Source organism: Ramlibacter tataouinensis TTB310, assembly GCF_000215705.1.
GTDB lineage: Bacteria > Pseudomonadota > Gammaproteobacteria > Burkholderiales > Burkholderiaceae_C > Ramlibacter > Ramlibacter tataouinensis.
On record NC_015677.1, the window covers coordinates 1 to 108146 of the forward strand.

The window sequence follows — 108146 nt, forward strand, 5'->3', positions numbered from 1 at the left end:
GTTACAATCGCCGCTTGCGGCAATCGACAATATCCACAAAGGCAGCAGCGTTTGATGAGTGAGGGGCAACACAAGGGCCTGGCCACGGGCGCGGTCCTGGGCGCGGGCGACAGCCTCTGGCAGGCCTGCATCGACCAGCTGGCGCAGGAGCTGCCCGAGCAGCAGTTCAACACCTGGATCAAGCCGCTGTCGGCCCAGGTCTCCGAGGACTTCTCCAAGGTCACGCTTCACGTGGCCAACCGCTTCAAGCTCGACTGGGTGCGGGCCCAGTACGCCGGCCGCATCGCGGCCCTGCTGGAGAAGCTCTATGGCCAACCCGTGCAGCTTGAGTTAGCGCTCGCTCAGCGCGAAGCGCCCACCCGTTCTTTCGTGGCCCCGGTGGCCGCCGAGATCGGCCCGGCGGAGCCGGCCGACATCGCCGACGACGCCGGCCCGGCCGTCTTCAAGAACCGGCTCAATACCGCGCTGACCTTCGATACCCTGGTCGAGGGCACGGCCAACCGCATGGCCCGGGCCGCGGCCATGCACGTGTCCGGCACGCCCGGCCAGCTGTACAACCCGCTGTTCATCTACGGCGGCGTGGGCCTGGGGAAAACCCACCTCGTGCATGCCGTGGGCAACAAGCTGCTGGCCGACCGGCCCTCGGCCAAAGTTCTCTACATCCACGCGGAGCAGTTCGTCTCCGATGTGGTCAAGGCCTACCAGCGCAAGACCTTCGACGAGTTCAAGGACCGCTACCACAGCCTGGACCTGCTGCTCATCGACGACGTGCAGTTCTTCGCCAACAAGGACCGCACCCAGGAGGAGTTCTTCAACGCCTTCGAGGCCCTGCTGGCCAAGAAGAGCCACATCGTGATGACCTCGGACACCTACCCCAAGGGGCTGGCCGACATCCACGAGCGGCTGGTCTCGCGCTTCGACTCGGGCCTGACGGTGGCCATCGAGCCGCCCGAGCTCGAGATGCGCGTGGCCATCCTGATCAACAAGGCCCGGGCCGAGAGCGCCGAGATGCCCGAGGAAGTGGCCTTCTTCGTGGCCAAGAACGTGCGCTCCAACGTGCGCGAGCTGGAAGGCGCGCTGCGCAAGATCCTGGCGTACAGCCGCTTCAACCAGAAGGAAGTCTCAATCCAGCTGGCGCGCGAGGCGCTGCGCGACCTGCTGTCGATCCAGAACCGGCAGATCAGCGTGGAGAACATCCAGAAGACCGTGGCCGACTACTACAAGATCAAGGTGGCCGACATGTACAGCAAGAAGCGGCCGGCCTCGATCGCCCGGCCGCGGCAGATCGCCATGTACCTGGCCAAGGAGCTGACGCAGAAAAGCCTGCCGGAGATCGGCGAGCTGTTCGGCGGGCGCGACCACACCACCGTGCTGCACGCGGTGCGCAAGATCGCGCTGGAGCGCCAGAACATGACCGAGCTGAACCAGCAATTGCACGTGCTGGAGCAGACGCTCAAGGGATAATTGCAGAGTTACAAGTAAGACAAAGAGGGCACAACCATGATCGTCCTGAAGGCAACGCAAGACAAAGTGCTGTCGGTCCTGCAATCGGTGGCCGGCATCGTGGAGCGACGGCACACCTTGCCGATCCTGGCCAACGTGCTGATCCGCAAGACGGGCGGCCAGGTGCAGCTGACCACCAGCGACCTGGAGATCCAGATCCGCACCACGGCGGAGATGGAGGGGGACAGCGGCAACTTCACCACCACGGTGGGCGCCCGCAAGCTGATCGACATCCTGCGCACCATGCCGGCCGACCAGACGGTGAGCCTGGAGTCCTCGCAATCCAAGCTGGTGCTCAAGGGCGGCAAGAGCCGCTTCACCCTGCAGACCCTGCCGGCCGAGGACTTCCCGCTGGTGCAGGAGGCGCCCTCCTTCGGCCCCAAGTTCAGCGTGCCGCAAAAGACGCTCAAGGAGCTGCTGGCCCAGGTCAGCTTCGCGATGGCGGTGCACGACATCCGCTACTACCTCAACGGCATCCTGTTCGTGGCCGAGGGCAAGCAGCTCTCGCTGGTGGCCACCGACGGCCACCGCCTGGCCTTCGCCAGCGCCACGCTGGACGTGGAGGTGCCGCGCCAGGAGGTGATCCTGCCGCGCAAGACGGTGCTGGAACTGCAGCGTCTGCTGTCCGACGTGGAAGGCCAGATCGAGATGCAGTTCGCCAGCAACCAGGCCAAGTTCGCCTTCGGCGGCATGGAGTTCGTCACCAAGCTGGTGGAAGGCAAGTTCCCCGACTACAACCGCGTCATCCCCAAGAACCACAAGAACTCGGTCACCCTGGGCCGCGCGCCGCTGCTGGCCAGCCTGCAGCGCACTGCCATCCTGACCAGCGAGAAGTTCAAGGGCGTGCGCCTGAACATCGAGCCCGGCACCCTGCGCGTGGCCAGCAACAACGCCGAGCAGGAAGAGGCCGTCGACGAGCTGGACATCGACTACGGCGGCGCCATCATCGAGATCGGCTTCAACGTCACCTACCTGATCGACGCCCTGGCCAATATGGACCAGGACATGGTCACGCTGGAGCTGCAGGACGCCAACAGCTCGGCCCTGTTCACCATCCCCGAGAACACCAGCTTCAAGTACGTGGTGATGCCCATGCGCATCTGAGCGAAGAGATAGACAAGAAAACAGCATTCATGTCCGAAGACAACACCCAGAACGGCGGCCTCAACGGGGCGGAGGGCAGCTCCAACTTCCAGCCGAAGATCGACCCGAACCAGGCCGGCGCCTCCGAAGGCTACGGCGAGGGCGCCATCCAGATCCTGGAAGGCCTGGAGGCGGTGCGCAAGCGCCCGGGCATGTACATCGGCGACACCTCGGACGGCACCGGCCTGCACCACCTGGTGTTCGAGGTGGTGGACAACTCCATCGACGAGGCCCTGGCCGGCCACTGCGACGACATCGTCGTCACCATCCACACCGACAACTCCATCAGCGTGGTGGACAACGGCCGCGGCATCCCCACCGGCATTAAGATGGACGACAAGCACGAGCCCAAGCGCTCGGCCGCCGAGATCGCCCTGACCGAGCTGCACGCCGGCGGCAAGTTCAACCAGAACAGCTATAAGGTTTCGGGCGGCCTGCACGGCGTGGGCGTGAGCTGCGTCAACGCTTTGTCCAAGATGCTGCGCCTGACGGTGCGGCGCGAGGGCAAGGTGCACGTGATGGAGTTCAGCAAGGGCGTGCCGCAGAACGCCGCCACCGAGCTGCGCGGCGGCGTCGAGGTGCGGCCCATGCAGATCCTGGGCGACACCGACAAGCGGGGCACCGAGGTGCACTTCCTGCCGGACACCGAGATCTTCAAGGAAAACAACGACTTCCACTACGAGATCCTGTCCAAGCGGCTGCGCGAGCTCTCGTTCCTGAACAACGGCGTCAACATCAAGCTGCTGGACGAGCGCAGCGGCAAGAGCGACGACTTCTCGGGCGCCGGCGGGGTCAAGGGCTTCGTCGACTTCATCAACAAGGGCAAGACCGTCCTGCACCCCAACGTGTTCCACGCGATGGGCGACAAGCAGAGCGACCAGAACACCAACATCGGTGTCGAGGTGGCCATGCAGTGGAACAGCGGCTACAACGAGCAGGTGCTGTGCTTCACCAACAACATCCCCCAGCGGGACGGCGGCACGCACCTGACGGGCCTGCGCGCGGCCATGACGCGGGTGATCAACAAGTACATCGAAGAGACCGAGCTGGCCAAGAAGGCCAAGGTCGAGGTGACCGGCGACGACATGCGCGAGGGCCTGACCTGCGTGCTGAGCGTCAAGGTGCCCGAGCCCAAGTTCTCCAGCCAGACCAAGGACAAGCTGGTCTCTAGCGAGGTGCGCGGCCCGGTCGAGGACGTGGTGGCCCGCACGCTGAACGACTACCTGCAGGAGCGCCCCAACGACGCCAAGATCATCGTCGGCAAGATCATCGAGGCGGCGCGCGCCCGCGAGGCCGCGCGCAAGGCGCGCGAGATGACGCGCCGCAAGGGCGTGCTGGACGGCATGGGCCTGCCCGGCAAGCTGGCCGACTGCCAGGAGAAAGACCCGGCGCTGTGCGAGATCTACATCGTCGAGGGCGACTCCGCCGGCGGCAGCGCCAAGCAGGGCCGCGACCGGAAGTTCCAGGCCATCCTGCCGCTGCGCGGCAAGATCCTGAACGTGGAAAAGGCGCGCTACGAGAAGCTGCTGACCAGCAACGAGATCCTGACGCTGATCACCGCCCTGGGCACCGGCATCGGCAAGGCCGGCACGGCCAACTCCAACGGCAAGGGCGACACCGACGACTTCAACGTCGCCAAGCTGCGCTACCACCGCATCATCATCATGACGGATGCCGACGTGGACGGCGCCCACATCCGCACGCTACTGCTGACCTTCTTCTACCGCCAGATGCCCGAGCTGGTGGAGCGCGGCCACATCTACATCGCGCAGCCGCCGCTGTACAAGGTGAAAGCCGGCAAGGAGGAGCTGTACCTGCAGGGCCAGAGCGAGCTGGACACCTTTTTGCTGCGCATCGCCCTGAACGGCGCCAGCGTCGTCACAGGAACGGCGCCTGACGGCTCCGTGCCGGCGGCAAATGTGATCAACGGCGAAACGCTGGCCGAGCTAGCGCGCAAGCACCAGGTGGCCGAGGCCGTGATCCACCGTTTGTCGGGCTTCATGGACCGCGAGGCGCTGCGCGCGATTGCCGACGGCGTGCGCCTGAACCTGGACACCGTGCCCGACGCCGAGGCCTCGGCCATCGCGCTGCAGGCCAAGCTGCAGGAGCTGGACCGCGCCAGCAGCAACGCCGCCCCGGCCGAGGTGGCCGGCGAGTTCGACGCCCGCGCCGACAAGCCCATTTTGCGCATCAGCCGCCGGCACCATGGCAACGTGAAGTCCAGCGTGATCACGCAGGACTTCGTGCACGGCGCCGACTACAAGGCCCTGGCCGAGGCGGCCGACACCTTCCGCGGCCTGCTGCACGAGGGCGCCACCGTGCGCCGCGGCGAGGGCGAGCGCCAGAAGGAGGAGCGCGTCGGCGACTTCCGCACCGCCATGCGCTGGCTGATAGCCGAGGCCGAGCGCGCCACCGCCAGGCAGCGCTACAAGGGCCTGGGCGAGATGAACCCCGAGCAGCTGTGGGAAACCACCATGGACCCCACCGTGCGCCGCCTGCTGCGCGTGCAGATCGACGATGCGATCGAGGCCGACCGCGTGTTCACGATGCTGATGGGGGATGAGGTGGAGCCGCGCAGGGATTTCATCGAGACGAATGCGTTGAGGGCGGCGAATATTGATGTGTGAATAGGTGGCTAGAGCAGGGCGCCACGTAGTTTCGATGCGCGACGAAGCGAAGGACAACGTTGGTTGCTGAACCTGGCGGGGATCTGCCGGTTCAGTAATCACATAGTGGAGAAGTGAGTGCAACTGCAACCGTGCGCCTCCAATTGCAGATGCTACGCCAAGCTCTTAGGCTGCAACTTCCCGCAAAGGGAGGCAGATCCAATTCTCTCGATTGCACTCGCTCCATGAACCTAGTGAAATCAAAACAGCGTGTTGCCGACCACGGCGAGGTATTCACTCCTTCGTGGATGGTTGAGGCGATACTCGACCTAGTTAAGGATGAGAGTGAGCGCATCGACTCGCGCTTCCTGGAGCCTGCATGCGGTAGCGGAAACTTCCTTATCCAGGTCTTGCGGCGCAAGCTCGCCGCAGTCGAAATTAAGTTCGGGAAGTCTGAATTCGAGAAGCGGCATTACACGCTGCTCGCGCTGATGTGTATCTATGGGATCGAGCTCCTGGAGGACAACATTGCCGAGTGCAGGGCGAACATATTGGAGATCGTTGCTGACTACCTGCATCTCGATGAGTCAGATGACCTCTATCGAGCCGCCTCCTATGTGCTGTCGCAGAACCTCGTCCATGGGGATGCCTTGACGATGCGCACTAGCGATCGCCAGCCGATCTCCTTTGCGGAATGGGGTTATGTGGGCAAAGGCAAGTTCCAGCGTCGTGACTTCCGCTTCGATATCCTGACCCATTCATCGGCCTTCGGTGAGGAAGGCACGCTCTTCGCGCACTTGGGCAAGCACGAGATCTTCACGCCCACAAAGACCTACCCGCCGCTGACGATGGCTGAGCTCGCCGCTGCGCTGAGCGCTGCGTCGAAGGAAGCCTCATGAGTGGCAAGGCGAGCTTTTCACTTCGTGGCCGCAACCCAGATGTGTTGACGTGCATTGCGAACCTCTCCAATGATGAGGTATTCACTCCACCCGAATTCGCGAGCAGGATGCTCGACACACTTGCCGAGGCGTGGGCGGCCGACCACGACGGCGCGAGCATTTGGGCGAACAGCTCAGTCCGTTTTCTCGATCCGTGCACGAAGTCTGGTGTGTTTCTCCGTGAGATCACCACCCGCCTCACCAAGGGCTTAACAGCCGAGATTCCGAACTTGGAGGACCGCGTCAATCACATCCTGACCAAGCAGGTGTTCGGCATCGGCATCACTTATCTAACCACCCTGCTCGCGCGCCGCAGTGTCTACTGTTCGAAGCATGCTCAAGGCAAGCACTCGATAGCCAAGGGCTTCGACAGCGACGACGGAAACATCTGGTTTGAGCGCACAGAGCACACGTGGGCGAGCGGTAGGTGCAGCTACTGCGGAGCCAATCAGGGAAGCTATGACCGTGGCGTGGACCTAGAAACGCACGCCTATGCGTTCATCCACACCAATGGCATTCAGGCTCGGATCGCCAAGATTTTCGGAGGCAATATGCAGTTTGATGTCATCGTTGGTAATCCTCCATATCAGCTTGGATCCGACGGAGGAACCCGTGACGTGCCGATTTACCAGCGATTTGTTGAGCAAGCGAAGATGCTTCAACCGCGATATCTCACGATGGTCATCCCTTCAAGGTGGATGGCCTCCGGCCTAGGCCTGGGAGAGTTCCGACATACCATGCTTAACGACCGTCGTATGCGTGAACTCGTCGACTATCCGGCAGCAAACGACGTGTTTCCGGGTGTGGAGATTAAAGCAGGGGTGTCCTACTTTCTCTGGGACGCGGCCTACGGAGGCAACTGCAGAGTGACAACGATCCGCGGCGGGGAGGTCGTAGGGCCAGTGTTACGAAAGCTGGGTGAGTACGACGTGTTTGTTCGGGATGCGCGTGCCGTTTCAATCCTACACAAGGTTCTGGATCGTGGTGAATCATCCATCAACACGATACTCGCACGCGACAAGGAGTTCGGATGGACCTCAAACTTCGACGGCTTTCATGAAACGGAGCGTCCCGGAGATGTGCCGCTTTATTTCATCCGAAAAATGAAGCGTGGCGTGGGATACATCGGACGCAAGGCAGTGACAAAGAGCGCACACCTGATTGACAAGTGGAAAGTCTTGGTCCCTGAGGCGTTCAATGGGGGAGACGCCGTGCCACATCAGATCTTGGGTAAGCCATTAATTGCCCCTTCGCCGTCAGTCTGCACCCAATCGTTCCTTTTCTTTTACGTTGGCTCGCGCAATGCAGCCAAGAGTCTCCAGTCGTACTACGCCACGCGGTTCTTTCGCTTCCTCGTTTCCTTGAGGAAAATCACTCAACATGCGACGCACTCCACTTACGCTTGGGTGCCGCTGCAGACCTGGAATCGCACCTGGACGGACGAGGAGCTTTACGCAAAATATGGCATCACGCGTAAAGAGCAGGCCTACATCGAGTCGCAAGTCAGAGCAATGAACCTCGAAGGCGATGGCGATGAGTAAACCCACGGTCGAGGAGATCCTCGCACTAAAACCCGAAGCCAGGCCTCGCATCTACGCCTACTCGATTGACGACGAGGCACACAAGGGCCTCCTCAAGATCGGGCAAACAACGCGGAACGTAAAGCGGCGCGTCGCCGAGCAGGTTAAGACCGCCGCAATCAAGAACTATAAGATTGAGCTGGACGAATTTGCGGAACGCAGCGACGGCACAATCTTTACCGATCATCACGTACGTGCGACGCTCGTCAAGAAGGGTTTTAAGAACGCGGAGTTGGAGTGGATGCGATGCACAGTCGCTGATGTGCGAACCGTGGTCACCGAACTCCGCACCAACCAGCAGCTGACCGGCACCCATCACGCGACTTTCCCGATGCGCCAAGAGCAAGCCGAGGCGGTAAGAAAAACGCACGCCTACTTCCACTCGATTTGGAAGGAAGACATGCACGCAGTCCCGAGATTCCTCTGGAACGCGAAGATGCGCTTCGGTAAAACTTTTACCACGTACCAGTTGGCCAAGAAGCTCGGCGCCAAGCGGGTGCTCGTGGTGACCTTTAAGCCTGCGGTCGAGGATGCGTGGCAGACCGACCTCGAATCTCACGCGGACTTTGATGGGTGGCAATACCTCTCCCGCAACTCCGACAAGGACCCGACCAAGATCGACCGCAGAAAGCCGGTAATCTATTTCGGTTCCTTTCAGGACCTTCTTGGCCGTGACTTGGCAGGAAATATCAAGCCCAAGAACGAATGGCTTCATGAGGTGAGGTGGGACCTTGTCGTGTTCGACGAGTACCACTTCGGCGCCTGGCGGGAGACTGCAAAGGAACTCTTCGAAGGTGAGGAAGATGCGATCTCCAAGAAGGAGGCTAAGCTCGAGTACGCAACGGCTATGGAGGAAGTGAACGAGACTCTGCATGTACTTTCCGAGCCAGAAGCTGAGTTCCTCCCCATAACCACCAAGGCGTATCTCTATCTCTCCGGCACCCCGTTCAAGGCGCTGGCCACGGGTGAGTTCATCGAGGAGCAGAGCTTCAACTGGACGTACACCGACGAGCAGCGCGCGAAGGCAGAGTTTGCCGCTAGGTGGCCCGGCGAATGGAACCCGTACGGTGCGCTGCCGCAGATGCGCCTGCTCACGTACCAGATGCCCGACGAATTGGTGGCAATTGCAAGCGCCGGGGAGTTCGACGAGTTCGACCTCAATGAATTCTTTGCGGCCTCTGGCACGGGCAAGGGTGCCAAGTTCAAGCACAAGAGTGACGTGCAGAAGTGGCTGGACATTATCCGGGGCTCATACACGCCGCAAGTGGTCGCGCATCTTAAGACTGGAACGCGACCGCCATTTCCATATTCTGACGTCCGCCTGCTGCCGTACTTGCAGCACTCGTTCTGGTTCCTCCCCAACGTTGCGGCCTGCCACGCGATGGCGAACTTACTGGCCGAGAGGCACAACACCTTCTGGCACGGCTACGATGTCGTGGTCGCCGCCGGGGCGTCGGCGGGAATCGGTCTGGATGCATTGCTGCCCGTGCGGAAGGCCATCGAAAGCGGGTTCGACACCAGGACGGTCACGCTGTCGTGCGGCAAGCTCACGACGGGCGTCACCGTGCCTCAGTGGTCGTCCATCCTGATGCTGCGCAACTTGAAGTCGCCGGAGACCTACTTTCAGGCCGCATTTCGCGTGCAGTCTCCGTGGTCCATCAAGAACCCTAACGGCGACAATCCGAATGAGGAGGAGATCCTCAAGCCGGTCTGTTTTGTGTTCGACTTCGCGCCAACCCGCGCACTGCGACAACTCTCCGAGTACGGAATCGGGCTCTCGCCAAACGACCCAAACCCGGAGAATGCTGTGAAAGATCTGGTGTCGTTCCTGCCCGTGCTGGCCTACGACGGCGCTAACATGACGCAGGTTGACGCGGGTGGGATTCTCGATATTGCGATGGCAGGCACCTCGGCCACGTTGCTAGCTCGCAAGTGGGAGTCAGCGCTACTGGTGAACGTGGACAACGATACCTTACGCCGCATTCTGGATAACCCGGAGGCCATGGCTGCCGTGGAGCGTATCGAGGGCTGGCGCTCGCTCGGCGACAACGTCATTGAAACGATCATTAACAAGAGCGATAAGGTCAAGGATCTCAAAAACAAGGCCAAGGAGCGCGATCTCACACCGAAGCAGGAGAAGCAGCTCACCGAGGAGGAGAAGGAGTACAAATCCAAGCGTAAGCTGGTCCAGGAAAAACTAATCAAGTTCGCGACGCGCGTTCCTGCGTTCATGTACCTGACCGACTTCCGCGAGAACACGCTTAAAGATGTGATCACCAAGTTGGAGCCCGATCTATTCCTGGCCGTCACCGGCCTGACCGTGAAGGACTTCCACCTGCTAGTGCGCTTGAAGGTGTTCAATACCGAACAGATGAACCAAGCCGTCTTTGCTTTCCGCCGGTATGAAGACGCCTCGCTCCGCTACACCGGCATTGAGAGCCATGAAGGCTTAACCCACTTCGGGCTCTACGATACGGTGGTGGCAAGGGATTGAAAGGCGAGCTTTGCAGCCTCGCCCCAACCCCGCTTATCGACTTCTTCTTGAAAGGGCGGATCGCTAACTCGTTGGCAGGCTCTCCTCTGTCATCCTCCGCGAGTTCAAGCTACGTGAAATTGTTGTCCATGTCTGGTAACCACGGCGCGCAGCTGCACGCCAGGAGCTACCGCAGCCGTAGCCCAGGCGTGCTGAGTGGCGCGGTCGCCTAGGTAGCAGGTGCGTTTGGTCGCGCACCAGCTGACCAGCGCGTCGCCGCCCAGCTCGCGCCAGTTACCAGCCTTGTCGCACCACATCAGAAGGTCTCGACCACTGGCGCGTATCCAGTCCCAGGCCTGGGGCGGCCTGCAGCCTATTTGGGCGTGTCGTCGCGGCAGTCGGGATAACCGGAGTAGTCGGTCTCGCACATACCACCTCTGGCACCTGACGCGCCGGTAGGAAAAGGCGGCGGTGAAGGTGAAGAGATTAGATTGCGGCAGAGGACGAGGGTGTTCGACAAACTTTTCTGCTCGCATTCGGTGGCCCTGTCGATGGCAGGTGCCGTGTTGCTCACCTGGCCAAGGGCTTGTGATCCAGCACATGGTCAGGGGGCGATTTGGCGACCAGCGGATGAACTGTGCCTTGAGCCCGTCCATTACACGCAGGCGCACCTCCAGCTCTACACAGTAGCACTGGCGTAGTCGAAGCCAACGTCTCCACGTGCTCGTATCGGTCCAGCGCCCAGGCCAGGCAGCTGGTTGAGTCTTGCCTTCGGAGAAAAGGACGAGGGCGCGTGTGGGCCAACGGCAATTCTTCTCACTCAAGGGCTCAGCGGCGGACCAGCATTCTTGGGCCAAGTCGTATTGAGTTCCGCAGTACGAACAACGTACATATCCTCCTCCGTCCAATAAGCAGTCCAGTCCTTGTTCTGGGCGACTATGAGAACACATTGCGCTGAGTCATACTCCATGCGCATTAGGCGCACACAACTTTTAGGCTGGTGTACCTGGTGAGCTTGCATTCCTCTTACTGCTGCCTTTCCGCCAAGTTCATGCGCCTGCAAGGGCAGGAAGAGCAGCACAGCAGCCATCGACAGCACGACCCATGGGACAGCAGAGAAAAAAATGATTCCACGTGCGACGACGACGGATAGGTTTGTCCATCTGTTGTTAATCACGGCCTGAACGCGCGTGTTCTCAGCCCATGCTTTCGCCTTAGTGAAGATAAGCCCTAGAAGGACGCCGACGCACAAGCATGCAGCGATATATAGAACCAGCCACGCAAAACTACCTTTCAACAACCGAAGCGATGTAAGCCAGGCTTCGAGCGCCGCTATGAACGCCCAGTAGCTAAGCTCCATGGCGGAATCCGGGTACAGAAGGCCCGGAACGATGCCGAAGGCTTGCAGATAACCCATTCGGTACATAAGGCCGCAAGAAGTGAATAGCGCAGCAAGCGCTCCGCTTGAAAGAATCCACCTAGCTATCAATACGGTGGCGGCGTGATTCTTCTCGGCTTCTTCTTTCATATAGGTGTAGCTCGGCTTGACTCCAGGGCCGCTATTCTCCTATGCCCCGCACCGCCGTCATCGACTTCGAGACCATCGGCCTGTCGCCCACCAGGGGGACCGCGCCACCGAGGGGGCCATCGTGCTGATGGAGGGCGACCGGGTGGTGGACCGGTTCCAGTCGCTGATGAACGCGGGCGTGCGCATCCCGCCCTTCATCGAGGCGTACACCGGCATCAGCAATGCCATGATCGCCGGCGCGGGCCGAGGCGGCGCGCTTCGTAGGCGACACGCCCCTGGTGGCGCATAACGCCTCGTTCGACCGGCGCTTCTGGCAGGCCGAGCTGGCGCGCGCCGGCTGCCAGGCGCGCCAGCCCTTCGCCTGCACCCTGCTGCTGCCGCGCCGGCTGTACCCGCAGGCGCCCAGCCACAAGCTCGGCTCACTGGCGGCCTTCCATGCGCTGCCCTCCTCGGGCCGGGTGGTTCGCGAAGACGCGCCTGCTACCCAGCGTTGTCAGTTCGTTCGGCGCGGTATCCTCTTATGCAGAGGAGATCAGCATGGCCAGGTACTGCGGGGAAGTCAATGTCGGCCCTATCCTTGATGCCGCCGCACTTTGGAGGGATGTCGCTCTTCTCGGACAAGGGTCTGTTTTCGTCAAGGAACGTTCAGTTTGGACACTAGAGGCGCTTGCAGCCCTTGACGAGTTCTATGTCCAAAGACCTGACGAGGGTGAAGGTGGGTTTCATGAGAAGTTGAAGGCCCAGGTAGAACCCGCAGGCCCAACAGCCATACAGTTGGCTGCAGAGTTGATGTGGGTCATGTACTTGTGCCCGCGAAAGATCAGTGCTGCGAAGAAGCGTCAGACCATCCAAACGATCTGGGGGTGGTCTGGGGACATCTTTCCGGCCGACTCGCCGTGGTTGAAGGAAGAAGTGCTTTCCGGCATCGGAAGCGCAGGCCCCGGATTCAATCAGAACCAGTGGCGCGAGCTAGTTTTCGTGATCGGTCTCGTCACGCAGTTCAAAAGGCTCTCGGCAGATGAACAACGGGGCTTGTTAGCTGACCCTTGGCGGTTCGACGCGTGGGTCAGCGTACTACCTGATGCTGACTCGCGGCAGTTCCGGCACATGGTGTTGTTCTTGCTGTTCCCAGATGTCTTCGAGCGGTTCTTTGGCCAGACAGATCGTCGCGCCGTTGCTACGCATTTTTCGGCTCGGGACAAGCGCGTGGTGGCCCGACTGAGTAACTTGGAGCTGGATCGAGAGCTTTGGGAAATTCGCCAAGCCGTGGAGCGGCAGGAGGGTCGAACGGACCTCGACTTCTATCTGCCGCCTTTGCGGGATCGGTGGAAGTCTGAGTCTGTGGCGGAAATCACTTCGGCCGTGACGCGGCAACACGTCCTTGAAGCCCTGCGGCGCATAGACGCTGAAGAAGTCCCTGCGGACGCCAGATCTACTTTCTATGATCTGCTGCACGAAGGCCGGCGGTACCCCCCGAAGTACGTCTTGTCGGTTGCCGTCGCAGTCGCTACGGGGGAACCTCTAGACCGAGGAGCGTTTAGCGGAGGCGAGGACTCAACGTGCTTTCGCGTGCTTAGAGATAGAGGGTTCGAGATAGTACCGAAACCCACCGGGGCAGATGTTGAGGGCCAACTAAGATCCTTTGTAAAACAGGCGCTAGAGGCCACGGACCTTAAGACCCAAGCTTATGCCAGCGAGTACCGCGAATTTCGGGTCAAAGTCAGCTTCGGCCAAGGCAACGTTGCACGAATTCCTTGGATGGCCTGGCTGGGCAATGAGGAGCGCGTGTCCAATGGCATATATCCAGTGTTATTACTCTTCCGCAAACAAAGGGTCGTACTACTTTGCTACGGGGTAAGTGAGACCGCCGAACCTGAGCGCAGCTGGCAAGAGCTCTCTAGCAAAAAAAGCGTCCGCGAATGGTTCCAAGAAAATGTTGGTCGTGACCCTGCTCGCTATGGAAGCTCTTATGTGGCCTGGGGGTCGAAGGTAGATGCCCTCGATTTCTCGAGACTGCATCGGGAGTTGGACCAGTTACTAGACATCTACTCAGCAACTCTTGCGACGAGCCCGCAAGAAGACGATCCGATCGAGGTTGCGGATGACAAACTGTCGCGGCGCCTAGCTCTTCGCGAAGCCACCGATGCATTCGCAGACGCTCTCTTGAGCTGTGGGGTGAACTTCGGCGAGAGCCATGCACTCACTGCCAGCACCTTCCTGGCCAGTCTAATGACAAAACCCCTCGTCATCCTTACTGGATTGTCTGGCTCGGGCAAGTCTCAGATTGCGGTGCGACTTGGGGAGTGGTTGGGGGCGACAGAGCGACTACTGGTTGTTCCGGTGCGGCCAGATTGGACCGGCGCGGAGGCCTTGTTCGGCTTTGAAGACGGTCTCAAGCCGAGCAAAGAGGGTCTGCCTGCTTGGCAAGTCCCCGGCACGCTGAGTTTCATGCTGCGCGCGCATCGAGACCCGCAACACCCCTATCTGCTTGTCTTGGACGAGATGAACCTTGCGCACGTTGAAAGGTACTTCGCGGACGTGCTCTCCGGGATGGAATCAGGGCAGCCTTGCATACCTGACCTCCGCTTCGACAAGCAAGATGGGAGCTGGAGACCAGTAACACGGGGTGCGCGAGTGCCTTTCCCGAAAAATCTCTGGATTGTGGGGACGGTAAACGTCGATGAAACCACGTACATGTTTTCCCCCAAAGTTTTGGACCGGGCGAATACTCTTGAGTTTCGTGTTCGCACCAGCGATCTGACCTTGAGCCCAAAGAAGCCAACAGCGTGCGAAGCCGGGGACAAGGAGCTGATTCGCGGGCTGTGTGCTATCGCATCCGATGACGACTGGCATGTAAATCGCCCCTCGAGCGAGCAGGCCGAGTTGGTGAAAGCTCTTCACGCACTTCATGCGCTGCTGAGCGGCTTCAATCTCGAGTTCGGCCATCGTGTCTTCTACGAAGCCGTGCGCTTCGCTGCAATGGTCGAGCAATCAGGTGTCAGCGGATTGGCCGGCGTTCTAGACCTTATCGTTCTACAGAAGATTCTGCCTCGTATGCATGGCTCGCGTCGGCGCATTGAGGCACCCCTGGTCGCACTGCGCGACTTCTGTCAGGATTTACCTGGACTGGTGCAGCCCGCCTCAAGCAGCGTGGCACCGCAGGTGCTGATCTCCTTGCCTCGTTCGTTTGCGAAGCTGGATCGCATGCTGGTCGCGCTCAGAGCGAACCAGTTCGTGAGCTTCTCGGAGTAACTGCCGGTGGGTGAAGAGTTGCTAGTGCAAACCGCCTTGCGCGGTGTGCAATCCACCTATGTGCTGCGCATATCCGCATTGCCAGGGAAGTCAGCTCCCCGTGTGAAGTTATTGGACGGGTCTTCGTATGAACTCGTCCAGCTTTTTGAAGGAGAGGAGTACCTCTATTCATGGGAGGGCCCGGCGGGCGACGTCGTCACCGAACCGCGCGAGCTGTTCCGACCCGATCGCCATTCCGGGAGGTCCGGACGGCTCCGAACAGGCCTATCGGTGGGGTTCGTTCCCGTGACTGTCTTCTCAGGATTAGTTGAGGCTGGCACTTGCGAGTTGGAGGTTCGCCCCCGGAAGCTCACGTACGAGGACGAGTACAAGTGGATGTTGCGCGACATTGCCGAGCAGATGGCTGAACTCTTGATGGAGCGCTTCGCAGCTAGCGACCTTCAGTTCTCCGTTGATGTTGAGCGCAATGCGTCGACGCTGTATCAGCGATTCGAGTTCTTGCGAGCATTGATCGGAAGCGAAGACTTTCAAGGTGCGATGCAGGAGGTCTTGCGGCGCCCGCACACTGGTTGGGTGACAACGCCTACGCCTGTAGAAATTTCACGTGGGGTGCGGCCATCGTCCAACATTTCTAAGCAGCTTGCGCGGCGCGGTATTGATGCGAGAAATCTGGGACTGCTGGGTCATTTTGATGGCGCAAGATCAATCTTTGAAGACAAGACGGAGGCCACGCACGACACGACGCCAAATCGGTTTGTGAGGCATGCGTTCCGGCACTGGCTGTTTCTGCTTGGTGACCTGCAAGTAGCGCTGGAGAAGCAAACACGGACAGCGCCAATTGCCCGAGGCCTTGCGGAGGTCAGGGAGCTAGCGTCCACGATCGAGCAGTTCATCTCGGATGACCTTTTCCTAGCTCTTGGTGATCTCGATCGCTTCCCAAGTGAAGACCAGGTCTTGCAGAAGCGACAAGGCTACCGGGAGGTCTTTCGCGCGTTTCTGGAGTTTGAGCTCGGCGCACTCCTAACTTGGAGCGACAGTAGCTTTGCGGCTGGAACACGAAACGTGGCGGCGACGTACGAGTATTGGGCGTTCCTTCAGCTTGCGAAGTGCGTAGCTCGAGTAGCAGGCGTCGACTTTGCCATGGCGGACTTGCTGACGCTTGATCAGTTCGGACTCTCAGTTCAGATCAGGAAGGGCGTCGAACAGGTCTTCTGCGGCATTGCAGTACGCAATGGCAGGCGTATGTCCATCGAACTCTGGTTCAACAAAACTTACGGCGTGCCGCAGGGATCTTGGTCGAGGTCAATGAGGCCCGACTACTCGCTGCTGATTCAGCCAGAGAGCCGGGACAAGCCGTTCGAGATCGTACTGGTCCATTTCGATGCAAAGTACAGAGTCCAATTCATTCGCAATCTTCTCCTCTCCTCCGAGGGACTGGAAGAGGGCGAGGTATCTGATGAAGAAGCGCTGACGCGCGGCGAGGCGACAAGCGGCGACCTGTTGAAGATGCACGCTTACCGCGACGCTATCCGACGAACATCTGGTGCGTATGTCCTATACCCGGGAGGCGACGCCGAGTTAGGGCGAAAACCTCTTAGTGAGTACCAAGAGCTTTTGCCTGGGCTGGGCGCTTTTGTACTTCGCCCGGCGGAGGGCGGCGATGTCCTAGGCAGTGTAGAGCTTCAAGGATTCATAGAGCGCGTGGTAGACCATTCGGCTACCAGGCTTACGCAACACCAGCGGAGTCGTTATTGGGAAGATGCCGTATACGCGCCGACCGACTCCACCCGCGACGTCTACGCTGGTCTCCCACCTGGATCGGCGACGGTACTACTAGGGTTTGTGAAGAGTAAGGAGCACTGGGAATGGATTAAAAAGACCGCCTCTTACAACGTGCGGGTTAGTGGCCGCGAAGGCGGAGTAGGAGCAGATTCGGTTCTTTTTAACGCACAGCTGATTCTCTTGTACTGTCCTAGCATTAACAAAGTCCGCTTAGCGCGACTCGTGGCGGGGCCGGAGCAGCTTTCTGCTTTGGAGCTCAAGGCGACTGGATACCCCCAGCCACAGGGGCCCTTGTACTGGTGCGTTCAACTGCTTTGGGTAAACCGACCAGAGTGGACAGAGAAGCTGAGTTGCAAGCTGGTAGAAGTTGCCGTCAGCTCACAGGGCGGTCCACTCGGCGGGCCGGTGCTCATGACGTGGGCGGCGCTCCTGAGTACGGCGTCGTAGTAGTCGCGCTTCAGCCGTGGGTGGTCTTACTCGGTAAGCTCCCCCCATGCCCCGCACCGCCGTCATCGACTTCGAGACTACCGGCCTGTCGCCCACGCAGGGCGACCGGGTGGTGGACCGGTTCCAGTCGCTGATGAACGCGGGCGTGCGCATCCCGCCCTTCAGTCAGAACGTCAGCCAGGTCCCTCGCAGCCCCTGCTGCTCCACGCCCGGAACCGACCAGTTGCATACCCCCGTCGGGAACACCGTAGCCAGGCGCTGCATCTGCTGCGCGGTGAATGGCACCCCGTAATCGGTGATGGCCACGGGCTTGAGCGTGCACTTGATGACATCGGCGGCGAGCGGCGCGCCGGCGGTGGCGCGGGGTGCGGGCGGTGCCGGATAGAGGGCCGCGCACTGGCCGCTGCCGGGCTGCTGCTTCTCCGCGATGAACTGGGGAGTCGCATCGCGCGTGTTGCAGCCTTCCTGCAGCGTCTGCGGCTTGTTGCGCACCACCTTCTCGTGCTGGCTGCCGCCGGCCTGGTCGGCCTGGATCGCCGCGAGCCACTTGTCCATCTCGGCCAGGGCTCGCATCAGCAGCGGGCTCGTGCTGGAGTAGTAGCCGTAGCGGAAGTCCTCGACCAGCATCACCTGGTTGTCGGCATCGCCGTTGGCCTTGATCAGCCGCTCGCGCATGGAGAAGGAGTGGTAGCGCAGGTGGATGTCCCCGACCGGGTTGTCGTCGCTGTACGCGCGGTAGTCGATGATGGGCACGTCCTTCAGCCCGCCGCCGCCGCTGGTCAGCCGGCCCGTCTGGTAGGCCTGGCGGGTCGCGAGCGGGTCGGCCACGGTGCGCTGGACCTGGAAGCCCGCATCGCGGTCGTAGCCGCCGATGCGCTCGTTGAGCTGAAGGAACTGGTCGACCGTGATCGTGCCGGCATTGAGTGCCGCGAGCCCGTACTGGACGCCCTCGTTGTCCAGCGGCCGCCGCGCGAAGCCCGTCGCGGGATCGGTTCCGAGCGCGTTCTCCATGTGTTCGTAGATGTCGCAGCGGGCCCCGGTGCGATGGGTCGCCGGGTCGTAGCGCTGCGCTTCCGGCAGGACCGTGGGACAGTAGGTGCGGGTGCCGCCGAGCGTGCGGGTGGCCCGGTCCAGCGGCACGAAGGGCCCGGGCGCGACGCGCATGGCGCCGTTGAAGACGGTGTCGGTGTACAGGGTCTCCAGGTTCTGGATGCCGGCCACCTGCCGCTGCTGCTCGTTGCTGAAGGTGCCGGGGGCGGTCTGCAGGAAGTAGTTGCCGAGCAGCCGCATGTCCGTGATGGCGTACACCGTGGCAAAGCCCACCTCCGGGAAGCTGCAGCCCGGCAGGATGCCGTCGAGCAGGCCCGGGTAGTTGTCGGCGATCTGGTGCTGCTGGTAGGAGCCGCCCGAACAACCCCAGCCGATGGTGTAGCGCGGCCGGCCGTAGGCCTCGATGAAGCGTTCCTTCACCATCGCCATCGACTCCGCCGCCGTGAGGTCCTGGCAGTTGTTGCCGAACACGTTGAGCGAGGACGATGCGATGGCGTAGCCTTGCTGGAGGATGTTCGCGTCCAGCACGCCGCCCGTGGTGCTGCCCTGGCGGTACCAGCCTCCGGTGCAGCCGCCACCGAAGGTGTAGACCAGCTTGCCGTTCCAGCCCGCCGAGCGGGCGGCGGGCGAGGGCGTCGTGCCGTCGGCCGGGTTGTGCAGCACCGCCGTCTGGTAGATGGCACGGTTCACGGTACCCGTTTCCAGCCGCACCACGAAGGGGACGGTCCGCCCATCGGTGGTCGTGGTGGTGGCGGCATCGGCCGGCACGGCGTTTGGCGCCGGCAGCGGCGCGATGGTGCCTGCGGCCGTGCGGTAGACATAGTCCACCCGCGTGTCGGCCGAGCAGCTGGCGTCCTTGGCCGGGCCGAGGAACGGCCCGTCCGGGTACAGCCGGAAGGTCTGGGTCTCGCACACGAACGGCGTCTCTTGCGGGCCGCTGAACAGCGGGCCTGTGCGGGGATGGTTGACCACTCGCAGGGTCGTGCGGCCGGAGGCCTCGGTTCGGCCGTCCTCCACCAGCTCCAGCACGATCTCGTTCGCACCATTGGCCAAGCCGCTCACCAAGCCGACCGGCTTGCCGTCCGTCGGGTCCGGCGCAAAGCTCGCTGCCACCCGACTGCCATTGACGTTCACGCGCACACTGCTGCCGGCCGGTACATCGCCTTGCACCTTCAGCAAGACGTCGCCGCCCGTGACGCGATCGGCGCTGGTCGAGGAGAGCACCGCCGCTGTGATGGCGCGGCGCTCGGCATTCTCGTTGCCGCGGTCGTCACCGTCACCGCCGCCGCAGGACGCGAGCAACACCGCGGCGAATATGGCGGACAACTGGCCCGGCGCAACGCGGGCAGGCCGTCCACCGGAGATGGAGCGTTCCATGGGTTTGTCTCCTGTCGATGTTGTGGGGAAAGGTCTGGACACTAGTCCTTCGCTTCCGTGGGACAGGAGGGTGTTAACACCGGGGTACAAGGTGCTACTGGGGCCTGCACGACAGTGGGTAAGGCCCGCCGCGTGCGGGTCTGGGTCGATGCGCTGCACGGGGACGGCTGAGACGCGTTGCTTCGACTTGCATGGTTCACAGGCTCTAACACGTCGAGGTCCATGCGCTCAGGCAAGCGCAGCGCTCGGCAGCGCGAACACGGTGCGCAACTGGGCAGGCGCTCCTCGGTCGACATCGTGGCGCGCTATCTCGCACCCACGGTGCCCACGGCATCGGCGAGCGGCGCGTGAGCGCGGTTTCCCTCGCCTGACAGTCACGCTGGCGCCGCAAGGACACCTGCTCAGGGGGTCGTCTTCTTCTCGCCGCGCTTGTGCGATCCGGTCGGAGAGCCCGGATTGTTCTTCTTCTCGCCTCCTGCGGCGGACGACTTGCCGCCGTGGTTCGAGCCGGACTTTTTGCTGGGATGCGTCTTACCGCCTTTGGAGTCCTTGGTGGATTGCATGCTGGTGTCCAGTTCGTGATGCGCCCGCGAAAGCGGACAGATCTTCAATCTAGGAGACCCCGGGCAACGCGCGGTCGGGCGGTGGGCAGCTTTGCCGTAGGACGCCGCGCCGGCCAGGGACTTCGTTACCGCTGTGGCTCTGCGCATTGAGCTGAACGTATGCTCCCCCCATGCCCCGCACCGCCGTCATCGACTTCGAAACCACCGGCCTGTCGCCCACGCAGGGCGACCGCGCCACCGAGGTGGCCATCGTGCTGATGGAGGGCGACCGGGTGGTGGACCGGTTCCAGTCGCTGATGAACGCGGGCGTGCGCATCCCGCCCTTCATCGAGGCGTACACCGGCATCAGCAACGCCATGGTCGCCGGCGCGCCGCGGGCCGAGGCGGTGATGGCCGAGGCGGCGCGCTTCGTGGGCGACACGCCCCTGGTGGCGCACAACGCCTCGTTCGACCGGCGCTTCTGGCAATCCGAGCTGGCGCGCGCCGGGTGCCAGGCGCGGCAACCCTTTGCCTGCACCCTGCTGCTGTCGCGCCGGCTGTACCCACAGGCGCCCAGCCACAAGCTGGGCTCGTTGGCCGCTTTTCATGCGCTGCCCTCGTCGGGCCGCGCGCACCGGGCCCTGGCCGACGCCGAGGTGGCGGCCGCGCTGCTGGCGCAGATCCGCCACGACCTGCGGCGCCAGTACGGCATGGCCGAGTGCCGGCACGAGCTGCTGGTCCAGGTGCAGGGCGCGCCGCGCAAGTCCCTGCCCGCGGTGGTGGAGCGGTACCGGCAGGCGGGGTGAGGGACAAGGCGGCGTGCGGCGCCCCCACCCCGGCCCTCCCCCGGAGGGGGAGAGAGAGGAGCCGGCTGCGTCACGGCCCGGCCGTGGTGAACTGCGCCCAGCCACGCGCCCGCAGCTCGCAGGCCGGGCAGCTGCCGCAGCCATAGCCCCAGTCGTGACGGGTGGCGTGGTCGCCCAGGTAGCAGGTGTGCGTGCAGTCGCGCACCAAGTGCACCAGCGCGCCGCCGCCCAGCTCGTGGGCCAGCCGCCACGTGGCGGCCTTGTCAATCCACATCAGCGGCGTCTCGATAACCAGGCGCGTGTCCAGCCCCAGGCCCAGGGCGACCTGCAGCGCCTTGAGCGTGTCGTCGCGGCAGTCGGGATAACCGGAGTAGTCGGTCTCGCACATGCCGCCCACCAGCACCGACAGCCCGCGCCGGTACGCCAGGGCGGCGGCGTAGGTGAAGAAAAGGAGGTTGCGGCCGGGCACGAAGGTGTTGGGCAGGCCGCTCGCTTCGAACTCGATGGCCTTGTCGGCGGTGAGCGCGGTGTCGCTCAGCTGGCCCAGGGTGGGAAGCTGGAGCACATGGTCGGTACCGAGCCGGACGGCCCAATGCGGGAACCGCGCCTTCAGCTGGTCCAGAAAGCGCAGGCGCACCTCCAGCTCCACGCGGTGGCGCTGGCCGTAGTCGAAGCCGACGGTCTCCACGTGCTCGTACCGGTCCAGCGCCCAGGCCAGGCAGGTGGCGGAGTCCTGGCCGCCGGAGAAGAGGACGAGGACGCGGGTGTGGGGCATGGTGCGGGGGTCTACCGGACACCATGAAAAAGGAAAGTCCCGCTTTCGAATTTCATGCGTTGCTGCCTCTTCAATCGACCCGGTAGCGGGCGACCGCGTCCTCGTCCCAGACCATTCCCAGCCCGGGGCCCTGCGCGCTCACGCATCCGTCCTTCAGCGTGCAGGGCGACGCCAGGACCGCCGAGCCGAAGTCCATGAACTCCAGCCAGTCGCAGGTCGGCGTGACGGGCAGCACGTGGGCGCTGGCCTCGATGAACAGATGGCTGGACACCGGCATGGATGCGGCCTGGGCGGCGCCCATCACGCCCAGCCAGCCCGTGATGCCGCCGATCTTCATCAGGTCCGGCATCATGCGGTCGCAGGCGCGGGCGCTGACGGCCCGCTCGGCATCGCGGGCGAACCACCAGTTCTCGCCGGTCTGGATGGGGATGCGCGACTGCGCCCGCACCTGCGCATGGCCTTGCAGGTCCTCGGCGGCCACGGGCTCCTCCACCCACTCCAGGTCGAACGGCTCCAGCGCGCGGATGCGCCGGATCGCCTCGCCGGGCGCCAGGCTCTGGTTGTAGTCGACCATCAGCGCGATGCCGTCGCCGACGATGCGCCGCACCTCGCGGACGGTCGCCAGGTCGTGGGCCAGGTCGCCGCCGCCCAGCTTGATCTTGATGCCGCGAAAGCCCTGCGCCACCGAGCGCTCCAGCGCCGCGGCGTCGCGTGCCGGATCGACCAGGCCCCAGCTGTCGTAGGCGCGCACGGGCTGCGGCTGGCCGCCGAGCAGCCGCACCACGGGTTGCCCGGCGGCCTTGCCCAGGGCGTCCCAGCACGCCATGTCCAGGGTGGACAGCAGCATGCCCAGCAGGCCCTGCCGCCCCAGCAGGCGGAACTGCCGCTCCAGCTGCTGCTGCAGCGTGAACGGCACCACCGGCTGGCCGCGCAGAAGCGGTGCCAGCTGGCCGGCCAGCACGGACAGCGGCTGGAGCACCACGGGCGTGTAGGCGAACAGGTAGGCGCTGCCGGTGATGCCCTCGTCGGTGAGCACGTCCAGCAGCAGCAGCGGCGCGGCCTCGACCGCGCCCGACGCCGTGCGGACGGGCCGGACGAGGGGCGCGACCACGGCGCGGGCCTGCAGGTCCCGGAGGGTGAGGGGTTCCATGCGGCGCATCCTAGCCGGGCCCGGCGCCGCCGCCAACGCACAAAGCTGTGGATAGTTCCGGCACAACCGAGGGCTTATCCACAGCGGGGGCGGCGCGGCCGGAGTTGTTCATTTTGGCGGGACACCTCGGACGCTGGGCCGCGCACAGCTTTCAGGAGCACGCAAGTCCTTGCCGGCATTGGCTAAATTCCGGTTGTCCACACCCGGGTGCGGCCCTTACTACTACTACTAATTTGAAATAGAACTCTTAAGAGAGAAGACAAGGGCCAGCTTCTCCACAAAAGATTTCCGCGCGTCAGCGCGGCTGCGTAAGCTGCCGCAGCAGGGGGTGCTGGACCTTTTTCTCGCTGGTGATGGCGATGAAATGCTCCTCCACGCCGGCGCAGTCGCCCACATGGCGCACCCGCCAGCGCTGGCGCAGCTCGTCGTCCACCAGGGCCGCGGCCGGGAACACGCCCATGCCGCTGGCGCCGAAGGTCTTGAGCAAGGCGCTGTCCTCGAACTCGCCGACCACCCGCGGGCGGATGCCCTGCCGGTCGAACCAGTGGTCGAGGCGGTCGCGCACGGCCGTGTGGACGGTGGGCAGCAGCACCGGCACTTCGGCCAGCGACTGCGGAAAGCCTTTTTTCGCCTTGGCGTGCAGCGAGGCCTCGGCGTACCAGGCGATGGGCGAGGCGCCCAGGGCATGGCTGTACAGCTTGATGCTGGGGTTGGCCGGCGCCGGCCGGTCGGCGATCACCATGTCCAGGCGGTGCAGCGCCAGCTCGCCCAGCAGGTCGTCGAACTCGCCGTCGTGGCACAGCAGGCGCAGGTGCGGCGCGTGAATGATGGGGTCCAGCAGGTGGCGCACCGCCATCTTGGGCAGGCCGTCCGAGATGCCCACGGCCAGCCGCAGGCTGGGGGTGCTGGCCGCCTCGCGCACCAGGGTGGGCAGGGTCTCGCCCAGCTGGAAGATCTGGTCGGCCTGGTGCAGCGCGGCGCGGCCGGCCTCGGTCAGCGCCAGGCCGCGGCCGGCCGGCTTGAACAGGGCATGGCCTAGCGCTCGCTCCAGCTCGCGCACCTGGGCGCTGACGGTCTGCACCGCCATGCCCAGCCGGTCGGCGGCGCGGGTGACGCCGCCTTCCTTGGCCACGACCCAGAAGTAGTACAGGTGGCGATAGCTGAACGGGGTGCTCATGCGCGGCTTTCGCAAAGCTTCGGTTTTTCGGGAGGGTCCGTTCGAGATTGTCCGCTTTTTCCATCGGACGGATCCGCCTATCGTCTGCCCCCATGGAAACGATCGCACCCCTCTGGCTGTGGGCCACCTTCACCGGCATCGTGCTGGTGTCCCTGTTCGTGGACTTCGTCGTGCTGCGCAAGCAGGGCGCGCACGAGATCGGCGTCAAGGAGGCGCTGAACTGGTCGCTGGTGTGGGTGGCGCTGAGCTTCGTGTTCAACGGCCTGCTGTGGTGGGCGGTGAAGGACAGCACCGGCTCCAACGACCTGGCCACCGAGAAGTCGCTGGAGTTCCTCACCGGCTACCTGATCGAGAAGTCGCTGGCGGTGGACAACATCTTCGTGTTCCTGCTGATCTTCACCTACTTCGCGGTGCCGCCGGCCTACCAGAAGCGGGTGCTGATGATCGGCATCATCGGCGCCATCGTGCTGCGCACGGTGATGATCCTGGTGGGCGGCTGGCTGCTGGCGCAGTTCCACTGGATCCTGTACGTCTTCGGCGCCTTCCTCATCCTCACCGGCGTCAAGATGTGGTGGGCCGCGGGCAAGGAGCCGGCGCTCGACGAGAACCCGGCGCTCAAGCTGCTGCGCCGCGTGCTGCCGGTCAGCCGCGGCTTCGACGGCGAGAAATTCTTCACCCTCGAGAACGGCAAGAGGATCGCCACGCCGCTCTTCATGGTGATCTGCATGGTGGCCTTCACCGACGTGATCTTCGCGGTGGACTCCATCCCCGCCATCTTCGCCATCACGTCCGACCCGTTCATCGTGCTGACCAGCAACATCTTCGCCATCCTGGGCCTGCGCGCCATGTACTTCCTGCTGGCGGCGGTGGCGGCCAAGTTCCATTTGCTCAACTACGGGTTGGCGGTGATCCTGGTGTTCATCGGCACCAAGATGTGCCTGATCGACGTCTACAAGATCCCGGTGGGCGTGTCGCTGGGCGTGGTGGTGGGCATCCTGGCCCTGACCATGTGGCTGAGCGTGCGCAGCGCGGGGGGGCAGCCGGCCGAGCGCTGAGCCTGAGGCGGGCGCCTATCATCGGCCCGTTCATCACGGGAGGTGGCATGGGCGTTCTGATCCTGGGCTTGGTGCTGTTCCTGGGTGCGCACTCGGCGCGCATCGTGGCCGACGGCTGGCGCACGCGGACCCTCGTGCGTACCGGCAAGAAGGCGTGGAAGGGCGTGTACTCGCTGATCTCGCTGGCCGGCCTGGTGCTCATCGTCTGGGGCTACGGGCTGGCCCGGCAGCAGCCGGTGGTGCTGTGGACCCCGCCGCGCGGCATGAACCACCTCGCGGCGCTGCTGATGCTGGTGTCCTTCGTGCTGCTGGTGGCGGCCTACGTGCCGGGCAATGCGATCCGCCGGCGGCTGCAGCATCCCATGGTGCTGGGCGTCAAGGTCTGGGCCCTGGCGCACCTGCTGGCCAACGGCACGCTGGCCGACGTGGTGCTGTTCGGCGCTTTCCTGGTGTGGGCGGTGCTGGATTTCCGCTCGGCGCGGCGCCGGCCATTGGCGGGGCATCGGGAGGCCAGCCCTCACCCCGGCCCAGGGGGAGAGGGAGCGAAGACCGGCATCGCGATGGCGGGTGGGGTGGTGCTGTGGGCCGTGTTCGCGTTCTGGGCCCACGGCTGGCTGTTCGGGGTGCGGCCGCTGGGGTGAGGTGCTCGCTACACTTTGCCCACCCATGCACCCGCTTATCGATCAGAAACGCGCCGAGATCCTCGGTATCTGCCGCCGGCACCCTGTCCGCCGGTTGGAGGTGTTCGGCTCGGCGGCCCGCGGGTGGGACTTCGACCCGGCCACTAGCGACGCCGACTTCCTGGTGGAGTTCGCACCTGAGTCCAAGCGCGGGCTGGAAGCCTACTTCGCCTTGAAAAGCGACCTTGAACAGCTGCTGCAGCGGCCTGTCGACTTGGTAGAGCCTGCCACCCTGCGCAACCCCTACCTGCTGGCGAACGTCAACAGCACGCGCGAAGTCGTCTATGCAGCGTGATCCGCGCGCGTGGCTGTGGGATGTGCGTGAGGCGATCACTGCGATCGAGTCCTTTGTCGCTGGACTCGACGCGACAGGGTACGCACAGTCTGCCTTGGTGCACTCGGCGGTGGAACGCAAGTTCGAGGTGATTGGAGAAGCGTTGAATCAGCTCTCCAAGACGGACGCGGCCATGGCATCCAAGATCCCGCACCTTCCGCAGATCGTTGCCTTCCGCAACCAGCTGATCCACGGCTATGCCATGGTGGACCACGCGACCGTTTGGGGCGTGATCGAGTACTCGCTGCCTGCGCTGCGTGCGGCCGTCGAATCGCTTCTTCAGCCGGATTAGGCGTGGGCTCTACGTCTTGGCAGACCTGCTGGGCTGAGGCTTGCCGTACGCTCGCTGGGCACTCTCATCGCAGCTATCTGTGACCGACGTACCCGCGCCCGCTTCTTCCTCCCTCTGGTCCACCTTCCTGCCGCTGCTGCCGCTCACCGCGGCGGTGTTCGTGGGCTTCCTGGCCATGGGCATGGCGCTGCCGGTGCTGCCGCGGCATGTGAACGGCGCACTGGGACAGGGGACGCTGATCGTGGGCGTGGTCATGGGCGCGCAGTACCTGTCGGCCTGCCTGCTCGGGCGGGCCTGGGCGGGCGAGGTGGCCGACGCGCGAGGGCCGCGCCGGGCCATGCTGGCGGGGCTGCTGGGCGCCTGCGTCGTGGGCGCGGTGTACCTGGCCTCGCTGGCGGTCGAAGCGCCGGGGCGGCCGGGCGCCTCGCTGGCCGTGCTGGTGGGCGCGCGCCTGGTCACCGGCGTGGCCGAGAGCTTCATCATCACCGGGGCGCTGAGCTGGGGCATTGCGCGCGTGGGTCCGGCCCATGCCGGCAAGGTGATCGGCTGGGTGGGCATGGCGCTGTTCGGCGCCTACGCGGCCGGCGCGCCGCTCGGCGCCGCGTTGTGGCAGCGCTTCGGTTTCGCGGGCATCGCAGTCGCTACGCTGGTCGTGCCGCTGCTGGCAGCGGGCATCGTGGCCAGGATCCCGGGCATCGCGCCGGGCACGCAACGGCGGCCGCCGTTCTGGCGCGTGCTGGGCGCGATCCGGCTGCCGGGCCTGGGGCTGACGCTGTGCTCGGTGGGCTATGCGGTGATCAATGCCTTCGTGGCCCTGCTGTTCGTGCAACGCGGCTGGGGCGGGGCGGCGCTGGCCTTCACTGCGCTGGGCGGCGGCTTCATCCTGGCGCGGGTGGTGGCCGGGCACCTGCCCGACCAGCTGGGCGGCGCACGCGTGGCCGCGGTGTGCGTGGCCATCGAGGCGGTGGGCCAGGGGCTGATCTGGCTGGCGCCCGGGCCGGTGTGGGCCTGCGCGGGCGCGGCGCTCACGGGCGCGGGCTATGCGCTGGCCTTCCAGGGCTTCGGCGTGGAGGCGGTGCGCCGCGCGCCGCCGCAAAGCCGTGGCGCGGCCATGGGCGGCTACGTGGTGTTCCAGGACATCGCCATGGGCCTGTCGGCGCCGCTGGGCGGCGCGCTGGCGATCCAGGCCGGGCTGGGAGCGGTGTACCTGGCGGGTGCGGTCGCGGCGCTGGGGTCGGCGGTGCTGGCGGTGGGGATGCTGCGGCGGCCTCACCCCAGTGCGGGTGAAGCGCCAGCGGGCAAAGGGTAGCGGTCGACGTTGAGCGCCATGGCGACCAGGGTGTAGTAGCTCATGGTGCCCATCAGGTCGACCACGCCGCGTTCGCCGAAGGCGGCCTTGGTGGCGGCGAAGGTGGCGTCGCCCACGCGGCGGGTGGCCAGCAGCTCGGTGCAGAAGCCGTGGACGGCGGCCTCGTCGTCCTGCATGGCGTCGGGTGTGCGGCGCTCGGCGATGGCGTCGATCACCGCCTCGGGCAGGCCCGCGCCCAGGGCGATGGCACGGTGCGCGTGCCACATGAACTGGCAGGTCCATTCGCGCGCCACGAGCAGGATGGCCAGCTCGTTCAGCCGCAGCGGCAGCGAGGAGTTGAAGCGCGTGTGCTCGCCGAAAGCCTGGGCCAACTGTCCCATGGCGGGGCTGCGCAGCAGCACGTTGTAGGGGCCCTGCATGGAGCCGCGCTTGCCGGCCAGCACGGCGTCGACCATGGCGCGCTGCTCGGGGGTCATGGCCTCGTAGGCCAGCGGCGGGAAGCGGTCGCCGCGCAGGCCCAGGTCGCGGGCGCCGGGTGCGCTGCCGCTCATGCCGGCCTGTCTCCGCGCAGGGTGATGCGCTGCATCACGCGCCGGTGGCCGTGGTAGTCGTTGACCGGGTTGTGCTGCACGCAGCGGTTATCCCAGAAGGCGACGGCGTCGGGCTCCCAGGCGATGCGGCAGGTGAACTCGGGCCTGACCTGGTGCGCGAACAGGAACTGCAGCAAGGGCGCGCTTTCCTCGTCGTTCAGGCCCTGGATGCCGGCGGTGTGCGCCACGTTCACGTACAGCGCCTTGCGCCCGGTCTCGGGATGGGTGCGCACCACGGGATGCTCGGCGCGGTACTCCTTCTTCGCCTCCCCGGTGCCGTCGGACTTGATGCGGTCCTCGCGGGTCTTGGAGACGTCGGCCTTGGCCGAGCTGGAGATGCCCACCAGGCCGTCCAGCAGGCGCTTCATGGTGGGCGACAGCGCCTCGTAGGCCGCGTACTGGCAGGCGAACATCGTGTCGCCGCCATAAGGGGGCACCTGCTTCGAGAGCAGCATGGAGCCCATGGGCGGCTCCTCCAGGTAGGTGGTGTCGGAGTGCCAGATGCCGCCGAAATTCACCTTCTCGTGCTCCAGCTTCTTGACCTCGATGATCTGCGGGTAGCCCTCGATGCCCTTGACGAAGGGGTACTCGATGGGCTCGCCCATGGCGCGCGCAAACGCCAGGAACTGTTCCGGGCTGAGCGGCTGCCGGCGCAGGTAGATGACGCCGTGCTGCAGCAGCGCCTGGCGCACCTCGGCGGCGCCAGACTTGTCCAGCGGCTGGCGCAGGTCGATGCCGGAGAGTTCGGCGCCCAGGGCGCCGGCGAGTTTTCGGACTTGCATGGGAGCGGTCTTGCTTGTCGTGGGTGGGGAGATCTGCGCGGCGGCGCTCAGTCGGCGGTGGCGCCCGACTGCTTGACCACCACGGCCCAGCGCTGGATGTCGTTGCGCAGCATGGCCTGCAGCTCCTGCGGCGAGGTGATGGACACCTCGGCGCCCTGGGCGGCGAACTTCTCGGCCGTGTCCTTCTCCTCCAGGATTTTGTTGATGTCGGCGTTGATCTGCCGCACGATGGCCGGCGGCGTGCCGCCGGTGGCGAAGATGGCGAACCAGAAGCTGCTGTCGAAGGCCGGATAGCCCTGCTCGGCGAAGGTGGGGATGTCGCCGAAGGCGGCCGAGCGCTTGGTGCCGGTGACGGCCAGGCCCTTGAGCGTGCCGGCCTTGATGTGCTGCGACACCGAGGGCAGGCTGGTGAACACCACCTGGATCTGCCCGGCCAGCAGGTCGGTCAGCGCCGGCGCCGCGCCCTTGTACGGCACGTGGGTCATCTTGACCGAGGCCGACGAGTTGAACATCTCGCCCAGCAGGTGGTTGACCGAGCCGTTGCCGGCCGAGCCGAAGGTCACCGGCTGCCGGCCCGCGTAGGCCGCCAGGTCCTTCACGCTGGCGATGGGCAGCCGGGGGTTGGCCACGGCGACGAAGGGCACGTTGGCCAGCGTGGCCACGGCGGTGAAGTCGGCCACCGGGTCGAAGGGCAGCTTCTTGTAGATGCTGGGGTTGATGGCGTGCGAGCCCACGTACGACATCAGCAGCGTGTAGCCATCGCCCGGCGCCTTGGCCACCGCGTCCATGCCGATGTTGCCGCCGGCGCCGGCGCGGTTGTCCACCACCACCGGCTGGCCCCACTTTTCGCCGAGCTTCTGGGCCACGATGCGCGCCAGCGCGTCCGAGGCGCCGCCGGGCGACTGCGGCACCACCAGGCGCACCGGCCGGCTGGGGTAGGCCTGCTGGGCGTGCAGCGAGGGCGCGGCAAAGGGAGCGGCCAGCACGGCCAGGGCCGCGGCGCGCAGGAGCGAGGAGAGCTTCATGAAGGGCCTTTTGTCTCTTGGGGGAGCGCGTATTTTCGCTTTCGGCCCGACAGCCCAGCATGGGGCTTGCCACTAGGCGCCGCGCCTGGCTCGACAACGCTAGCGCCGATGTCCGACACGGCGGCCCCAAGGCGGCTTTGAGAATGGCCGGCTCCGTCCACCAAGGCCAGCCCATGTCCGCCAGCCAGCCCCTGCATGCCCGCAACACCGAGGCGCCGCCCGCGCGCCACCGCATCCGCCTGCGCATCAACGGCGCGCCCTATGTGCTCAACGTCGAGCCCTGGGTCACGCTGCTGGACCTGCTGCGCGACAAGCTGGACATCACCGGCCCCAAGAAGGGCTGCGACCACGGCCAGTGCGGCGCCTGCACGGTGCTGGATGGCGGCGAGCGCATCGTCTCCTGCCTGACCCTGGCGGTGATGCGCGACGGCGCCGAGATCACCACGGTGGAAGGCCTGGCGCCCGCCACCGCGCCGGTGGCCGAGCTGCACCCGCTGCAGCAGGCCTTCATGCGGCACGATGCCTTCCAGTGCGGCTACTGCACGCCGGGGCAGATCTGCTCGGCGGTGGGGCTGATCAACGAAGGGCGGGCACGCACCCTGGACGACGTGCGCGAGCTCATGAGCGGCAACGTCTGCCGCTGCGGCGCCTACGTGCAGATCGCGCGTGCCGTGGCCGAGGTGGCGCTGGCCGGCGGGCAGCAGCAACAGGAGGCCGGCGCATGAATAACTTCAGCTACAGCCTGGCGCCCGAGGTGGATGGGGCGCTGGAGCAGATCGGCGAGGGGCCGGGTTCCACCACCGCGGAGGGGTTCGCCAAGTTCATCGCCGGCGGAACCAACCTGCTGGACCTGATGAAGGAGAACGTGATGCGGCCGCGCCAGCTGGTGGACATCAACCGGCTGCCGCTGGCCGGGATCACCGAGCTGCCCGATGGCGGGCTGCGCCTGGGCGCGACGGCGCGCAACGCGCACACCGCCTGGCACCCGCTGGTACGCGAGCGCTACCCCCTGCTGTCGGCCGCCATCCTGGCCGCGGCCTCGCCCCAGGTGCGCAACATGGCCAGCAATGGCGGCAACCTGCTGCAGCGCACCCGCTGCTACTACTTCTACGATTCGCAGGTGCCGTGCAACAAGCGCGAGCCCGGCACCGGCTGCCCGCCGCGCGAGGGCGGCTTGGCGCGGCAGCACGCCATCCTGGGCGCCAGCGAGCACTGCGTGGCCACCCACCCGTCGGACATGGCGGTGGCCCTGGCCGCGCTGGACGCGGTGGTGCAGGTGCGCTCGCCGCGCGGCGGGCGGTCCATCCCGATCCTGGAGTTCCACCGCCTGCCGGGCGACCGGCCCGACATCGACACCACGCTGGCGCACGACGAGCTGATCACCTCCATCGACCTGCCGCCGGCCGCCGGCTTCGCGGCGCACAGCAGCTACCTCAAGATCCGCGAACGCGCCTCCTATGCCTTCGCGCTGGTGTCGGTGGCGGCGGCGCTGGAGCTGGAGGAGGACGGCCGCACGGTGCGCACTGCGCGCATCGCCGTCGGCGGCGTGGCGCACAAGCCCTGGCGCGACCTGGCGGCCGAGTCGCTGCTGGCCGGCCAGCCGGCCACGGCCGAGGCCTTCGGCGCGGCGGCGCAGGACGTGCTCAAGGGCGCGCAGGCCTGCGGCGAGGGCCCGGGCAGCAATGCCTTCAAGATCCCGCTGGCGCGCCGCGCCGTCGTGCGCGCGCTGCAGATGGCCACGCGCGGCATCCTGAGCAACACCGGGGAGGACCGCGCATGAAAGTCCTGGAAGCCAGCATCGAGGCCCGCCAGCGGGACGTGCAGCCGGTGGCCGAGCCGGGCACCGGCCACGTGAAGACCGGCCAGGGCACGCCGCGCGTGGACGGCCGGGCCAAGGTGACGGGAGGGGCGCGCTACGCGGCCGAGCACGTCGCGCCCGACATGCTGTTCGGCGTGGTGGTGTGCAGCGGCGTCGCGCGCGGGCGCATCCGCCAGCTGCACCTGGGCGAGGCCCTGGCCGCGCCCGGCGTGGTGGAGATCCTGTGGCACGGCAACCGGCCGCGCATGCGCAAGCTGGGCCTGTTCTACAAGGACATGACCTCGCCCTCGGGCACGCCGTTCAAGCCGCTGTACGACGACCGCGTGCTGTACAGCGGCCAGCCGATCGCGCTGGTGGTGGCGCGCACCTTCGAGGAGGCGCGCTACGCCTCGTCGCTGGTGCGGGCCGATTACGAGGAGGAGCCGCACGAGACCAACCTGCTGGAGAACCTGCACCGCGCCCGCGAGCCGCGGCGCATGAAGGCGGGCTTTTCCGCGCCGCCCGGGCCCACCGGGCAGGCCGACTCGGCCTTCGCGGCCGCGCCGGTGCAGGTGGACATGCACTTCCACCACGGCGTGGAGCACCACAACCCGCTGGAGATGCATGCCAGCACGGTGCTGTTCGAGCCCGACGGCCACATGGTGGTGTACGACAAGACGCAGAGCTCGATCAACAGCCGCTCGGCGATCTCGCGCGCCTTCGGCATCCCGGCCAGGAAGCTCACCGTGAAGAACCCCTTCGTGGGCGGCGCCTTCGGCTCGGGGCTGCGGCCGCAGTACCAGCTGTACCTGGCGGTGATGGCGGCGCTGCGGCTGGAGCAGCCGGTCCGCGTGGTGCTGACGCGCCAGCAGATGTTCAGCTTCGGGCACCGGCCCGAGACCTGGCAGCACGTGCAGCTGGCCGCCGAGCGCGACGGCACGCTCAAGGCCATCATCCACGAATGCATCCACGAGACCTCCCGCTTCGAGGACTACGTGGAGGTGGTGGTCAACTGGTCGGGGCAGCTGTACAAGTGCGACAACGTCCGCCTGCGCTACGAGGTGGTGAGCCTGGACCAGTACACGCCTCTGGACATGCGCGCGCCCGGCGCGGCGCACGGCGTGCATGCGCTGGAGGTCGCTATGGACGAGCTCTCCTATGCGCTGAAGATGGACCCGCTGGCCCTGCGCCTGAAGAACTACACCGACGTCGACCCGGCCGGCGGCACGCCCTATTCGACCAAGGAGCTGCGCGCCTGCTACGAGCAGGGCGCCCGGCGCTTCGGCTGGGAGCGGCGCAACCCGCAGCCGCGCTCCTTGCAGGAAGGCGGCGAGCTGGTCGGCTGGGGCATGGCCACCGGGCAATGGGACGCGCTGCAGATGCTCGCGCGCGTGCGCGCCGTGCTGCATCCCGATGGGCGCCTGGTGCTGTCCAGCGCGGCCAGCGACATCGGCACCGGCAGCTACACGGCGTTCAGCCAGCTGGGCGCCGAGGCCATGGGCCTGCCGATGGAGAACGTGGCTTTCCAGCTGGGCGACTCGACGCTGCCGTTCGCGCCCGTCGAGGGCGGCTCCTCGCACGTGGCCACCATCGGCTCGGCCATCGTCGGCGTGTGCGAGCGGCTGCAGCGCAAGCTGTGGAGCATCGCCCGCGTGATGCCGGACTCGCCGTTCCGCGACTCGGCCCGCTCGGACGAGGTGCTGCTGCTGCACGGCGAGATGCGCTGGAAGCGCGCCGACGGCCAGGCCGAGCCGGCGCCGGCGGGCGCCCTGCCCCTGGCCGACCTGCTGGCCTGGTGGGGCCGGCCCATCGAGGAGAGCTACTTCCAGCTGCCCAACAAGCTGCAGCAGCGCAAGCACGTGTGCGCCACGCACTCGGCCGTGTTCTGCGAGGTGCGGGTGGACGAGGAGTTCGGCACCGTGCGGGTGACGCGCGTGGTCAGCGCCGTGGCGGCCGGCCGCATCGTCAACGAGACCACGGCCCGCAGCCAGGTGATGGGCGGGGTGGTCTGGGGCATCAGCCAGGCGCTGCACGAGGAGACCCACACCGACCACCGGCTGGGCCGCTTCATGAACCACAACCTCAGCGAGTACCACGTGGCCATCAACGCCGACGTGCAGGACATCGACGTGGTCTTCGTGCCGGAGGACGACCGCGTGGTCAGCCGCATCGGCGCCAAGGGCGTGGGCGAGATCGGCATCGTGGGCGTGGCCGCGGCGATCAGCAACGCGATCTACCATGCCACCGGCCGGCGGGTGCGCAGCACGCCCATGACGCCGGACAAGGTGATGGCGCCCGGCGACGGCTGGGAGGCAGGTGATGCCGCGGTCGGCATCGATCCGGGGACCGGGCGGTTCCGCCGGTGACGCTATTTGTTGGTGTGCAGCTTCTGGTGCTGCGTGCCGCCCTTTTGCCCGCTGGGGCCGGCGGTCTTGATGCTGGCCGGGCTCTCGGTCTTGCGGCCCAGCGGCGTGCTGCGGCCGGTGCGGGGACGATCGGCCACCACGCGCGGCGGCTCCTTGACGTCCTTCTTCTTGACGGTCTTCCTGCGCTCCTCCTCCTCGATCAGCGTGGCGGGAGCGGCCACGGGCGCGCCGCGGGGCGGCTGGGTGGGACGGGAGCGGGTGGCGGCGGCCATGGGGTGCCTCTTTCGGTCGGCGTGAAGTAACAGCTTGCAGCTGCCAGTATGGCGCCTGGCCGGACAATGGCTGTAGGCCATGGTCGCGCCTGCCGTGCGCCGCGGTCTGGCACGGCTGTTTCGCCGATCCGCCCCCGCCGGCGGCGGCTACGCCGGCTGGCCGCCGGCTGCCTCGATGGCGCGGTCCAGCGCCGCCAGGTCGGGCGGCTTGGGCAGGTGGGTGTCGTAGCCGGCCTCGCGGCAGCGGCGGCGCGCCTGTTCGTCGGCATAGCCGGACAGCGCGATCAGCCGGGTGCCGGCCAGTGCCGGCTCCTGGCGCAGGGCGCGCGCCAGCGCATAGCCGTCCACCTCGCCGGGCAGGCCCAGGTCGGAGATCACCACGTCCGGCCGCAGCGCCCGGGCCGCGGCGACGCCGCTGCGGCCGTCGTGCGCGACCTCCACCTGGTGGCCGCCCAGCTGCAGCAGCTCGCCCAGGGTGGCGGCGGCATCGGGGTTGTCCTCCACCACCAGGATGCGGCGCGCCTGCGGCTCGGCCGGCCGCGCTTCGCCGCGCGGCACGGCGGGCGGCTGCTCGGGGCTGAGCGGGATGCGCAGGGTGAAGCTGGCGCCCTGGCCGGGGCCGGCGCTTTCGGCGCTGACGCTGCCGCCGTGCAGCTCGGCCAGGCCCTTGGTCAGCGCCAGGCCCAGGCCCAGGCCGCCCTGGGTGCGCGCACTGTCCTGGGCCGCCTGCTCGAAGGGATCGAACAGGCGCCCCAGCAGCTCCGGCGGCAGGCCGACGCCGGTGTCCTGGACGGTGAGCAGGGCGCTGCGCCCGGCCTCGTCGACGGCGGTGCGCACGCGCACCGTGCCCGGCCCGTTGGTGAAGCGGGCCGCATTGGTCAGCAGGTTGCCCAGCATCTGCGCCAGGCGCACGGGGTCGCCTTCCACCCAGGCCGGGCCGGGCGGCTGGTGCAGCTCCAGCTGCTGGCCGGCCGCCTGCAGGCTGGCGCGGTAGTCCTCGGCGGTCTGGCGCGCGATGGCGGCCAGGTCGCAGCGTTCCTTGCGCAGCGTGAGCTTGCCGCGGGCGATGCGCGAGACGTCCAGCAGGTCGTCGATCAGCCGCACCATGTGCGCCACCTGGCGCGCGATGACGTCGCGGGCGCGCTCCACGCGCGGCTCGGGCTGCGCGACGCGCTTGAGGATCTCCACCGCGTTGCGCACCGGCGCCAGCGGGTTGCGCAGCTCGTGCGCCAGCACGGAGATGAACTCGTCCTTGCGCCGGTCGGCCTGGCGCAGGGCTTCCTCGGCCTGGTGCTGGGCGTGGATGTCGGTGTTGGTGCCGAACCAGCTGACGATGCGGCCGGCGCGGTCGCGCAGCGGGAAGGCGCGCGAGAGGAACCAGCGGTACTCGCCGTCATGGCGGCGCAGCGGGAAGGTGTCCTCCCAGGGTTCGCCGGTGCCCATGTGGCGGCGGAACTTGGCGAGCACCCGGTCCATGTGCTCCGGGTGGTGCACCTGCCGCCAGTCCGACGCCTTCATCTGCTCGCTGGTGGTGCCGGTGTACTCGAACCAGCGGCGGTTGTACCAGCGGATGAAGCCGGTCTCGTCGGTCATCCAGGCCAGCTGCGCGATGTTGTCGGACAGGGTGCGGAACATGGCGTCGCTCTCGCCCGCGGCCGCCCGCGCCGCCAGCAGCAGGGCCTTGTCGGCCTCGGCCTGCCGCGCCGCCTCGCGCGCCTGCTGCTCGCGCCGGGCCAGCTCGTCCCGGGCGGCGATCAGGTCCTCGCGCTCGCGCAGCAGCAGGTGCAGGGCGCGGTGGCGCGTGTCGATCAGCCAGCTGAACACCAGCGCGTACAGCAGGAACACGCCCAGCCGCACCCACTCGACGGGGTTCTGCGGCACCGCGTCGAACCGCGGCGCCACGAACAGCCACTCGCCGAACAGCGCGCACAGCAGCGTGGCCAGCAGGGCCGGGGCGAAGCCGAAGTACCAGCAGGTCAGCAGGGGCGCGGCCAGCAGGACCAGCAGGGGCACCTGGCCCTGGAGCACCGGCTCCAGCGCCAGCCGCAGCAGGATGAAGGCGGCGCTGATGGCGGCCGCGGCGCCATAGGGGCGCAGGCCCGCGGTGCGCCAGGGCGCCCTGGCCGGGGGATGGAAGATCTGAAGAGCCATGCAACCGAAGAGAACGGACGCGCCACATCCTCGGCCCAAACATGACCGGCCGGTCTGCTCAGCCGTGCAACAAAAGGGCTGCGCGGGTAAGAGGCTGCATCGGGCTCAGGCGCCCGGATAACCGCTGGCCACGGTGTTCTGCTCGGCGGCGCTGGCGCGCTCGGCCTGTTCGGCGTTGGGGCGTTCGCCGCCGCCGCTGCTGCCGTCGCTACTGACATTGCGGCCGTTCTGGCTGCCGTCCTTGCCGCGGCCGGTGCGTTCCTGCAACTCGTCGATGCGGCGTGAGGCCTGCGCCTTGCTGAGGTTCTCGTCGAACGGCTCCCTGGCTTCCTCGCTCAGGGTCTTGAGGTAGGAGCGCTGGGCGCCGGTCATGGGCTCGTCGCCGGTGACCCAGTCGGCCGGGTCCTTCTCCATGTTGCTGTGGTCGGCCTGGGCCTGGGTGCGCTTGTCGGTCATGGCATTCCTTTCGTGCTCGGGCACTGTGCTTATCGACAGTATCCGCAGCCGCCGGCCGCCTGGCTGTAGGCCGGCTTCGCCTGCGCCTCGATCCTTGTTGCCGGTGCTTGCACTGCGTCACAAGGCATCACGGGCCGCCGGTGCCGTCCGACATGGGGCGCGGAGTTCGCGCTTCGACAATGGGTGGCACTGAAAGCGACCTGCCATGGACAGCACCGAACCCTCCGCACGGCCGCTGGCCGTGGTCACCGGCGCCTCCTCGGGCATCGGCCTGCACCTGGCGCGCTGTGCCGTGCAGCATGGCTACGACCTGGTGGTGGCGGCCGACCGGCCGCTGGAGGACGCCGTGGCGCAGCTGCGCGCGCTGGGCTGCCGCAGCGTGCAGGCGCTGCAGGTGGACCTGGCCACGCGCCAGGGCGTCGATGCGGTGTGCGAGGCCACGCAGGGCCGGCCGGTCGACGCGCTGCTGGCCAATGCCGGCCAGGGCCGCGGCGGCGCCTTCCTCGACCAGGACTTCGCCATCCTGCAGAACGTGATCGACACCAACGTCACCGGCACGCTGTACCTGGTGCACAGGCTGGCCGGCGCGATGGTGCAGCAAGGGCGCGGGCGCATCCTCGTCACCGGCTCCATCGCCTTCTTCCCCGGCGCGTACAACGCGGTCTACAACGGCACCAAGGCCTTCATCGATTCCTGGGCGCGCGCGCTGCGCAACGAGATCGGCGACACCGGCGTGACGCTGACGCTGCTGATGCCCGGCCTGACGGAGAGCGCGTTCTTCCAGCGCGCCGGCATGCTGGACACCAAGCTCGGCGCCGACCTGCCCAAGGACGACCCGGCCGAGGTGGCCCGCGCCGGCTTCGACGCCCTGCTGCAAGGCCGCTCCGAGATCATCCCCGGCTGGCACAACAAGCTGCAGGCCGCCGGCGCCCAGCTCATGCCGGCGCAGCTGGTGGCCGAGGCGCACCGCTGGGTGGCCCAGCCGGGTTCCGCCCGGCGCCGCCCGGCCACCGACGGCCGCTGACGCCGAGCCTGAGCCCCTGGCCTGCGGGGCGCGTGTTGCGCCGCTTGCACCGCGACACAAGACCGGTGCCGATGGCCGGTGTTGTCCGACAGCCCCGCGGATGCCCGCTTTCCACAATGGTCCATTCCCTCAATGCATGCAGCAGGAGCACACCCATGGAAAGCAAGGCACCCCGTCCGCTGGCCGTCGTGACAGGCGCGTCGTCGGGCATCGGCTACCACCTGGCGCGCTGCGCCGTCGAACACGGCTACGACCTGGTGGTCGCGGCCGACACCTCGCTGGACGAGGCCGTGGCCGACTTCAAGTCATTGGGCGCGCAGCGCGTGGACGCGATCCAGACCGAGCTGGCCAGCCGCCAGGGCGTGGACGAGCTGGTCAACGCGCTGCAGGGCCGCGAGGTCGACGCGCTGATGGCCAATGCCGGCCACGGCCTGGGCGGCCCGTTCCTGGAGCAGGACTTCACCGCCGTGCAGCACGTGATCGACACCAACGTCACCGGCACCATCTACCTGGTGCAGCAGGTGGCGCGCGGCATGGTGGCGCGCGGCCGCGGCCGCATCCTGATCACCGGCTCGATCGCCGGCTTCCAGCCCGGCAGCTTCCACGCCGTCTACAACGGCAGCAAGGCCTTCGTCGACTCGTTCGCGCAGGCGCTGCGCAACGAAATCCAGGACACCGGCGTCACCGTCAGCCTGCTGATGCCCGGGCCCACCGACACCGAGTTCTTCGTGCGCGCCGACCTGCTGGACACCAAGGTGGGCGCCGACATGAAGAAGGACGACCCGGCCATGGTGGCCCGCATGGGCTTCGACGCCATGCGCAAGGGCGAGGCCGACGTGGTCACCGGCTGGAAGAGCAAGGCCCAGGTGATCGCATCCAAGGTGCTGCCGGCCCAGGCCGTCGCGCAGGCCCATCGCAAGCTGGCCGAGCCCGGCTCGGCCAAGCACAACCATCCCGAGTACGAGGAAGTTCACCCCATCGGACCCCACGAGGACAAGCCATCATGAGCAAGAAGCAGGATTTCATCCGCAGCGAGCAAAACCGCGACAAGCACTCCGACCGCCTGATGAAGGGCAGCGCCGCCGAGCAGGCCCAGCGCGCCCAGGCCAAGGGCAACCCGGCCGACCACCAGCTGCCGGGCACGCCCAAGCTGGCCAACGACCACAACAAGGTGGGCCACCAGGAGCCGACGCAGACCAACCAGGGCCAGCGCACGCCGGAAAGCCGGCACGAGCGGCAGATCACCGCCGGCACGATGAACGTGGTGCAGGCGCGCACCGGCGGCAAGGGCGGCGGGCGCAGCACGCGCGGCGGCAACGTCGGCGGCGCCGGCTGACCCGGGCATGAAAAAGGGGGCTTGCGCCCCCTTCCTTCTGCCGGTGTGCAGCGATGGCTGCTTTACTGCGCCGTGCGCGGCTGCAGCTGGCCTGCCACGCGGGCGGCGTCTTCCTGGCCGGCCACGGCCTGTAGGCGCGGGAGGTCGACCACTTCCGCGTTCTGCGCGGCCACTTCCTCGCGGTTGGCGATGTACTCGGCGCGCACCTCGTCGCGGTTGCGCTCGCCCTGGAAGCCGGCGGTCGGGTTGTAGCTGCGCGACCAGGGGTTGGCGGCGCGCCGGGACTGCTCCAGCTCGGCGCGCACTTCGGCGCGGCTCTTGGTGGCGTTGAACGGCGTGGTGTCGTAGGTCACGTCGCCCACGTAGGCGGTGCCGGCCGAGGCGGCGCCGGCGGCGGCCAGGCCGGCGGCAGCGACGAGGGCGGAGATGGTCTTGCGGTTCATGGTGTTCCTTCCGTTGATGAGGGGATGCGTACGGGCCGGCTGGGACTGCCGCCGGCTCCGGCGGGTCGACGTCGGCAGATGCCGGCGTCTTCCACTGAGACCCAGATGGCGCGGAAGTTTTGCCCCGCAAGCCCGGCGCGCGTGGATGCACTGTTTCGGGAATGGAAACAGCCGAGCTCGAGCTTGTGGTACACCGCAGCCATGAGCCGACACGCCCTGACCTACCTAGCCGCGCTGCTTGCCGTCGGGGTGCTGGACTACCTCTGGCTGCGCGTGATCGCCGTCGACTGGTACCAGGGCGGCATGGCGCACCTACTGGCGCCCCGGCCCAACCTGTGGGCCGCCGCGGCGTTCTACCTGCTGTACCCGGTGGGGCTGGTGGTGTTCGCGGTGCTGCCCTCGGGCGGCGACTGGGGGCGCGCCCTGGCGCTGGGCGCGCTGTTCGGCCTGTTCGCCTACGGCACCTACGACCTGACCAACCTGGCCGTGATGCGCGACTGGCCGCTGGGCCTGACCTTCATCGACATGGCCTGGGGCACCTTCGTCAGCGCGGCGGGCGCGGCGGCCGGGGCCCTGGCGCTGCGGTCCCTACGCGTCCTGTAGCGCGCGCTCCAGCGCCAGCAGCATCTGCGTCCAGCCCTGCTCGGCGCGCTCTACCGTCGCGTCGCCGTCCACCTCGGGGCCCAAGTCGTGCCGCAGCACCAGATCGCAGCCGTCGCCCTGGGGCGTGATGTCGATGATGACCGTGGTCTCGGCGGGCGACCAGGTGGGCACGGCAAAGGCGAACGCGATGCGGCGCGGCCGGTCCAGCTGCAGGAAGCGGCCGGTGTGCACCACGTCCAGCCAGCCCTCGCCGTCGTTGAGGCTGCGCCGGTCGACCACGGTGAAGCGGCCGCCGATGCCGGGCTCGATCTCGCAGCGCACCACCTCCCCGTGCAGCGGGGTGGTGAACAGGAAGCGGCGGGCGGTGGCGGGTTCGAGCCAGGCGTCGTAGACGCGCTCGGCGCTGCAGGCATAGGCGCGGGTCACGCGCACCAGGGTGGAGACGGCCATGAAAGGCTTTATCGCCCCGCGCCCGCGCGAGGTCAAGCACAGCGGCCCGGGCGCGGCGCCCGTTACCTGCCGTCGGGCAGCTCGATCTTCACTTCCAGCACCTCCAGGTTGTCCTGGCGGCCCTGCTGGACCTTGATGTCGCCCGGGGCGATCTTGACGTACTTGCTGATGACCGCGACCAGGTCGCGCTGCAGCGCCGGCAGCCAGTCGGGCTCGGCGGCGTTGCGGCCGCTGCGCTCGTGCGCCAGGATGATCTGCAGCCGCTCCTTGGCGACGGTGGCGGTCTTCTTCTTCTCGCCCAGCAGGAATGACAGGAACGAGGCCATGCCTTACCTCCCGCCGAACAGCCGCTTGAGGAAGCCCTGTTTCTGCGCGTCGACGAAGCGCATCGGGCGCTCCTCGCCGAGGAAGCGCGCCACCACGTCCTGGTAGGCCTCGGCCACGTCGGTGCCCTTGAGGTGCACGGCCGGCGTGCCCTGGTTGCTGGCCTGCAGCACGGACTCGCTCTCGGGGATGACGCCGATCAGCGGGATGCGCAGGATGTCCTGGATGTCCTCCAGCGAGAGCATCTGGCCCTGGTCCACCCGGTTGGGGTTGTAGCGGGTGATGAGCAGGTGCTCCTTGATCGCCTCCTTGCCCTCGATCGCCCGCTTGGTCTTGGACGACAGCATGCCCAGGATGCGGTCGGAGTCGCGCACCGAGCTCACCTCGGGGTTGGTCACCACCAGCGCCTCGTCGGCGAAGTGCATGGCCATCAGCGCCCCGGTCTCGATGCCGGCCGGCGAGTCGCACACGATGTACTCGAAGCCCAGGGTGTCCAGGTCCTTGAGCACCTTCTCCACGCCCTCCTTGCTCAGCGCGTCCTTGTCGCGCGTCTGCGAGGCGGCCAGCACGAACAGGGTCTCGGCGTTCTTGTCCTTGATCAGGGCCTGGTTCAGCGTGGCCTCGCCCTGGATCACGTTGATCAGGTCGTACACCACGCGGCGCTCGCAACCCATGATCAGGTCCAGGTTGCGCAGGCCCACGTCGAAGTCGATCACGGCGGTCTTGTGGCCGCGCAGGGCCAAGCCCGAGGCGAAGCTGGCGCTGGTCGTGGTCTTGCCCACGCCGCCCTTGCCCGAGGTGACGACGATGATTTTGGCCATGGGTTCTTCTTCCTTTGGGTGTTCTAGGTGTGCAGCCGGTCCATCACCAGCTTGCCTTCGGTGCCGCCGACCAGGCGCACCTGCGTCGGCCGCGATCGCACCTCGGCCGGCAGCGGCACCTCGCTGGTGCGGTACACGCCGGCGATGGAGATCAGCTCGGGCTCCAGGCACAGCGACAGGATGCGCGCGTCGGCGTTGCCGCGCGCGCCGGCGATCGCCTTGCCGCGCAGCGGGGCGTACACGTGGATGTGGCCGTCGGCGATGACCTCGGCCCCGGGGTTGACCATGGACATCACCACCAGGTCGCGCCCGCGGGCATAGACCTGCTGGCCCGAGCGCAGCGGCTTGTCGATCACCAGGGCCGAGGTGGCGGGGGGTTCGGGCACCGGCGCGGGGGGGGCCGGCGCGCGGGCGGCGGGCCGCGCGGGGGCGGCTTCCTTCTTGCGCGCGGCCGCCGCGGCCATGAGCTCGCCCGCGGGGGCCAGGCCGGCCTTGAGCGCGGCTTCCATCTGCGCCTCGCTGCCGCCCTTGACGGCCACCGGCATCACGCGGTACAGGCGCAGCAGGTCCAGCAGCGCGTTGAAGTCCAGCGCGGCCTGGCCGGTGTGCGGATGCAGCGGCGACAGGTCGATGACCAGCGGGTCGTTGTCGAAGAAGTCGGGGATGTCGCCGAAGCGCGCCTGCATCTCCTGGCCCAGCGCTGCCAAGTCGGCCGACTTCAGCAGCAGCGACACCAGCGGAAGGGTGGCGCTCTTGATCTCGAACGTGGCCGGCGTGCGGCCTGCGAGGGCGATGGTCATGCGGGGGAGGAGGGCTGCGGGGCCTGGCGAAAAGGCGGCGCATCTTAACAGCGGCCGCCAGCGCAGTCCTACACATGTTGTTGCCAATTGCACCTGTGCGGGCGACCCTGCGCGACCACACTGGATGCAACGCCACGCCAAGGAGCATGCATGATGAAGACGCAGCACATGCGCCGCCACTGGATCGCCGTCAGCGCGATCGCCGCGCTCGGCCTGCTGACGCTGTCCGAGGCTTCGGGCCAGAGCACCGGCGCGCAGGCGGTGTTCGAGGGCCGGCCGGCGATGGCCGGCGCCCAGGCCGGCACCGGCGCGATGGCCGGCCCGCCCCAGGGCGGGGTGGGCGTGCAGGGCTCGGATGCCTCGGGGCTGCAGCTGCAGCGCCCGGCCAACGTGGCGGGCGGCGCGCCCGCCGACATGCCGCAGGGCCCGCTGGCCGACGCGCCGGCGGTCCTGGCGCCCGGCGCCGACGAGCGCGCCACGCCGCGTGACGACCGCAACCCGCCGCGGGACCCCGGCCTGCGGCCGGGCCGCGAAGACGAAGGCCGCAGCGCCCCGCGCGACGCGCTGCCCGCCCAGCGCGACCGCGACCCGGGCGTCTCGCAGCCGCGGCGCGGCGCGGGCGAGCAGGTGCGGCGCACCGTCAAGCGCACCCGCGAGGGCTCGCGCCACGGCGTGAACCCCATCGAGTGATCGCGCGGCCGGCACCGGCCGGCGGCTCTGCCGCCCGGTAGCTCAGCCTTGGAACACCTCGCGCGCCTGCGCGAGGTCGGCCACGAAGGCCTCGAACGCGGCCTCGCGCTCCTCGGGCGGCATGCGCAGCAGCGCCGAGGGATGCAGGGTGATCAGCACCCTGCGGCCGTCGGGCCGCTCCAGCCACTTCCCGCGTTCGGCCGTGACCGCCACCATGCGGCCCATCAGCGAGCGCGCGGCCGTGGCGCCCAGGGCCACCAGGGCGCGCGGCCGCACCAGCGCGATCTCGTCCTCCAGCCAGTGCAGGCAGGCCGCGGCCTCGCGCTGGCTGGGGCTCTTGTGGATGCGGCGCTTGCCGCGCAGCTCGAACTTGAAATGCTTGACCGCGTTGGAGACGAAGATCTCGTCGCGCGGCAGGCCCAGCTGCGCCAGCGCCCGGTCGAGCAGCTGGCCGGCCGGCCCGACGAAGGGATGGCCGCGCAGGTCCTCCTGGTCGCCCGGCTGCTCGCCGACGAACATGAGCTTGGCCTGCAGCCGGCCCTCGCCGGTCACGGACTGGGTCGCGAACTCGCCGATCGGGCACTCGCGGCAGCGCATGGTGGCCTGCTTGAGCTCCTCGAGCGAATGGATGCCGTCGCGCTCCAGGGTGACGGCCGGGTCGTCCTGGCGCACCGGCCGCGGGATGCGGCGCAGGGGCTGGGTTGCCGGTTGCTCGATCATGGTGCCGCTCCTTTCCAGGGCCTGCGCCGCCAGCGGCGCGATCAGCTGCGCCTCGGGCAGGTTGTGCCAGTACTTGCGCGGCATGTGCTGCTGCATGGCCTGGAGCTTGAGCCGCGCGGGATTGAAGATGCTCTGGTAGTAGGTCAGCCACAGCTGCTCGCCGGCGTCGGGCGGCGGCGCCTGCTCGCGCCCGACGCCCGGGCCGTAGTGCAGCTGCTGCAGATCCCACTGCACGCAGCGCTCGGGCGTGAGGATGGCCCAGCGCATGTTGGCGAAACGCGCGGCGAACCAGGGCGCCGCCGCCTCGACGATGTGGTGCATGGGTTCGAACCAGGCCACGTGCAGCACCTCGCCCGGATGCTCCTCGTCGGGCACCGGCCGGAAGCGCACGAAGGCCTTCATCTTGTGCAGGTCGCGCCGCACCGACTGCGCCATCTGCTGGGCCGACAGCATGTCGGGATCGATGGGGTCGTTGCGCAGGCCGGGCTCGTGCACCAGCCGCCACAGCAGCCGGTACATCAGCGCGAAGCGCTGCGGGTCGCTGTGCAGCACCACCAGCTCGCACAGCCGCACGAAGGAGGCGGGCACGATGGCCGACGCCGCCTTGGGCACGCCGCGCGGCCGGCTCTCGGCCGCCGTCGCCGGCGGGGCGGAGAACAGGTCGGCGTTCTGCGCCTGCGCCGTCTCCCACTGCACCTGCTCGGGCGGCACCTGGTGCGCCAGCAGCTCGCGCGCCTCGGCCCGGAAGCCCGCCAGGTCGGTCTCGCTCGCGAGGACGGCGTGCATGGCGAGGGTCTTCCTAGAACAGCACGGCCTGCTCGGGCGCCAGCGTCTGCCGCAGGGCGGCGGGCCCGGCCGCGGTGCGGGCCGGCCGGTGGTCGGCGGTGGTGACGAAGGGCAGCACCTTCCTCGTGGGCACGCGCAGGCGCTTCAAGTCCTCGGCGCGCAGCCGGCGCACGCGCCGCGCCAGCAGCAGCCGGTCGACGGCCTTGACGCCCAGGCCGGGCACGCGCAGCAGCAGCTCGCGCGGCGCGCGGTTGAGATCCACCGGGAAGCGCTCGGGATGCGCCAGCGCCCAGCCCAGCTTGGGATCGACCTGCAGCGACAGCATGCCGCCGCCGCCCTCGGTGATCTCGCGCGCCTCGAAGCCGTAGTGGCGCATCAGCCAGTCGGCCTGGTAGAGGCGGTGTTCGCGCACCAGCGGCGGCGCGGCCAGCGGCAGCGAGGAGGAGGCGTCGGGGATGGGGCTGAAGGCCGAGTAGTAGACGCGCTTGAGGCGGTAGCTGCCGTACAGCTGCGCGCTGGTGGCCAGGATGGTGGCGTCATCGGCACCGTCGGCGCCGACGATCATCTGCGTGCTCTGGCCCGCGGCGGCGAACGCGGGCGGGGCGGCGCGCCGGGGCGCCGCCCCGGGCACGAAGCGCAGCGGCCGGGCGGCGGCCTCGGCGGCCTCGCCGCGCGCGTCGTCGATGTGCACGCGCAGCCGCGCCATGGAGCGCCGGATGCCGGCCGTGTCCTTCTCGGGCGCCAGTTGCGCCAGCCCCGCCTCGGTGGGCAGCTCGATGTTGATGGACAGGCGGTCGGCATACCGGCCGGCCGCCTGCAGCAGCTCGGGCGCCGCGTCGGGGATGGTCTTGAGGTGGATGTAGCCGCGGAAGTCGTGCTCCTGGCGCAGCCGGCGCGCCACCTCGACCACCTGCTCCATGGTGTGGTCGGGGCCGCGGATGATGCCGCTGGACAGGAACAGCCCCTCGACCAGGTTGCGGCGGTAGAAGTCCAGCGTGAGCTGCACCACCTCGTCGACCGTGAAGCGCGCGCGCCGCACGTTGCTGCTGACGCGGTTGACGCAGTACAGGCAGTCGTACAGGCAGAAATTGGTCAGCAGGATCTTGAGCAGCGAGATGCAGCGGCCGTCCGGCGCGTAGCTGTGGCAGATGCCGGTGCCGTCGTTGCTGCCCAGGCCGCGGCCCTGGGTGGAGTCGCGCGGCGTGCCGCCCGAGGACGCGCAGGACGCGTCGTATTTCGCGGCGTCCGCGAGGATGGCGAGCTTGGTGTTCAGGTCCACTGGATGACTGTACAGTAGTCAGCGGCGGGACGAGCGCCGGCGCGGCTTGGCCCGCGACAGCCGCCGGGCATTGGCGGTGGCGGCGGCATGGATGGGCGCCAGGCCCGCGCTGCCCAGCCGTGCCCATTCGCCCCAGGCCGCCAGCCAGGGATAGGCGCCCTGCTGCACGGCCATGGCCGCTGGCGCGCCGGCCCACAGCGCCCAGGCCGACTCGCCCGCGGCCTGCAGCTTCTCGGTGCCCATGCGCATGAATTCCTTGCGGTCGCGCGCGCTGGGCGAGTGGCCGGCCAGCGCCATGCGCTGGGTGCGGGTGGCGATCACCTGGGACGAGGCCCACAGCATCTCGGACCAGCGCAGGCCCAGCTGCCACCACAGCAGGGCAGGAGCCAGGGGAAGGAGGGGAGGGGTGGGAGCCATGGGTACTGCTTAGGGTGGATGGGCCGTCGCACGCGGGATGCGGGCGGACGGCAAGGGCTTCTATCGCGCTGGCGCAGGGGCGGCCGGGTTGCGGCGCGCCCGCGCCTCCACGAACAGGTACAGCACGGCGGCCAGCAGCAGCGGGCCGATGTAGTACAGGGCGCGGTAGCTCAGCAGCGCGGCCAGCAGCTGGGCTTCGGGCACCTGGTGCGACAGCAGCGCGATGAACACAGCCTCCAGCACGCCCAGCCCGGCCGGCACGTGGGTGATCACGCCCGCCACCGCCGCCACCAGCAGCACGCTGAGCACCGGGAAATAGCCGACCTTGCCCTGCAGCAGCGTGAACAGGATCGCGCCCATGACCATCCAGTTGGTGACGGCCATCACGACCTGCAGCACCGCCATGCGCGCCGGCGGCAGGATCAGCTCGTGCCCGCGCAGGTGCAGGCTGCGCCGCGTGGCGAAGAAGCACGCGCCCAGGTAGGCCAGGCCCACGGCCAGCATGCCGACGCCCAGCCAGCGCAGGCCCTCGCTGCCCACCTTCCAGTCGGGCGGCAGCTGCAGCGGCGCCACGGCGAACACCGCGCCGCCCAGCAGCAGGTAACCCAGCCAGTTGGTCAGGATGGACAGCGTCATCACCTGGGTGATGGTGGGCACGTCGAGCCCCAGCCGCCCGTACAGCCGGTAGCGGAAGGCGACGCTGCCCACCAGCGAGCCCATGTTGAGGTTAAAGGCGTAGCTGATGAAGTTGACCTGCCAGACCTGGGACTTGGGCAGGCCGTGGCGCGTGTAGTGGCGGCCCAGCAGGTCGAAGCTGCAGTAGATGGCGTAGCTGGCCGCCACGCCGGCCAGGGCGGCCAGCAGCACGCCGCGCGGCGTGGCCAGGATGTTGCGCCAGACCTCGCCCCAGTCCACGTTGCGGGCGTAGCGCACGGTGTAGTAGGCGACGGCGGCGAAGAAGGCGATCGTGAGCCCGCGCTTGAGCCAGGGCCACCACGGCCGGGCGCTCCAGCCGCGCGCGGGCGGGGAGGCCGCGGCCGCCGGGGCGGCGGCGCCGGGGTGCGGCACCGGGCGGGCGGGCGAGGGCATCATGGATGGTCCTTGGCCGGCACCGGCTCGAGCGGGCTGTCCAGCGCGGACTTGAGCCGGGGCGCGTGCCGGGGCAGCCACTGCGCCCAGGAGGGGAACTTGCGCATCACGTGGAACGCGATGTAGCTGCGCACCAGCTCCAGGCCGCGCACCTCGCCCAGCGATTCGCGGTCGATCTCGCGGCAGCTGTGGCGCATCAGGTGCTCCAGACGCCCGTGCAGGTGCTGGTTGAACTCCCGGTCGCGGATGATGACGTTGGCCTCCAGGTTGAGCGCCAGGCTCAGCGGGTCGAGGTTGCTGGAGCCCACGGTGGACCATTCGTCGTCGGCCAGCGCCACCTTGCCGTGCAGCGGCCGCTCGCAGTACTCGAACACGCGCACGCCGGCCTTGAGCAGGTGGTGGTAGAGCGTGCTGGCGGCCGTCTTGACGATGGCCATGTCGGGCTGGCCCTGCAGGATCAGCCGCACGTCCACCCCGCGCCGCGCCGCGCGCCTGAGCTCGCGCACCAGCCGGTAGCCGGGGAAGAAGTAGGCGTTGGCGATCACCACGCGCTGGCGCGCCGAGCGGATGGCGATGCGGTACTGCCGCTCGATGTCGTCCTTGTGGTTGACGTTGTCGCGCGTGACCAGCATGGCGCGCGCGGTGCCGGCGTGCGGCAGCGCCTCGGGCGCGTGGCGCACGTGCTTGCGCCGGCGCCACCACTGGCGGCGACGCTCGTGGCGCAGCCCCTGGGCCAGCGCGGCATGGGTGAAGCGGTGGATCTCGGCCACCAGCGGGCCGTGGATCTCCACCGAGTAGTCCTGCTTGGCCTCGGGACCGTAGTCGGCCAGGTGGTCGGCCGAGTAGTTGATGCCGCCGACGAAGGCGATCTCGCCGTCCACCACCACGATCTTGCGGTGCATGCGGCGCAGCAGCTTGGGCCGCAGGCCGAAGGGGCGCGGTCCGGGGTCGAACACGTGCAGGCGCACGCCGGCGGCCACCAGGGTGGAGATGAACCGGTCCGACAGGTCGGGCGAGCCCCAGCCGTCGACGGTGACGTCGACCTGCGCGCCGTTGCGCGCCGCCGCCAGCAGCGCCTGCTGCAGCTGCAGGCCGACCTTGTCCTCGAACAGGATGAAGGTCTCCAGCACCACCTCGCGCTTGGCATTGGCGATGCACTCGAACACGCGCGGGAAGAACTCCTCGCCGTTCTCCAGCAGGCGGAAGGAGTTGCCCTCGATCCAGCGGCTGGACGGCGCGCGCGCGGAGGGGCCGGGCGGGCGGGTGGTGTCGGTGCCGCCCGGGCCGGGCGAATAGAAACTGCGCTTCATAGGTGGATCTCGGCCACCAGGGGCGCGTGGTCGGACAGGTGGGACCAGGGCTTGCGCGGCAGCACCACCGGCAGGTGCACCGAGGCGTTGCGCACGTAGATGCGGTCCAGGCACAGCAGCGGGAAGCGCGCCGGGAAGGTCTTGGCCGGCTCGCCGTAGGCGTTGACGAACACCTCGCGCAGGCCGATCTCGCGCTCCAGGATGGCGTTGGCGCGGCGGCGCCAGTCGTTGAAGTCGCCCGCCACGACCAGCGGCTCGTTGTCGGGCACCTCGCCGCGCACCATCTCGCACAGCAGGTCGAGCTGGTGCATGCGGTGGCTCTCGGCCAGGCCCAGGTGCACGCAGATGGCGTGGACGTCCAGCGGCTGGCCCGGCACCCGGATCACGCAGTGCAGCAGGCCGCGCTTTTCCGGGCCGGCGACGGACACGTCGTGGTTCTGGTAGTGCACGATGGGGAACTTGGACATCAAGGCGTTGCCATGGTGGCCTTTGGCATGCACCATGTTGCGGCCATAGGCGTTATGCGGCCAGATGCTGTCGGCGAGGAACTCGTAGTGCGGGGCGTCGGGCCAGCCGTTCACCTTCCTGCAGTGGTCCTCGTGGGTGCCCTGCACCTCCTGCAGGAACACCACGTCGGCGCCGACCTTGCGGACCGCGTCGCGCAGCTCGGGCAGGATGAACTTGCGGTTGAAGGTGGTGAAGCCCTTGTGGATGTTGACCGTCATCACGGTCAACGGTGGGGCGCCGGCCATGCTGCTGTCCGTCATCGCAGGGGATGCCCTTTCGTGTCTTGGAGCAGGGTTTGTACCGAAGGGCTTGTGGACAAGTTGTAGGACGGCGAGCCAAGTCCTTGTCGCGTCCAACGGGCTTCCAGGGCCGTGTAGGACGGGGCAGCAGCCGCCTGCCGGCCAATGGCCGGGCCGGCTGAAAGCCGCCGGCGCGACGCATGCTCGAAAGAGCTATGCAGGCTCATCGGGCCCCTACCGCTCCCGATAATCGGCCTCAGCGCTGTCACGCATCCGCCGGCGCGGACCAGGGAAGAGAAAGAAGAAAGGGAGCCGTACGACATGAAGCGAATGCCATGGGCCCTGGCGTGGGGACCGCTGCTGCTGGCGGCCGCCTGGGCCGCCACGGCGCGGCCCGCCGCCGCCCAGCCGCTGGACCTGCGTCCGGCCGGCATCATGGTGCAGGGCGGGGCCGGCGAGGAGGACGCCGCCATCGCTTCGGTGGGCCTGGTGTGGCCGTGGTCGCTGCGCCGGCGGCTGTGGGGCAGCGAGCTCACCGGCATGACCGAGGCCTATGGCTCGCTCTGGCGGGCGCGCGACTTCGATGGCGGCTGGCAGCACTACACGCAGTTCAACCTGGTGCCCATGCTGCGGCTGCGGTTCGCCGAAGGCCGCTCGCCCTGGTTCGCCGAGGCCGGCATCGGCGTCTCGCTGATGGACGAGGTGTACCGCACGCCGGACAAGGGCTTCAGCACGCGCTTCCAGTTCACCGACGTGGTGGGCGCCGGGCGCAGCTTCGGCGCCGACCGTCGGCATGAGCTGAGCCTGCGCCTGACGCACTACTCCAACGCCGGCATCAAGAAGCCCAACCCGGGCATCAACTACCTGCAGCTGCGCTACGGCCTCTGGTTCTGAGGTCCCGCTCTACTTCACGCGCGGCGGGCGCAGCGCCTGGTCCGGCGGCGCCAGCTGCCCGGCGCGCTGCCGCGCCACGGCCTGCGCCACCGCACGCGCGACGTTGCGCACCTCTTCCTGGACCGTGGTGTCGCCGTCCAGCGTCTCGTGGCTGTCGGCGTACGAGTCGTAGTAGCCGATGAAGCGGTCCAGCCGCGCCTGGCGGCCGGCGTCGACCAGGCCCATCCAGTCCAGCCAGTCGCACAGCGCGCGGCGCACGCCCTCGATGCCGGCCACGTCGCCGTGCACCACCACGCCGTAGGCCCGGCCGGCCAGGTGCTTGGGGTAGTCCCAGCCGGCGCGCTCGATCGCCTTGGCCTCTCCCGCCTTCTTGCCGTGCGTGCTGGTGGGGTCGGGGTTGCCGCCGTCGGCGCACACCAGCCGGTCCATCATCAGCTTGAGCGGGCTGGCCACCTGGTACCAGTACACCGGCGTGAGCAGGATCACGCCGTGCGCCGCGGCCCAGCGCTCGTAGATCTCGTTCATCCAGTCGCCGGTCTGGCGCTCCGCATGGTTGGGGTAGCAGCTGCACGGCCAGTGGCACAGCGGCATGGCGGTGGAGACGCAGCCCTTGCACGGGTGGATGTGCAGGTCGTACTCGGAGTTGAGCAGGCTCAGGTCCAGCAGGTCGCACTCGATGCCCTGGGCCTGCAGCACCTCCTGGGCGATGCGGGAGAGGCGCCAGGTCTTGGAGATCTCGCCCGGGCAGGTGCCGTCGTTGCGCGAGGCGCTGCACACCAGCAGCACGCGCGAGGGCGTGTCGGGCCGGGCCTGGCGCGCCTGGGCGGCGGCGATGCGGTCGCGGGCGCGGCGCCACTCGACGGACAGGTCGTAGCCGGGATCAGCGAAACCCGGGCCGGCCTTCTCGGTCACCGGGGCCTTGCGGCCCTGCTGGTAGGCCTCCCAGGCGATGGCCTCCAGGCGCGTGATGGCGGGGGCTTCGGCCTGGTAGGCCGGATCGTGGAAGGCCTGCATGAAGCGCTGGTGGAAGCGCTCGCGGTCGATCTGGGGTGGGGCCTGCCCGGTACGGGGTTGATCGCTCATACCAACCAGTTTAGGCATCAACCCGTCCGTCGTGGGACTGATGACAGGCAGTTGCCCCCACGTCCTACAGCCGGGAACGCGTGCGTCCGATGACTGCCCGGCCGTGGGGCACCTACCGTGTGGTCATGCCCTGCACGGGCTGTTCATCATGACTCAACCGAAAAGGAACACCCCATGAAACACCGTATTCCCACCGCCTCCCTGCTGCTGGCCGGCCTGCTGGCCGCCGGCGCCGTCCAGGCCCAGACCGCCCCCGCTTCGGGCACGACCAGCCTGCCGCCGGCTGCCGGCGAGGCCAGCACCCAGGTCAACGGCCAGCCCAACCGCAACCCCAACACCCCGGCGATGGGCGCCGGCACCTCGTCGACCACGACCATGGGCACGGGTGCCCAGCAAGGCGGCACGCACTCCGGCATGCAGCACGGCACGACCGCTGGCGCCAGCGCCCGTGGCGATGCCCGCGTCTCCCCCGTGCCGCCCGATGCCGGCGAGGCCAGCACCATGGTCAACGGCCGCCCCAACGCCAATCCCAACGACCCGCGCCTGAACAAGAGCAAGTCCGAGCTGCGCGCCGAGAAGCAGATGAAGCGCGCCGAGCGCCAGGAGCGCCGCCAGGCGGCTGTTGCCAGCCAGATGGGCGCCACCGCGGGCGCGCCGGCCGGCACGCCGGCCGTGGCCCCTGCTGGCCTGCCGCCGGTGCAAAAGGGCGGCACGCCCCAATAAGGCGCTCCAGCGCTGCCGACAGCCCCTGCCCGCAGGGGCTTTTTTTCGCCCGCGACCGACACCAGGCGGCAGGCCGGGAACGCGCCGCGCCGTAGAGTGCGGCCATGCAGACCCCAACGACTCCCGATCCCGAAGCTGCGGCCGCGCCTGCCGCCGACTTCCAGGCCCTGCGCGGGCTGGCCTGGCTGCTAGCCGCCCAGTCGCTGGGCGAGCTGCTGGTGCGTGGCGCGCAGCTGCCCTTCCCGGGTCCCGTGGCCGGCTTGCTGCTGCTGCTGCCGGCCCTGCGCTGGCCCGCCGTGCGCGGACCCGTGGCGGCCTGCGCCGCCTTTTTGCTGGGCCATCTGTCGTTGCTGTTCGTGCCGGTGGGCGTGGGCGTGATGACGCACCTGCCGCTGCTGGGCCAGTTCGGCGGCCGCATGCTGGCGGTGGTGGTGCTGTCCACCTGGATCGGGCTGGCCGTGACGGTGCTGGCGCTGCGCTGGCGGGGAGGTCGCGATGCCGAACTTCGTTGAGCTGTGGATCTACCTATCGGCAACGCCGCTGTTCGGCCTGACGGCCACGCTGGGGGTCTACCTGGCCGCTCATGCGGCCTACGTGCGGCTGGGGCAGGCGCCCTGGGCCAATCCGGTGCTGTGGTCGGTGGCCGGGCTGGCCGCGGCCCTGCTGGCCACCGGCGTGCCCTACCCGAGCTACTTCGCCGGCGCGCAGTTCATCCATTTCCTGCTGGGGCCGGCCGTGGTGGCGCTGGCCTGGCCGCTGTGGCAGCGGCGCGAGGCCCTGCGGCAGCGCTGGGGGCGGCTGCTGGTGGCGGCACTGGCGGGCGGTACCGCCGCCAGCGGCTCGGCCGTGGCGCTGGGCTGGGCGGTCGGGCTGCCGGCCGAGGTGGTGCTGTCGCTGGCGCCCAAGTCGATGACTGCGCCGGTGGCCATGGGGGTGGCCGAACGCATCGGCGGCATCCCGGCGCTGGCCGCCGTGTTCGCCGTGCTCACCGGCCTGGCCGGCGCGCTCAGTGGCAAGTACCTGTTCGATGCGCTGCGCGTGCCCGCCGCCGGCGCCGGCTGGGCGGCCCGCGGTTTTGCCCTGGGCACCGCCTCGCACGGCATCGGCGCCGCGCGTGCGCTGCAGGTGGACGCCGATGCGGGTGCCTACGCCGGCCTGGCGCTGGGGCTGCAGGTGGTGCTGGGATCGTTGCTGTTGCCGCTGGCCGCCGGCTGGCTTCGCTAGCCGCTGGGCAGGGGCCTCGTCAACTACTGGTCGCTCAGCGGCTTGCGCTGCTCTTCCTGCTCGCGCAGGTGCGCAATGATGCTGTCCGTGCCCTGGCCGTTGCGGTTGACGCGAGGCGGGGTGCTGCCGTCCTCGACGGTCTCGTCGGCCGGGGTGTGAGGAGAAGCGGAGCTGCGGTGCTCTTCGGGCTGGCTGGACATGACGCAGGTGTGTCGGAGTGCGCAATATTAAGAAACCTTGCGCCCGGCGTCATAGGAGAAACGCGCAGCTGCGTCGCCGCGTGCCTCAGCCACAAGCTGGACGGCCGCGCAGTCTAGCCCAGCGATGTCACGAGACCGTCAAGCCGCGTCACAAAACGCAACTCGACGGTTGTCCCGCGTCAGCCCCGGTGGCCGCCGCCGTGATGACCGTGGTGGCCGCGGCGCAGCGTGGCCTCGTCGAACACCTTCTTCTGCTCGGTCGTGAGCGATGCGTAGAAAGCCTTGGTGGCTTCGCCGCGGCGGTCCATCTCGGCCATGCGCTCGTTGCGCAGGGCGCGCAGGTGGTCGATGCGGTCCGGCGTGGCCATTCGGGCCAGGGCCTCGCGGTCCGGGCGCTGCGGCTTGCCCTGCGGGCGCAGCGCGTTGGTGAAGCTGGTCCAGGCGCTTTCCTGGCTGCCGCTGATCTGCAGCTTCTGCTTGAGCTCGGTCATGCGCTGCTCGAAGCGCTCCAGGCGCTTGGCCGGGTCGAAGCGGCCGCCGTGCCGCGGCTGCTCCTGGGCGGCGGCGGCGCCGGACGGCGCGGCGGGGGCGGTCTGGGCGGTGGCGCCGGCGGCCAGCGAGGCCAGCAGCGCGGCGCAAACGAGGTGGGAGCGGAGGGATGTCATGGGAGGGCCTTTCTTCATCAAACGACCTGCACCCATCGGCAGGCTGGAAGGCAGTGTGGCGGCCGCGTGTAAGCCCCGCGTGCGCCGACGGTAGCGCTTGTGTAAAGGCCGGCCCAGGCGCACAGCGGCGGGGGCGCTGCGCCTACAGGCACTGGGCGAAGCGGGCGACAGCCATGCGCCGCCGTGCCGCCACCATGAAAGGCAACCAGGAGAGACGCATGAGCCGAACGCACTTCACTGCCCGCTGGGCCGCCGCGCTGGTGGTGGCGGGCGCGGCCGGCGCCGCGCTGGCCCAGGCCGACGACGATGCCGCGCCCACCAACCGAACCCAGGGCCCGGCGGTGCTCACCGATACCGAGCCCCTGCCGCCGGAGGACCGCAGCAGCGCCGGCGCCGTGGTGCTGGACCGCTCGCCGGTGCGGGCCCGGCAGAACGCCGGCGACGGCCTGCAGCGCAACGTGGACCGCGCCCTGATGCGCGAGCGAGAGCGGGCGCGGGCCGCCGATGCCAGCGAGCAGGAGCGTTCGCGCCAGCTGCGCGGGATGGGCGCCGGCCCGCAGCGCTGAGCGCGCGCCGGCGCGGACCTCAGGCCAGGCGGCCGTTCTGGAAGTCCTCCACCGCCTGGATCAGCTGCTCGCGCGTGTTCATCACGAAAGGCCCGTACTGCGCGATCGGTTCGCGCAGGGGCCGGCCGGCGATGAGCAGGGCGCGCGCCGGCGTGTCGCCGGCCACCGAGCGCAGCCGTGCTCCGTCGCCCTCGCCGGCGAGCAGGGCCATGCGCTGCGCGGGCACGACGCTGACCCCGCCCTGCGCGTCGAGCAGCTCCACCGCGCCGCGGTACACGTAGACGAAGGCATTGTGCCCGGCCGGCAGGGGCTGCTCGAAGAGGGCGGCGCCGGCCGGGAAGTGCAGGTCCAGGTACAGCGGCTCGGTGTGCTCGCGCTGCACCGCGCCGGCCACGCCGTGGCTCTGGCCGGCGATGACGCGCGCGGTCACGCCCTCGGGCGTGGTGAATTCCGGGATTTCCTGGTTCTGGATGTCGCGGTACCAGGGCTCGCGCATCTTGTCCCGGCCGGGCAGGTTGAGCCAGAGCTGAAAGCCCTCCATGCGGCCGTGTTCCTGCTCGGGCATCTCGCTGTGGACCAGGCCGCGGCCGGCCGTCATCCACTGCACCCCGCCGTTCTGCAGCAGGCCCTCGTGGCCGGCGCTGTCGCGGTGGCGCATGCGGCCGGCGATCATGTAGGTGACGGTCTCGAAGCCGCGGTGCGGGTGGTTGGGAAAGCCCGCGCCGTAGTCGTCGGGGTCGTCGCTGGCGAAGTTGTCCAGCATCAGGAACGGGTCCAGCCGGCGCTGCAGGTCCTGCGTCAGCACGCGGGTGAGCTTGACCCCGGCGCCGTCGCTGGTGGGCTGGCCGGCGACAATGCGCTCGACGGGGCGGGGTTGGGCCAGGGGGGTCGTCGCGTTCATGACGGGATTACACGGCGTTCGGCAAATCCATGTCGGGAGGCGGTTGATCAGTCCGGCGGGGCGTCGCCAATGTCCTTGCGCGCGGGGCGCCATGTCTTGAAGACCTTTCGAGCGAAGCCATGCCTCAGCGCGGCAGGCGGTGCCTGGGCGGGGCGATTTCTGGGGCGGCGGGACGGCTCTTCGGCCTGGGGCTGCGCGCCGCAAGTGCGGCGCGCTTCGTGATCTGACTCGCGGCATCTGTCTGAACGCAGCGCCCTTCGGGGCGCGCAGTGAGTTATGCCGCGGCCCCAGGCCGAAGAGAACGGCCCGCGAAGTCCGTGCGCCAGCACGGACCGCCCCAGTATGAGCCCCGACCGGGCACCGCTTGCCGTGCCGCGCGAGGCATCGTTTGCGCATTTCAGCGACAGCCTCATTCGGGCGGCGCCAGCTCCAGCACGGCCGGGACCCCCGTGGCCCAGGGTGCCCGTGCCAGCTCGGCGGCCAAGGCCAGCCGTTCGGCGCGCGGCATCGGCCGCAGGGCCAGGGCGATGCGCTGGGCCCGCGCCAGGTTGATCTGGCCGCTGGCCTTCCAGCGCTGCGCCTCCAGCACCGGGTTGTGCAGCATGGCGGCTAGCCACACGGCCTGGGCCGGCTCCAGCTCGTGGGCGCGCACGCCGAAGTGGTGGCGCGCCGCCGCCTCGGCGCCGCACAGGCCCTCGCCCCAGGGCGCATGGGCCAGGTACAGCCGCAGGATGCGCGCCTTGCCCAGGGTGCGCTCCATCTCCACCGCCCACAGCAGCTCGCGCAGCTTGCGCACCGGGCTGCGCTCGTCGCCCGTGATGAGCAGCTTGGCCACCTGCTGCGACAGGGTGGAGGCGCCGCGCAGGGCGGCGTCCTCGCGCTGGTTGCCGGCCAGGGCGGCGGCCAGCTCGGCTGCGTCGTAGCCCAGGTGCTCGAAGAAGCGCTGGTCCTCGGCCGCGATGACGGCGCGCACCAGCGGGCTGTGGTCGCTCAGGTAGCCGGCGCGTGGCGGCGTGCCGCAGACGGTAAGCGCATGCAGCAGCTGCTCGCTGCCCAGCCCCTGGACCTCGAAGCCCTCGAAGCGCGGCTGCACCCGCAGCTCGCCCTGCGGCAGGCGCAGCTGCGCGGTGAAGGCGAAACGCCCTTGCAGCCGCACCCGCGCCAGCTCGGGGATGGCGCCGCCGAAGAGCGCGTAGGCGTCGGCGATGGGCGTATCGGCGACCGCCAGCTGCAGCTGCAGGCCCTGGCGGGACAGCGTGCCGCGCCATTCGCCGCGCAGCGGGCCGGCGGCGACCTCGCCCCACAGGGACTCGCCCTGGCGCGTGGCGCTCAGCCGGGCCGAGGGCAGCAGCAGCGCCTGTCCGCCCAGCGCCGGCAGGCGCAGGCGGCAGGGCGCGCAGCGCAGGGTCAGCCGGCGTTGCTCCGGTTGCCAGTCGACGTGCACGCGCCCCGCGTCGGTGGCGATGCTGCGCCCGTGCAGCAGCGGCGCGGCCCAGGGCGCGGTGGCCAGCCGCACCATGGAGGGCACGCCGGCCTGCACCGTCCACGGGCCCAGGCGCAGCGGGATGGCCCATTCGCCGGGCAATGGCGCCAGCACGGCGCGCACGACCAGGGCTGCGGCCGACAGGCCGGCGCCGGCCACGGCCGCCAGGCCCAGCAGGAGGCACACGCAGGTACGTAGGTTCACAACGCCTCCGCCACGGTGACGGCCTGCCACGGCCCGGGCGACTGGCCCAGCACGGCCGCCCAGTACCAGGCCGAGGTGTCGGTGAAGCCGCGGCCGGCGGCGTCGACGATGCGCTCGCACACGCGCAGCCGCTGGCCGTCGCGCCCCGCCTCGAAGCAGCGCCACAGCCGGCCCTGGCCGTCCAGCCGCAGCTGCTCGGCGGCGACGCGCCAGCCCAGGCCGCGGTAGCAGTCGACCGCCGGATGCAGCATGCGCGTGGGCTGGTGCGCGCTGCGCAGCACCAGCACCTGCCGCCCGTCCGTCATCCTCGCCAGGCTGCCAGGGAAGCGGCGCGCGAAACGCTGCTCCACCTCGCTCAGGGCCAGCGGCCGCAGCGGGCGGCCGTCCCAGTGCCGGGGCGGCTCGGGCGCGGGCGGCGCGACCGGGGCGGCGGGCCGCTGCAGCACGACGGCCAACGACCAGGCGGTGCACAGCGGCAGCAGCAGCGCGCACGTCGCCTTGAGCAGCACCCGGTTCAGGAAGCGATTGGCGATCATGCGGGCCTCCGCGTTGCTTCGGGACGCGACATCACCCAGCCGACACCGGCGCACACCGCGGCCAGCACCGCCAGCCCGGCCACCTCGTGCGCCCAGCCGGGCAGCGGGCGTCCCGCGCCCTCGGCCGCCACCAGCAGCGTGTTGCGCAGCACGTTGCCGGCCAGCACCAGCGCGCCCACCGCCGGCAGGCGGGTGAGGAACGCACGGTCGCCGCGCGCCAGCAGCAGCGCGGCCACGCAGGCGGTGAAATAGCCGAACCACACCATCTGCACGCCGGAGCAGGGCGCGTCGACGATGACCCGCCGGCCCTCCACCCACAGCGTGGCGCCTTCGCGCTCCACACGGAACACCAGGCCCAGCAGCCAGCGGCTGGCCTCGGCGGTGAGGACGCGCAGCGGGTAGCCGGCGTAGAACTGCAGCGAGGCCAGCAGCGGCAGCGACAGCACGGCCAGCCCGGTCACCGGCGCCCGCGGCGTGCCCGGCGGCAGGAAGGCCGCCAGGCCCGCGGCCAGGCCCAGCAGGCTGGCCAGCGCCAGTGCCAGCGGCGGCAGCAGTCCCTGGCCGGCGGTGGCCAGCAGCACGCAGCCCAGGGCCGCCAGCAGCCAGCCCAGGCGCGGCGCGGCACGCAGCCGGTGCCGCGAGCGCCACGCCAGCACGGCCAGGGCGGCCAGCGCCAGCAGGCCCAGCGGGTCGTCGGAGCCGTCGGCCAGGCGCCGGCCCATCCACCACCAGGTGGGCCACAGCGCGGCCGCCAGCAGGGCCAGCCACAGCGCGTCGGGCGCGGTGTCGATGCGCACGCCCCAGCGCACCAGGGCGGGCATGCGAAGCAGTCGCGGCAGGTTCATCGCTTCGCTCCTTCAGTCGGTGTAGCGCGCGGCGTTGCGGCGGCGCTGGCGGCGCACCAGCATCGCCAGCATGGACAGCGCCACCGCGGTGGCGCCCCAGGCGGCGGGCTCGGGCGTGCCGGGCACTTCCACGGCGGTGGCGAGCACCGGCGCCTCGCCCAGGGCGCGCTCGCCCACGCCCTCCGGCAGCGGCTGGGGCTGGTCGACGGAGGCGCCGTCCTGCGGCCGCGGGTGGTGCACCACGCGGTCCACCGCCAGGAAGCTGGTGTATTGCGTCAGCAGCCGGTACTGCAGGCCCAGGGCCGTGATGCGCTCGCGCTGGCCGTCGCCGCCTTCCAGCGCCTCCTGGTCGGACAGCGCCGCGATGCGGTGGCGGGCCCAGAGGTGGCGCAGCGCGCGGGTGTCACCGCCTTCCTGCGGGGCGCCGCCGGCGCCCGCGACCGTCGCGATGGGCACGACCTGGCGGTACGGGCCGTCGGCCGCGCGGCCCTCCACCACCAGCTGGCCGCCGGGGTTGCCGCGCCACTTGCCGAACACCACCACCGGCCGCTCGGCCAGCACGTCGGGCAGCTGGGGCGGCTCCACGTCGTAGGCCTCCAGCCCCTCGAAGCGGGCGGTCACGCTGGTGAGCACGGGCGACTCGATCATGCGCCGGAAGCGCGTGGCCTGGTCCCGCGCCTGCGAGGCTTGGGTGATGACGAAGGGCTCGCCCTGGCCGGCGCGCGCCAGGCCCTCGATCAGGTGCCGGTTGACCGAGCTGCCGATGCCGAAGGCGAACACGTTGGCCTGCGACAGGTGGCGGCGCACCAGCTCGAAGGCCTCGCGCTCCACCGTCACGTAGCCGTCGGTCACCACCACCACCGTGCGCGACACGTCGGCCGCCTTGGGCTGCGCGTACACCCGCTTGAGCGCCGGGATCAGCTCGGTGCTGCCGCCCCCGCCCATCTGCTCGATGGTGCGGATGGCCTGCTCCAGGTTGGCGCGCGTGGCCGGCACCGGCTGCGGGCTGAGGAAGCGGTTGCTGCCGGAGAACAGCAGCACGTTGAAGGTGTCGCTGGGCCGCAGGCCGCCGATCAGCTCGCGCAGCACGGCCTTGGCGGTGTCCAGCGGGAAGCCGTGCATGGAGCCGGAGATGTCGACCACGAAGACGTAGTCGCGCGGCGGGATGGCCCGGGCATCGACCTGCCGCGGCGGCTGCACCATGGCCAGGAAGAAGTTCTCCTGGGGACCCTGGTACAGCAGCACGCCCGAGGCGATGCCCTCGCCGGCCAGCCGGTAGTGGAGGATGAAGTCGCGGTTGCCGGCGGGGCGGCCCGGCTCGCCCTGCAGCGCCACGTGGGCCTGCCGCTCGCCCTCGAGCTCGACGCCGATCCGGTGCGAGGGCGACTCCACGCCCTGGATCGCCAGGGGCGAGGCGATGTGCAGCTGCAGGTCGAAGGCGGCGGGCGAGGCCTGGCCCTCGCGCAGCGTGGGCTGCGCCACCCAGGCGGTGCGTGCCTGCGACGACTGCGGGCTGTTGTAGCGCGGCCCGACCACCGTGGGAAAGACGAACTGGTAGCGCCCGGCCTCGGGCACCAGCAGCTCGGTGTAGCGCAGCTCCACCTTCACCTCGTCGCCGGGCAGGATGTTGGCCACGTTCATCTGGAACACGTTGGGCAGCTGCTGCTCCAGCAGGGCGGCGGTCTTGCCCTCCTGCCGGGCCGCGGCGTATTCCTGGCGCGCCTGGCGCTTCTCGCGGATGTCGGCGGTGATGAGGCGGTCGGCCAGGCGCACGTTCAGGCCGTGGACCGCGGCGCGGGTCGAGCCCGGGAACAGGTACCGGGCCTCGATGGCGCGCGTGCCTTCGTTGCGGTAGTGCTGGGTGACGGTGACGTCGGCGATCACGCCGGCGATGTGCACCTCGACCCGGGTGGACTTGAGCGGCAGCGCGTCCAGCGACGGGTCGGCGCCCGGGACGAGGAAGTAGGGGCTCTCGGTGGCACGCGGCGCGGCGGCGTCCTGCGCGTGCGCCGGCGCGGCGGTGCCCAGCGCGATCACGGCGGTGGCGGCCAGGCCTGCGGCGGCGGCCCAGAGCCAGCGCGCCAGGCCGGCGCTGCAGGGGGCGGGGGAAGGCATCTCGGTCTCTCCTGTGGCGTGCGACAGCGCACGCCGCAAGGATCGCGACGGGGCAGGAAGGCCGTGGGAAGCGGCCGTGCAGGGCGTGTGAAGTCGTGGTGAAGCCGGCTCACACACGCTTACCCCAAGGACGGGCAGGGGGGTCTAGATTGGCCGGCGAAAGGATTTCTCCCATGCCACGCCTGCAGACCACCGGACCCCATGCCACCGAGCTGTACTACGTCGACCAGGGACAGGGCCAGCCGGTGGTCCTGATCCACGGCTGGCCGCTGAGCCACCGCATGTGGGAAAGCCAGATCACGGCGCTCACCGAGGCGGGCTACCGCTGCATCGCCTACGACCGGCGCGGCTTCGGCGAGTCCGGCCGGCCCGTGGGCGGGTACGACTACGACACCTTCGCGGCCGACCTGGATGCCCTGATGACCCAGCTGGACCTGCAGGGCGCGGTGCTGGCCGGCTTCTCCATGGGCGGAGGCGAGGTGGCGCGCTACATCGGCCGCCATGGCACCCGGCGGGTCGCCAAGGCGATGCTGCTGGGGGCGGTGCCGCCCTACCTGCTGAAGGCGGCCGACAACCCGCAGGGCGTGGACCGCTCGGTGTTCGACGGCATGCTGGCCGGCGTCAAGCAGGACCGCATCGGCTTCCTGGCGGGCTTTTTCCCCGGCTTCTACAACCTCGAGCCCGGCGATGCGCGCGGGCAGGACCTGCTGGCCTTCAGCAAGTGGATCGCCTGGGCCGCCTCGCCGCTGGCCACGCAGCAGTGCATCGTCGCCTTCGGCGGCACCGACTTCCGCGACGACCTGAAGAAGTTCGACGTGCCCACCTGCATCGTGCATGGCGACAGCGACCGCATCGTGCCTGTAGAGGTCTCGGGCCAGCGGGCCCAGCAGATGATCCGCGGCAGCCGGCTGGAGCTGCTGCGCGGGGCGCCCCACGGCTTTGCCGCGACCCACGCGCAGGAGCTGAACGCCAAGATGCTGGCGTTCCTGAAGTCCTGAAGCCGGCTGGGCGCTAGCCGAGCATCTGCCGTAGCCAGCGGCCCGGCGCGACGCCGAAGCTGCCCTTGAAGCGGCGGCTGAAGTGGCTCTGGTCGGCGAAGCCGCAGGCCAGCGCCACCTCGGCCAGCGGGCGGCCGGCCAGCAGCAGGGCCTGCGCCCGGTGCAGCCGCACCGCATTGAGGTGCACGTGCGGCGGCACGCCGAAATGGGCGGAGAAGGCGCGCGTGAGGTGGGCGCGCGAGAGCCCGGCCACCCCGGCCAGCTCCTGCACCGTCAGGTCGCGCGCATGGTGCGCCCATAGGTACTCGCGCACCCGCTCCATGCGGGCCTGTCCGGCCCGGCGCGCCGCGTCGGTCCAGCCGCCGTCGCCATGGCGCCGCAGCACGCCCGTCAGCAGCTGCCGCATCAGCTCCTCGGCGCGCAGCGATTCGCCGGCCCAGGCGCCGGCCGCCGACGCCTCGCGGTACAGGCGGGCCAGGAGGGGGTCGTGCACCACCGGGCGGGCGAAATGGCGAGGCACGTCGATGGCAGCATCCGGGTCGCGGCACTGCGCCACCACCTCCGCCGGCACGTACAGGATGGAGTAGCCGAAGCCCTCGGGCGCGCCGCGCTGGCCGTCGTGCGCCTCGTCCGGGTTGAACAGGATCAGCCGGCCCGGCACGCTGGCGTGCAGGGCGCCGCGGCAATGAAAGGCCTGCACGCCCGAGGTGGTCAGGCCGATGGAGTAGGTCTCGTGGCTGTGCCGCTCGAAGGTGTGGCGCGTGAAGTGGGCGCGCATCAGCGTGACGCCGCCCACCGGGCCTGGCTGGAACCGGGCCCAGTCGTGCGGATCGGCCTGCTGCGGCTGCATGCAACAACTGTACAAGACCGCCGCCCGCGCCCGGCGCCACACTGCGCGCCGTCCACCACCCCCAGGAGCTTCCCATGGAACCCGCCATCGACCTCGCCGCCAAGCTCGCCACCTTCGAGGGCCACTGGCAGCCGCGCACCGTCTGCGAATACAACGGCCACGACGTGATGGTCGTCAAGGTGCAGGGCGAGTACCGCTGGCACTCGCATGCCGAAACCGACGACTTCTTCCTGGTGCTCAAGGGCCTGCTCTACATCGACCTGCCCGAGGGCCGCACCGTCAAGCTCGAGGCCGGCCAGATGTTCGTGGTGCCGCGCGGCGTGCAGCACCGGCCGCACGCGCCGCAGGAGGCGCACCTGCTGCTGATCGAGCCCAGCGGCACGCCCAACAGCGGCGATCCCGCGACGGCCGCGCCGCGCCGGGTGATCTGAGGCGCCGCCTCAGGCGCGCGGCAGCGACAGCGTGGCCAGGGCGCCGCCGGCCGGCGCACCGGCCGTCACGTTCGCCAGCTCGACGCGCCCGTGGTGCAGGCCCGCGATCTCCTTGACGAAGGCCAGGCCCAGGCCGGTGCTCTTCTTGCGGCTGTGGGGGCGCGCCAGCGAGTAGAACTTTTCGAACACCTTGTCCTGCGCGTACTCGGGGATGCCGGGTCCCTGGTCCTGCACCCGGATGCGGGCGATGCGCGCCGTCAACTCCAGCGACAGCCGCACCTCGCCGCCGGCCGGCGAGAAGTCGATGGCGTTGTCCAGCAGGTTGCCCACCGCCCGGCGCAGCAGGAAGGCGTCGCCCTCGACCAGCGCCGCGTCCGTGTCGGCGGGCGTGTCCAGCACCACCCGGATGCCGCGCGGGGCGGCCGCGTCCTGCGCCGTGCCCTGGGCGTCCTGCAGCACGCCTTGCAGGTCCACCGGCGCCACGTGCTCCAGCGTGCGCCGCGTCTCCAGCGCCGTGAGCTCCATCATGCGGTCCACCAGCTCCTGGATGCGGCCGGCCTCGCGGGTGATGTTGGCCAGGAAACGCTGGCGCTGCGCCGCGTCCATGGTCGGCTCCTGCAGCAGCTCGGCCGCGCCGCGGATGGCCGACAGCGGGCTCTTGACCTCGTGCGTCAGCGTCTGCACGTAGTCGGCGACGTAGTTGCGCCCGGCCAGCGCGTCGCGCATCTCTTCGTAGGCCGCGCCGAGCATGCCCAGCGCGCGCCGGCCCAGGCGCGGCAGGTTCAGGCTGCGCTGCGAGCGCACGTAGCGGATGTAGTCGGAGACCAGGCCGAACGGCCGCACCAGCCAGACCGAGACGATCAGCGCCAGCAGCAGCACGCCGGTGGCGGACAGCAGGCCCACGTACAGCGTCTTCTCGCGCGCGGCCTGCACGTACTGGCCGAAGCTCTGCGCGGGCTTGCCCACGGTGGCCACGCCGATGACCTCGTTGTTCCAGCGGATGGGCGCGCCCACGTACATGACCGAGGTGCGCGCGTCGCCCTCCACGTCGGGCGTGGAGCGCGCGCCGTAGCCGCCGCGCAGCGTGCGGCTGACGTCGCGCCAGCGCGAGAAGTCGGCGCCCGCCGAGCGTCCCAGCGAGTCGTACAGCACCAGGCCGGCGCGGTCGGTGACGTAGGCGCGCAGCTCCACCCGGGTCTTGCTCACGCCGTAGATCTGCGCCGCGAAGCGCCGGCCGTACAGCGAGCGGAAGGCCGCGTCCAGGCGCAGGGTGTCGATGGCGCCGCCGCGCACGTCCTGCTCGATCAGGCTGGCCAGCAGCTGCGAGGTCTCCACCAGCGCGTCCTCGGCGGACTCGCGGTAGCGCGGGTCCAGGTCGGCCACCACGCGGTACAGCAGGAAGGCGATGCCGGCCGCGTAGATCAGCAGGATGGCGATGAAGATGCGGTTGCGCCGTGTCATGGCGCTCACGCCGGCGGCGAGGGCGGCAGCTCCTCGCTCAGCGCATAGCCGCTGCCGCGCGCGGTGCGTATCGCCTCCAGCTGCGGCGCGATCGCCTTGAGCTTGGCGCGCAGGGCCTTGATGTGCGCGTCCACCGTGCGGTCGAAGCTGTCGCTGTCGGCGTCCCAGACCTTGGCCAGCAGCTCGTCGCGGGTGTAGACGCGGCCGGGCTTTTGCAGCAGCAGCCGCAGGATGCCGTACTCGTAGCGCGAGAGCTCCAGCACGCGGCCGTAGAAGCGGATCTGGCGCTTCTCCTCGTCCAGCGCCAGGGGCAGGGCCGGTGCCGCGGGCGCCGCGGTGGCCGGCAGCGCCGCGCGCGCGCTGCGCCGCAGGATGCCGCGCACCCGCGCCACCAGCTCGCGCGGCGAGAACGGCTTGGCCACGTAGTCGTCGGCGCCCAGCTCCAGGCCGACCACGCGGTCGATCTCGTCGCTGCGCGCGGTCAGGAACAGGATGGGCACGCCCGCCGCGCCCGGCAGCGCCTGCAGCCGGCGGAACAGCTCGAAGCCGTTGGCGTCGGGCAGGCCCACGTCCAGGATCGCCAGCGCCGGCGGCCGCGCGGCGAACTCGCGCACCGCGTCCTCGGCGGTGGCGCAGCACACCGGCGCGAAGCCGTCGGTGGCCAGCACGTAGTGCAGGGTGTCGGCGATGCCGGGCTCGTCCTCGACGACCAGGATGCGCAGCTTGGGGGCCATGGCCCCGATGGTAGAGCTGCCGGCGCCGGTCCGCTAGGCCTTGCCGAGCGTCGGGTAGTCGGTGTAGCCCTTGGCCCCGCCGCCGTAGAAGGTGTTCTTGTCCGCCGGATTCAGCGGCGCGCCCCGGCGCAGGCGCTCCACCAGGTCGGGGTTGGCGATGAACGGCCGGCCGAAGGCCACCAGGTCGACGCCTTCGGCCAACGCGCGGTCGGCCAGCGCGGCGTCGTAGCCGTTGTTGACCATCCACGCGCCCCGGCCGCCGGCGTCGCGGTAGGTCCGGCGCAGCCGGGCGTAGTCGAAGGGGCGGCCTTCCACCTCGCGCGGGCCGCCGGTGGCGCCCTCGATCACGTGGAGGTAGGCCAGGCCCAGCGGCGCCAGCTGGCGCATGACGTAGTCGAACAGGGCCTGCGGGTTCTCGTCCTGGATGTCGTTGGCCGGCGTGACCGGCGACAGGCGCAGGCCGGTGCGATCGGCGCCCACCTCCTCGGCGACCGCGCGCACCACCTCCAGCAGCAGCCGGGCGCGGTTCTCGATGGAGCCGCCGTAGTCGTCGGTGCGCTTGTTGGCGCCCGTCTTGAGGAACTGGTCCAGCAGGTAGCCGTTGGCGCCGTGCACCTCCACGCCGTCGAAGCCGGCGGTGCTGACCGCATGGCGCGCCGCGTGGCGGAAGTCGTGCACGATGCCGGGCAGCTCGGAGGCGTCCAGCGCGCGCGGCTCCGAGGTGTCGACGAAGTGGCCGGCACCGTCCTTGATCAGGTAGGTCTTGGTCTTGGCGGCGATCGCCGAGGGCGCGACCGGCTGGCCGCCGCCCGGCTGCAGGTCCACGTGGGAGACGCGGCCCACGTGCCACAGCTGGGTGTAGATGCGCCCGCCCTTGGCGTGCACGGCCTGGGTCACGCGCTTCCAGCCATCGAGCTGCTCGGTGCCGTACAGGCCGGGCACGTCGGCATAGCCCTGGCCCTGGTGGCTGACGGCGGTGGCCTCGGTGATGAGCAGGCCGGCGCTGGCGCGCTGCGCGTAGTACTCGGCCATCAGTGGCGTGGGGATGGCGTCCGGCGCGCGGTTGCGCGTCAGCGGTGCCATGACGATGCGGTTGGGCAGCTGCAGGCGGCCGACCTGGAGGGGATCGAACAAGGTGGGCATGGGGGGGTCCTTCTTGGGTTGGCGTTGCTTTGTGTTGTTCGCCGTGGGCGTTGCGAGGGCGCAGGTTAGGCGCTAAGGCATGCCCTTGCGGCGGGTGCGGCGTTGCGCTTTGCGCTAGAGGCCGGCACCGCGCCGGGCTGCTGCCCGACAATGGGGCCATGGACTTGCGGCAGGCCTCGACCTCGCGACTGGTGGCGCTGTCGCTCGCGCTCTCGCTGGGGGCGGCCGTGTCGCTGGGCGTGACCCGCTTCGCCTACGGCCTGCTGCTGCCGCCCATGCGCGCCGACCTGCAATGGTCCTACACGCTGGCCGGCGCGATGAACACGGCCAATGCCCTGGGCTACCTGCTCGGCGCGCTGGCCACGCCCTTCCTGCTGCGGCGGGTGGGACCGTCGCGGCTGCTGCTGGCCGGCGCCTGGCTGGCCAGCCTGTTCATGGGGCTCACCGGCTTCTTCACGCAGGCGGCGCCGCTGCTGGCGCAGCGCGTGCTGGCCGGCACCGCCAGCGCCTTTTTGTTCATCGCCGGCGGCCTGCTGGCGGCGCGCCTGGGCGCGCTGCAGCCGCGCCGCGCCGGCTTCCTGCTGGGGATCTACTACGGCGGCACCGGCCTGGGCATCGTGCTGTCGGCGCTGCTGGTGCCGGCCCTGCTGCGCGCCGCCGGCGCCCGGCCGCAGGGCTGGGCCTGGGCCTGGTGGGCGCTGGCGGTGGCCTGCGTGGCGGCGACGCTGGTGCTGGCCTGGCCGGCGCGCCGGCTCGCGTCGCTGCAGCCGCACGCGGCCGGCGGCGACGGCCAGGGTGCCGCCTTGCGCTGGCCGGACTTCGCGCCGGCGCTGGCGGGCTATGCGCTGTTCGGCGTGGGCTACATCGGCTACATGACCTTCGTGATCGCGCTGCTGCGCGAGCAGGGCGTGGCCGGCGGGCGCATCACGCTGTTCTACGCGCTGCTGGGGATCGCGGTGCTGGCGTCCTCGCGCATCTGGGCCGGCCTGCTGGACCGCTTCCGCGGCGGCCAGCCGCTGGCGCTGCTGAATGCGCTGCTGGGCGCCGCCACGCTGGTGCCGGCGCTGACGGCGGCCTGGCCCGCGGTGCTGGCCTCGGGCCTGGTGTTCGGCGCGGTGTTCCTGTCGGTGGTGGCCTCGACCACGGCGCTGGTGCGGCACAACCTGCCGCAGGCGCAATGGGCGGCGGGCATCAGCGCCTTCACCATCGTGTTCGCCGCCGGGCAGATCGTCGGGCCCACGGTGGTGGGCTGGATCGCCGACGGCCCGGGCGGCCTGGCGCGCGGCCTGGCGTTCTCGGCCGGCGCGCTGTGGCTGGGGGCGCTGCTGGCGTGGCGGCAGCGGGCGCTGTGAAAGCGCCCGGTTCCAAGCCCTACTTCAGCAGGCCCTCCGCCTTCATCGCCTCCTGCACCGCCGGCCGCGCCGCCATGCGCTCGCGGAAGGCCAACAGGTTCTTGTAGGGCGCCAGGTCGATGGCCATGGGCTTGGCCCAGTTGGTCACGACGAACAGGTAGGCATCGGCCACGCTGAAGTGCTCGCCCATCAGAAAGGCCTTGCCGGTCAGCTGGCCGTCCACCCACTGCAGGCGCGAGACCAGCTTGTCGCGCGAGATCTTCTTGGCCTCCTCCGGCATGGCCGGGTTGAACAGCGGCGAGAAGCCCTTGTGGATCTCGGTGCCGATGAAGGTCAGCCACTCCTGCAGCCGGTAGCGCGGCAGCGTGCCGTTGGCCGGCGCCAGGTTCCTGGTCGGCACCTGGTCGGCGATGTACTGCACGATGGCCGGGCCTTCGCGCAGCCGCGTGCCGTCGTCCAGCTCCAGCAGCGGCACGTAACCCAGGGGATTGATGCCGTAGTAGTCCGTGCCGTCCTGCAGCTTGTGGCTCTTGGTGCTGGCCAGCACCGGCTCGAAGGCCAGCCCGGCCTCGCGCAGCACGATGTGGGGCGACAGGGAACAGGCGCCGGGGGAGTAGTAGAGCTTCATGGTGCTTTCCTGGGCAGTGTTGGGGATCAGCGTCGATGCTAGCGGCGCGGGGCTTTTTCTGCTGGCGCCGCCGCGGGCCGCGGCCAGAATGTCGCCATGCGCAAATGGATGACGTGGGTGGGGCTGGCCGTGCTGGCGATGGTGGTGCTGCTGGGCGTGGCGGTCGCGCTGCTGCAGCGCTGGGCCGGCAGTGACGATTTCCGCGCCCGCATCGAGCGCGAGGCCAGCACGGCGCTGCGCGTGCCGGTCAAGCTCGGCGGTTTGTCGGTGGACCTGCTGCCGTTGCCGGCGGTGGCCGTCGACGGGCTGCAGGTGCGCACCCAGCCGCCGCTGACGGCCGAGCGCATCGAGATCCGCCCGTCGTGGCGGGCGCTGCTGCGCGGCGAGCTGGAGATCGCCTCGCTGCTGGTGCGCCGCGCCGTGGTGCCGCAGCAGGCGGTGTCGGCCCTGAGCGCCGCCCAGCAGCGCAAGCCGGCGGCGCAGAAGACGGGCGCGGGCACCCCGCCGGGCGATGCGCTGGCCCTGCTGCCGCGGCGCTGGATCATCGAGGAGCTGACCCTGGTGCAGCCGCAGCGCCGCATCACGCTGGATGCGCGCGTGCTGCTGGACGCGCAGCGCCTGCCGGACGCAGCCGAGATTCGGGTGCGCCGCGGCTGGCTGGAGGGCGCGCGGCTGGACCTGGCGCGGGCCGGGCGCCAGTGGTCGCTGGACGGGTCCGTGGGCGGCGGCAGCGTCGCCGGCAAGTTCACGCTGGACCGGCCGCCGGCCGGCGGCTTCCTGCTGCAGGGCAACCTGGCGCTGTCGGGCGTGGAGGTGTCGGCGCTGACCGCGCCCAGCCGGCCGCTGACCGGGCGCATGGACACGCAGACCACCTTGCGCGCCGAGTTCCGCGATCCGGCGCGGCTGGCGGATGCGCTGCAGACGCAGACCCGCTTCACGGTCAACCAGGCGGTGGTGCAAGGCGTCGACTTGGCCAAGGCCGTCAGGACGGCGGGCACCAGCAGCGGCGGCCAGACGCCGCTGGACACGGTGGCCGGGCAGGTCGTCACCCAGGGCCCGGTCGTGCACCTGCGCAACCTGGTGGCCAACTCCGGCCTGCTGGCCGCGACCGGCAACGTCACCGTCGAGGCCGACCGCAGCCTGGACGGCCGGGTGGGCGTGGACCTGGCAGGTGGCGCCCTGGGCGTGCCGCTGGTGGTGGGCGGCACGCTGGACGAGCCTTCGGTGACGCTCAGCCGCGGCGCCATGATCGGTGCGGCCGTCGGCACGCTCGCGGCGCCCGGGCCGGGCACGGCCGCCGGCGCCATCGCCGGTGAGCACCTGGGCCGGGGCCTGCGCAGCCTGCTGGGCAAATAGGCCGCTCTTCCTACAGCGAGCGCCGCCGCGCGCTTCTGTTGCGCCGGGCAGTGGTGTCTTAAGCTTCAGCAACCGGTGCCTGGAACGGGCCGGACCGGAAGACCACCTTGCACACCTCCACCGTCGAAGCCGTCCTGGAATACCAGGTGCGCGCGCCCACGCATTTCTGCTTCAACCTCGAGGCGGCGCACCGGCCCACGCAGAAGATCAACCGCGAGGCGCTCGCCGTGTCCTCGGGGGTGGCGGTGCACGGCTTCACCGACCCGCCCAGCGGCAACCGGTTCTTCCGTTTCGACGCCTCGCCGGGGCCCTTGATCGTGAGCTACCGCGCCGAGGTGGAGGTGGTCCCGGAGCAGGTCGACGAGCAGCTGCCGCAGACGCTGGTGGGGCAGGTGCCGGACGAGATCTTCCACTACCTCATGCCCACGCGCTACTGCGAATCCGACGTGCTGGGCACCGTGGCGCAGCAGCTGTTCGGCGACGGGCCCGAGGGGATCGCCAGGGTACGGCGCATCGTGCACTGGATCCACGACAGCATCGCCTACCAGCCTGGCTCGACCGACTCCATGACCACCGCGCGGGACGTGTTCGTGCGGCGCGCCGGCGTGTGCCGCGATTTCGCCCACCTGGGCATCACCTTCTGCCGGGCGCTCAACATCCCGGCGCGGCTGGTGGCCGGCTACGTGTGGTTCGACGATCCGCCGCAGGACTTCCATGCCGTCTTCGAGGCCTGGATCGGCGGGCGCTGGGTGCTGTTCGATGCGACCGGCCTGGCGCCGGTGGACCGGCTGGTGCGCACGGGCACGGGCAGCGATGCCAAGGACGTGGCCTTCGCCACCTTCTTCGGCGAGGTGGCGATGACGCGCAAGGAGGTGCGGGTGCACGAGCATGACCCGCGCGGCCGCGTGCCCGATGGCGGGCCCGCGGTGGCGCTGGCGGTCGGCGGCGCCTAGGCGCTCGCCCGGTGCGGGGCCGCTGCGCGCCGGGGCCGCAGCAGCAGCAGGCCGAACAGTGCCGCCGTGAGGTACATGGACACCGAGTAGATGGCCGAGGGCAGGGCGAGCTGGAAGTTGTCCAGCACCGACAGCGCGATGTACAGCGACAGCGTGGAGTTGTGGATGCCGATCTCGAAGGCGACGGCCGTGGCCAGGGACTTGTCCAGCCCGCTGGCGCGGCTCACGTGGTAGCCGGCCAGCAGGCTCAGCAGGTTGAACGCCACCACCGCTGGACCGATGCTGGCGAAAGACTCGCGCAGTGCGCTCCACTCCTTGGCGATGGCGATCAGGGCGAACGCGGCCAGCACCAGTGCGCTGAACCACCTGGCCGCCGCTGGCGAAGTGCTGGATCGCCCAGTTGGCGATCAGCGGCAGCGTGGCGATGGACAGCACGGTGTTGATGGCCGTCAGCGAGATGTTCATGGCCACGTTGCCGCCGAACAGGTGCGAGAACAGATTGGCCGACACGCCGCCCGGCGATGCCGCCAGCAGCATCAAGCCGATGGCGTACACCGGCGCCAGCCCGAATGCCGTGACGATGCCGTAGCAGGCGGCCGGCAGCAGCACCACCTGCAGCAGCAAGGCGACCACCACGGCGCGCGGATGGTGCAGCAGGCGCCGGAAGTCGCCCACCGCGAGCGACAGGCCCAGGCCGAACATCACCAGGGCCAGCGAGACCAGCAGCAGGGTGGGCAGCAGTTGGGTGAAGCTCATGGGGCGTCCCCGGCCTCAGGTCCTGTACGACGCATCGGTGCGGTCCAGCCTGCGCAGCAGGGCGGGCCAGGCGATGCCCGCGCCCTGGCCGGCAGTCACCTGCTTCATCACTTGCGGCAGGCCTTGCAGGATGCGCGGATCCACGGTGACCAGCTCGCCACCCCCGGCCTGCGCATCGATCTGGATGCGGCAGGTGTTCTCGAAGGTGTACATGGAGAGAAAGGCCTCGGGCACCGACTTGCCCACGGTGAGCAGGCCGTGGTTGCGCAGCACGAGGAAGGTCTTGCCGCCCAGGTCGGCCACCAGGCGCGGTCTTTCTTCGTCGCGCAGGGCCACGCCCTCGTAGTCGTGGTAGGCCAGGGAGGCCAGGACGAAGGTGCTCTGCTGGCTGATGGGCAGCACGCCGTTCTTCTGCGCGCTCACGGCCACGCCGGCGCGGGTATGGGTGTGCAGCACGCACTGCACGTCGTGCCGCGCGTCATGGATGCAGCTGTGGATGGTGAAGCCGGCGGGGTTCACGGGGAAGGGCGAGTCGATCACCTTGTTGCACTGCGCGTCGACCTTGACCAGCGAGGACGCGGTGATCTCGTCGAACATCAGCCCGTAGGGGTTGATCAGGAAGTGGTGCTCGGGCCCGGGCACGCGCGCGCTGATGTGGGTGAACACCAGGTCGCTCCAGCCGTACATCGCCACCAGGCGGTAGCAGGCGGCCAGGTCGACGCGCAGTTGCCCCTCCTCGGCGCTGACGACTTCCTTGAGGGATGCGATGTTCATGAGTGTCTCCTTGGAATGATGCGGCGCCATCTTGCACCCGCGGCAGGCAGCGCGGTGTCAAGCAACGGACATCGGCGCGGTCGCGCTTTCCAGGCGGCCGAGCCAGTGCAGGGCGTGGGCCGCGTCCGGGCCGCACATCTCGGCCGCGGGACGTAGGCCGCCGCATACGGCTGGCCGCTCGGGCCGGCCGAACAGACGGCAGCGGTGGGCGTCGTCCAGCTGCACGCAGCGCACGCCGGCCGGCTTGCCCTGCGGCATGCCGGGGATGGGCGAGCTGATGGACGGCGCGATGCAGCAGGCGCCGCAACCGGGGCGGCAGTTCATGCGGTGGGGGCGGGTGGGTGGCGCTGCCGGCTACGTTGCCTGGAAGCGGGTCGCGGCCCAGACCACCTGGTCGATGACGGTCTGCACGCTCTTGCGCGCGCGCTCGTCGGCCAGCTGGCCAGCGGCGTCGAAGGCGTCGCCGGCGCGGCCCAGGGCGAAGGTGGTGGGAGCGACCCAGAAGTGCAGGTTCATCAGCAGCGGCGCCAGGTGGCTTTGCGAACGCAGGCCGCCCAAGGCGCCCGGCGAGGCGCTGAGCATGCCCACCACTTTGCCGCGGGTGGACTTGAAGCCGTCCTGCCAGGCCGGGTCGGCGCGTACCGGGCTGGAGATCCAGTCCAGCGTGTTCTTCAGCAGCGCGGGGTAGCTGGCGTTGTACTCGGGCGCGCAGATGATCCAGGCCGGATGCTCCCAGCCGATCTGCTTGAGCCGCATCACGTCGGCCGGCGTGCCCTGGGCTTCCAGGTCGGCGTTGTACATGGGGATGTCGAAGTCGCCCAGCTCGAGGTGGGTGACCTCCACGCCCGGGTGGGCGTGCGCCAGGTCGGCGGTGGCACGGGCGAGCTGGCGGTTGAAGGATTGCTGGCGGGTGCTGCCCGCGAAAACCAGGAGCTTCATGGCGGGATTGCAGCACAGGTCGGTGCGGCTTGGGGCTTCTCGCCTAAAATGTACAAATCCATGGAGATGTACAAAATGCACGTGCTGCCGCTGAGCGAGTTCCGCGCCAATGCCTCGGCCATGCTGGACTTGGTCGAGAAAGGCGAGACCGTGCGCATCATGCGCCACGGCAAGCCTGTGGCCGATCTGGTTCCGGTGGTACCCGAACCTGCCTCGAAGCCCAGCTACCAGGCACCGTTCGAGCCGGTGATTCCCTTGCCCGCCGGCTATTCGGCCGTCCGCGGCTTGCTGGACGAGCGGGCGCAGGAGCGGTGGTGATGCGCGTGCTGTTCGACACCTCGGCGCTGCTCAAGCGTTACCTGCCCGAGCCGGGCCGCGAGGCCCTGTTGTCACTGATGGGGCAGGCGCGCCCGGTCGTGGCCGCGCCAAATTGCAAGGTGGAGCTGTACTCGGCGCTCAACCGCGTGCGCCGTGACACCGGCGCTTCCGACGAGCTGTACCGGCAGACCTGCGCCGAGGTGGAGCGCAACTTCGGCGACTTCAACGTGGTGCCCATGACCGGCGTGCTGGAACGGGCCGCCATCCGGGCGCTGGAAGCAGCGCCCTTGCGCGCCGGTGACGCGCTGCACGTCGGCGCGGCGCTGGCCGCGGGGGTCGACCTGTTCGTCACGGCCGACCGACGACAGTACCAGGGCGCCCTGGCCACCGGCCTGAAAGCCACCTTGCTGGAGGAGTGAAGCGATGCTGTACCCCGAAGAATTCGACGTCATCGTGGTCGGTGGCGGCCATGCCGGTACCGAGGCGGCGCTGGCCGCCGCCCGCATGGGTTGCAAGACCCTGCTGCTGACCCACAACATCGAGACGCTGGGCCAGATGAGCTGCAACCCGTCCATCGGCGGCATCGGCAAGGGCCACCTGGTCAAGGAAGTGGACGCGCTGGGCGGGGTCATGGCCATTGCCACGGACGAGGGCGGCATCCAGTTCCGCATCCTCAACGGCTCCAAGGGCCCGGCGGTGCGGGCCACCCGGGCCCAGGCCGACCGGGTGCTCTACAAGGCCGCGATCCGGCGACGGCTGGAGAACCAGCCCCATCTGCAGCTGTTCCAGCAGGCGGTGGACGACCTGATGGTGGAAGGGGACCGGGTGGTGGGCGCCGTGACCCAGGTGGGCATCCGGTTCCGCTCACGCACCGTGGTGCTGACCGCCGGCACCTTCCTGGACGGCAAGATCCACGTGGGGCTGAACAATTACGCCGCCGGCCGGGCTGGCGACCCGCCGGCCGTGTCGCTGTCGGCCCGGCTCAAGGAGCTGCAGCTGCCGCAGGGCCGGCTCAAGACCGGCACACCACCCCGGATCGACGGCCGGACCATCGACTTCTCCCGGTGCGAAGAGCAGCCGGGTGACCTGGAGCCCGTGCCCGTGTTCAGCTTCATGGGCCGCGCCGAGATGCACCCGCGCCAGGTGCCGTGCTGGATCACTCACACCAACGAGCGTACGCACGAGATCATCCGCTCCGGCTTCGACCGCAGCCCCATGTTCACCGGCAAGATCGAAGGGGTAGGGCCGCGCTACTGCCCCAGCGTGGAGGACAAGATCAACCGCTTTGCCGGCAAGGAAAGCCACCAGATTTTCCTGGAGCCGGAGGGCCTGGACACGCACGAGGTCTATCCCAACGGGATTTCCACCAGCCTGCCGTTCGACGTCCAGCTGCAGCTGGTGCGCTCCATGGCAGGCCTGGAGAACGCGCACATCCTGCGGCCGGGCTATGCCATCGAGTACGACTACTTCGACCCGCGCTCGCTCAAGAGCAGTTTCGAGACACGGCAGATCGCCGGATTGTTCTTCGCCGGCCAGATCAATGGCACGACCGGCTACGAGGAAGCGGCGGCGCAAGGCCTGTTCGCGGGCATCAACGCGGCGCTGCAGTGCCAGGGGCGCGAGCCCTGGCTGCCGCGCCGCGACGAGGCCTACCTAGGCGTGCTGGTGGACGACCTGATCACCAAGGGGGTGACGGAGCCGTACCGCATGTTCACCAGCCGCGCCGAGTTCCGGCTGCAACTGCGCGAGGACAACGCCGACATGCGCCTGACCGAGGCGGGCCGCCGCCTGGGCCTGGTGGATGACCGGCGCTGGGAGGCGTTCAACCGAAAGCGCGATGCTGTTTCACGTGAAACGCAGCGCCTGGCCTCGACCTGGGTGAATCCTCGCAACCTGCCGGCAGCCGAATCCGAGCGCGTTCTGGGCAAAGCCATCGAGCATGAGCACAACCTGGGCGACCTGCTGCGCCGGCCGGGGGTGGGGTACGAGGTGCTCACCGGCATGGACGGCGGCCGCCTCGCTTCACCGGCTGTTTCACGTGAAACCTTGGGCGAGCTGTACGAGCCGGTGGTCGAGCAGATCGAGATCGCGGCCAAGTACGCCGGCTATATCGAGCGCCAGAAGGACGAGGTGGAGCGCACCGCTTCCTACGAAAACCTGCGCCTGCCCGCCGAGCTGGACTACATGCAGGTGGCCGCGCTGTCGATCGAGGTCCGGCAGAAGCTGAGCCGGCACCGGCCAGACACGCTGGGGCAGGCCTCCCGAATTTCCGGCATCACACCGGCGGCGATCTCGCTGCTGCTGGTGCATCTCAAGAAAAACCGGTTCCGCGGTTTCGGCGACAGGGCGGACCGGCAGGCAGCGGACGCGCCCGTTGCATGAAAAGGCTGGCTTTTGCCCCGCCCTGGGGCAGGGCGGTCCATCCGCCGGAGCTTGCCTCTTGAGTGCTTCCGGGAGCCATCCGCTGTCCGCGCCGCTGGCGACTGGCCTGGCCGCGCTGGGCTTGGCCTTGGCGCCGGACCAGCAGGCGCGGTTGCTGGCCTACCTGGACCTGATCGCCAAGTGGAACCGGGTCTACAACCTGACCGCGGTGCGCGAGCCTTACGAGATGCTCACCCACCACCTGCTGGACAGCCTGGCGGTGGTGCAGCCTTTGCATCGCCACACCGGCGGGGCGGCAGCCCGCGTGCTGGATGTGGGATCCGGCGCCGGCCTGCCCGGGGTGGTGCTGGCCATCTGCGAACCGCAGATGCAGGTGGACTGCGTGGACACGGTGGCCAAGAAGGCGGCGTTCATCCAGCAGGTGGCCGCCAGCCTGGGGCTTGCCAACCTGCGTGGCCTGCATGACCGGGTCGAGCACCTGGCCGGGCCGTACGACGTGGTCTGCTCCCGCGCCTTTGCCTCGTTGCGGGACTTCGTCACCTGGTCGGCCGGCGCGCTGGCAGAGCACGGGGCTTGGATGGCATTGAAAGGCAAGTACCCGGAAGCCGAGATAGCCGTGCTGGGCCAGGAAGTGGCCGTGTTTCACGTGGAACCCCTGCATGTTCCCGGCCTGGAGGCCGAGCGTTGCCTGGTCTGGCTGAAAAAGCAGCCGGCGGCGCGCTAGCCGTCACGTAAACTCGGCCTTCCATCCGAGGGGGCTCACGTTGTTCGGCATCGCAGACTACGGCGCGTTCGTCGCCGCCATCATCCTGTTCCTGGCCATTCCGGGCCCCGGCAACCTGGCGCTCATCACCTCCACGGGCAAGGGCGGCATCCGCGCCGGACTGGCCGCCACCCTGGGCGTGATCGCGGGTGACCAGGTGCTGATGTGGGCGGCCGTGGCCGGAGTGGCCGCCTTGCTGGCTGCCTACCCGACGGCTTTCGCCGCCGTGCAATGGCTGGGCGCCGCCTACCTGGCCTGGCTGGGCCTGAAGATGCTGCTGGCCAAGCCGGGTGATGCGCCGGTGCTGCACATGGAACCGCGGCGCTATTTCCGGCAGGCGGCGGTCATCACCCTGCTCAACCCCAAGGCCATCGTCTTCTACATGGCGTTCTTCCCGCTGTTCGTAGACCCGGCTCGGCATCAAGGAATGTTCACCTTCGGCGCCATGGCGCTGACCATCGCCGTGCTCACTTTTCTGTATTGCGCGACCGTGGTGCTGCTCACCCATTTCCTGGCCGAGCGACTCAAGGCCAGCCCGCTCATCGGGCGGGTGCTGGAGAAGGTGGCGGGCGTGTTCCTGATCGGCTTCGGCGTCAAGCTGGCCGTGTCCAAGTAAGCCGCGTCATGGCCAAGATCTTCTGCATCGCCAACCAGAAGGGCGGCGTCGGCAAGACGACCACCACCGTGAACCTGGCCGCCGGCCTGGCCAAGGTGGGCCAGCGCGTGCTGATGGTGGACCTGGACCCGCAGGGCAATGCCACCATGGGGTCGAACGTGGACAAGCGCAAGCTCGCGCACACGGTCTACGACGTGCTGCTGGAATCCGCCACCGTGGCCGAAGCGCGCGTGAACAGCGAGAAGTGCGGCTACCACGTGCTGGGCGCCAACCGCGACCTGGCCGGCGCCGAGGTGGAACTGGTGGACCAGGAGCGCCGCGAGAAGCGCCTGAAGGATGCGGTGGCCGCGGTCGATGCCGACTACGACTTCGTGCTGATCGACTGCCCGCCTTCGCTGTCCATGCTCACGCTCAACGGCCTGTGCGCCGCACACGGCGTGATCGTGCCCATGCAGTGCGAGTACTTCGCGCTGGAAGGGCTGTCGGACCTGGTCAACACCATCAAGCAGGTGCACGCCAACCTGAACCCCGACCTGAAGATCATCGGCCTGCTGCGCGTGATGTACGACCCGCGCATCACGCTGCAGCAGCAGGTGAGCGACCAGCTCAAGGCGCACTTCGGCGAGAAGGTGTTCGACACCGTGATCCCGCGCAACGTGCGCCTGGCCGAGGCGCCCAGCTACGGCCTGCCCGGCGTGGTGTTCGACCCCGCGGCGCGCGGCAGCCAGGCCTTCGTGGAGTTCGCCAACGAAATGGTGGGACGCATCCACAAGATGTGAAGGCCGGCCGCAAGGTCGCATGGCGTCAAGTTCTTTCGCTATTGAATCGGTAGCATGAAACCTTCCAACGTCCTGCTCCTGCCAGGCTGGGGCAACAGCGGCCCGCAGCACTGGCAAAGCCTGTGGGAGCAGCGCCATGGCTATGCGCGCGTGGAGCAGCACGAGTGGGCGAAGCCGCTGCGCGGCGACTGGGTGGCGCGTCTGGAGGAAGCGCTGCTCTCGTGCGACGAGCCCGCCGTGCTGGTGGCCCACAGCCTGGGCTGCATCCTCGTCGCGGCCTGGGCCGCGCGCTCGCGCAACACGAACCGGGTGAAGGCGGCGCTGCTGGTGGCCCCGGCCGATACCGAGCGGCCCGCGATCCGGGAGCAGCTGCCCAGCTGGTCGCCGATCCCGCTGCGCCGGCTGCCGTTTCCCGGCGTGCTGGTGGCCAGCCGCAACGACCCGTACTGCGCCCTGGAGCGCGCGCGCCTGTTCGCGCACGCCTGGGGCTCGCAGTTCATGGACTACGGCGACTGCGGGCACATCAACGCCGACTCGGGGCTGGCCAGCTGGCCCGAGGGCCACGTGTTGCTGCAGGACCTGATCAACCACTGATTTCCGGAAGAAGACCGACGATGGCAACCAAACGACCCAAGGGCCTGGGCCGCGGCCTGGAAGCGCTGCTGGGCCCCAAGGTGGAGGAGGGCGCGGCCGATGCACCCGCCCCCAACCCCGGCCTGCCGGCCTCGCTGCGCCTGGAGGACATGGTGCCCGGCGTGTACCAGCCGCGCACCCGCATGGACGAAGGCGCGCTGTACGAGCTGGCCGAGAGCATCAAGGCCCAGGGCATCATGCAGCCGATCCTGGTGCGCAGGCTGGCCGATGGCGCCGCCGCTGGCAAGTACGAGATCATCGCCGGCGAGCGGCGCTTCCGTGCCGCCAAGCTGGCCGGCCTGGACAGCGTGCCGGTACTGGTGCGCGACGTGCCCAACGAGGCCGCCGCCGCGATGGCGCTGATCGAGAACATCCAGCGCGAGGACCTGAACCCGCTGGAAGAGGCCCAGGGCCTGCAGCGCCTGATCCACGATTTCGGCCTCACGCACGAGCAGGCGGCGCAGGCCGTGGGCCGCTCGCGCAGCGCGGCGTCCAACCTGCTGCGCCTGCTGAACCTGGCCGAGCCGGTGCAGACCCTGCTGATGGCCGGCGACCTGGACATGGGCCATGCCCGCGCGCTGCTGGCGCTGGACCGCGCGGCGCAGATCACCGCGGCCCACCAGATCACCGCGCGCCAGCTGTCGGTTCGGGAGACCGAGGGCCTGGTCAAGAAGATCGGTGCCGAGTTCAACCTGACCTCGCCCAAGCCCAAGAAGGAGAAGTCGCGTGACCTCAAGCGGGTGGAGGAGGAGCTGTCGGACCTGCTCACCGCCGAGGTCGAGGTGCGGGTGAAGAAGCGCGTCAAGCGCAACGGCCGCGCCGAGGAGATGGGCGAGCTGGCCATCCAGTTCGGCTCGCTGGACGAGCTCAACGGGCTGATCGAGCGGCTGCGCGGCTGAAACGGCTCCGGCCGGCGTCGCGGCCCTTTCTTCCGTTTGGTATTGCGTCGCGTCCTACGCCGCAGGGCCTGGCCGCGCTTTCAGACTCCTGCCCGTGCCGATGTGTGCGGCCTCAGGAGATTCGAGAATGCATCCCAGCGTCAGTGCCAGCCCGAGCGCGGAAACGGCTTCCCGGCGCCAGGTGGTCGTGATCACCGGCGCTTCCAGCGGCATCGGGCGGGCCGCGGCGCTGCGCTTTGCGCAGGACGGTGCCGACCTGGTGCTGGCCGCCCGCGGGACCGAGGCTCTTGCGTACGTGGCAGCGGAGTGCGAGCGGCAGGGCGCGCGCGCCATCGCCGTGCCCACCGACGTGACCGACGCGCAGGCCCAGCGCCGGCTGGCCGAGCGCGCCATCGAGCGTTTCGGCGGCATCGACGTCTGGATCAACAACGTCGGGGTCGGTGCGGTCGGCGCCTTCGACCAGACGCCGGTGGAGGCGCACCGGCGGGTGATCGAGACCAACCTCATCGGGCACATCAACGGCGCGCACGCCGTGGTGCCGCACTTCCGCGCGCGCGGCCGCGGCACGCTGATCAACATGGCTTCGGTCGGCGGCTGGGTGCCCGCACCCTACGCGGCGGCCTACATCGCCAGCAAGTTCGGCGTGCGCGGTTTCTCGGAGTCGCTGCGCGCCGAGCTGTCCGCGTTGCCCGGCGTGCACGTGTGCGAGGTCTACCCCACCTTCGTCGACACGCCCGGCGCGCAGCACGGCGCCAACTACACCGGCCATCGCCTGCGGCCCGCGCCGCCGCTGCTGGACACGCGCCGCGTGGCCGATGCCCTGGTGGCACTGGCGCGGCGGCCGCGGCCCACGGTGTCCATCGGCAGCGTGGCCTGGCCTGGCCGCCTGGCCCATGCGGTGGCGCCCAACCTCGTGGGACGCGTGACGCGCTGGGCGGCCGACCGCGCCTTCTCACATGCCGACGGCGCACCCGTGACGGACGGCAACCTGTTCGCGCCCTCGCAAGGGCATGCCGTGACGGGCGGCTACCGCGCGCAGCAGGCGCCGGTCACGGTGCCACTGGCAGCGGCGGTGCTGGGCGCGGCGGGCCTGGCCTGCTGGTGGGCCTGGCGCGGGCTGGCCAGGCGCTGACCCGCCTCGTCCGCTGCGGCCCGGGCCGGGTGCGGGCGCCCGCTCAGTCCGGCTGCACCGGCAGCGGCCGCCCGTCCAGCCAGGCCGCGAGGTTGGTCACGGCGTCCTGCGCGAAGCGGGCGAACACCGGCTCGCAGACGAAGCCGTCGTGCGGCGTCATCAGCAAATTGGGGGCTTCGCGCAGCGGACTGCCCGCCGGCAGCGGCTCCTCGTCGAACACGTCCAATGCGGCCGCGCCGGGCCGGCCCGCGCGCAGCGCTTCGGCCAGGGCGGCGTGGTCCACCAGGGCCGAGCGCGAGGTGTTGACCAGCACGCTGCCCGGTCGCATCAGGGCCAGGCGCTCGCGGTTCATCAGGTGGCGCGTGGCGGGTGTGGGCACCAGGTGCAGGCTGACCACCGCGCTGCCGGCCAGCAGCTCCTCCAGCGGCAGGAAGCGGGCGCCGTGTTCGGCGGCCCGCTCGGCCGTCATGCGCGGGCTCCAGGCGGCGACCTCCATGCCGAAGGCGCGGCCCACGGCCGCCACGCGGGCGCCGATCTGGCCCAGCCCGACCAGGCCCAGGCGCTGGCCGTGCAGCACGCCCGGCAGGACCTCGGGCGCGGCTGCGCGCCACTGGCCGGCGCGCAGCCGCGCCGTGTGCGAGGGCAGCTGGCGGACGGCCGCCAGGATCAGCGCCCAGGTGAGCTCGCAGGTGCTCTCCTTGGAGGGGCCCCAGCCGGTGCAGCCCAGCGCGATGCCGCGCTCGCGCACCGCCGCCGCATCGAGGCGGGTATTGCGCGAGCCGGTGAAGACCAGGCACTTCAGGCGGGGCAGCTGGGCCAGCAGCGCGGCGTCGACCGCCGTCCGGTCGCGCACGAACACGGCCGCGTCCGCCTCGCGCAAGGCATCGACCAGCGCCGCGCCCGCCAGCGGCGCATGGTGCAGCGTCACCTCGGCCCGCGCGCGCAACGCGCTCCAGTCGGCCAGGCGCTCGAGCGCGCGCTCCCAGTCGTCCAGGACGACGATGCGCGGGCGGCCTGCGGCAGCCGTGCGGCTCATGGCCGGCACAAGGCGGCCAGCGCGCGCAGGTCGGCGGCCCGGCCCAGACCCCAGCAGGCCTCGATCAGCTGGCGCGTCCGGGCCGCGCCGAGCACCGGCTCGGACAGCCCGCTGAACTTGGCTTCCAGGTCGGCGTCGCTCATGGGACGCTGCAGCGAGCCGATGGCGTGCTCGACGAACACGTGCACGCGGCGGCCGTCGGCCAGCACCGCGGTGACATCGGCGCTGGCCTCGTCGATGCGGTCGTCCACCGTGGCCACCACCTTGCGGCGCAGCGCCACCATGTCGGGCCGGTTGACGATCTCGTCGGCATACTCGTGCTCGGTGGCCCGGCCGAACACCAGGCCGGCGGCGCAGCCGTGGTACACGCTGAACTTGCCCTGCAGGCCGTCGGCCGGCTCCTTCTTGCCGGTGAGCTCCAGCACCAGCGAGTGCACCTTCAGCTCGATGCGCTCCACCTGCTCAGGCTTCACGCCCTGGGCGCGCAGCTGGGTGCAGGCGTCGATGCTGGGATGGATGACGATGCCGCAGGCGAACGGCTTGTAGCTGTTGAACGAGATCTCGAAGCGCTGGCCGAGCTCGTCGGTGGCCTCGTTCCAGGCGCACTTGGTCGACACCACCTGGGCCCAGCCGCGCGGTGCCTCCAGCGCGCGCGGGCTGGCGGTAAAACCCTTGGCCGCCAGCAGCGCCGACATCAGGCCCGCGCGGGCCGCGGCACCGGGGTGGAAAGGCTTGGTCATGGTGCCGAACTGCTCGCGCAGGCCGATGGGCTGCGAGGCGGCGATGCCCAGCGCCATCTGGGTCTGCTGCGCATCCAGCTTGAGCAGGCGCGCGCAGCCGGCGGCGGCGCCCAGCATGCCGGTGGTGCCGGTGATGTGCCAGCCGCGGTCGTAGTGCTCGGGATAGACCAGGTTGCCCAGGCGGCAGGCCACGTCGATGCCCAGCACCAGCGCGTCCGTCACCTCGCGGCCGCCCATGCCCTTGTGCTCGGCCAGCGCGAGCAGGGCCGAGGCCACCGGGCCGGCGGGATGGATGATGGTCTTGAGGTGGGTGTCGTCGAAATCGAAGGTGTGCGAGGTGATGCCGTTGACCAGCGCGGCGCTGGCCATGTCCACGCGCTCGCTGCGCCCGGCGATGGTGGCCTGCGGCGCCGGCTGCAGCTCGGACACGGCGGCCACGGCGGCGTCCGCTGCTTCGTGCTTCGCTGCGCCGACGGCACAGCCCAGCCAGTTGAGGAAGGTGCGGTGCGCCTCGTGGTCGACCGCGTCGCTCCAGCCGCGCGAGGGATGCTGCGCGACGAACTCGCCGAGGATGCGGGTGATGGCCGGTGCGTTGTGATCGGCGGGGACTTGGGTATTGCGTGCCATGGTGGGGAGGGTTCAGTCGATCTTCAGGTTCTGCGCCTTGACCAGCTGGGTCCAGCGCTGGATGTCCTGTTGCAGGTACTGGCCGAAGGCGGCGGGGGTCATGGGCTGGGGCTCGACCGCTTCGGCCGAGAGCTTCTCGCGCATGTCGGGCGCGGCCAGGGTCTGGTTGAGCGTGGTGTTGAGCTTGCCCACGATGTCGGCCGGCATGCCGGCCGGGCCGACCACGCCGTACCACTGCATCGCGTCGAAGTTCTTCAGCCCGAGCTCCTCCAGCGTGGGCACGTCCTTGATCTGCGGCGCCCGCTGCCTGCCGGTGACGGCGATCGGCCGCAGCCGGTTGGAGCGGATGTGCTGCAGCGCCGCCGCCAGCCCGGGGAACATGGCCTGGGTCTGGCCGCCGATCACGTCGGTGATGGCCGGCGCGATGCCGCGGTAGGGGATGTGCACCATGGGCATCTTCAGCTGCAGCTTGAGCAGCTCCATGGTCAGGTGCGTCAGCGAACCGGCGCCGGCCGAGCCGTAGCTCGCCTTGCCCTTGTTGGCACCCAGCCAGGCCACGAACTCCTTGAAATCCTTGATCGGCAGGTTGGCGTCCACCACCAGCACGTTGGGCGTGGCGCCGATCATGCCGATGGGCGTGAAGTCCTTGACCGGGTCGTAGGGCAGCTTGCGGGTGGCGGGACTGGTGCCGTGCGTCGCCACATAGCCCTGCATCAGCGTGTAGCCGTCGGGCGCCGCCCGGGCCGCCAGCTGGCTGGCGATCACGCCGCCGCCGCCGCCCTGGTTCTCCACCACGAAGCTCTGGCCCAGGGCGCGGCCCCAGCGGTCGGTGACGGTGCGGCCCACCAGGTCGCTGCCGCCGCCGGCGGCCACCGGCACGATGTACTTGATCGGCTTGTCGGGGTAGCCCTGGGCGCGGGCGGCGGGCAGGCCGGCCAGCCACAGGGCCGGTGCCGCCTGCAGGATGTGGCGTCGTTTCATGGGTGTGTCTCCTGGGGGTTCGGGGGGTCGCCCGCCAGCCGCCGGTGCGCGTCGCGCACGTGGCCGGCCAGCAGGCGTTCGCACAGCGCCGCATCGCCCGCGCGCTGCGCCGCCGCGATCCGCCGGTGCTCGGCGATCGAGGCGGGCATGCCCAGGTCCTGCGACAGATTGGTCAGCCGCGACAGGTGCAGCTTCTGCACGACGTGGCGGTAGCTCTCGGACAGCGCCGCGTTGCCGGTGGCTTCCACCATCAGCCAGTGGAAGCGCAGGTTCTCGCTGTAGTAGTCGGGCACGCTGCCGCGGTCGGCGGCCGCCTGCATCGCATCGATGGACGCATCCAGCCGCGCGGCGAGGGCGGTGCGCGCCGGTGCCGGCAGCTGCGCGGCACGCCGCCCGGCGAAGCCGTCGAGCAGCGCGCGCAGCTCGTACAGGCCGCGCACCTCGGCCGCGTCCAGCCGGCGCACGAACACGCCGGCATGCTTGCGCGCCTCCACCAGTCCCGAGCTTTGCAGCTCGCGCAGGGCCTCGCGCACCGGCACCCGCGAGACGCCCAGCCGCTGGGCGACGTCGGGTTCGTTGATGCGCTCGCCGGCTCGGATCTCGCCGCGCAGGATCATGCCCAGCACGTCGTCGCGCACCAGCCGGCCGAGCGAGGTCCGGCGCACGGCATCGGCCATGGCGCGGTCGGCATGGGGCACGGCGGTCCAGGGAAGCATCTGGATATCGTATACGATTCTTGAGGGTCCACCGAAGCTTTGACCGCGCCCGGCCTGCGCGCCAGCATCACCGCACCATGAAGCTGCATCCCCTGCGCCTGCCAATCGCCATCGCCGCCACCGCTGCGGCGCTGGCGGCAACCGCCCAGCCTGCCGGCAACGCCTTCAACGACCCGTTCCTGCTGCGCGGCTGCGTCAACAGCCGCGAGCAGGCGCTGGCGCTGGAGCAGGCCGTGGGCCTGGTGGACGACGTGATGGGCGTGATCAACCAGCTGAGCTGGCCCGGCCGTCCGGCGCCCGCTGGCGCCAGGTAGCCGCGCCGCCGGGGCTAGAGCGAGAAGATCTTCCCCGGGTTCATGATGTTGCGCGGGTCCAGCGCCCGCTTGATGGTGCGCATCATCTCCACCGCGCCGGCGCCGGCCTCGGTCACCAGGAAGCCCATCTTGTGCAGGCCCACGCCGTGCTCGCCGGTGCAGGTGCCTTCCAGGCTGAGGGCGCGCGCCACCAGCTTGTGGTTCAGGCCCTCGGCGATCTCGCGCTCCTTGGGGTCGTTGGGGTCCAGCAGGTAGCCGAAGTGGAAGTTGCCGTCGCCCACGTGGCCGACCAGGAAGTAGGGGATGCCGCTCTCGTCGGCCTCTTTCACCGAGTCGAGCAGGCAGTCGGCCAGGCGCGAGATCGGCACGCAGGTGTCGGTGCTGATGGCGCGGCAGCCCGGGCGCGACTGGATCGCGGCGAAGTAGGCGTTGTGCCGCGCGGTCCACAGGCGGGTGCGCTCCTCGGGCGTGGTGGCCCACTCGAAGGCGTTGCCGCCGAACTCGCTGGCGATCTCCTGCACCGTCTCGGCCTGCTCCTTCACCCCGGCTGGCGAGCCGTGGAATTCCATCAGCAGCATGGGCTCGATGCGCAGGCCCAGCTTGCTGTGGGCGTTGACCATGCGCACGGTGTTCTGGTCGATCAGCTCCACGCGTGCGATCGGCACGCCCAGCTGGATCACCTGGATGGTCGCGCGCACCGCCGCCTCGATGCTGGGGAAGGAGCAGATCGCCGCGGAGATCGCCTCGGGGATGGGGTACAGCCGCAGCGTGACCTCGGTGATCACGCCCAGCGTGCCCTCGCTGCCCACGAACAGGCGCGTCAGGTCGTAGCCGGCCGAGGATTTCTTGGCGCGCGTGCCGGTGCGGATCGCCTCGCCGCTGGCCGTCACCACCTCCAGGCCCAGCACGTTCTCGCGCATGGTGCCGTAGCGCACGGCGTTGGTGCCGCTGGCGCGCGTGGCGGCCATGCCGCCCAGGCTGGCGTCGGCCCCCGGGTCGATGGGGAAGAACAGGCCGGTGCTCCTGATCTCCTCGTTGAGCTGCTTGCGCGTCACGCCCGGCTGCACCGTCACCGTCAGGTCCTCGGCGTTCACCGACAGCACCTTGTTCATGCGGCTGACGTCGATGCTGATGCCGCCCTGCACCGCCAGCAGGTGGCCTTCGAGCGAGGAGCCTACGCCGAAGGGGATGACCGGCACTTCATGCTGGCCGGCCAGCCGCACCGCGTCGGCCACGTCCCGGGTGCTCTCGGCGAACACCACGGCCGCCGGCGGCGGCGCCTGGAACGAGGATTCGTCGCGGCCGTGCTGCTCGCGCACCGCCAGGGCGGTGGAGCATTGCGCGCCGAAGCGGGACTGCAGCGCCTCGATCAGCGCGGGCGGAACCTCGCGCGGCTGGATCTCGGGGACGAGGTGCGACAGGGTGGTGGGAGCGTTCATGGTGCGCGGCTTGGGGGCGATGGCGCAGTGTACGCCCGCGCTCCCGGCGCCGCGCCGCGCTCAGGGGGTCGCGGCCGCGTACTCCTCGCCCGTGAGCACGCCGTCGCGGTTGGCATCCAGCTCCTCGAAGCTGCGGGGCAGGTAAGCCAGCCGCAGCGCCTCGGCGCGGGTGAGCTCGCCATTGCCGTCGGTGTCGGCTTCGGTGAAGGCGCGGCTCAGCGCCTGCGGCGTCCAGCGGTTCGCGGCGCCCTGATCACCCGAGGGCAGTACCGGCAGCCCGGGATTGGGCGCGACGCGCGCCGGCGACGGGTCCACCTGCGCGACGGCGCCGCCCACGGCCAGGCCCAGCAGCATCCCGATCAGCAGCGGCCGCCACGGCGGCCGGCGGTCCCGTTCAGCGTAGCCCATCGTCGTACTCGGAACGGCTGATGCGGCCGTCGAAGTTGCGGTCCATGGCTTCGAAGCTGCCCGGCCGGATGGCCAGGCGCCACCACTCGCCCTGGGTCAGCTCGCCGTCGCGGTTGGCATCGGCCGTGATGAAGGAGCGGGCCACCTCGACCGGCGTGTAGGGGCCGGCGCCGGAAGACACGGTCTGCGGGAACGCCGGAATGCCGGGCCCTGCCCCGGCGCCCAGCACGGCCGTGGGGTTGCCGGCCGAGCCGTCCGGAAAGGGCAGTGGGGGCGTGATCACGACGCCCACGCCGCCCGTGCCGGGCGTGCCGACGGACCCCGGGCCGGCAAACCCCGGGTCCGCGAACCCGGGCGCGCCGGTGGGCGAGGCCGCGCTGGGGATCACCACCGGCGGCAGGCCGCCCGGGAACGGCGTGGGCGAAGGCAGGCCGGCCGGGTTGGGCAGGCCGAAGGTGGCGGCGCGGTTGGCCGGCACCGGGTTGGGCGCGGCCTGCACCGAGCGCTGGCCGGAGCGGGCGCCCGCGGTCTGGGCCTGGACGCCGGTCGTCCACAGGGCGGCCGCGCCCACGGCCAGGAGGGCGACGGCGGCCCAGGGCCAGTGGCGGGACCGCTGCGAGGAAGCGGACGGCGAGGGACGGGATTTCATAGCGGGCTCCTGCTTGCCTGCAGCTTGGCAAACGAGCCGCCGTCCGGCCAGACGGGGCCGGCGGGTGTTGGCGTAGGACGCCGAAGACGGTGGCTGCGCGGCATGCCGCACAGCGGCTGGCTCAGGAGGCCTGCTGCAGCGCTTCTTCGAACTCGGCGGGCGAGAGCAGGCCGTCGCGGTTGGTGTCTATGCGTTCGAAATGACGCTGGATGCGGGGGTACACGCCCATTTCAGTGCGGGTGAGGCTGCCGTCGTGGTTGCTGTCGATGTGCCGGAACGCCTGCTGCACCTGGCTGCTGCTCAGGCGCATGCGCGGCGCGGGATCCTCGGCGGCTGCCCGGGCCGAAGCCGTGGCCGCGGGTGTGCTGCCTGGCGTCTGTGCATGCGCGGCCGTGAGAACGAGCGCGGCGCCGACCAGCAGCACCGAGCCCAGGGCCACGTTGCGGGCTTTGGACGAAGGCAGGGGGCCACGCCGGGCCGTTGTGGAAGAGCTGGTGGGACGCATGCCTGGATTCCACCCCAATCGCACCGGCGGCGGCCAGGACTTTTGCCCGCTGTTGCGGCGGACACATCCCTACTCCGCGGGTAACCAGGGTGAAAATCACACTCCGGACTCCCCGAAATAGGAACTTTCCATGGGCAAACGCCTGACGCAGATCGCCACCCGCACCGGCGACAACGGCACCACCGGCCTGGGCGACAACACCCGCGTGCCCAAGCACAGCGCCCGGGTGCAGGCCATGGGTGATGTGGATGAACTCAACTCCCACCTCGGTTTGCTGCTATGTGAGCGCTTGCCACCAAGCGTGAGCGAGCTGCTGGTGGAGGTGCAGCACCAGCTGTTCAACCTGGGCGGCGAGCTGTCCATCCCCGGTTTCGAGCTGCTCAAGCCCGAGGCAGTGCTGACACTGGACCAGGCGTTGGCCCAGCACAACGCGGCCTTGCCCAAGCTGGAGGAATTCATCCTGCCGGCCGGCACCCGCGCCGCCGCCCAGGCGCATGTGTGCCGCACCGTCGCCCGCCGGGCCGAGCGCTCGGTGGTGGCGCTGGGCGCGGCCGAGCCGCTGCGCGACACGCCGCGCCATTACCTGAACCGCTTGTCCGACCTGATGTTCGTGCTGGCCCGGGTGCTCAACCGCATGGACGGCGGCGACGACGTGTACTGGCGCAGCGAGCGGATGGCGCGCCAGGTTCCCGAATAAGCGCCGGACCGGCCGGCGGCGCCGGCGGCCCTAGCGCGCGGCGCCGGCGCGCCCCAGGGCCGCCCATTCGTCGACCCGCACCCGCGCCACCACGGCCCAGCCGGTGCCCTGCGGCCGCAGCACCGCCGCCTCGCCCTCGGCCAGGTGGGGCGGTCCGGCGATGGCGCGGAACGGCGTGCCATGCCCCACCACCCAGCGGTTGCCTGCGGTTGACACCGGCGCGGCCAGCAGCCGCTTGAGGCCGGGGTAGTCGCCCTCCTGACCTTCGCGGATCTCGTTGCGCGGCTCGGCCTGGCCGAACATCAGCCGCGCGGTGTCCTGCGTGCGGCAATAGGGGCTGGCCAGCACCTCGGCCACCGGCAGGCGCAGCGCGCGGATGTGCCGGCCGACGGCGCGGGCGTCGAAGCGGCCCTGTTCGGACAGCAGCCGCTGGTTGGCGCAGTCGGCATAGCCCGTCATGCCGCTGTCGCCACGCGAGAAGTCGGTGGCCGTGTGGCGGAAGTAGATGACGTGGCCGCCCCGGCGCAGCGCGGCGGCGAGGGCCGGCCCCGACAGCGCCTGGCCCGCGTCGGGCGCCGACGAGGTGGCGGAGGCGATGGTGCCGGAGGGCGGGGTCTGCGCGGCCGCGGCAGCGCTTGCGGCCACCAGGGCCGCGGCCAGCAATGCAAGAACAGGTTTCATGCCGCTCTGATCCGCCGGCGGCCCGGCGGTTCGCGTGTCACTCAGGCCTTGCGCGACAGCACGGCCATGGTCAGCCGTGACACGCAGGTGGGCTGGCCGGCCTCGTTGCTCAGGTCGATCTGCCAGACCTGGGTGGTGCGGCCGATGTGCACCGGCCGGGTGATGCCGTACACCCAGCCCTCCATCGCCCCGCGCAGGTGGTTGGCATTGATGTCCAGCCCCACCGCGCGGCAGCCCTCCGGGCAGGAATAGGCCGCGCCGCAGGAGCCCAGCGTCTCGGCCAGCACCACGGAGATGCCGCCGTGCAGCAGGCCGTAGGGCTGGCGGGTGCGCGCATCCACCGGCACCCGGCCGCGGATGAAGTCGTCACCGACCTCCAGGAACTCGATGCCCAGGTGCTGCACCGCCGTGCCCTGGTGCATGTCGGCCAGGAGCTGCGGCGAGATGGGGCGGGTCCAGATGGCGGGCATGGGCCGATGCTACCCGCGCTTTCAGCGCACCGGGGCGTCGCCGGCCATCGCCGTTTCGCGGCCCGGCCGGGCCCGGCCCAGCAGCGCCCACAGCAGGATGGCGCCGAAGGTCGCGGTGCCGATGCCGCCCAGCGCGAAGCCGCCGAACCGCAGCGTGAAGTCGCCGGTGCCCAGCACCAGGGTGATGGCGGCCACCAGGAGGTTGCGGTTGTCGGAGAAGTCCACCCGGTTGTCCACCCAGATCTTGGCGCCGGCCACGGCGATCAGGCCGAAGACCACGATGGACACGCCCCCCATCACCGGCAGCGGGATGGCCTGGATCACGGCGCCGAACTTAGGCGAGAAACCCAGCACCACGGCGATCACCGCCGCCACCACGAAGATGGCGGTGGAGTAGATCTTGGTGGCGGCCATCACGCCGATGTTCTCGGCGTAGGTGGTCACGCCGGTGCCGCCCGCCGCGCCGCTGACCATGGTGGCGATGCCGTCGCCGATGAAGGCGCGGCCCATGTACGGGTCGAGGTTGCGGCTGGTCATGGCGGTCACCGCCTTGATGTGGCCCAGGTTCTCCGCCACCAGGATGATGGCCACCGGCGCGATCAGCAGCATGGCCGCGCCGCTGAACACCGGCGCGGTGAAGGCCGGCGCGCCGAACCAGGGCGCGGCCGCGATGCCCGATAGGGCGATGGGCTTGCCCAGGCCCAGGCCGTTGGTCAGCAGGGCGTAGATGAGCGAGGCGACGATCAGGCCCACCAGGATCAGCAGGCGCTGCACCATGCCGCGCGTGAAGACGGCCACCAGCGCCACGCTGACGAAGGTCACGGCCTGCATCCAGGCGTCGAAGTTGTTCGCCGCCATGTTCTTGATGGGGATGCCGGCCAGGTTGAGGCCGATCACGGCCACCACGGCGCCGGTGACCACCGGCGGCATGAAGCGCTCGATCCAGCCGGTGCCCACCGCCTGCACCACCGCGCCGATGAGCGCGTACAGCAGGCCGCAGGCGATGATGCCGCCCAGGGCCACGGCGATGTTGAGGTTGGGCCCCTTGCCGGCATAGGACGTGGCGGCGATCACCACGCCGATGAAGGCGAAGCTCGAGCCCAGGTAGCTGGGCACCTTGCCGCCGGTGACCAGGAAGAAGATCAGGGTGCCCACGCCGCTCATCAGGATGGCGATGTTGGGGTCGAAGCCCATGAGCAGCGGCGCCAGCACCGTGGCGCCGAACATCGCGATCACATGCTGCACGCCCATGGCCGCGGTCTGCGGCCAGGGCAGGCGCTCGTCGGGGCCGATCACGCCGCCCTGCCGCAGCACCGATGCGGGCTTCTCGGCCCAGCTGAACATTCCCATTCCTCGCTCCTTGAAAGTGGAGCGATGCTAGGAGCAATGGCCCGGCCACGCAAGGCGCGGCACGGCGCGGTGCGCGGCGATCAGGCCGGGAACACGAGCGAGCGGTGGGCGGCGGTGCCGGCCATCGCGCCGTCGCCCACGGCGAGGGCCACGCTGCCGGCGCCGCGCGCCATGTCGCCGCAGGCGAACACGCCGGCCACCGTGGTCGCCTTCTGCGCGTCGGTCTTCACGAACGGGCCCAGCGGTCCGTCCTCGAACGCGCATCCGAGCTGCCGCGCCAATGGGCTGGCCGGTTCGGTGCGGCTGGCGGTGAACAGGCCCGCGAGCTCGACCTCGCGCCCGTCGTCCAGTACCACCGTGGCTTCACCCGCCAGGGCGCGCACCGGGGTGGGTTCGATGCGCACGCCGCGCGCGGCCAGTTCCTGCCGCTGCGCCTCGTCCGGGCTGGCCGCGCCGTTGAGGAAGAAGGTCACGCTGCCCCACTCGGGCAGCAGCAGGGCCTGGTGCACCGACATCGGCCCCGTGGCCAGCACGCCGATGCGGCCTCCGTCCAGCTCGTAGCCATGGCAGTAGGGGCAGTGGAAGACGCTGCGTCCCCAGCGCTCGCGCAGGCCCGGCACGGCCGGCAGATGGTCGACCACGCCGCTGGCCAGCACCAGCCGCTGTGCGCGCAGCCAGTGCCCGCCGGAGGTGCGCAGCGCGAAGGCGTCGCCCTCGCGCTCGGCGGCTTCCACCACGTCGTCGAGCCACAGCACCGTCGAATAGCGCAGCAGTTGCTGTTTGGCCGTGGCCACCATTTCGGACGGCGCCGCGCCGTCCTGGCCGAAGAAGTTGTATGAATGGTCGGCAAAGCGGTTGCGCCGCACGCCGCCATCGACCACGGCGACGCGCCGGCGGGCGCGTGCCAGGGGCAGGGCGGCGGACAGGCCTGCGAAGCTGCCGCCGACGATGACTGCGTCATAAGCCATGCGCGTGTGCCCCCAACGTGTGCCCGCCCTCGACCATGCGGCGGTGGAAGTCGCGCGATAACGCGCCCAGCGTGACGCGGCCCAGACGGTCCAGCAGCAGCGTTTGGGCCTGGCGGTAGGCATCGTCCAGCGCGGCGTTCACGGCCTGCTCGACCAGGCAGCTCGGGTGCTCCTCGCGGTGGCCCACGGCGAGCAGCTCGGGGGCGCCGACGGCCTCGTGGATGTCGCGCAGCGTGATGCGCTCCAGCGGACACGACAACACCCAGCCGCCGCCATGGCCCTTGGCCGAGGCGACGAAGCCTGCATCGCGCAAGCCGGCCATCAGCCGGCGGATGACCACCGGGTTGGTTTGCATCGCCGCGGCGAGCGACTCGGACGTGGCGGGGCCATCCCTCTCGGCCATGTGCAGCAGGCAATGCAGAACGCCGGAAAGGCGGCTGTCTCGTTTCATGCAACTAGTGTAGTTGCATGAAAAAGACCGTGTCCAGCCGATGGTCTTGGATGGGGCGTCGACCGGCCGCTACCCGGCGAACATCGCCACCCGCGCCAGAACGGCCGCATCCTTCAGGATCTTGCGGTGGCCCAGGCCCTGGGTCTCCATCAGCGCCCCGCTGCGCACCGCGTGCGCGAAGGCCTGGCCGTCGGCGAAGGCGTTGATGCTGTCGCCGCGGTCGTGCACCACCAGGGTGGGCACGCGGATGCGCGGGCCGACGGCCCGCGGCTCGAACTGCGGCATCAGGATGCCCTCGCGCGCCTCGATGCGCCCCTGCATGGCCGCCCGCACCGCTTCCGACAGGCCGAACACCTGGGCGAACAACCGCGTGTACTCGTGCGGCGAGGCCGGGGGCGCCAGCAGCACCAGGCGCTGCGCCGCCAGTCCCCGGCTGGCCGCGTACGCCGCGGCGTTGGCGGCCAGCGAATGCGCCACCACGGCACGCAGCACCTGGCCTTCCTGCTGCAGCCGCGCGGCGGCGTACTCGATGGCGCGCGCGAACTGCGGCAGGTTGCTGGTGCGCCCGCCGCTGCGGCCGTGCGCCGGCATCTCCAGCAGCACCGGCGACAGTCCCTGCTGCGCCAGGGCCTCGGCCAGCGGCAGCATCTGCGCCGCGTGTCCGCCCCAGCCGTGCACCAGCAGGGCCACCGGCCCGGGCGGCGCGGACGGCCTGGCGTACAGGGTGAGGGAGGCGTCCTCGAACGGCCAGCGCTCGATGCGCCAGTCGGCGCCCCAGGCCGTGCGGCGATGCAGCCACTTGGGCGGCAGGGGCGTGGCGAACAGCCGCTGGGCGGCGCGCACGGCCAGCCCGGGCGCGATCCGCTGGGCGGCGGCCAGCACCAGGCGCGAGGTGCGCAGCAGCGGTCGGGTCCCGTAGTAGGCCGAGGTGGCCTGCAGCGTGGTGCGGGTCATGGTGGGCCTTCCCGCGTCAGAAGTACACCATGTCCTCGTTGCAGCGCGGCAGGTCGCGCAGCGAGGCAAGGACGGCGCGCGTGGCGCGCCAGACGCCGTAGACGGCGGCGATGGAAAGCAGGGTCAGCATGGCAGCATCCTTTCTTCGCACGGTCGTGCGAAACAAGTCGAACACAGGGCAGAGTGGTCATGTCTCCGTAGGTGTCAGGGCAGGTAGCTTTGCAGCAGGCGGCGCCAGCTGGCCTGCGCCCGCTCGGCGGCGCGCGCATCGCGCAGGAAGCGCGTGTCGTGCAGCTGGCCCATGATCAGGCTGTAGATCTCGGCCACCAGCTGGTCGGCATCGGTGCCGGGCCGCAGGTGCCCGGCCTCCACCGACTGCAGCACGGTGCGGCGCAGCGCCGCGCGCCAGCGCGTGACCTCGCCGTGCAGGAAGTCGCGCAGCTCGCCCTCGCGGTCGTCCAGCTCGAAGGCGCCGGCGGTGAAAATGCAGCCGGTGTGGCCCTCGATGTCGCGGGTGCGCACGATCCAGCGCCGCATGATCTCGTCGAGCCGGGGCAGGCCCTTGGGCTGCTGCATCGCGGGCACGAACACGTCGGCCAGGAAGCGCCGGCCGAACTCCTCGATCACCGCCTTCTGCAGTGCCTCGCGCGAGCCCACGCGCGAGAACACGCCGCTCTTTGACAGGCCGACGCGGTCGGCCACGGCCTGCAGGGTGATGGCCTCCAGCCCCTCGGCGCCGGCTAGGTCCAGCGCCGCGCCGACGATGGCGGCGCGGGTCAGCTCGGCTTTCTGGGTCTTGGCGTCCATCGGTTCAATATAGCACGATCGTGCGAAACGACAAGCCGCACGGGCGCTGCTACGCTCGTGCGCATGAGCGCCGCCCCCTTCGTCCCCCAGATCCGCCTCTACCAGGACTGGCTGCGCCAGCGGCGCGGCCTGGCGTTCGACAGCTACGACGCGCTGTGGCGCTGGTCCACCGGCGACCTGCCCGCTTTCTGGCAGAGCGTGTGGGACTACTTCGAGCTGCGATCGCCCACGCCCCACCGGGCCGTGCTGGCGCAGGCCCGCATGCCGGACGCGCGCTGGTTCGAGGGCGCGCAGTTCAACTACGCGCACCAGGTGCTGCGCCACGTGCAGCCGGCGCACGCGGCCGGCTTCATGGCCGTCGTCAGCCGCAACGAGCGTGGCGGGCACCGCGAGCTGTCCTGGCCCGAGCTGCGCCGCCAAGTCGCCTCGCTGGCGCTGCACCTGCGCGAGCAGGGTGTGCAGCCGGGCGACCGGGTGGCGGCCTACCTGCCCAACGTCCCCGAAGCCATGGTCGCCTTCCTGGCCACGGTCAGCATCGGCGGCGTGTGGAGCATCTGCGCGCCCGACATGGGCACGGCGGCGGTGCTGGACCGCTTCCGCCAGATCGGGCCCAAGGTGCTGATCGCCTGCGATGGCGTGCGCTACGGCGGCCGCGACTTCGACCGCACGGCGGTGGTCGCCGAACTGCGCGCGCAGCTGCCGACCGTGCGGCACCTGGTCGTGCACCGCAACCTGGGCGTGCCGCAGGCTGCCCTGGATGCGCTCGGCTCCTTCCAGGAGTGGGGCCCGGCAGTGGCCCGCGACGACGCCCGGACCGAAGGCTTCGAGCCGCTCTGGCTGCCGTTCGACCACCCGCTGTGGATCGTGTACTCCAGCGGCACCACCGGCCTGCCCAAGCCCATCGTGCACGGCCATGGCGGCACGGTGCTGGTGGCGCTGGCGCTCAAGACCCTGCACAACGACATAGGCTGCAGCTACCACCCCAACAGCTGGGGCGAGCGCTACCACTGGTACAGCTCGACCGGCTGGGTGATGTGGAACGCGCAGGTCAGCGGCCTGCTCAACGGCACCACCTGCTGCATCTACGACGGCAATCCCGGCGGCTCCAAGGACAACCCCGACTGGACCACCCTGTGGCGCTTCGGCGCCGAGCTGGGCGTCACCTTCTTCGGCGCCGGCGCGGCTTTCTTCGCCAACTGCATGAAGGCGGGTGTCGACCTGACCGCACTGCCCGGCCTGAAGTCGGTGCGCGCGCTCGGCACCACCGGCTCGCCCCTTTCGGAGGAGGCGCAGCGCTGGGGCACGGAGCAATTCAGGAAACTGCACGCGCTGGCGGGCGAGACGCCCGCCACCGCCGGGCCGTCCAAGCCTGCGCAGGCAGGCTTGGAGCCGCGGCCCGACGTCTGGTGGTGCAACATCAGCGGCGGCACCGACTTCGCCGGCGCGTTCATCGGCGGCAACCGCGAGCTGCCACTGGTTCCCGGCGAGATGCAGTGCCGCCTGCTGGGCTGCGCGGTGGAAGCCTGGAATGAGCAGGGCCAGCCCGTGGTGGGCGAAGTGGGCGAGCTGGTGTGCACCAAGCCGATCCCGTCCATGCCGCTGTACTTCTGGGGCGACGAGGGGAGCCAGCGCTATCTCTCGTCCTATTTCGACATGTACCCCGGCGTCTGGCGCCATGGGGACTGGCTGAAGATCACGCCGGCCGGCGGCTGCATCATCTACGGCCGCAGCGACGCCACCATCAACCGCCATGGCCTGCGCATGGGCACCAGCGAGCTGTACAGCGCGGTGGAGGCGCTGCCCGAGGTGCTGGATTCCTTGGTGGTGGACCTGGAATACCTGGGCCGCGAGAGCTACATGCCGCTGTTCGTGGTGCTGCGCCCTGGCGTGGTGCTGGACGACGCCATCAAGGCCCGGATCAACACCGCCGTGCGCACCGCGCTGTCGCCGCGCTTCGTGCCCGACGAGATCCTGCAGGTGGCCGAGATCCCGCGCACGCTCTCCGGCAAGAAGCAGGAACTGCCGATCAAGAAGCTGCTGCTCGGCCAGCCCATCGACAAGGTGGTGAACAAGGACGCGATGGCCAACCCGGGCTGCCTGGGCTGGTACGTGCAGTTTGCGCAGCAGCGGGCGCAGCCCGGCACTGCAGCAGCCCAGCCATAGGTGCGCGCGCGGCCGACACGGCACGACGAAAAACCCCCGCGCCCGCTCGGCGCCCCGGCTGCGGACAATCGGCCGTTTTGACCGGACCACTCTTCACGAGTACACGATGTTTTCCCTGAAGCTGTCACACACTGCCTGGCCCCATCTGCCGCGTTCGTTGCGGGGCGCGCCCGCGCTCCTTGCGGCCTGCCTCGCGGCAGCCCCCGCAGCCTTTGCCCAGGGCAGCGCCGCGCCGCAGTTCGCCAGCACCCAGGTCATGGGCGGGCTCAGCGAGCCCTGGGACATCGCCTTCGCGCCCGGCGGCCCGATGTTCTTCACCGAGAAATGCGCGGGCCTGTCGGTGCGCATGCCGGACGGCGCGGTGCGCCGGCTCATGGGCAATGCGCAGGGCTATGCCCTGCGCGCCAACGACCTGTTCTGCCAGGGCCAGAGCGGCGTGCACGGCGTTGCGGTGGACCCCGCCTTCGCCCAGGGACAGCGCTTCGTCTACGTGTTCTCGGCGTCCAACCTCAGCACCAATCCACGCAGCAACCGCGTGATCCGGCTGCGGGTGAACGACGACTTCAGCCGCGTGAGCGAGCGCACCGACATCGTCACCGACATCCGCTACAAGGAAGGCGGCGGGGGCGCCGGCGGTCCCGGCGCACACAGCGGCGGCCGGCTGCGCTTCGGGCCGGACGGTTTCCTGTACGTGACCACCGGCGACAACCACCACCCGGACATCCCGCAGTCGCCCACCCTGATCGGCGGCAAAGTGCTGCGCATCGACCGTGACGGCAAGGCCGCGCCCGGCAACAACACGCCGTCCGACTTCGACGCGCGCATCTATGCCTACGGCATGCGCAACCCCCAGGGGCTGACCTTCCGCCCGGCCGGGCAGCCCGGCGCGGGCCAGCCCTTCATCGCCGAGCATGGGCCGAACCACAGCGACGAGGTGAGTGCGCTGGCGCCGGGCGCCAACGGCGGCTGGGACCCGCGCAACCGCCCCGGCCTGGACTGCCGCGGCAACGGCTACTGCGGCTATGCCGGCAACGCGCAGACCATGCCCATGACCGACACGCAGCGCTTTGCCGACGCGTTGCGTCCGCTGTGGACCAACCAGAGCAAGAGCGAGGGCATGGGGCCCGCCGAGTTCCTGAGCGGCCCGCAATGGCGCGAGTGGAACGGCGCCCTGGCCGTGGGGCTGATGCGCGAGCGCCGGCTCGACCTGCTCACCATCGGGCCCGATTCCCGCTCGGCGCGCGCCGTGGTGGCCGAGGTGCTGGGCTCGCCGCGCCTGCGCAGCCTGGTCCAGGGGCCGGATGGCGCGTTGTGGGCTGCCACGGACAGCGGCCAAATCCTGCGGATGACCTTGCGTTGAAGATGGCAGGGGCAGGCCGCCGTTCAGCGGCCTGCCCGTTGGGACCAGGACAAGCAGCCCAGCGACACGGCCGAGCGGCTGACCAGCAAGGCGCCGCCGCGGTACAGCGGGCCCACCGGCGCCTGGGGGCTGGCCTTCACCGCCCAGACAGCACCGCCGCGGTCCGTCCACACCACGCGGGCATCGATCCGGCCCAGCACCGCCATCGCCTGGGCCGCGCCCACACCCGGCCGGAACACCACCAGCAGATCGTCGCCGCCGGCCGGAGGCTGCGCCGCCTGCAGCCCGGCCACTACGGCCAGCGCCGCCACCGCGACAGCGGCCACCCCGGCGCCGGGCCCCCTGGCCGCACCACGGCGCAGCCAGGCGGCGGCCGCCAGTGGCAACAAGCCGAACAGGGCCAGCCACAGCAGGTCCCACGGCAGTGGATCGGCCACATCCATGCGGACGCGGTGGATGCCGGTGAGCCAGTGCGACAGCAGCGTGTCCAGCACATGCCAGCCGCCGAAGCCCGCCAGCACGGCAGCCAGCAGGCGGCGCCCCGCACCGGCCTGCCCCAGCGCTGCGCGGGCGCGCCACAGCAGCAGCAGCCCTGCTGCCGCCACCAGGTACATGGCGGCATGGAACAGCCCGTCGGCCAGGATCTGCAGGCGCAGGTCGCGCAGCGGCCCGTCATCCAACCCGCTGAGCAGGTGGTGCCATTGCAGCACCTGGTGCAGCAGGATGCCGTCGAAGAAGCCGCCCAGCGCCAACCCGAGCAGGAAGCCGGGGCGCCCTGGCGAGGGTGGCGAGGTGAGATGCGACGATGCAGCCATGGGGCCTCCAGTCGCGAACGAACTTAGCGCGCGGCCCCGAGTAGGTGCGTCGGACAGCGGCGCGTTCGCCGCCCGAGCCGAGCCGCGCGCCGGCCGTGCTGGCGTAACGGGCCGCGGCCGAGCACCACGGAAACAGGCGCGCCCACTACCATGACCGGGTCGATTTTCAAGAAGAAGAGACCCTCGCCATGACCGTTCCCCTCATGCTCAGAACAGCCGCCGTGCTGATGTTCCTCACCGCCCTGGGCGGGCTGGCGCTGGCCGCCACGCGCGCCAAGATGGACCGCCCGCCGTCCTGGATGGCCATTGCCCACGGGCTGCTGGCCACCAGCTCGCTAACGCTGCTGCTGTACGTCGGCTTCACCGTGGGCCTGCCCGGGCTGATGTGGGCCGGCATCGCCATCGTGCTCGCGGGCGCGGCGGTCGGCCTGTACCTGAACCTGGCCTACCACGAGAGGCACAAGCGGCTGCCGGTCACGCCGATCGCGCTGCACGGCCTCATCACGGCGGTGGGCTTGTTCATCGTCGCCCTGGGTGCCTTCGGCACCGGCACGAACAACCCGTAGCCGCGGCGTCAGCCGGCGGGCTTGCGGTTGACCAGCACGATGCCCACGGCCACGCCCGCCAGGGCCAGCACCAGCTGAGCCGTGAGCGGCTCGTCCAGCAGGGCAACGCCGAAGACCAGCGCGAACACCGGCGTAAGGAAGGTGAAGGACGACATCCGCGTGGCCGGGTAGTGCCGCAGCAGCCACATCCAGGCCAGGTAGCTGGCGAAGGCGCCCACCACGGTCTGCAGCGCCAGCGACCCCCAGGCCCGGGCCGAGTAGCCGAGCGACCAGGTCTCGCCCAGCGCCAGCGACAGCAGCGGCGCCACCGCCGCGGTGACGGCCACCTGGTAGAACAAGGTCTTCTCGGCACTGGCCGTGGCCATGGCGCTGCTGCGGATCACCAGGGTGGTCAGGCCCCACAGCGTGCCGGCCGCCAGCGCCAGTGCGTCGCCGCGCAGCTGGCGCGGCGTGACCATGTGCCCGGCGAAGCCCTCGGCAAAGGCCAGCGCCACAGCGCCGAAGGCGATCAGCAGGCCGACCCATTGCGCGCCGCGCAGCTTCTCCACCGGCACGAAGCGCGGCAGCAGCAGCGCCACCACGAAGGGCGAGGTGTAGAGGAACACCGTCAGGCGCGAGGCCGTGGTGTCGCGCAGGCCCAGGTAGATGCAGGCGAACTCGCCGGTGAACAGGGCCCCCGCCAGCAGGCCCGCGCGCAGCGTGCCGTCGCGCGCGAACAGCGGCACGCCCCGCACCACGCACCACAGCCCCAGCAGGGCCGTGGCCCCGGCGAAGCGCAGCGCCGCCTGCCACAGAGGCGGCACCTCGGCCACGGTGGCCTTGATCAGGATCTGCTGGAAGCCCCAGAACAGGCAGCAGGCGATGAGCAGGGTGATGGCAAGCGTGTCGAGGTGTTGTTTTCGCTGGTGCGGCATGCGGCGATGCTAGCCGCGTTGGTGCGACACTGGCCCGCTGCTTCACCCCTGCCCTGGAGACTCCACCCATGAAGACCCAAGCCGCCGTCGCCTGGAAGTCCGGCGCCCCGCTCAGCATCGAAACCGTCGACCTGGAAGGCCCGCGCGCCGGCGAGGTGCTGGTCGAGATCAAGGCCACCGGCATCTGCCACACCGACTGGTACACGCTGTCGGGCGCCGACCCCGAAGGCATCTTTCCCGCCATCCTAGGCCACGAGGGCGCCGGCATCGTGGTCGACGTGGGCCCCGGCGTCGCCACCTTGAAGAAGGGCGACCACGTCATCCCGCTGTACACGCCGGAATGCCGCCAGTGCAAGTTCTGCCTGTCGCGCAAGACCAACCTGTGCCAGCAGATCCGCGCCACGCAGGGCAGGGGGCTGATGCCCGACGCGACCAGCCGCTTCAGCATCCGCGGCAAGCCCGTCTTCCACTACATGGGCACCAGCACCTTCGCCCGCCACACCGTGGTGCCCGAGATCGCGCTGGCGAAGATCCGCGAGGACGCGCCCTTCGACAAGGTCTGCTACATCGGCTGCGGCGTCACCACCGGCATCGGCGCGGTGATCTTCACCGCCAAGGTGGAGGCCGGCGCCAACGTGGCCGTGTTCGGCCTGGGCGGCATCGGGCTCAACGTGATCCAGGGCGCGAAGATGGTGGGCGCCGACAAGATCATCGGCATCGACATCAACCCCGCGCGCCAGGAGATGGCGCGCAAGTTCGGCATGACCCACTTCATCAACCCCAAGGAGGTGGACAACGTGGTCGATGCCGTCGTGCAGCTGACCGGCGGCGGCGCCGACTACAGCTTCGAGTGCATAGGCAACACGCAGGTGATGCGCCAGGCGCTGGAGTGCACGCACAAGGGCTGGGGCCAGAGCATCATCATCGGCGTGGCCGAGGCCGGCGCGGAGATCAGCACCCGGCCTTTCCAGCTGGTGACCGGCCGGCAGTGGAAGGGCTCGGCCTTCGGCGGCGCGCGCGGCCGCACCGACGTGCCCCGCATCGTCGACTGGTACATGGACGGCAAGATCAACATCAACGACCTGATCACGCACACCCTGCCGCTGGAGAAGATCAACGACGGCTTCGAGCTGATGAAGCGCGGCGAGTCGATCCGCGCCGTGGTGGTGTACTGAGAGGCCGCGCGATGGCACAGGACCTGGAGCTGCTCGGCGAGCACGCCTGCTTCGGCGGCGTGCAGCGCTTCTACCGCCATGCCTCGGCCGAGATCGGCCTGGCCATGCGCTTCTCGGTGTACCTGCCGCCGGCCGCGCGTGAGCCGGGCGCGAAACTGCCCGCGCTGTTCTACCTGGCCGGCCTGACCTGCACCGAGGAGACCTTCCCCATGAAGGCAGGCGCCCAGCGAATGGCGGCCGAGCTCGGCCTGGTGCTGATCGCGCCCGACACCAGCCCGCGCGGCGCCGGCGTGCCGGGCGAGGCGGACAGCTGGGACTTCGGCGTCGGCGCGGGCTTCTACCTCGACGCCACGCAGGCACCCTGGTCGCTCCACTGGCGCATGGAGAGCTACGTCACGCGCGAGCTGGTCGAGCTGGTGCGCCATGCGCTGCCGGTCGATACGCAGCGCATCGGCCTGTTCGGCCACTCGATGGGCGGCCACGGCGCGCTGACGCTGGCGCTGCGCCACCCGGGGCTGTTCCGCACGGTCTCGGCGCTGGCGCCGATCTGCGCGCCCACGCGCTGCCCTTGGGGCGAAAAGGCCTTCACCGGCTACCTGGGCACCGACCGCCATGTCTGGCGCGACCACGACGCCAGCGAGCTGATGGCCCGCCAGCCCCGGCCGCCATACCCCGGCGGCATCCTGATCGACCAGGGCGAGGCTGACAAATTCCTGGCCGAGCAGCTGCATCCGCACCTGTTCGAAGCCGCCTGCGCGCAGGCCGGGCAGCCGCTCACGCTGCACCGGCACCCGGGCTACGACCACGGCTACTACTTCATCCAGAGCTTCATGGCCGAGCATCTCGCGCACCATGCGGCCGGCCTGGGTGCAGGGGCATGAGCCTGGCCGACCGGACCCCTCTGGCACACGTTCGCGGCAAGTCACCTACAGACGGCAGCGCGGAGCCGTCCTAGCCTGCGGAACCAAGCCACGGTTCGTGGCTGACCCAGCAGCGCAGGACAGCACCCCATGGAACACGCACGCTCATGCGGCCCGCGCGCCGCGATCCGGGCCGCCACCGCCGCCGGTATGGCCGCCCCGCTGGCGGCCAGCGCCCACGTGAAATGGTTTGCCCCGTACATCATCGAGGCGCCGCCGCAGCGCCTCATGGAAACGCTGACGGACCGCTGGTTCTGGACCGGCATCCTGCTGGTGCTCGTCTTCTTCCTGGCCGCGCGCGCGCTGGAGAAGACGCGCGCCGGCGGTGCCGTCCTGGCCGGCTTCGACAAGGTGACCGGCCCGCTGTGGGCACGCGGCGACGACTTCATGCGATTCGTGATTGCCGCGTTCTTCGTGGCGATCTTCGCGGTCGGCGGCGTGTACCTCACGCCGGACCTGAAGTCGCCGCACGAGTGGGTGTCGTGGATGCAGCTGCTCATCGCGGCGCTGGTGTTCTCGCGCCGGACGATGCCGCTGGCCGCAGCCGGCATCATCGGGCTGTGGCTGCTGGCCCTGACCCAGTACGAGCTGTTCCACCTGCTCGACTACCTGGCGCTCGGCGTGGGCGTGGCGGCCTACCTGGTGCTGGCCGCGTCCGACAGGCTGGACTGGAACAGGTACCGGTTCGTGGTGCTGCGCTGGGGCGTGGCCATCGCGCTCATGTGGTCCAGCCTGGAGAAGTTCGCGTACCCGGACTGGTTCTACCCGCTGGTGGAGGAGAAGCCGTTCCTCACCTTCGGCATGCCGCGCGACGTGTTCATCCCCATGGCCGGCGTGGCGGAGTTCACCATGGGCTTCGGCCTGTTGTGGACGGCGTTGATCCGCCGGCTCTCGGCACTGGCGCTGTTCGTCATCTTCAACGCGGCCGTGTACCCTTTCGGACGGCTGGACCTGGTGGGCCACGCGCTGATCATGGCCGTCATCGTGATCATCTTCGCGGACCCCACGCCGCAGGTGCGCTTCGCCCTGCGCCGCACGCTGGCCGCCATCCCCGCCACGCTGGTGGCGACGATGGCGGTCTCTGCCATGAGCTACTGGGGGCTGCACCACGCGCTGTACGGCTTGGACGGCCGATCGGGCGTGGCCGCGAACAACAACAACCCGGGCGCCGCCGCGCGCTCCACGCACACGCACGATCCTGAGCGACCGCACGAGGCGCCCGCCGCGGGCGGCAGCGCCCAGGCCGCCTACCTGGCCAGCATGCAGCGCATGCACGGGGACATGGAGGCCGGCGTGAAGCACCCGGACCCCGACCAGGCCTTTGTGCGCGGCATGATCGCCCACCACCGCGCGGCGATCGAGATGGCGCAGATCCAGCTGCGGCATGGCACCGAGACCCAGAACCGGCGCCTGGCGCAGGAGATCATCGAGACGCAAAAGCGCGAGATCGCCGAGATGGAAGCCTGGCTGCGCCAACGCCATGCCGGGGAAGACAAGCCGGGCTGACCTGGCCACAGCCCGCCGCACACACGGCAGTGCAGTGGAAACAGTCGATTGCAGCTTGGCTGGAGCGCGGTGCGTCCTAGCATGCCCGCGTCACCCACTCCAGGAGCCCTTGATGAGCAAACGCACGCGCCACGCCGACAACAGCAAGCGGCAGCAGCCGATCCAGCAGCAGCGCGCCCAGGCCGCGGCCAGCCAGGCCGGCGCGAGCAAGCAGGCAAAGACCGAGGCTCGCGGCCGCAGCACGCAGGGGGCGCAAGGCGGGGCAACGAACCAGGACGAACGCTGATCCACCCTTGGTGCGGCACGGTTCGTGGCCGCAGGGTCACAGCGTGGCCAGCTTCTCCAGGATGGCTTGGCCCAGCAGGTGACCCAGGTAGTTGTCTACGAAACGCTCAGGGCCGTGACCCCCACGCTTGTCACTGCGTGTAGTGCGCTGCCAAGGGGGCCTTCGCGGTGATCTTCACCGCCAAGGTGGAGGCCGGCGCCAACGTGGCCGTGTTCGGCCTGGGCGGTATCGGGCTCAACGTGATCCAGGGCGCGAAGATGGTGGGCGCCGACAAGATCATCGGCATCGACATCAACCCCGCGCGCCAGGAGATGGCGCGCAAGTTCGGCATGACCCACTTCATCAACCCCAAGGAGGTGGACAACGTGGTCGATGCCGTCGTGCAGCTGACCGGCGGCGGCGCCGACTACAGCTTCGAGTGCATAGGCAACACGCAGGTGATGCGCCAGGCGCTGGAGTGCACGCACAAGGGCTGGGGCCAGAGCATCATCATCGGCGTGGCCGAGGCCGGCGCGGAGATCAGCACCCGGCCTTTCCAGCTGGTGACCGGCCGGCAGTGGAAGGGCTCGGCCTTCGGCGGCGCGCGCGGCCGCACCGACGTGCCCCGCATCGTCGACTGGTACATGGACGGCAAGATCAACATCGACGACCTGATCACGCACACCCTGCCGCTGGAGAAGATCAACGACGGCTTCGAGCTGATGAAGCGCGGCGAGTCGATCCGCGCCGTGGTGGTGTACTGAGGTAGCGGCGATGGAACTGGTCTCGCAGCACCGCTGCTTCGACGGCGAGCAGCGCTTCTACCGCCACGACTCGAAAGAGATCGGCCTGCCCATGCGCTTTGCGGTGTACCTGCCGCCCGCGGCGTTGGCGGCCGGCGCCAAGCCGGTGCCCGCGCTGATGTTCCTGGCTGGCCTGACCTGCACCGAAGAGACCTCATGGTCAAGGCCGGCGCCCAGCGCCACGCGGCCGAGGCCGGCATCGCGCTGATCGCCCCCGACACCAGCCCGCGCAACACCGGCATCGCCGGCGCCACCACGGACTGGGACTTCGGCGAAGGCGCCGGCTTCTACCTGGACGCCACGCAGGCGCCGTGGTCCACGCACTTCCGCATGGAGAGCTGGATGATGAAGGAGCTGCTGTCGCTGCTGACGCGCGAGCTGCCCCATCGACGGCAACCGCCTAGGCCTGACCGGCCACTCTATGGGCGGCCACGGCGCGCTGACGCTGGCGCTACGCCACCCGGGCGTGTTCAAGACGCTGTCGGCCTTCGCGCCGATCTGCTCACCGACGCGGTGCCTGTGGAGCGAGAAGGCGTTCAGCCGCTACCTGGGCGAGGACCGCGCCGCCTGGGCGCCCTACGACGCGAGCTTGCTGATGGAGGGGCAAAAGCAGGCGCCGTACCCAAGCGGCATCCTGATCGACCAGGGGCTGGCGGACAAGTTCTGGAGGAACAGCTGAAGCCGGAGTTGTTGGAGGCGGCCTGTGCGAAGGTGGGCCAGAAGGTGATGTTGCGTAGGCATGCAGGATATGACCATGGGTATTACTTCATCAGTTCCTTACTGTCCGAGCACATAACTCGTATAAAGCGCACCTAACGCTACGTCAGTTTCACCAACTCAGTATAGACCGCAACCGAAGTCACTAACGTTAGTAGGTGCAGCGCAAGTAGGGCATTGGGCACCCATATCTCTCTTGAAGTGAAGGACCTATAAATCTTTGGGTCTTCACCCCGCCCGAGAGCTTCCCACTCGGCGGCGTATATGGCTGCCCTTAGATGACGCTCTATTGCATTTATCACCTGAAACTTGCCACGATTGAGTTGACCAAACGAAGTAATCAAGCTTCGCCAAGCTCCGCAAAGGATTGCGCCTGTGACGCTAAAGACGGCTATCCCTAGTGCGCCGATCGTATTTCCACCAGAATTTTGAAGAACAAGTCCTGCCCCAGTGAGCAGCGCACCATTCATTGTCAAGAAGAACGTATTGACGCCCTGCCGTCTGCTAACCAGCCCTTCTGAGCTCTGAACCATCACCTTGTATAGGTCGAGGGCTTGCTGAGTTTCGGCAGTGTCTTGCGGTGGTCCGAAGGGAAATAGAACTTCCGTGAATGATGGACGCGAGGCGTTCAGCTTCAATTGCCGCGCGGACTTCCTTATAGCGGCTGTGAAGACTTCGTCCTCCTGCTGGATCGGCTCGGGGAGCAGACCGTACTCGACCAACGACGGGTGATCTTCTCGCCGCTTGAACATCCAAGCTGACCATGCATCATGAACATCGCTTCGAGTTACGAGTTCTCCTTTGGCGCGAGCCAAAACTGCGTAAATCAGAAGCAGCTCCATGGCCCCATCGTCTGGCATGTGACCAGGTGGTATGTGGGACCGTATGGAGGCTGCTATGTCACTTAAGTACATCGGTCACATCCATGTGCCAAGCCACTTCACAATTTGATCGAAGTCCCACCTGATCACGTTTTTGGCTGGTAAGCCTGCTGGGATTGGATGGGTTCGTTCTCTATGGATTTGGATTCCGAACATGTAGTGGTCTTGCCGTATGGTCTCTGCTATTTCCCAAATCACGGCATCAGACTTGTAGGTGGTGGGGCCAATCAGAACGATTGTTCCCCTTGTCATTGCAATGCGTTTGACGCACTCGGTTTTCCACTTCGACTCGAAAGCTTCCTTAACTGAGTAATCATAGAACTCGATGTCGTTCCGCTTGTCCTTCGCTTGCTGCGCTAAAAAGTCGCGGGCCCATTTGTCCTCCATCTCGAAGCTAATGAATGCGCGGGGAGCGGCCATTGAACATCCTTTCAAAAGCAAATAATGGTGCCAGTATCCGCGATCAGACGGCCACGGCCGGCTGTCTGTCGTATCGCCGTGATCAACGACAAGCGGATAGTGCTGTATGCGTTTTCCTCAGGCGTGGCTACCATCTCTTCATGGACCACAAGTGGCTCGAGGACTTCGTTGTGCTCGCCCGCGAGCGCAGCTTCTCGCGTGCCGCCGAGCAGCGGCATGTGACGCAGCCGCAGTTTTCGCGCCGCATCCGCGCGCTGGAGCTGTGGGTTGGTGCCGACCTGATCAACCGCGCCGGCCTGCCGCTGTCGCTCACGCCGGCGGGTGAAGAGCTGCTGCCTGTGGCGCGCCGGGCGCTGGCCGGCCTGGCCGAGTTGCGCGAGCGCATCCGCGGCGCCCAGGCCGGCGGCGACTGGGTCACGCTGGCCACCGGCCGCA

At 69.5% G+C, this 108146-nt stretch carries 110 protein-coding genes and 5 pseudogenes (1 of these 115 running past the window's edge); 54 read left to right on the forward strand and 61 right to left on the reverse strand.

Features of this window, described 5'->3' with window-relative positions; translation table 11 throughout:
- Positions 1-54: 54 nt before the first annotated feature.
- The 6 genes from dnaA to RTA_RS00025 all read left to right on the forward strand — a co-directional run bounded on the left by dnaA (position 55) and on the right by RTA_RS00025 (position 10264).
- On the forward strand, positions 55-1464 hold the full coding sequence (gene dnaA, locus RTA_RS00005; RefSeq protein WP_049871178.1) for a chromosomal replication initiator protein DnaA: 1410 nt from the start codon (positions 55-57) through the stop codon (positions 1462-1464).
- A gap of 36 nt (positions 1465-1500) precedes the next feature.
- Positions 1501-2607, forward strand: coding sequence for a DNA polymerase III subunit beta (dnaN, locus tag RTA_RS00010; RefSeq protein ID WP_013899294.1), 1107 nt, complete (start codon positions 1501-1503; stop codon positions 2605-2607).
- A gap of 29 nt (positions 2608-2636) precedes the next feature.
- Positions 2637-5273: a DNA topoisomerase (ATP-hydrolyzing) subunit B gene (gene gyrB, locus RTA_RS00015; protein ID WP_013899295.1), complete on the forward strand. Its 2637-nt coding sequence runs from the start codon at positions 2637-2639 to the stop codon at positions 5271-5273.
- Positions 5274-5497: 224 nt separating this feature from the next.
- Positions 5498-6151 (forward strand): DNA methyltransferase, encoded by a 654-nt coding sequence (locus RTA_RS00020; protein ID WP_013899296.1) that lies wholly within the window; start codon positions 5498-5500, stop codon positions 6149-6151.
- The gene (locus RTA_RS19975; RefSeq protein ID WP_013899297.1) at positions 6148-7731 is read left to right on the forward strand and encodes an Eco57I restriction-modification methylase domain-containing protein; all 1584 of its coding nucleotides are present in this window, start codon (positions 6148-6150) and stop codon (positions 7729-7731) included. The genes RTA_RS00020 and RTA_RS19975 overlap by 4 nt, the downstream gene beginning before the upstream one ends.
- Positions 7724-10264, forward strand: a complete 2541-nt coding sequence (locus RTA_RS00025) for a DEAD/DEAH box helicase family protein (RefSeq protein ID WP_013899298.1) — start codon at positions 7724-7726, stop codon at positions 10262-10264. The genes RTA_RS19975 and RTA_RS00025 overlap by 8 nt, the downstream gene beginning before the upstream one ends.
- Positions 10265-10327: 63 nt before the next feature.
- Here the strand turns inward: RTA_RS00025 and RTA_RS21485 are convergent.
- Together RTA_RS21485 and RTA_RS20495 are read right to left on the reverse strand one after the other, a co-directional pair.
- Positions 10328-11067 (reverse strand): annotated as a pseudogene (locus RTA_RS21485) (7-cyano-7-deazaguanine synthase).
- Complete coding sequence (locus RTA_RS20495) at positions 11064-11771, reverse strand: hypothetical protein (protein ID WP_143762870.1); 708 nt, start codon at positions 11769-11771, stop codon at positions 11064-11066. The pseudogene RTA_RS21485 and the gene RTA_RS20495 overlap by 4 nt, the downstream one beginning before the upstream one ends.
- Positions 11772-11812: 41 nt before the next feature.
- Here RTA_RS20495 and RTA_RS19980 point away from each other — a divergent pair.
- From RTA_RS19980 to RTA_RS19985, 3 genes and pseudogenes are all read left to right on the forward strand, one after another.
- A pseudogene (locus tag RTA_RS19980) lies at positions 11813-12253 on the forward strand (3'-5' exonuclease); the annotation flags it as partial.
- Positions 12254-12308: 55 nt separating this feature from the next.
- On the forward strand, positions 12309-15023 hold the full coding sequence (locus tag RTA_RS00035) for an McrB family protein (protein ID WP_041674903.1): 2715 nt from the start codon (positions 12309-12311) through the stop codon (positions 15021-15023).
- A gap of 102 nt (positions 15024-15125) precedes the next feature.
- The gene (locus RTA_RS19985; RefSeq protein ID WP_158307811.1) at positions 15126-17252 is read left to right on the forward strand and encodes a DUF2357 domain-containing protein; all 2127 of its coding nucleotides are present in this window, start codon (positions 15126-15128) and stop codon (positions 17250-17252) included.
- A 165-nt stretch (positions 17253-17417) separates the two neighbouring features.
- Here the strand turns inward: RTA_RS19985 and RTA_RS00040 are convergent, their stop codons facing one another.
- On the reverse strand, positions 17418-19679 hold the full coding sequence (locus tag RTA_RS00040; RefSeq protein ID WP_013899302.1) for a DUF6351 family protein: 2262 nt from the start codon (positions 19677-19679) through the stop codon (positions 17418-17420).
- A gap of 401 nt (positions 19680-20080) precedes the next feature.
- Entirely contained in the window at positions 20081-20242 is a 162-nt protein-coding gene (locus RTA_RS20880; protein WP_158307812.1) for a hypothetical protein, read from the reverse strand.
- A gap of 170 nt (positions 20243-20412) precedes the next feature.
- Here RTA_RS20880 and RTA_RS00045 point away from each other — a divergent pair, with 170 nt between their 5' ends.
- A complete protein-coding gene (locus tag RTA_RS00045; protein WP_013899304.1) occupies positions 20413-21027 on the forward strand; it encodes a 3'-5' exonuclease in 615 nt (204 codons plus the stop codon).
- Positions 21028-21097: 70 nt separating this feature from the next.
- Here RTA_RS00045 and queC read toward each other — a convergent pair whose 3' ends face one another.
- The 3 genes from queC to RTA_RS00060 form a co-directional block, all read right to left on the reverse strand.
- Complete coding sequence (gene queC, locus RTA_RS00050) at positions 21098-21802, reverse strand: 7-cyano-7-deazaguanine synthase QueC (protein WP_041674904.1); 705 nt, start codon at positions 21800-21802, stop codon at positions 21098-21100.
- Between the two features lie 70 nt (positions 21803-21872).
- Positions 21873-22952: an enolase C-terminal domain-like protein gene (locus tag RTA_RS00055; protein ID WP_013899306.1), complete on the reverse strand. Its 1080-nt coding sequence runs from the start codon at positions 22950-22952 to the stop codon at positions 21873-21875.
- A gap of 295 nt (positions 22953-23247) precedes the next feature.
- Positions 23248-24129, reverse strand: coding sequence for a LysR family transcriptional regulator (locus RTA_RS00060; protein ID WP_041674905.1), 882 nt, complete (start codon positions 24127-24129; stop codon positions 23248-23250).
- Between the two features lie 92 nt (positions 24130-24221).
- Here RTA_RS00060 and RTA_RS00065 point away from each other — a divergent pair, with 92 nt between their 5' ends.
- The 5 genes from RTA_RS00065 to RTA_RS00085 all read left to right on the forward strand — a co-directional run bounded on the left by RTA_RS00065 (position 24222) and on the right by RTA_RS00085 (position 27799).
- On the forward strand, positions 24222-25184 hold the full coding sequence (locus RTA_RS00065; protein ID WP_041674906.1) for a TerC family protein: 963 nt from the start codon (positions 24222-24224) through the stop codon (positions 25182-25184).
- Positions 25185-25231: 47 nt separating this feature from the next.
- Positions 25232-25825, forward strand: a complete 594-nt coding sequence (locus RTA_RS00070) for an NnrU family protein (RefSeq protein ID WP_013899309.1) — start codon at positions 25232-25234, stop codon at positions 25823-25825.
- A gap of 25 nt (positions 25826-25850) precedes the next feature.
- A complete protein-coding gene (locus tag RTA_RS00075) occupies positions 25851-26159 on the forward strand; it encodes a nucleotidyltransferase family protein (RefSeq protein WP_041674907.1) in 309 nt (102 codons plus the stop codon).
- Positions 26149-26490 (forward strand): HepT-like ribonuclease domain-containing protein, encoded by a 342-nt coding sequence (locus RTA_RS00080; RefSeq protein WP_013899311.1) that lies wholly within the window; start codon positions 26149-26151, stop codon positions 26488-26490. The genes RTA_RS00075 and RTA_RS00080 overlap by 11 nt, the downstream gene beginning before the upstream one ends.
- A 79-nt stretch (positions 26491-26569) precedes the next feature.
- A complete protein-coding gene (locus tag RTA_RS00085) occupies positions 26570-27799 on the forward strand; it encodes an arabinose transporter (protein WP_041674908.1) in 1230 nt (409 codons plus the stop codon).
- Here the strand turns inward: RTA_RS00085 and RTA_RS00090 are convergent.
- Genes RTA_RS00090 through RTA_RS00100 form a run of 3 tightly spaced genes read right to left on the reverse strand, consistent with a single transcriptional unit; the run spans position 27760 to position 30196 of the window.
- Entirely contained in the window at positions 27760-28350 is a 591-nt protein-coding gene (locus tag RTA_RS00090) for a carboxymuconolactone decarboxylase family protein (protein ID WP_049871179.1), read from the reverse strand. The genes RTA_RS00085 and RTA_RS00090 overlap by 40 nt on opposite strands.
- Complete coding sequence (locus RTA_RS00095) at positions 28347-29171, reverse strand: TauD/TfdA dioxygenase family protein (protein WP_013899314.1); 825 nt, start codon at positions 29169-29171, stop codon at positions 28347-28349. Before RTA_RS00095 ends, RTA_RS00090 begins: the two co-directional genes overlap by 4 nt.
- Positions 29172-29218: 47 nt before the next feature.
- A complete protein-coding gene (locus RTA_RS00100; RefSeq protein ID WP_013899315.1) occupies positions 29219-30196 on the reverse strand; it encodes a Bug family tripartite tricarboxylate transporter substrate binding protein in 978 nt (325 codons plus the stop codon).
- 173 nt (positions 30197-30369) lie between these two features.
- On the opposite strand from RTA_RS00100, the gene RTA_RS00105 reads away from it, so the two are divergent.
- Genes RTA_RS00105 through RTA_RS00115 form a run of 3 tightly spaced genes read left to right on the forward strand, consistent with a single transcriptional unit; the run spans position 30370 to position 34360 of the window.
- The gene (locus tag RTA_RS00105) at positions 30370-30921 is read left to right on the forward strand and encodes a (2Fe-2S)-binding protein (protein WP_041674909.1); all 552 of its coding nucleotides are present in this window, start codon (positions 30370-30372) and stop codon (positions 30919-30921) included.
- On the forward strand, positions 30918-31976 hold the full coding sequence (locus RTA_RS00110) for an FAD binding domain-containing protein (protein ID WP_013899317.1): 1059 nt from the start codon (positions 30918-30920) through the stop codon (positions 31974-31976). The genes RTA_RS00105 and RTA_RS00110 overlap by 4 nt, the downstream gene beginning before the upstream one ends.
- Entirely contained in the window at positions 31973-34360 is a 2388-nt protein-coding gene (locus RTA_RS00115; protein WP_013899318.1) for a xanthine dehydrogenase family protein molybdopterin-binding subunit, read from the forward strand. The genes RTA_RS00110 and RTA_RS00115 overlap by 4 nt, the downstream gene beginning before the upstream one ends.
- A 2-nt stretch (positions 34361-34362) precedes the next feature.
- Here RTA_RS00115 and RTA_RS00120 read toward each other — a convergent pair whose 3' ends face one another.
- The 3 genes from RTA_RS00120 to RTA_RS19990 form a co-directional block, all read right to left on the reverse strand.
- Entirely contained in the window at positions 34363-34632 is a 270-nt protein-coding gene (locus tag RTA_RS00120; RefSeq protein ID WP_013899319.1) for a hypothetical protein, read from the reverse strand.
- Positions 34633-34779: 147 nt separating this feature from the next.
- The gene (locus RTA_RS00125) at positions 34780-36783 is read right to left on the reverse strand and encodes a hybrid sensor histidine kinase/response regulator (RefSeq protein WP_143762871.1); all 2004 of its coding nucleotides are present in this window, start codon (positions 36781-36783) and stop codon (positions 34780-34782) included.
- A 105-nt stretch (positions 36784-36888) separates the two neighbouring features.
- Entirely contained in the window at positions 36889-37239 is a 351-nt protein-coding gene (locus tag RTA_RS19990) for a DUF3072 domain-containing protein (protein WP_013899321.1), read from the reverse strand.
- 205 nt (positions 37240-37444) lie between these two features.
- Between RTA_RS19990 and RTA_RS00135 the strand changes: the two genes are divergently transcribed.
- From RTA_RS00135 to RTA_RS00145, 3 genes are all read left to right on the forward strand, one after another.
- On the forward strand, positions 37445-38263 hold the full coding sequence (locus RTA_RS00135) for an SDR family NAD(P)-dependent oxidoreductase (RefSeq protein ID WP_013899322.1): 819 nt from the start codon (positions 37445-37447) through the stop codon (positions 38261-38263).
- Positions 38264-38418: 155 nt separating this feature from the next.
- Positions 38419-39270 carry an SDR family NAD(P)-dependent oxidoreductase gene (locus RTA_RS00140; protein WP_013899323.1) on the forward strand — a complete coding sequence of 284 codons (852 nt, stop codon included), beginning with the start codon at positions 38419-38421 and terminating at the stop codon, positions 39268-39270.
- Entirely contained in the window at positions 39267-39599 is a 333-nt protein-coding gene (locus RTA_RS00145; RefSeq protein ID WP_013899324.1) for a hypothetical protein, read from the forward strand. The genes RTA_RS00140 and RTA_RS00145 overlap by 4 nt, the downstream gene beginning before the upstream one ends.
- A 62-nt stretch (positions 39600-39661) precedes the next feature.
- On the opposite strand, the gene RTA_RS00150 is transcribed toward RTA_RS00145, so the two are convergent.
- Positions 39662-40042 (reverse strand): DUF4148 domain-containing protein, encoded by a 381-nt coding sequence (locus RTA_RS00150; protein WP_013899325.1) that lies wholly within the window; start codon positions 40040-40042, stop codon positions 39662-39664.
- Between the two features lie 201 nt (positions 40043-40243).
- Between RTA_RS00150 and RTA_RS00155 the strand changes: the two genes are divergently transcribed.
- Positions 40244-40645, forward strand: coding sequence for a DUF2177 family protein (locus RTA_RS00155; RefSeq protein ID WP_041674910.1), 402 nt, complete (start codon positions 40244-40246; stop codon positions 40643-40645).
- Here RTA_RS00155 and RTA_RS00160 read toward each other — a convergent pair.
- The 4 genes from RTA_RS00160 to minC form a co-directional block, all read right to left on the reverse strand.
- Complete coding sequence (locus RTA_RS00160) at positions 40631-41095, reverse strand: SRPBCC family protein (RefSeq protein WP_013899326.1); 465 nt, start codon at positions 41093-41095, stop codon at positions 40631-40633. The two genes, RTA_RS00155 and RTA_RS00160, sit on opposite strands and share 15 nt — an antisense overlap.
- A gap of 62 nt (positions 41096-41157) precedes the next feature.
- A complete protein-coding gene (gene minE / locus RTA_RS00165; protein WP_013899327.1) occupies positions 41158-41421 on the reverse strand; it encodes a cell division topological specificity factor MinE in 264 nt (87 codons plus the stop codon).
- A 3-nt stretch (positions 41422-41424) separates the two neighbouring features.
- Positions 41425-42240, reverse strand: a complete 816-nt coding sequence (gene minD / locus RTA_RS00170; protein WP_013899328.1) for a septum site-determining protein MinD — start codon at positions 42238-42240, stop codon at positions 41425-41427.
- A gap of 23 nt (positions 42241-42263) precedes the next feature.
- Positions 42264-43040, reverse strand: a complete 777-nt coding sequence (gene minC, locus RTA_RS00175; RefSeq protein ID WP_013899329.1) for a septum site-determining protein MinC — start codon at positions 43038-43040, stop codon at positions 42264-42266.
- Positions 43041-43190: 150 nt separating this feature from the next.
- Here minC and RTA_RS00180 point away from each other — a divergent pair, with 150 nt between their 5' ends.
- Positions 43191-43730: a hypothetical protein gene (locus RTA_RS00180; RefSeq protein WP_013899330.1), complete on the forward strand. Its 540-nt coding sequence runs from the start codon at positions 43191-43193 to the stop codon at positions 43728-43730.
- Positions 43731-43772: 42 nt separating this feature from the next.
- On the opposite strand, the gene RTA_RS00185 is transcribed toward RTA_RS00180, so the two are convergent.
- From RTA_RS00185 to RTA_RS00210, 6 genes are read right to left on the reverse strand one after another with little or no spacing between them, the layout of a single operon-like run.
- Entirely contained in the window at positions 43773-45236 is a 1464-nt protein-coding gene (locus RTA_RS00185) for a UdgX family uracil-DNA binding protein (RefSeq protein ID WP_013899331.1), read from the reverse strand.
- A gap of 13 nt (positions 45237-45249) precedes the next feature.
- Entirely contained in the window at positions 45250-46515 is a 1266-nt protein-coding gene (locus RTA_RS00190) for a putative DNA modification/repair radical SAM protein (RefSeq protein WP_013899332.1), read from the reverse strand.
- An 18-nt stretch (positions 46516-46533) separates the two neighbouring features.
- Entirely contained in the window at positions 46534-46932 is a 399-nt protein-coding gene (locus tag RTA_RS19565; RefSeq protein WP_049871180.1) for a hypothetical protein, read from the reverse strand.
- Positions 46933-46992: 60 nt separating this feature from the next.
- Positions 46993-48021, reverse strand: coding sequence for a lysylphosphatidylglycerol synthase domain-containing protein (locus RTA_RS00200; protein ID WP_013899334.1), 1029 nt, complete (start codon positions 48019-48021; stop codon positions 46993-46995).
- Positions 48021-49331 carry a cardiolipin synthase ClsB gene (gene clsB, locus RTA_RS00205; RefSeq protein WP_013899335.1) on the reverse strand — a complete coding sequence of 437 codons (1311 nt, stop codon included), beginning with the start codon at positions 49329-49331 and terminating at the stop codon, positions 48021-48023. The genes RTA_RS00200 and clsB overlap by 1 nt, the downstream gene beginning before the upstream one ends.
- Positions 49328-50098 carry an endonuclease/exonuclease/phosphatase family protein gene (locus RTA_RS00210; protein WP_013899336.1) on the reverse strand — a complete coding sequence of 257 codons (771 nt, stop codon included), beginning with the start codon at positions 50096-50098 and terminating at the stop codon, positions 49328-49330. The genes clsB and RTA_RS00210 overlap by 4 nt, the downstream gene beginning before the upstream one ends.
- A 300-nt stretch (positions 50099-50398) precedes the next feature.
- Here RTA_RS00210 and RTA_RS00215 point away from each other — a divergent pair, with 300 nt between their 5' ends.
- Entirely contained in the window at positions 50399-50971 is a 573-nt protein-coding gene (locus tag RTA_RS00215; RefSeq protein WP_013899337.1) for an acyloxyacyl hydrolase, read from the forward strand.
- A gap of 9 nt (positions 50972-50980) precedes the next feature.
- Here RTA_RS00215 and RTA_RS00220 read toward each other — a convergent pair whose 3' ends face one another.
- The gene (locus RTA_RS00220; RefSeq protein ID WP_013899338.1) at positions 50981-52054 is read right to left on the reverse strand and encodes a flavodoxin family protein; all 1074 of its coding nucleotides are present in this window, start codon (positions 52052-52054) and stop codon (positions 50981-50983) included.
- Between the two features lie 174 nt (positions 52055-52228).
- Here RTA_RS00220 and RTA_RS00225 point away from each other — a divergent pair, with 174 nt between their 5' ends.
- From RTA_RS00225 to RTA_RS00235, 3 genes are all read left to right on the forward strand, one after another.
- On the forward strand, positions 52229-52777 hold the full coding sequence (locus RTA_RS00225) for a hypothetical protein (RefSeq protein ID WP_013899339.1): 549 nt from the start codon (positions 52229-52231) through the stop codon (positions 52775-52777).
- A gap of 104 nt (positions 52778-52881) precedes the next feature.
- Positions 52882-53289: a CidA/LrgA family protein gene (locus RTA_RS00230; RefSeq protein WP_013899340.1), complete on the forward strand. Its 408-nt coding sequence runs from the start codon at positions 52882-52884 to the stop codon at positions 53287-53289.
- Positions 53273-54001, forward strand: coding sequence for an LrgB family protein (locus tag RTA_RS00235; RefSeq protein WP_013899341.1), 729 nt, complete (start codon positions 53273-53275; stop codon positions 53999-54001). The genes RTA_RS00230 and RTA_RS00235 overlap by 17 nt, the downstream gene beginning before the upstream one ends.
- A gap of 23 nt (positions 54002-54024) precedes the next feature.
- Here RTA_RS00235 and RTA_RS20885 read toward each other — a convergent pair whose 3' ends face one another.
- Both RTA_RS20885 and RTA_RS00240 read right to left on the reverse strand, forming a co-directional pair.
- On the reverse strand, positions 54025-54201 hold the full coding sequence (locus RTA_RS20885; protein ID WP_013899342.1) for a hypothetical protein: 177 nt from the start codon (positions 54199-54201) through the stop codon (positions 54025-54027).
- A gap of 179 nt (positions 54202-54380) precedes the next feature.
- Positions 54381-54866 carry a Spy/CpxP family protein refolding chaperone gene (locus RTA_RS00240; RefSeq protein WP_041674912.1) on the reverse strand — a complete coding sequence of 162 codons (486 nt, stop codon included), beginning with the start codon at positions 54864-54866 and terminating at the stop codon, positions 54381-54383.
- Between the two features lie 218 nt (positions 54867-55084).
- Between RTA_RS00240 and RTA_RS00245 the strand changes: the two genes are divergently transcribed.
- Positions 55085-55432 (forward strand): hypothetical protein, encoded by a 348-nt coding sequence (locus RTA_RS00245; protein WP_041674913.1) that lies wholly within the window; start codon positions 55085-55087, stop codon positions 55430-55432.
- A 19-nt stretch (positions 55433-55451) separates the two neighbouring features.
- Here the strand turns inward: RTA_RS00245 and RTA_RS00250 are convergent, their stop codons facing one another.
- From RTA_RS00250 to RTA_RS00270, 5 genes are all read right to left on the reverse strand, one after another.
- On the reverse strand, positions 55452-56333 hold the full coding sequence (locus RTA_RS00250) for a pirin family protein (protein WP_041674914.1): 882 nt from the start codon (positions 56331-56333) through the stop codon (positions 55452-55454).
- Positions 56334-56742: 409 nt separating this feature from the next.
- On the reverse strand, positions 56743-58020 hold the full coding sequence (locus RTA_RS00255; RefSeq protein ID WP_013899346.1) for a transglycosylase domain-containing protein: 1278 nt from the start codon (positions 58018-58020) through the stop codon (positions 56743-56745).
- Positions 58017-58556: an exosortase Q subunit 2 gene (gene xrtQb / locus RTA_RS00260; protein ID WP_013899347.1), complete on the reverse strand. Its 540-nt coding sequence runs from the start codon at positions 58554-58556 to the stop codon at positions 58017-58019. Before xrtQb ends, RTA_RS00255 begins: the two co-directional genes overlap by 4 nt.
- A complete protein-coding gene (gene xrtQa / locus RTA_RS00265; protein ID WP_013899348.1) occupies positions 58553-59401 on the reverse strand; it encodes an exosortase Q in 849 nt (282 codons plus the stop codon). Before xrtQa ends, xrtQb begins: the two co-directional genes overlap by 4 nt.
- A gap of 12 nt (positions 59402-59413) precedes the next feature.
- A complete protein-coding gene (locus RTA_RS00270) occupies positions 59414-61516 on the reverse strand; it encodes a VIT and vWA domain-containing protein (protein WP_013899349.1) in 2103 nt (700 codons plus the stop codon).
- A gap of 173 nt (positions 61517-61689) precedes the next feature.
- Here RTA_RS00270 and RTA_RS00275 point away from each other — a divergent pair, with 173 nt between their 5' ends.
- Positions 61690-62514, forward strand: a complete 825-nt coding sequence (locus RTA_RS00275) for an alpha/beta fold hydrolase (RefSeq protein WP_013899350.1) — start codon at positions 61690-61692, stop codon at positions 62512-62514.
- A gap of 13 nt (positions 62515-62527) precedes the next feature.
- On the opposite strand, the gene RTA_RS00280 is transcribed toward RTA_RS00275, so the two are convergent.
- Complete coding sequence (locus tag RTA_RS00280; protein WP_041674915.1) at positions 62528-63364, reverse strand: helix-turn-helix transcriptional regulator; 837 nt, start codon at positions 63362-63364, stop codon at positions 62528-62530.
- Positions 63365-63438: 74 nt separating this feature from the next.
- Here RTA_RS00280 and RTA_RS00285 point away from each other — a divergent pair, with 74 nt between their 5' ends.
- The gene (locus tag RTA_RS00285; protein ID WP_013899352.1) at positions 63439-63795 is read left to right on the forward strand and encodes a cupin domain-containing protein; all 357 of its coding nucleotides are present in this window, start codon (positions 63439-63441) and stop codon (positions 63793-63795) included.
- A 9-nt stretch (positions 63796-63804) separates the two neighbouring features.
- Here the strand turns inward: RTA_RS00285 and creC are convergent, their stop codons facing one another.
- The 3 genes from creC to RTA_RS00300 are packed head-to-tail and all read right to left on the reverse strand — an operon-like array spanning position 63805 to position 67133.
- The gene (creC, locus tag RTA_RS00290; protein WP_013899353.1) at positions 63805-65256 is read right to left on the reverse strand and encodes a two-component system sensor histidine kinase CreC; all 1452 of its coding nucleotides are present in this window, start codon (positions 65254-65256) and stop codon (positions 63805-63807) included.
- 5 nt (positions 65257-65261) lie between these two features.
- Positions 65262-65990 carry a two-component system response regulator CreB gene (creB, locus tag RTA_RS00295; protein WP_013899354.1) on the reverse strand — a complete coding sequence of 243 codons (729 nt, stop codon included), beginning with the start codon at positions 65988-65990 and terminating at the stop codon, positions 65262-65264.
- A gap of 33 nt (positions 65991-66023) precedes the next feature.
- Entirely contained in the window at positions 66024-67133 is a 1110-nt protein-coding gene (locus RTA_RS00300; RefSeq protein ID WP_013899355.1) for an alkene reductase, read from the reverse strand.
- Positions 67134-67291: 158 nt separating this feature from the next.
- Here RTA_RS00300 and RTA_RS00305 point away from each other — a divergent pair, with 158 nt between their 5' ends.
- Positions 67292-68485: a YbfB/YjiJ family MFS transporter gene (locus tag RTA_RS00305; RefSeq protein WP_041674916.1), complete on the forward strand. Its 1194-nt coding sequence runs from the start codon at positions 67292-67294 to the stop codon at positions 68483-68485.
- A gap of 19 nt (positions 68486-68504) precedes the next feature.
- Here RTA_RS00305 and gstA read toward each other — a convergent pair whose 3' ends face one another.
- Positions 68505-69113 carry a glutathione transferase GstA gene (gene gstA / locus RTA_RS00310; RefSeq protein ID WP_013899357.1) on the reverse strand — a complete coding sequence of 203 codons (609 nt, stop codon included), beginning with the start codon at positions 69111-69113 and terminating at the stop codon, positions 68505-68507.
- A gap of 96 nt (positions 69114-69209) precedes the next feature.
- Between gstA and RTA_RS00315 the strand changes: the two genes are divergently transcribed.
- On the forward strand, positions 69210-70469 hold the full coding sequence (locus RTA_RS00315; RefSeq protein ID WP_041674917.1) for an AsmA family protein: 1260 nt from the start codon (positions 69210-69212) through the stop codon (positions 70467-70469).
- A gap of 107 nt (positions 70470-70576) precedes the next feature.
- Positions 70577-71422, forward strand: a complete 846-nt coding sequence (locus tag RTA_RS00320; protein ID WP_013899359.1) for a transglutaminase-like domain-containing protein — start codon at positions 70577-70579, stop codon at positions 71420-71422.
- On the opposite strand, the gene RTA_RS21145 is transcribed toward RTA_RS00320, so the two are convergent.
- From RTA_RS21145 to RTA_RS00340, 5 genes and pseudogenes are all read right to left on the reverse strand, one after another.
- Entirely contained in the window at positions 71419-71772 is a 354-nt protein-coding gene (locus RTA_RS21145) for a transporter of BASS family (RefSeq protein ID WP_013899360.1), read from the reverse strand. The two genes, RTA_RS00320 and RTA_RS21145, sit on opposite strands and share 4 nt — an antisense overlap.
- A 91-nt stretch (positions 71773-71863) precedes the next feature.
- Positions 71864-72178: pseudogene (locus RTA_RS21150) on the reverse strand (AEC family transporter); the annotation flags it as partial.
- A gap of 15 nt (positions 72179-72193) precedes the next feature.
- The gene (locus RTA_RS00330) at positions 72194-72952 is read right to left on the reverse strand and encodes a class II aldolase/adducin family protein (protein WP_013899362.1); all 759 of its coding nucleotides are present in this window, start codon (positions 72950-72952) and stop codon (positions 72194-72196) included.
- Between the two features lie 57 nt (positions 72953-73009).
- Positions 73010-73276: a YkgJ family cysteine cluster protein gene (locus RTA_RS00335; RefSeq protein WP_013899363.1), complete on the reverse strand. Its 267-nt coding sequence runs from the start codon at positions 73274-73276 to the stop codon at positions 73010-73012.
- Positions 73277-73306: 30 nt separating this feature from the next.
- A complete protein-coding gene (locus RTA_RS00340; RefSeq protein ID WP_013899364.1) occupies positions 73307-73891 on the reverse strand; it encodes an NADPH-dependent FMN reductase in 585 nt (194 codons plus the stop codon).
- A gap of 60 nt (positions 73892-73951) precedes the next feature.
- Here RTA_RS00340 and RTA_RS00345 point away from each other — a divergent pair, with 60 nt between their 5' ends.
- The 9 genes from RTA_RS00345 to RTA_RS00385 all read left to right on the forward strand — a co-directional run bounded on the left by RTA_RS00345 (position 73952) and on the right by RTA_RS00385 (position 81413).
- Complete coding sequence (locus RTA_RS00345) at positions 73952-74209, forward strand: type II toxin-antitoxin system Phd/YefM family antitoxin (protein ID WP_226986097.1); 258 nt, start codon at positions 73952-73954, stop codon at positions 74207-74209.
- Positions 74209-74628, forward strand: coding sequence for a type II toxin-antitoxin system VapC family toxin (locus tag RTA_RS00350; protein WP_013899366.1), 420 nt, complete (start codon positions 74209-74211; stop codon positions 74626-74628). The genes RTA_RS00345 and RTA_RS00350 overlap by 1 nt, the downstream gene beginning before the upstream one ends.
- A gap of 4 nt (positions 74629-74632) precedes the next feature.
- Entirely contained in the window at positions 74633-76591 is a 1959-nt protein-coding gene (gene mnmG, locus RTA_RS00355) for a tRNA uridine-5-carboxymethylaminomethyl(34) synthesis enzyme MnmG (RefSeq protein ID WP_013899367.1), read from the forward strand.
- A 58-nt stretch (positions 76592-76649) separates the two neighbouring features.
- Positions 76650-77315 carry a 16S rRNA (guanine(527)-N(7))-methyltransferase RsmG gene (rsmG, locus tag RTA_RS00360; protein WP_013899368.1) on the forward strand — a complete coding sequence of 222 codons (666 nt, stop codon included), beginning with the start codon at positions 76650-76652 and terminating at the stop codon, positions 77313-77315.
- 40 nt (positions 77316-77355) lie between these two features.
- The gene (locus tag RTA_RS00365) at positions 77356-77970 is read left to right on the forward strand and encodes a LysE family translocator (RefSeq protein ID WP_013899369.1); all 615 of its coding nucleotides are present in this window, start codon (positions 77356-77358) and stop codon (positions 77968-77970) included.
- A gap of 8 nt (positions 77971-77978) precedes the next feature.
- Complete coding sequence (locus tag RTA_RS00370; protein WP_013899370.1) at positions 77979-78749, forward strand: ParA family protein; 771 nt, start codon at positions 77979-77981, stop codon at positions 78747-78749.
- Between the two features lie 54 nt (positions 78750-78803).
- Positions 78804-79343: an RBBP9/YdeN family alpha/beta hydrolase gene (locus RTA_RS00375; RefSeq protein ID WP_013899371.1), complete on the forward strand. Its 540-nt coding sequence runs from the start codon at positions 78804-78806 to the stop codon at positions 79341-79343.
- Positions 79344-79363: 20 nt separating this feature from the next.
- Complete coding sequence (locus RTA_RS00380) at positions 79364-80281, forward strand: ParB/RepB/Spo0J family partition protein (protein ID WP_013899372.1); 918 nt, start codon at positions 79364-79366, stop codon at positions 80279-80281.
- Positions 80282-80408: 127 nt separating this feature from the next.
- Positions 80409-81413, forward strand: a complete 1005-nt coding sequence (locus tag RTA_RS00385) for an SDR family oxidoreductase (RefSeq protein ID WP_013899373.1) — start codon at positions 80409-80411, stop codon at positions 81411-81413.
- Between the two features lie 43 nt (positions 81414-81456).
- On the opposite strand, the gene RTA_RS00390 is transcribed toward RTA_RS00385, so the two are convergent.
- Genes RTA_RS00390 through RTA_RS00405 form a run of 4 tightly spaced genes read right to left on the reverse strand, consistent with a single transcriptional unit; the run spans position 81457 to position 85513 of the window.
- On the reverse strand, positions 81457-82449 hold the full coding sequence (locus tag RTA_RS00390; protein ID WP_041675813.1) for a D-2-hydroxyacid dehydrogenase family protein: 993 nt from the start codon (positions 82447-82449) through the stop codon (positions 81457-81459).
- Positions 82446-83816 carry an MmgE/PrpD family protein gene (locus RTA_RS00395; protein WP_013899375.1) on the reverse strand — a complete coding sequence of 457 codons (1371 nt, stop codon included), beginning with the start codon at positions 83814-83816 and terminating at the stop codon, positions 82446-82448. The genes RTA_RS00390 and RTA_RS00395 overlap by 4 nt, the downstream gene beginning before the upstream one ends.
- A 12-nt stretch (positions 83817-83828) precedes the next feature.
- The gene (locus RTA_RS00400) at positions 83829-84797 is read right to left on the reverse strand and encodes a Bug family tripartite tricarboxylate transporter substrate binding protein (RefSeq protein ID WP_013899376.1); all 969 of its coding nucleotides are present in this window, start codon (positions 84795-84797) and stop codon (positions 83829-83831) included.
- Complete coding sequence (locus RTA_RS00405; RefSeq protein ID WP_049871181.1) at positions 84794-85513, reverse strand: GntR family transcriptional regulator; 720 nt, start codon at positions 85511-85513, stop codon at positions 84794-84796. Before RTA_RS00405 ends, RTA_RS00400 begins: the two co-directional genes overlap by 4 nt.
- 77 nt (positions 85514-85590) lie before the next feature.
- On the opposite strand from RTA_RS00405, the gene RTA_RS21155 reads away from it, so the two are divergent.
- Positions 85591-85827: a BON domain-containing protein gene (locus tag RTA_RS21155; protein WP_041674918.1), complete on the forward strand. Its 237-nt coding sequence runs from the start codon at positions 85591-85593 to the stop codon at positions 85825-85827.
- 14 nt (positions 85828-85841) lie between these two features.
- On the opposite strand, the gene RTA_RS00415 is transcribed toward RTA_RS21155, so the two are convergent.
- The 4 genes from RTA_RS00415 to RTA_RS20510 all read right to left on the reverse strand — a co-directional run bounded on the left by RTA_RS00415 (position 85842) and on the right by RTA_RS20510 (position 88828).
- Positions 85842-87266: an FAD-binding oxidoreductase gene (locus RTA_RS00415; protein WP_013899379.1), complete on the reverse strand. Its 1425-nt coding sequence runs from the start codon at positions 87264-87266 to the stop codon at positions 85842-85844.
- A gap of 60 nt (positions 87267-87326) precedes the next feature.
- A complete protein-coding gene (locus RTA_RS00420; RefSeq protein WP_013899380.1) occupies positions 87327-87674 on the reverse strand; it encodes an EF-hand domain-containing protein in 348 nt (115 codons plus the stop codon).
- Positions 87661-88323: an EF-hand domain-containing protein gene (locus RTA_RS00425; RefSeq protein ID WP_013899381.1), complete on the reverse strand. Its 663-nt coding sequence runs from the start codon at positions 88321-88323 to the stop codon at positions 87661-87663. The genes RTA_RS00420 and RTA_RS00425 overlap by 14 nt, the downstream gene beginning before the upstream one ends.
- 121 nt (positions 88324-88444) lie before the next feature.
- Positions 88445-88828, reverse strand: coding sequence for an EF-hand domain-containing protein (locus tag RTA_RS20510; RefSeq protein WP_013899382.1), 384 nt, complete (start codon positions 88826-88828; stop codon positions 88445-88447).
- A gap of 130 nt (positions 88829-88958) precedes the next feature.
- Between RTA_RS20510 and RTA_RS00435 the strand changes: the two genes are divergently transcribed.
- On the forward strand, positions 88959-89525 hold the full coding sequence (locus RTA_RS00435) for a cob(I)yrinic acid a,c-diamide adenosyltransferase (protein WP_013899383.1): 567 nt from the start codon (positions 88959-88961) through the stop codon (positions 89523-89525).
- A 30-nt stretch (positions 89526-89555) separates the two neighbouring features.
- On the opposite strand, the gene RTA_RS00440 is transcribed toward RTA_RS00435, so the two are convergent.
- The 7 genes from RTA_RS00440 to RTA_RS00470 all read right to left on the reverse strand — a co-directional run bounded on the left by RTA_RS00440 (position 89556) and on the right by RTA_RS00470 (position 95206).
- On the reverse strand, positions 89556-90206 hold the full coding sequence (locus tag RTA_RS00440) for a histidine phosphatase family protein (RefSeq protein WP_013899384.1): 651 nt from the start codon (positions 90204-90206) through the stop codon (positions 89556-89558).
- 41 nt (positions 90207-90247) lie between these two features.
- Positions 90248-90676: a hotdog fold thioesterase gene (locus RTA_RS00445; protein WP_013899385.1), complete on the reverse strand. Its 429-nt coding sequence runs from the start codon at positions 90674-90676 to the stop codon at positions 90248-90250.
- Between the two features lie 21 nt (positions 90677-90697).
- Complete coding sequence (locus RTA_RS00450) at positions 90698-92026, reverse strand: solute carrier family 23 protein (RefSeq protein ID WP_049871184.1); 1329 nt, start codon at positions 92024-92026, stop codon at positions 90698-90700.
- An 80-nt stretch (positions 92027-92106) separates the two neighbouring features.
- Positions 92107-92994, reverse strand: coding sequence for an NAD(P)/FAD-dependent oxidoreductase (locus tag RTA_RS00455; protein WP_013899387.1), 888 nt, complete (start codon positions 92992-92994; stop codon positions 92107-92109).
- A complete protein-coding gene (locus RTA_RS00460) occupies positions 92984-93445 on the reverse strand; it encodes an Rrf2 family transcriptional regulator (protein WP_013899388.1) in 462 nt (153 codons plus the stop codon). Before RTA_RS00460 ends, RTA_RS00455 begins: the two co-directional genes overlap by 11 nt.
- A 69-nt stretch (positions 93446-93514) precedes the next feature.
- Positions 93515-94399, reverse strand: a complete 885-nt coding sequence (locus tag RTA_RS00465; protein ID WP_013899389.1) for an alpha/beta hydrolase — start codon at positions 94397-94399, stop codon at positions 93515-93517.
- A 204-nt stretch (positions 94400-94603) separates the two neighbouring features.
- A complete protein-coding gene (locus RTA_RS00470; RefSeq protein ID WP_013899391.1) occupies positions 94604-95206 on the reverse strand; it encodes a TetR/AcrR family transcriptional regulator in 603 nt (200 codons plus the stop codon).
- A 63-nt stretch (positions 95207-95269) separates the two neighbouring features.
- Here RTA_RS00470 and RTA_RS00475 point away from each other — a divergent pair, with 63 nt between their 5' ends.
- Both RTA_RS00475 and RTA_RS00480 read left to right on the forward strand, forming a co-directional pair.
- Positions 95270-97369 carry an acetoacetate--CoA ligase gene (locus tag RTA_RS00475; protein ID WP_041674919.1) on the forward strand — a complete coding sequence of 700 codons (2100 nt, stop codon included), beginning with the start codon at positions 95270-95272 and terminating at the stop codon, positions 97367-97369.
- A gap of 106 nt (positions 97370-97475) precedes the next feature.
- Positions 97476-98729: a PQQ-dependent sugar dehydrogenase gene (locus RTA_RS00480; RefSeq protein WP_013899393.1), complete on the forward strand. Its 1254-nt coding sequence runs from the start codon at positions 97476-97478 to the stop codon at positions 98727-98729.
- Positions 98730-98752: 23 nt separating this feature from the next.
- Here the strand turns inward: RTA_RS00480 and RTA_RS00485 are convergent, their stop codons facing one another.
- On the reverse strand, positions 98753-99544 hold the full coding sequence (locus RTA_RS00485; RefSeq protein WP_013899394.1) for a DUF2243 domain-containing protein: 792 nt from the start codon (positions 99542-99544) through the stop codon (positions 98753-98755).
- A 188-nt stretch (positions 99545-99732) separates the two neighbouring features.
- On the opposite strand from RTA_RS00485, the gene RTA_RS00490 reads away from it, so the two are divergent.
- Entirely contained in the window at positions 99733-100110 is a 378-nt protein-coding gene (locus RTA_RS00490) for a hypothetical protein (RefSeq protein ID WP_013899395.1), read from the forward strand.
- Positions 100111-100118: 8 nt separating this feature from the next.
- Here RTA_RS00490 and RTA_RS00495 read toward each other — a convergent pair whose 3' ends face one another.
- The gene (locus RTA_RS00495) at positions 100119-101024 is read right to left on the reverse strand and encodes a DMT family transporter (RefSeq protein WP_013899396.1); all 906 of its coding nucleotides are present in this window, start codon (positions 101022-101024) and stop codon (positions 100119-100121) included.
- Between the two features lie 68 nt (positions 101025-101092).
- Between RTA_RS00495 and RTA_RS00500 the strand changes: the two genes are divergently transcribed.
- The 6 genes and pseudogenes from RTA_RS00500 to fghA (RTA_RS00520) all read left to right on the forward strand — a co-directional run bounded on the left by RTA_RS00500 (position 101093) and on the right by fghA (RTA_RS00520) (position 106509).
- A complete protein-coding gene (locus RTA_RS00500) occupies positions 101093-102199 on the forward strand; it encodes an S-(hydroxymethyl)glutathione dehydrogenase/class III alcohol dehydrogenase (protein WP_013899397.1) in 1107 nt (368 codons plus the stop codon).
- Between the two features lie 11 nt (positions 102200-102210).
- On the forward strand, positions 102211-103080 hold the full coding sequence (gene fghA / locus RTA_RS00505) for an S-formylglutathione hydrolase (protein WP_013899398.1): 870 nt from the start codon (positions 102211-102213) through the stop codon (positions 103078-103080).
- 129 nt (positions 103081-103209) lie between these two features.
- The gene (gene copM / locus RTA_RS00510; protein WP_013899399.1) at positions 103210-104625 is read left to right on the forward strand and encodes a CopM family metallochaperone; all 1416 of its coding nucleotides are present in this window, start codon (positions 103210-103212) and stop codon (positions 104623-104625) included.
- 112 nt (positions 104626-104737) lie between these two features.
- A complete protein-coding gene (locus RTA_RS20890) occupies positions 104738-104911 on the forward strand; it encodes a hypothetical protein (RefSeq protein ID WP_013899400.1) in 174 nt (57 codons plus the stop codon).
- Between the two features lie 155 nt (positions 104912-105066).
- Positions 105067-105654, forward strand: a pseudogene (locus RTA_RS00515) (zinc-binding dehydrogenase); the annotation flags it as partial.
- 10 nt (positions 105655-105664) lie between these two features.
- Positions 105665-106509 (forward strand): annotated as a pseudogene (gene fghA / locus RTA_RS00520) (S-formylglutathione hydrolase).
- A 2-nt stretch (positions 106510-106511) separates the two neighbouring features.
- On the opposite strand, the gene RTA_RS21080 reads toward fghA (RTA_RS00520), so the two are convergent.
- Positions 106512-107324 carry a RipA family octameric membrane protein gene (locus tag RTA_RS21080; protein ID WP_438865676.1) on the reverse strand — a complete coding sequence of 271 codons (813 nt, stop codon included), beginning with the start codon at positions 107322-107324 and terminating at the stop codon, positions 106512-106514.
- Positions 107325-107327: 3 nt separating this feature from the next.
- A complete protein-coding gene (locus RTA_RS20010) occupies positions 107328-107711 on the reverse strand; it encodes a TIR domain-containing protein (protein ID WP_081466178.1) in 384 nt (127 codons plus the stop codon).
- 140 nt (positions 107712-107851) lie between these two features.
- Here RTA_RS20010 and RTA_RS00525 point away from each other — a divergent pair, with 140 nt between their 5' ends.
- Positions 107852-108146 carry the beginning of a LysR family transcriptional regulator gene (locus RTA_RS00525; protein WP_041674920.1) on the forward strand. It continues 608 nt past the right edge of the window, so the window shows 295 of its 903 coding nt (coding positions 1-295); its start codon is at positions 107852-107854; its stop codon lies beyond the right edge, outside the window.

What these genes read in the sequence shown, in the direction of transcription:
- dnaA (WP_049871178.1), top strand. Translation starts at nt 55, where the DNA reads ATGAGTGAGGGGCAACACAAGGGCCTGGCCACGGGCGCGGTCCTGGGC.
- dnaN (WP_013899294.1), top strand. Translation starts at nt 1,501, where the DNA reads ATGATCGTCCTGAAGGCAACGCAAGACAAAGTGCTGTCGGTCCTGCAA.
- gyrB (WP_013899295.1), top strand. Translation starts at nt 2,637, where the DNA reads ATGTCCGAAGACAACACCCAGAACGGCGGCCTCAACGGGGCGGAGGGC.
- RTA_RS00020 (WP_013899296.1), top strand. Translation starts at nt 5,498, where the DNA reads ATGAACCTAGTGAAATCAAAACAGCGTGTTGCCGACCACGGCGAGGTA.
- RTA_RS19975 (WP_013899297.1), top strand. Translation starts at nt 6,148, where the DNA reads ATGAGTGGCAAGGCGAGCTTTTCACTTCGTGGCCGCAACCCAGATGTG.
- RTA_RS00025 (WP_013899298.1), top strand. Translation starts at nt 7,724, where the DNA reads ATGAGTAAACCCACGGTCGAGGAGATCCTCGCACTAAAACCCGAAGCC.
- RTA_RS20495 (WP_143762870.1), bottom strand. Translation starts at nt 11,771, where the DNA reads ATGAAAGAAGAAGCCGAGAAGAATCACGCCGCCACCGTATTGATAGCT.
- RTA_RS00035 (WP_041674903.1), top strand. Translation starts at nt 12,309, where the DNA reads ATGGCCAGGTACTGCGGGGAAGTCAATGTCGGCCCTATCCTTGATGCC.
- RTA_RS00040 (WP_013899302.1), bottom strand. Translation starts at nt 19,679, where the DNA reads ATGGAACGCTCCATCTCCGGTGGACGGCCTGCCCGCGTTGCGCCGGGC.
- RTA_RS20880 (WP_158307812.1), bottom strand. Translation starts at nt 20,242, where the DNA reads ATGCAATCCACCAAGGACTCCAAAGGCGGTAAGACGCATCCCAGCAAA.
- RTA_RS00045 (WP_013899304.1), top strand. Translation starts at nt 20,413, where the DNA reads ATGCCCCGCACCGCCGTCATCGACTTCGAAACCACCGGCCTGTCGCCC.
- queC (WP_041674904.1), bottom strand. Translation starts at nt 21,802, where the DNA reads ATGCCCCACACCCGCGTCCTCGTCCTCTTCTCCGGCGGCCAGGACTCC.
- RTA_RS00055 (WP_013899306.1), bottom strand. Translation starts at nt 22,952, where the DNA reads ATGGAACCCCTCACCCTCCGGGACCTGCAGGCCCGCGCCGTGGTCGCG.
- RTA_RS00060 (WP_041674905.1), bottom strand. Translation starts at nt 24,129, where the DNA reads ATGAGCACCCCGTTCAGCTATCGCCACCTGTACTACTTCTGGGTCGTG.
- RTA_RS00065 (WP_041674906.1), top strand. Translation starts at nt 24,222, where the DNA reads ATGGAAACGATCGCACCCCTCTGGCTGTGGGCCACCTTCACCGGCATC.
- RTA_RS00070 (WP_013899309.1), top strand. Translation starts at nt 25,232, where the DNA reads ATGGGCGTTCTGATCCTGGGCTTGGTGCTGTTCCTGGGTGCGCACTCG.
- RTA_RS00075 (WP_041674907.1), top strand. Translation starts at nt 25,851, where the DNA reads ATGCACCCGCTTATCGATCAGAAACGCGCCGAGATCCTCGGTATCTGC.
- RTA_RS00080 (WP_013899311.1), top strand. Translation starts at nt 26,149, where the DNA reads ATGCAGCGTGATCCGCGCGCGTGGCTGTGGGATGTGCGTGAGGCGATC.
- RTA_RS00090 (WP_049871179.1), bottom strand. Translation starts at nt 28,350, where the DNA reads ATGAGCGGCAGCGCACCCGGCGCCCGCGACCTGGGCCTGCGCGGCGAC.
- RTA_RS00095 (WP_013899314.1), bottom strand. Translation starts at nt 29,171, where the DNA reads ATGCAAGTCCGAAAACTCGCCGGCGCCCTGGGCGCCGAACTCTCCGGC.
- RTA_RS00100 (WP_013899315.1), bottom strand. Translation starts at nt 30,196, where the DNA reads ATGAAGCTCTCCTCGCTCCTGCGCGCCGCGGCCCTGGCCGTGCTGGCC.
- RTA_RS00105 (WP_041674909.1), top strand. Translation starts at nt 30,370, where the DNA reads ATGTCCGCCAGCCAGCCCCTGCATGCCCGCAACACCGAGGCGCCGCCC.
- RTA_RS00110 (WP_013899317.1), top strand. Translation starts at nt 30,918, where the DNA reads ATGAATAACTTCAGCTACAGCCTGGCGCCCGAGGTGGATGGGGCGCTG.
- RTA_RS00115 (WP_013899318.1), top strand. Translation starts at nt 31,973, where the DNA reads ATGAAAGTCCTGGAAGCCAGCATCGAGGCCCGCCAGCGGGACGTGCAG.
- RTA_RS00120 (WP_013899319.1), bottom strand. Translation starts at nt 34,632, where the DNA reads ATGGCCGCCGCCACCCGCTCCCGTCCCACCCAGCCGCCCCGCGGCGCG.
- RTA_RS00125 (WP_143762871.1), bottom strand. Translation starts at nt 36,783, where the DNA reads ATGGCTCTTCAGATCTTCCATCCCCCGGCCAGGGCGCCCTGGCGCACC.
- RTA_RS19990 (WP_013899321.1), bottom strand. Translation starts at nt 37,239, where the DNA reads ATGACCGACAAGCGCACCCAGGCCCAGGCCGACCACAGCAACATGGAG.
- RTA_RS00135 (WP_013899322.1), top strand. Translation starts at nt 37,445, where the DNA reads ATGGACAGCACCGAACCCTCCGCACGGCCGCTGGCCGTGGTCACCGGC.
- RTA_RS00140 (WP_013899323.1), top strand. Translation starts at nt 38,419, where the DNA reads ATGGAAAGCAAGGCACCCCGTCCGCTGGCCGTCGTGACAGGCGCGTCG.
- RTA_RS00145 (WP_013899324.1), top strand. Translation starts at nt 39,267, where the DNA reads ATGAGCAAGAAGCAGGATTTCATCCGCAGCGAGCAAAACCGCGACAAG.
- RTA_RS00150 (WP_013899325.1), bottom strand. Translation starts at nt 40,042, where the DNA reads ATGAACCGCAAGACCATCTCCGCCCTCGTCGCTGCCGCCGGCCTGGCC.
- RTA_RS00155 (WP_041674910.1), top strand. Translation starts at nt 40,244, where the DNA reads ATGAGCCGACACGCCCTGACCTACCTAGCCGCGCTGCTTGCCGTCGGG.
- RTA_RS00160 (WP_013899326.1), bottom strand. Translation starts at nt 41,095, where the DNA reads ATGGCCGTCTCCACCCTGGTGCGCGTGACCCGCGCCTATGCCTGCAGC.
- minE (WP_013899327.1), bottom strand. Translation starts at nt 41,421, where the DNA reads ATGGCCTCGTTCCTGTCATTCCTGCTGGGCGAGAAGAAGAAGACCGCC.
- minD (WP_013899328.1), bottom strand. Translation starts at nt 42,240, where the DNA reads ATGGCCAAAATCATCGTCGTCACCTCGGGCAAGGGCGGCGTGGGCAAG.
- minC (WP_013899329.1), bottom strand. Translation starts at nt 43,040, where the DNA reads ATGACCATCGCCCTCGCAGGCCGCACGCCGGCCACGTTCGAGATCAAG.
- RTA_RS00180 (WP_013899330.1), top strand. Translation starts at nt 43,191, where the DNA reads ATGATGAAGACGCAGCACATGCGCCGCCACTGGATCGCCGTCAGCGCG.
- RTA_RS00185 (WP_013899331.1), bottom strand. Translation starts at nt 45,236, where the DNA reads ATGCACGCCGTCCTCGCGAGCGAGACCGACCTGGCGGGCTTCCGGGCC.
- RTA_RS19565 (WP_049871180.1), bottom strand. Translation starts at nt 46,932, where the DNA reads ATGGCTCCCACCCCTCCCCTCCTTCCCCTGGCTCCTGCCCTGCTGTGG.
- RTA_RS00200 (WP_013899334.1), bottom strand. Translation starts at nt 48,021, where the DNA reads ATGCCCTCGCCCGCCCGCCCGGTGCCGCACCCCGGCGCCGCCGCCCCG.
- clsB (WP_013899335.1), bottom strand. Translation starts at nt 49,331, where the DNA reads ATGAAGCGCAGTTTCTATTCGCCCGGCCCGGGCGGCACCGACACCACC.
- RTA_RS00210 (WP_013899336.1), bottom strand. Translation starts at nt 50,098, where the DNA reads ATGACGGACAGCAGCATGGCCGGCGCCCCACCGTTGACCGTGATGACG.
- RTA_RS00215 (WP_013899337.1), top strand. Translation starts at nt 50,399, where the DNA reads ATGAAGCGAATGCCATGGGCCCTGGCGTGGGGACCGCTGCTGCTGGCG.
- RTA_RS00220 (WP_013899338.1), bottom strand. Translation starts at nt 52,054, where the DNA reads ATGAGCGATCAACCCCGTACCGGGCAGGCCCCACCCCAGATCGACCGC.
- RTA_RS00225 (WP_013899339.1), top strand. Translation starts at nt 52,229, where the DNA reads ATGAAACACCGTATTCCCACCGCCTCCCTGCTGCTGGCCGGCCTGCTG.
- RTA_RS00230 (WP_013899340.1), top strand. Translation starts at nt 52,882, where the DNA reads ATGCAGACCCCAACGACTCCCGATCCCGAAGCTGCGGCCGCGCCTGCC.
- RTA_RS00235 (WP_013899341.1), top strand. Translation starts at nt 53,273, where the DNA reads ATGCCGAACTTCGTTGAGCTGTGGATCTACCTATCGGCAACGCCGCTG.
- RTA_RS20885 (WP_013899342.1), bottom strand. Translation starts at nt 54,201, where the DNA reads ATGTCCAGCCAGCCCGAAGAGCACCGCAGCTCCGCTTCTCCTCACACC.
- RTA_RS00240 (WP_041674912.1), bottom strand. Translation starts at nt 54,866, where the DNA reads ATGACATCCCTCCGCTCCCACCTCGTTTGCGCCGCGCTGCTGGCCTCG.
- RTA_RS00245 (WP_041674913.1), top strand. Translation starts at nt 55,085, where the DNA reads ATGAGCCGAACGCACTTCACTGCCCGCTGGGCCGCCGCGCTGGTGGTG.
- RTA_RS00250 (WP_041674914.1), bottom strand. Translation starts at nt 56,333, where the DNA reads ATGAACGCGACGACCCCCCTGGCCCAACCCCGCCCCGTCGAGCGCATT.
- xrtQb (WP_013899347.1), bottom strand. Translation starts at nt 58,556, where the DNA reads ATGATCGCCAATCGCTTCCTGAACCGGGTGCTGCTCAAGGCGACGTGC.
- xrtQa (WP_013899348.1), bottom strand. Translation starts at nt 59,401, where the DNA reads ATGAACCTGCCGCGACTGCTTCGCATGCCCGCCCTGGTGCGCTGGGGC.
- RTA_RS00270 (WP_013899349.1), bottom strand. Translation starts at nt 61,516, where the DNA reads ATGCCTTCCCCCGCCCCCTGCAGCGCCGGCCTGGCGCGCTGGCTCTGG.
- RTA_RS00275 (WP_013899350.1), top strand. Translation starts at nt 61,690, where the DNA reads ATGCCACGCCTGCAGACCACCGGACCCCATGCCACCGAGCTGTACTAC.
- RTA_RS00280 (WP_041674915.1), bottom strand. Translation starts at nt 63,364, where the DNA reads ATGCAGCCGCAGCAGGCCGATCCGCACGACTGGGCCCGGTTCCAGCCA.
- RTA_RS00285 (WP_013899352.1), top strand. Translation starts at nt 63,439, where the DNA reads ATGGAACCCGCCATCGACCTCGCCGCCAAGCTCGCCACCTTCGAGGGC.
- creC (WP_013899353.1), bottom strand. Translation starts at nt 65,256, where the DNA reads ATGACACGGCGCAACCGCATCTTCATCGCCATCCTGCTGATCTACGCG.
- creB (WP_013899354.1), bottom strand. Translation starts at nt 65,990, where the DNA reads ATGGCCCCCAAGCTGCGCATCCTGGTCGTCGAGGACGAGCCCGGCATC.
- RTA_RS00300 (WP_013899355.1), bottom strand. Translation starts at nt 67,133, where the DNA reads ATGCCCACCTTGTTCGATCCCCTCCAGGTCGGCCGCCTGCAGCTGCCC.
- RTA_RS00305 (WP_041674916.1), top strand. Translation starts at nt 67,292, where the DNA reads ATGGACTTGCGGCAGGCCTCGACCTCGCGACTGGTGGCGCTGTCGCTC.
- gstA (WP_013899357.1), bottom strand. Translation starts at nt 69,113, where the DNA reads ATGAAGCTCTACTACTCCCCCGGCGCCTGTTCCCTGTCGCCCCACATC.
- RTA_RS00315 (WP_041674917.1), top strand. Translation starts at nt 69,210, where the DNA reads ATGCGCAAATGGATGACGTGGGTGGGGCTGGCCGTGCTGGCGATGGTG.
- RTA_RS00330 (WP_013899362.1), bottom strand. Translation starts at nt 72,952, where the DNA reads ATGAACATCGCATCCCTCAAGGAAGTCGTCAGCGCCGAGGAGGGGCAA.
- RTA_RS00335 (WP_013899363.1), bottom strand. Translation starts at nt 73,276, where the DNA reads ATGAACTGCCGCCCCGGTTGCGGCGCCTGCTGCATCGCGCCGTCCATC.
- RTA_RS00340 (WP_013899364.1), bottom strand. Translation starts at nt 73,891, where the DNA reads ATGAAGCTCCTGGTTTTCGCGGGCAGCACCCGCCAGCAATCCTTCAAC.
- RTA_RS00345 (WP_226986097.1), top strand. Translation starts at nt 73,952, where the DNA reads ATGGAGATGTACAAAATGCACGTGCTGCCGCTGAGCGAGTTCCGCGCC.
- RTA_RS00350 (WP_013899366.1), top strand. Translation starts at nt 74,209, where the DNA reads ATGCGCGTGCTGTTCGACACCTCGGCGCTGCTCAAGCGTTACCTGCCC.
- mnmG (WP_013899367.1), top strand. Translation starts at nt 74,633, where the DNA reads ATGCTGTACCCCGAAGAATTCGACGTCATCGTGGTCGGTGGCGGCCAT.
- RTA_RS00370 (WP_013899370.1), top strand. Translation starts at nt 77,979, where the DNA reads ATGGCCAAGATCTTCTGCATCGCCAACCAGAAGGGCGGCGTCGGCAAG.
- RTA_RS00375 (WP_013899371.1), top strand. Translation starts at nt 78,804, where the DNA reads ATGAAACCTTCCAACGTCCTGCTCCTGCCAGGCTGGGGCAACAGCGGC.
- RTA_RS00380 (WP_013899372.1), top strand. Translation starts at nt 79,364, where the DNA reads ATGGCAACCAAACGACCCAAGGGCCTGGGCCGCGGCCTGGAAGCGCTG.
- RTA_RS00385 (WP_013899373.1), top strand. Translation starts at nt 80,409, where the DNA reads ATGCATCCCAGCGTCAGTGCCAGCCCGAGCGCGGAAACGGCTTCCCGG.
- RTA_RS00390 (WP_041675813.1), bottom strand. Translation starts at nt 82,449, where the DNA reads ATGAGCCGCACGGCTGCCGCAGGCCGCCCGCGCATCGTCGTCCTGGAC.
- RTA_RS00395 (WP_013899375.1), bottom strand. Translation starts at nt 83,816, where the DNA reads ATGGCACGCAATACCCAAGTCCCCGCCGATCACAACGCACCGGCCATC.
- RTA_RS00400 (WP_013899376.1), bottom strand. Translation starts at nt 84,797, where the DNA reads ATGAAACGACGCCACATCCTGCAGGCGGCACCGGCCCTGTGGCTGGCC.
- RTA_RS00405 (WP_049871181.1), bottom strand. Translation starts at nt 85,513, where the DNA reads ATGCTTCCCTGGACCGCCGTGCCCCATGCCGACCGCGCCATGGCCGAT.
- RTA_RS21155 (WP_041674918.1), top strand. Translation starts at nt 85,591, where the DNA reads ATGAAGCTGCATCCCCTGCGCCTGCCAATCGCCATCGCCGCCACCGCT.
- RTA_RS00415 (WP_013899379.1), bottom strand. Translation starts at nt 87,266, where the DNA reads ATGAACGCTCCCACCACCCTGTCGCACCTCGTCCCCGAGATCCAGCCG.
- RTA_RS00420 (WP_013899380.1), bottom strand. Translation starts at nt 87,674, where the DNA reads ATGGGCTACGCTGAACGGGACCGCCGGCCGCCGTGGCGGCCGCTGCTG.
- RTA_RS00425 (WP_013899381.1), bottom strand. Translation starts at nt 88,323, where the DNA reads ATGAAATCCCGTCCCTCGCCGTCCGCTTCCTCGCAGCGGTCCCGCCAC.
- RTA_RS20510 (WP_013899382.1), bottom strand. Translation starts at nt 88,828, where the DNA reads ATGCGTCCCACCAGCTCTTCCACAACGGCCCGGCGTGGCCCCCTGCCT.
- RTA_RS00435 (WP_013899383.1), top strand. Translation starts at nt 88,959, where the DNA reads ATGGGCAAACGCCTGACGCAGATCGCCACCCGCACCGGCGACAACGGC.
- RTA_RS00440 (WP_013899384.1), bottom strand. Translation starts at nt 90,206, where the DNA reads ATGAAACCTGTTCTTGCATTGCTGGCCGCGGCCCTGGTGGCCGCAAGC.
- RTA_RS00445 (WP_013899385.1), bottom strand. Translation starts at nt 90,676, where the DNA reads ATGCCCGCCATCTGGACCCGCCCCATCTCGCCGCAGCTCCTGGCCGAC.
- RTA_RS00450 (WP_049871184.1), bottom strand. Translation starts at nt 92,026, where the DNA reads ATGGGAATGTTCAGCTGGGCCGAGAAGCCCGCATCGGTGCTGCGGCAG.
- RTA_RS00455 (WP_013899387.1), bottom strand. Translation starts at nt 92,994, where the DNA reads ATGGCTTATGACGCAGTCATCGTCGGCGGCAGCTTCGCAGGCCTGTCC.
- RTA_RS00460 (WP_013899388.1), bottom strand. Translation starts at nt 93,445, where the DNA reads ATGAAACGAGACAGCCGCCTTTCCGGCGTTCTGCATTGCCTGCTGCAC.
- RTA_RS00465 (WP_013899389.1), bottom strand. Translation starts at nt 94,399, where the DNA reads ATGACCCGCACCACGCTGCAGGCCACCTCGGCCTACTACGGGACCCGA.
- RTA_RS00470 (WP_013899391.1), bottom strand. Translation starts at nt 95,206, where the DNA reads ATGGACGCCAAGACCCAGAAAGCCGAGCTGACCCGCGCCGCCATCGTC.
- RTA_RS00475 (WP_041674919.1), top strand. Translation starts at nt 95,270, where the DNA reads ATGAGCGCCGCCCCCTTCGTCCCCCAGATCCGCCTCTACCAGGACTGG.
- RTA_RS00480 (WP_013899393.1), top strand. Translation starts at nt 97,476, where the DNA reads ATGTTTTCCCTGAAGCTGTCACACACTGCCTGGCCCCATCTGCCGCGT.
- RTA_RS00485 (WP_013899394.1), bottom strand. Translation starts at nt 99,544, where the DNA reads ATGGCTGCATCGTCGCATCTCACCTCGCCACCCTCGCCAGGGCGCCCC.
- RTA_RS00490 (WP_013899395.1), top strand. Translation starts at nt 99,733, where the DNA reads ATGACCGTTCCCCTCATGCTCAGAACAGCCGCCGTGCTGATGTTCCTC.
- RTA_RS00495 (WP_013899396.1), bottom strand. Translation starts at nt 101,024, where the DNA reads ATGCCGCACCAGCGAAAACAACACCTCGACACGCTTGCCATCACCCTG.
- RTA_RS00500 (WP_013899397.1), top strand. Translation starts at nt 101,093, where the DNA reads ATGAAGACCCAAGCCGCCGTCGCCTGGAAGTCCGGCGCCCCGCTCAGC.
- fghA (WP_013899398.1), top strand. Translation starts at nt 102,211, where the DNA reads ATGGCACAGGACCTGGAGCTGCTCGGCGAGCACGCCTGCTTCGGCGGC.
- copM (WP_013899399.1), top strand. Translation starts at nt 103,210, where the DNA reads ATGGAACACGCACGCTCATGCGGCCCGCGCGCCGCGATCCGGGCCGCC.
- RTA_RS20890 (WP_013899400.1), top strand. Translation starts at nt 104,738, where the DNA reads ATGAGCAAACGCACGCGCCACGCCGACAACAGCAAGCGGCAGCAGCCG.
- RTA_RS21080 (WP_438865676.1), bottom strand. Translation starts at nt 107,324, where the DNA reads ATGTACTTAAGTGACATAGCAGCCTCCATACGGTCCCACATACCACCT.
- RTA_RS20010 (WP_081466178.1), bottom strand. Translation starts at nt 107,711, where the DNA reads ATGGCCGCTCCCCGCGCATTCATTAGCTTCGAGATGGAGGACAAATGG.